Below are 115,343 nucleotides of genomic sequence, written 5' to 3'. Positions count from 1 at the left end.
AACACACCAATTAGCGGTGCAACAAGTCCAATTAAAATACCTGCGTATAAAGAATTACGTAAAAAGTCATATTGTAAAAAATCTTGTATCATTATATCCTCCCGTGATGCTCATGTTCGTGTTCTAAACGATGAACATGATGTCCATATAAGACGGACATTTCTGCATCTTCTAACTCTCGGAACTTCTCTACATTTCCATGGAAATGTAGATGTTGGTTTAGGCATGCAACATGTGTTACTTTTTCAGTAACAGCTCCCATATCATGAGTAACAAGAATTAATGTGATCCCGAGCCTTTTGTTTAAATCCTCTAATATTTCGTAAAAACTTTCCACATTTTTCACATCGATTCCAACAGTAGGCTCGTCCAAAATAAGCAATTCAGGATCACTAACGAGCGCACGAGCAATAAATACACGCTGTTGCTGTCCACCAGAAAGCTCTCCAATGTTACGACCTTGAAACTCACTCATCCCTACATCAGCAATTGCTTTTTCTACCTTTTTTTTATCCTCTTTTGTAAAAAAGCGAAAAAGCCCTTTTTTCGAAACAAGTCCCATTGAGACAACTTCAGAAACAGTTGCTGGAAAACCAGAATTGAAACTATTTGCCTTTTGGGATACATAACCAACTTTGTTCCATTCCTTAAACTTCTTACTATCAACGCCAAACACGCGTATGCTTCCTTCTTTTGGCTTTAAAACGCCTAATAAACACTTAAGTAAAGTTGATTTACCTGAACCATTCGGTCCCACTAAACCTAAAAAAGCTCCCTTCGGAACTTGCAAATTAATATTTTCTAACACATTCCGATCTTCATATCGGAATGTTAAACCTTCAATTTCTAATATATTATTCATAGCATCTCACCTATTTTAATTCAGAATGATTCCGATTTATATCTATTTGAATTATAGTACAGCTTATTATAGTTGTAAACCAATCTGCCTAAAATATATCTATTTTTTCAAGAAACCTTACTATTATAACAAAAAGCAGAGAAAAATTCTCTGCTTTCAAAAAATATTCCTATAAACTTTTAGTGAATAGCCGATTTAAACTTACCACCATTTGTCTCTTGCGTGCTCATAATCGTAACAAACGCATTTTCATCAATTTCATGCACAATTGACTTTAATTTCGTCACTTCTAGACGCGTTACAACTGCATAAATAACTTCTTTTTCTTTATCCGTGTAACCACCTTTTGCTACAAGCTTTGTCGTTCCACGGCCAAGACGATGCAAAATCGCGTTTGATACTTCCTCATATTGATCAGATACAATTAAAACCGCCTTCGTTTCATCTAGCCCTTGAATTACTGTATCGATTGTTTTAAATGCGATATAGTACGTCATAACAGAATACATCGCTTGTTCCACACCAAACACAAATGCTGCCCATGCAAAAATAAATAAGTTCACAAACATTACGAATTCACCAACAGAGAACGGTAGTTTCTTCGTTAATAAAATCCCCATAATTTCAGTTCCATCTAACGACCCACCATGACGAATTACAAGTCCTACACCAAGACCTAAAATAAGCCCACCAAACACTGTCGCTAAAATAGGTTCTGTTGTAAATGGTGGCACCGCATGTAACGTTGACTCAATGAAAGCTAACGCTACAATACCAAATGTCGAAGATAACATAAATGTTTTTCCAATTTGCTTATAACCGGAATACATAAATGGGATATTGAGAACAACGACTAAAGTAGAAAAACTTAACCACCAAATGTTAGGAGTAAGATAATCTAATATAAGAGAAATACCAATAATTCCACCATCAATAATTTTATTTGGCATTAAAAATAGTTCAATCGCCACCGCCGCGCATGCTGCTCCAAAAATAATCATAACTAAACGATAAATGAGATGAATAACACTTTCTTTTCGATGTTGCTTTTGCTCCATAAGCCCTCCCTGTACTCTTTTTCTGTAGTTTCGTCCTTATATTATAACATACGCTTCTTTTCCTCATGAAAAAAGAAACTCCATACGAATATGTACAAGCTACATGCTCATATATTTCGATAGAAGAACGCGTGAAGGAGGATAATAAGATGAACCTCATTAAACAAATTGTTAATAAAAAATTAAATCATATTTCTACAAAAGAGTTATTAAAATATAGCAAAGAATACGAAGTTCCTATTACAGCCGCACAAGCTGACCAAATCGTTTTACTTATGAAGGGTAAAAATATTAATATTTACGATAACAACGAGCGACTAGAGCTCTTAAAACAGATCGCAAAAGTAACTTCCCCTGCCACTGCCCAACAAGTAAATACATTATTTCAGCAACTACTAAAATAAGGAGGGGATTTCCCCTCCTTATTGCGCTTTAATTTTTTCAAGAAGCCCTTCATCAAAAGTGCCGTTTTTCAGCATTTCGATTTCCAATTTATATGGTGGCTTCTTATCTTTTTTATCTTCCCCTACATACGGTGTTTCAAGAATTTTTGGTACATGCATTAACTGTGGATGATGTACAATGTGATGCAATACTTTATACCCAATGTGACCAAATCCAATGTTTTCATGACGGTCTTTTCCTGCTCCGCGTACATTTTTACTATCATTAATATGAAGTACTTGTAAACGATCTATACCAACGATCTTATCGAATTCGTTTAATACGCCGTCAAAGTCATTTACAATATCATATCCTGCATCGTGCGTATGACACGTATCAAAGCATACGGATAGCTTTTCATTATATTTTACACCATCAATAATCTTTGCAATTTCTTCAAAGCTACGACCGCATTCTGTTCCTTTTCCTGCCATCGTCTCTAACGCAATGTTAACCGTCTGTTCTGGCGTTAACACTTCATTAAGCCCTTTAATAATTTGTTGAATACCAGCATCTGCTCCAGCACCAACGTGCGCTCCTGGGTGAAGAACAATTTGTTTCGCTACACCTAATGCCGATGTTCTTTCAATTTCCATGCGAAGAAAGTCTACGCCTAATTGGAATGTTTCTGGCTTCGTCGTATTCCCAACATTAATAATATACGGCGCATGGACGATAATTTCCTCAATTCCGTTCAGCTCCATATGTTTTCTTCCTGCTTCTATGTTCAATTCTTCAATTGGTTTTCTTCGTGTATTTTGCGGTGCACCTGTATAAATCATAAACGTTGTTGCACCGTATGAAACAGCCTCTTCACTTGCTGCTAATAACATTTTCTTACCACTCATAGAAACATGAGATCCAATCTTTAACATACAATCACCTCTTCAATATACAATAGATATAATGATAGCATAATTTGTAGAAATATGTAGTGAATTGTTTGTTCACAAAAGACGCACTACACAAATTCATATGACTATTTAGACAGACTATACTCTTCATTTAAATTAGCGGGATTAAAAAAAGATAAGGGAAACCCCTTATCTTTTTTTATTGCTATATTTCCTCTTCACTTTGTCACGTTCTGTTGCAAGTTTACGTTTATAGTTTGGTTTTACTTTTTTCGGTTTTTTAATAACTTTCGTTGCCATAACATCAAGTTCGTCATTTGGTTTTTTACGGCTCTTACGACGACGACGCTCACCTAAATCTGCCCACTCATCTCCACGTAAATCTACATGTTTAAACTCGATATGACGTTGTTTTTCTAAGCTATCTAACGCTTCTTCGTTTGCTGGATCATAAATCGTCACTGCAATACCAGAATGCCCCGCACGTGCTGTTCTTCCAACGCGGTGAACGAAGAAATCTAAATCTGATGGTAGCTCATAGTTAATAACATGGCTAATCCCTTCAATATCAATACCACGTGCTGCTAAATCAGTCGCAACAATATATTGGAATTCAAGGTCACGAATTTGTTTCATCATTTTTTTACGATCACGTGGTGATAAATCCCCGTGAATTCGTCCAACTTTTAAGCCACGTTCCATTAATCCATCAGCAACTTGGTCTGCCATCTTTTTCGTATTCGTGAAAACAACTGCTAAATACGGTTTAAATTGAAGTAGCATTTTATGCACTAAATCAATTTTATTACGATGTTTAGAAGGCACTAAATAGTGTTCAATGTTTCCAGCTGCAACTTGTTTTGGATTGATATGAATATGCTCTGGATTCTCCATATATTTCTTCAGAAACGGTTTTAGTTTTTGAGGAATTGTTGCAGAGAAAACTAACATTTGCAAGTTTTTAGGCATGCGTGCTGCAATTTTGTCTACATCATGAATGAATCCCATATCAAGCATTAAGTCTGCTTCATCGACAATAATCGTATTTGCTTTATGAACAAATAATGCTTGTTCTTCAACTAAGTCTTTAATACGTCCTGGTGTCCCAACTACGATATGAGGTTGTTTTTTCAATTTCTCAATTGAACGTTGTTTATCAGTTCCACCAATTAAACAACGTGCTGTAATCATTTGGTCTTCCGCACAAAACTTTGTTAATTTCACGATTTCTTCGTAAATTTGTTGTGCTAACTCACGAGTAGGCGCTGTAATAACAAGTTGTACTTCTTCACGACTTGCATTAATTCTGTTTAATGTAGGAAGTAAGTATGCATGTGTTTTCCCAGAACCTGTTTGGGATTGTCCAATTACACTTACACCTTTTTTCACGACTGGGAAAATTTTCTGCTGAATTCCTGTCGGCTCTGTAAAGCGTAGTTCACGAACTGCATCTATTAAAAATGGTTTAAAATCATACTGTGTAAAAGTTTGTTGTGTCATAAGTTACACCTTCTTTCTAAAATTTCTACTGCGCGCACAAATCAGTCAAGTCTACATTATATCGAAATCTACAAGTAAAATCCATCTTTAGTTTAGGTTTTCACTTCAAAAACTAACCTTCTTCCCTTTTATTGCATATTGTATGTGTATATACCTAACTGAAGAAAGGAGGATTTCTCACATGTTTCCGAAATCCCCTACAAGGCAAATGTATCCGAATCCAGGGCAGCAACCTTATACACCATATCCAATTCCACAACTACCACCAATGGCACAAAAAAAGAAAGGTTTTCTTGCTAAGCTTTTTAAAAAACACGATCCAACCGAGCCTTTTATGCAAATGGTTCCACCTTACCGACAAATGGAAGGGCAACCGATGATGCATCAGCAACCACCACCGCCCCAATATCAACAGCAATATCCGCAGCAATACCAACAACAATATCCGCAGCAACATCCACAATATCAACCATACATGCAGCAATATCCTGAGCAAATGATACCGCCTCAAATGTATGAATCAACTGAAACGCGCGGGGGCACAACTACAGCTGCGGCAACAGCAAGCAGTGGCATCGGCAGTTTTTTTTCGAACTTAATTTCAAATCCAACTAATATGATAAATAACATCGAAAAAGTATCCCAAGTCGTTCAATCTGTAGGTCCTGTCGTCGAACAGTACGGTCCTATTATGCGTAGTCTACCAAGCATTGTTAAAATCCTCACCTCTGGAAAAAGCACGGAAGAAAATCAAACGGAAAATGTAACAGAGCCAGTTGAAGTAGAAAGTCCGCCTCCTGCACCTCAAAAAAAGAAACGAAAACGAAAGAAAATAGTGATTGAACCTGTAATAGAAAAAGAGTTACCGAAAGAACCAGTTCAACAAACAGCAACAAAACCAAAACTATATGTGTAACAATCCTTTGTTTTCTATCCACTCCTCCTTTATAATGTAAAAGACTATGCACAAAAGTATCCCTTGTTTAGAAGGAGAGGATTACTCATATGAAAATTGTTAAAATTTCCCCTCGTGGTTATTGCTACGGTGTTGTCGATGCAATGGTAATTGCACGTAACGCCGCATTAGATAAATCATTGCCGAGACCCATTTATATTTTAGGTATGATTGTTCACAATAAACATGTTACAGACGCTTTTGAAGAAGATGGAATCATCACATTAGACGGTCCAAGTCGCTTAGAAATTTTAGATAAAATTGATTCTGGTACTGTTATTTTCACTGCACACGGTGTTTCTCCAGAAGTTAAACAACGCGCAAAAGAAAAAGGTTTAACAACAATCGATGCTACTTGCCCAGATGTTACCAAGACGCATGACCTTATCGAAGCTAAGAAAGCGGAAGGGTATCATGTCATTTATATCGGTAAAAAAAATCATCCAGAGCCAGAAGGCGCAGTTGGTATTGCACCTGACATCGTTCACCTTATCGAAAGAGCCGATGATTTAAAAACATTAGAAATCCCAACAGATAAAATTTTAGTAACAAATCAAACAACGATGAGTCAATGGGATGTTCAACATTTAATGGAGGACATTCAAAAAAAATTCCCAACAGCAGAATTCCATAAAGAAATTTGTTTAGCAACTCAAGTTCGCCAAGAAGCTGTCGCTAAACAAGCTGATGTTGCAGACTTAACAATTGTTGTTGGTGATCCGAAAAGTAACAATTCAAATCGCTTAGCACAAGTATCACAAGAAATCGCGGGTACAAAAGCATATCGAGTTGCTGATGTAAGCGAAATTCAATTAGAGTGGCTACAAGGTGTAGAAAACGTAGCTGTTACAGCAGGTGCTTCTACTCCAACGCCAATTACGAAAGAAGTTATCGCTTTCTTAGAGCAATATAACCCAATGAATCCCGCTACATGGGAAAGAGTTCGAAAAGTACCGTTACAAAAAATATTACCTCGCGTGAAAGTGAAAAAAGAACAATAATAAAAACCGTTGCTTGCATGAGCAACGGTTTTTATTTTTCTTATACAAATATAAATGGATCTGTATGTAACTGCGAAGCATGAATGTGTACATTGAGTTTCTTTGCATCTACTTTTTCTTGTAATTGCTTTTGTACACCTTGTTTCATTACTTTTTCAACATTATGTCCTGGGTCAACTATATTTAAACCGAGCATCATCGCATCATGAGCAACATGATAGTACATGTCACCAGTTACATATACATCTGCTCCTTTAAATTTCGCTTGGTTTATATATTTATTACCATCTCCACCAAGTACAGCTACTTTACGCACTTTATCGTCTAACTTACCGACAACTCTTGCGCCCTTCACGTCTAATGATTGTTTCACATGTTCTGCAAATTGACCAAGCGTCATTTCTTCTTGTAAGTATCCTATTTTTCCTAGGCCTAACGTTTCACCTTTATTATCAAGCGGATACACATCGTATGCTACTTCTTCATAAGGGTGCGCCGTTACCATTGCTTTAATCACTTTCCGCTGTAATGAAGCTGGAATAATCGTTTCGATTCGCACTTCTTCTACACGTTCTAACTGTCCAGTTTCCCCGATATAAGGATTTGTCCCCTCTTGAGGTACAAATATGCCTGTACCCTCGCTACTAAACGTACAGTGGCTATAATTGCCGATATGACCAGCACCTGCGTCTCCTAATGCATTCCTTACTTCTTCTGCATGAGTGACTGGCACAAACACAACAACTTTTTTCATTTCTTCTGCATATGTCGGTGCCAAAACTTCTGTATTTTGCAATCCTAACGCCTCAGCAAGTAAATCATTTACCCCGCCCTTAGCAACATCCACATTTGTATGCGCTGCATAGATTGCAATATCATTTTTAATACACTTTTCAATAATTTTCCCATACGCCTTATCTGTATGAATCGCTTTTAACGGGTTAAAAATTAAAGGATGATGAGCAATAATGACATTTGCCCCTAATTGAATTGCTTCATCCACAACTTCTTCCGTTACATCTAACGCAATCAATACGTGCCGCACGGGTTTATTAAGCGCTCCAATCTGCAGGCCAATCTTATCTCCTTCCATCGCCAAATGCTTCGGATACATACTTTCAAATAAAGAAATAATTTCATGGCCATTTGGAATTTTACTCATGATAAAACCTCCCCTATCATTTTCATTTTCGCTTCTACTTCCCCACGCTTCGCTTTTGTTTCTTCAGAATCAGCTGCACGTTCTAACTGTTTTAAAATATTTTGGAAGTTTTTTAATTCTCCTTCCCATTTTTCAACGAAGGCTTCACTTTTTTCTGTTATTAAAAATGGTCCCATAAACAATTCAGCTTGTTTATTTTCAGAGTAAGGCGCTGCAACATTTCCTCGCTCCCCTACTAAAATTTCGTAAATTTTCCCATCTTCTTTTACGATTTTTTCATGGATAAGCTCCCAACCATTCTCAATAAACCATTCACGAATATGATGCGCTGCAATATTAGGCTGTAAAATTAAACGTGTTACACCTTCTAATTTTTCTTTACCACTTTCTAAAATGTCACGAATTAACGCTCCACCCATTCCGGCAACTGTAATTACATCTACTTCTCCTGGTGCGATAACAGCTAATCCATTCCCTTTACGCACATCTACTTTATCTTGTAAACCACTTTCAGCTACAGTTGCTTGCGCAGAGCGAAATGGTCCATCTACGACCTCTCCTGCAACTGCTTTTGTAGCAATATTATTTATAATTGTATAACACGGTAAATACGCATGATCCGATCCAATATCAGCGACTGTAGATCCTACTGGTATTTCACGTACAACTTCTTCTAATCGTTTTGAAAGCTTTACTTCATTCATGTATTTCCATTACTCCTTCTCTTGTCAGTCTGTCTCCATGATAATGAATTTATAGTAGTTGTTGCAAGCCCATAACAACAATTCACTGCTCTATCATTCATCGTATTTTAGAAAATATAGAAAAACAAGCCCTTTGCATAAGCAAAAGGCTTGTCATACGGAACTTTATTTTTTCTTCGATAACCAATCAGCTACTTTAGCGGCTTGATCAGCTGGAACTATATTGGCAGGCATATTGCCTTTTCCTTTCGAAAGAATTTCTTTAATTTCATCCTTTGAAAGTTTCCCACCAATTTTTTGCAAGTTAGGTCCAACTGCCCCTTGTAACTGATCACCATGGCAGCTCGTACAGCTTTGCTTCACAATATCTTCTGGTTTTGATGCCGTTTGTGCTGGCTTCCCGCCATTTTTTGCATCAGCTAACTCTTTAGATTTATTTAGCCCCTGAAATGAAAATACAAACATAACGATAATACCCAATGCTGCAATAAGAGCGAACGGAATCAGCGGATTACGTTTCATATCTCTTCTCCCCCCTCTATACCCCTAAATAGTTAGATGATTCAGTCATTTCCATTGTACTTGAAAACGCTCTATCAGAAAAGAGTAAACTACCACTTGTTAAAAATATTCCATAAATTCAGTTTATTGTTTTTTATTGTCATATCGCTTATTATTTCGATAATTATTAACGTTTCTCATCATATTTTTCGCTTTTCTACATATATTTTTGTATAGAATAAACAAAATTAATCGAAAAATCGAAAAATGAGCATTTGCAAATCAAAAGACAATTCTGTAAAATAAATTACAAGAAATTGTAATCGTTGCCGATAGCTAAATTTTAACAAAAATTAACAAAATAAAAAAGTTTACTTCACAATGGTGAAGTAAACTTAAAAATAACCTATTCTAAGAAATCCTTAAGACGCTTACTACGGCTTGGATGTCTTAATTTGCGAAGTGCTTTTGCTTCAATTTGACGGATACGCTCTCTTGTTACGCCAAATACTTTCCCAACTTCTTCAAGCGTACGAGTTCGTCCATCATCTAAACCGAAACGAAGACGTAGAACATTTTCTTCACGATCTGTTAGCGTATCTAACACATCTTCTAATTGTTCTTTTAGCAATTCATAGGCTGCATGGTCCGCAGGCGATGTTGCTTCTTGGTCTTCAATAAAGTCACCTAAATGGGAGTCATCTTCTTCACCAATTGGTGTTTCAAGAGAAACTGGCTCCTGTGCAATTTTTAAGATTTCACGTACTTTTTCTGGAGCAAGATCCATTTCTTCACCAATCTCTTCAGGAGACGGTTCACGACCTAAATCTTGTAATAATTGGCGTTGTACACGAATTAACTTGTTAATCGTTTCAACCATATGGACTGGAATACGAATTGTTCGCGCTTGGTCTGCAATGGCACGTGTAATAGCTTGGCGAATCCACCAAGTTGCATACGTACTAAATTTGAAACCTTTACGATAATCGAACTTTTCAACAGCTTTAATTAGACCCATATTACCTTCTTGAATTAAGTCTAAGAAAAGCATACCACGACCTACATAGCGCTTTGCAATACTTACTACAAGACGTAAGTTTGCTTCTGCAAGACGACGTTTCGCTTCTTCATCGCCTTCTTCAATACGCGTTGCAAGTCGAATTTCTTCTTCTGCAGATAGTAAGTCTACACGACCAATTTCTTTTAAATACATACGAACAGGATCGTTGATTTTAACCCCTGGTGGTACACTTAAATCATTGAGGTCAAACTCTTCTTCTGTTTTTGAAATTTGGCGATTATTAGGGCCTTCTTCGTTGTCATTATCACCAACTAAGTCAATGCCTTGTTCACCTAAATATTCATAGTATTCATCCATTTGATCGGATTCAATTTCAAATCCATTCATGCGTTCTGCAATCTCTTCATATGTAAGAACGCCACGTTTTTTTCCGAGCTCAGTGAGTTGTTCTTTCACTTGCTCAAGGGTCATTTCAGTTTCAATTTGTTTAGAACGAGCTGGTTTGTCAGCCATCTGTTCCCCTCCTTACGCGAGATACAAACATTCATTATACTAAAACTTTATCAAAAAAGCTATTTTCTCGCTTTTTGATTTTGTAAATATGCTACATAATATTTAGCAGCCTCTACAGGATCTGTTTTTTCCATTTGTTTCACTTTAAAGATGATCTCCATCTTTTCAAGTTTTTCCTGATGCCGTCTAAGCGTCTCCAAATGGCCTTGTAACACTTCTTCTGTGTATTCTGGATTAATAAATTCATCCGTCGAAATATCAGTGATAATATTTTTCAACTTTTCATCAGAGAGCCAACTTAAAAATGTTCCGACTGAAGGTTCATTTCCCTTTTCATAATATGCGTATAGTTCATATAAAATCCCTTTATGTTCTTCTGTATGAAAATCTTCTATATGGGATTCCATACGAACAGCTACTTCTGCACTTTGCAACATATGGTAAATAATTTCTCTTTCCGCTCTTTCAAAACCTGTTAACTTCGGTTTTGTTTGAACGACTTGAGACGGTTTAGCAACCTGCTTTATTTGTTTTTGCTGTACCTTTTGTTCTTTGCGATATTGGTGCAATTGATTCAAAAGTGTTTCCATTGAATACGAAAATTCTTGCGATAATGACTTCAAATATGACTCTGCCTGCATCGCATCTTGTAACAACGATAACTCTTTTAAAACACTTTTCACATATTCTTCTTTGCCAGACTCATCTTGCAAATTTTTCCCTAAACGCAAATAATTTATTTTAAAACCAACAAAACTCACACTTGATTTCACAAGATTTTCAAAAGCGGTAGTCCCATATTGTTGCACATATTCATCAGGATCAAGCTTATCTGGCAAGGATGTGACTTTCACTTGGCAACCAACTTTTAGCAATAATTGCCCTGCTTTCATCGTCGCTTCTCGCCCTGCTTTATCACCATCATAGCAAAGAACAACAGTTTCAACGTTACGTCGCAGAAGTTTTGCTTGTTCTTCAGTTAAAGCTGTTCCCATTGTCGCAACAGCTTCTTCCACACCACTTTTTACCGCAGCTAGTACATCGGCATATCCTTCAAAAAGAACCACTTGCCCACGCTTTCTAATAAACGGTCTTGCTTGGTGGAAGTTATACAACAATTTACTTTTGTGAAAAATCGGTGTTTCAGGGCTATTTAAATATTTCGGAGTGTCATCCCCTAACGCCCTTCCACTAAACGCTATCACCTTACCTTGTAACGTATAGATCGGGAACATAACTCTTCCACGGAAGCGATCGTAATGACTACCATCCTTCTCACTTCTTATTAGAAGGCCAGCTTGTTCCATACTAGACAGCGATAAACCTCTTTTTTGTAAAATTTTCGTCGCCGCATCCCAAGCAGGTGATGCATAACCAATTTCAAACTTCTCAATCATCTCTTTCGTAATACCACGGTTTAATAAATATGAAAGTGCTTCATTTCCCTCTTCCGTATTTACTAATAAATGATGATAATACTTTTTCAATAATTCATGAGCTTGTTGCATGATGACAGTGTCATCAGATATGTCTTCTTGTTGTCCTTGTCCTGATGTGTACTCTGCAACCGCAATTCCATTTCTTTCGCCTAGCTTTTGAACAGCCTCGGTAAAAGCCAGTCCTTCCATTTTCATTAGAAAGGAAAATACATTTCCACCTTCTCCACATCCGAAGCAATGAAAAATTTGCTTATCAGATGAAACAGAGAATGAAGGAGAATTCTCACCATGAAATGGACAAAGGCCGAAATAGTTACGCCCCTGTTTTCTAAGTTGAACGTATTCACCAATGACTTCTACAATATCGGATGATGTCCGAATCTGTTCAACAACTTCTTCGGGAATTCTGTTCCCCATAACTCCATCTCCGTGTCGTATTTTGTATTCGATATAAATTAAAAAATTCCTTTATAATTCGACAATATTTTTCTAAACTTGTTAGAAAGTGTTGCCGATTACATTGTATAAACGATTTTGAACCTTTCCTATAGGTCCTTTATCTGCATAAATCGCATATACATACTTGCTATATAAAATTGTATACATTTGCTCATCTGTTACAAATGTATCTCTTAGAAACAATACATATACACCTTTTTACAAGAAGAGTAGCAAGCCACATATACTGTTTGATCTTGAGATCTGTAACTTTTTCATGTTGATCCATATAACAATCAACTCCATTTTGTTCAGTATCTACAATGATCCAATTGCCTTGCTATTTCCTTAAAGGATGAGCATATGATGCGACAAACAAAATTCCGACATGAAATTCCGCTCCAACTTGCACAATTTCAGCCTTCACGGGATATACATCTACACCAACTAATATGTTGTTGATGTTTTGCATATTTCTGTATTCTACATCCCTTCTGTGAATCCTTCCATAATGTGCGTTTTCTTGTATAGATTTTGTCGATTTAACGTAATTACATGTCTTTTTCGTAAATCCTATCCCTAGTTTATTCTGAAAAATTAAAGTCTAAACGTAAAATATAGGTTTTTATCACAATTTTTTATTATAATATATTTTCTTCAACTACGCTACATATCCCTTTATTTTTTCATCTTACATTTCAGGATGACAAACTCACACCTTGAATATACTAAAAGACAAAGGAGTATAAGTATAACCATTACACTACAATCTATTACAAAATCCATAGGTATCATATTTCACACGAGCGAAAAAAGCACATTCACCTTTGGTAAATGTGCTAAAACATTTTTTGGTTTTGCACTGCATTCACAATAATATTTGCTGTTTCTTCAATCGCTTTATTCGATACATCGATTACTTGGCAATTTATTTTACTAATTACTTCCTCAAAGTGATCAATTTCTTCTTGAATACGATTAATATTTGCATATGTTGCTCCATCACTTAATCCGAGTGATTTTAATCGTTCTTTTCGAATATGATTTAACTTATCTGGCGTAATTTTCAAACCGAAACATTTTTCTTTTGCCACTTGATATAGTTCTTCAGGTGGGTCAACTTCTGGCACGAGTGGTACATTCGCAACTTTCAAGCGTTTGTTATGAGCTAAATATTGGGAAAGTGGTGTTTTTGATGTACGCGAAACACCAATCAACACGATATCTGCTTTTAAAATACCTCGTGCATCTCTGCCGTCATCATACTTCACAGCAAACTCAATCGCTTCAATCTTTTTAAAGTATTCTTCATCTAACCTACGGACAACACCTGGCTCATATCTCGGCACTTGCCCCGTAATTTCTTCAATTTGATCAATAAGAGGGCCGATAATATCGTATGCCTCTACCCCTTCTTTTGCAGCCTCTGTTACTAAATACTGGCGCATATCAGGCTTAACTAACGTAAAACATATAAGTGCTTGATTACTCTTAGCAATCGAAATCACTTCTTTTAATGTCCCTGTATCTTCTACATACGGTACACGTCTAATATCAGGAGCAAACGGGAATTGCCCCATTGCTGCTCGAACAACCAAATCAGCCGTTTCCCCTACAGAGTCAGATACGACATATACGATTTTATTATCCATTACATTACCTCACTTTAAACAAATTACACTTATTCGTTATTTACTAAATTTACAAACGCACGTGTAATATTTGTTTTTGTAATTCGCCCAATCACTTCTAAACCTTGTTTCGTATCTTTTACAACTGGCATTGCATCAATCTGTCTTTCTATTAATTCCATCGCAATATCATATAAAGAATCCTCTCTACGACACATCGCAATGTTTGGCATCCTTGTCATGATAATATTAACCGGAAGAGAGGTTAAATCCTGCTTTCCTAAGCTCGCTCTTAATAAATCTTTACGAGACACAACACCAACTAATAGAGTCATCTGATCTACAACGAACAATGTACCAACGTCCTCTAAAAACATCGTACAAATTGCATCGTATACGGAAACATTTTTATCAATTACAACCGGTCTAGATTGATAATCTTGTACTTTAATTTTCTTAACAGCTTCAGATAATAGCTGCCCCCCAGTTTTACCCGTATAAAAATAACCTACGCGTGGACGTGCTTCTAAATAACCAGCCATCGTTAAAATTGCTAAGTCTGGTCTTAGCGTCGCACGTGTTAGACCCAATTGCGCTGCAATTGATTCCCCTGTAATAGGACCGTGATCTTTTACAATCTGAATGATATGTTCTTGCCGTTTATTCAGCTCTATGATAATCACCACCTTTAATGCACAACGAAAAAAGTTATACTATCTCTTAAATATTATATACTAAATATGCTATTCGAAAAAGAAAGTATGTAAAAAGGACCGTATACGGCCCAAAATTATATTTGAAACTTATCAAGTTGTTCTAAAAAACGTCTTGATTTCAAATAAATTCCGCAATATTCATCATAATATGTATTCAATACTAAACGCATTTGTTTTTTTGTGCTATCCTTTACCGATACATTTCCGAGCCTATGTAAATCGAAATGGAAGAAAAGGCGTAATAATTTATGAACAGCTTCTCCTACCGGTATACGATATGGGTCTTGCTCTGCATGACGTGAGCACAGAAAACCGCCTTCCCTTACGGAGAAGGCGACAAAGTCTGTTTCTTGATGACAAATCGCACATGTATCAAAGTACGGGCGCATCCCTAATACCGGAAGCATTTTCGTTTGATAAATTAATGATAATACTTCTGGATCAACACCCTCACACATATAATGCAACGTTTGATATAACATTTCAAATAAATACGGATTATGTTTTTTATCTTCTGTTGCTTTATCAGTTAACTCAACAATAAATGATGCATAAGCAGTTAAAAATATATCCTCGCGAATTTCTTTCATAGTTGAAATAATCTCGCCTTGTTGCAATGTTCCAAGCCCAGATCCCATTTGAATTAGAAAATGGCCATGTGTCATTAATTGCGACACAGATGCTAATCGGCTTTTCGGTTTTTTTGCCCCTCTTGCCATTGCACTTACCTTACCAAGTTCTCTTGAGAATATTGTAACAATTTTGTTCGTTTCTCCGTAATCTGTCGTACGGATAACGATGCCCTCAACTTTTTGAAACATGTTCGTCACCATCCAAGGTTTGAACAAAACGGGTCAAGAAATTGGAGAGTCTAGATGCGCTAGCTCCTCTTCATGTTGATCCATCTCATCGTTTACGTCTTTTTCCATTTCTTTCAAAAGCAAGTACGTTTCAATGCTTCCTGTTTTGGAGAAAAACTTCCAGGTAAAATCTAGCATAAGAATCCACCTTTCTCAATAAGCGTAGCCTATAAACCAATTTCCTTTGTTGTTATTAAATTGACCCATTTTGTCCATTTTCATGTGAGAAAAATTTTTCCTAATTTATCAAAGTTCATAAAAACCAATAATCAGTGGATGAACCAACCATCCACTGATTACAACTTTACTCTATTTTAGTACTCATCCTCGCGGAAACCTAGGTCACGAAGCTGAGACATTTTATTACGCCAATCTTTTTGCACTTTTACCCATACTTCTAAAAATACTTTAGAACCAAGTAGCGCTTCAATATCAAAACGAGCTCGCTTACCAACTTCTTTTAACATTTTCCCTTGTTTTCCGATGATGATTCCTTTTTGTGATGCACGTTCAACAACAATCGTTGCATTTATATAAACTGCCCCGCCCTCACGCTTTTGAATCGCATCGATAACAACAGCCACAGAATGCGGCACTTCTTCACGTGTTAAATGTAGTACTTTCTCACGAATAAGCTCTGCAATAATAAATCTCTCCGGATGATCCGTTACTTGATTCTCTGGATAGTATTGTGGTCCTTCTGGTAAATACTTTTTAATTGTTCCAATTAAAGCGTCCACATTATTACCGTCTAACGCAGAAATTGGTACAATCTCTGCAAATTCATGTAGTTTACGATATTGATCAATTAACTCTAGTAATTGCTCTGGATGAAGTTGGTCAATTTTATTAATGACTAAAAATACTGGTTGTTTCGTTTCTTTTAATTTCTCAATGATGAATTCCTCACCACGACCAAATCCTTCAACTGCATTAACCATAAACAGAACAATATCAACTTCTTTTAATGTCGTTTGCGCCATCTTTACCATGAAGTCGCCTAATTTATGTTTAGGTTTATGTATTCCTGGTGTATCAATGAAAATAACTTGTGCATCATTTTCTGTATATACACCTTGAATTTTATTACGAGTCGTTTGTGGCTTATCACTCATAATAGCAATTTTCTGGCCGATAATACGGTTTAAAAATGTAGATTTTCCAACATTCGGTCTGCCAATAATAGAGACAAAACCTGATTTATAACCTTTTCTATTCATGTAAATCCTCCGCTAAAAATGCTCCTGGTAACAATTCTCCGACTGTCGTCTCTTGAACGTCACCATGTAAGTTTGATAAGTATACTTTCGTATCCTGTTTACATAATTCTACCATAACTTGTCGACATGCTCCACAAGGAGGTACTGGACGCTTTGTATCTGCTACAACCGCAATGGCTACAAATTCGTTATCCCCTTCAGAAACCGCCTTAAATAAAGCTGTTCTTTCAGCACAATTACATAAGCCATATGATGCATTCTCAACATTACATCCACGATACACTTTTCCATCGCGCGTTAATAATGCTGCACCTACTTGAAATTTAGAATATGGTACGTACGCTTGTTTACGCGCTTCGATTGCTTCTAGAATTAATTGTTTACTATTCATATTCCCGCATCCTTCCTGTTCACAGCTATGAAGAGATACACTCTCTCATTAAAGGCCCTTACGGCACTTCCAAAGCTTAATAAAAGCTTCGGAATGCAACTATACCATATACGGTAAAAAGATAATAGCACCAATTATAACAGCTATAATTGCAAACAATAAAACCGCTCCTGCCGCAACATCCTTTGCAATTTTTGCAAACGGATGAATATCGGCAGTCGCTAAATCTACCGTTTTTTCCACAGCCGTATTTACCATCTCTAAACTCATTACACTCCCTATTACAATAAGTAATATCATCCACTCTATTTTCGTAATATGGAAATAAAAGCCGCAGCATATAACAATGACTGCGGCTAAATAATGGATTTTCATATTTCGTTCATGACGAAAACAAAAGAATATACCAGCTATAGCATATCCAAAACTATCTATAAGTTTTCCTTTTTTCATCGTCCTAATCCAAAAGCTTCTAAAATTTCTTTTTGTCTTCCGAACATTTCTTTTTCATCTTCTTCTGTCATGTGATCATAACCAAGTAAATGTAAAAAGCCATGTAACGCCAAAAATCCAAGTTCACGATCGAAAGAATGTCCGTACTCTTCAGCTTGCTCTTTCGCCCTTGGAATAGAGATAATAAGATCCCCTAACATGCGCGGCATCTCTGCACCAACAATCTTCATTTCTCCTTCTCCCATCTCTTCCATGGCAAAGGATATTACATCTGTAGGTTGATCTTTATCTCGGTAATCACGATTAATTTCTCTAATGCGCTCATTATCTACAAATGTCACCGATACCTCCGCACCATCCTCGATATTTTCCATTTGAGCTGCTTTTTCTAACACTTCACGAATTAAACTCATATACTCTTCTTTTACTTCTTCTGTTTCATCAATAAAATCAATTAACAAACTCATTCTTTCTCCTTTTCTTCCGGAGGTTCCGGATATGTAATACGCGAATGGAAAATACCATTTAACGTTTCACACAACGTTTTTCCAACGATTTGTAGTTCCTTAAACGTCAAATCACATTCACTAAATTGACCGTCTTGCAGTCGATCTTTAATGATACTTTGCACCAAATTATTAATTTGTTCTGGCGTTGGGTGATTCATAGAACGTACCGCAGCTTCTACACTATCAGCAATACCAACAATTGCCGATTCTTTCGAAGTTGCTTTTGAACCTGGATAACGGAACATCTCTTCTGTATATTTTTCTTTATCTTCTTTAATAGCTTTATAATAAAAATATTTCAGTAACGTTGTACCGTGATGTTGCCCAGCGATATCAATAATTTCTTGTGGAATATGATATTCTTCGAGCATTCTTACTCCATCCGTTACGTGAGCAATTATAATATCTTTACTCGTTACAGGATCTAATTTATCATGCGGGTTTTTAATTCCCATTTGGTTTTCAATAAAGAATTGCGGTTGTACTGTTTTTCCTACATCATGATAATATGCCCCTACACGCGCTAATACACCATTTGCCCCAACTGCTTCACAAGCAGCCTCAGAAAGATTCGCTACCATTACACTATGATGATATGTCCCTGGCGCTTCTAACAAAATTCTGCGTAAAAGTGGATGATTTGGACTTGATAGTTCCATAAGCTTCATACTTGATACGATTCCAAGTCCACTTTCTAAATATGGTAAAATCCCCATAGCCAAAACGGATGATATAATCCCTGAAAGTGAAGCCATTAATAATTGCGTACCAATTTCAAGAGGCGAAAAATTCCCATTACGTAATAATAAAAGCGCCGCCAATACGACTACATTTAATACAGAAACGAGTATACCAGCTTGTAAAATCATTGTACGACGATTTTTTTCTCGCAAGAAAATACTAACCGATAACGAACTTAACAATACGTAAATCCCTACACTATAATTTAATGTACTCGTTACTCCTTCATTAAACATAATACTTCCGCATACAGAAAAAATCATACTCGTTAAAAAGACAAATCGATCACCAATCATTAGTTTTACAAGTATTGTTCCCATCGCAACTGGGACAACATATGCAATCCCTGCGTATTCAAGTTTTTGAAACAAACTAATGATTTTCATTAAGACGATTGTGATAGACAAAATTGTAATATACGCTAAAACATACGGTCTATCTTCTCTTTTTCTCTTTAAAAATAATTCAAATTGTTTATGCATAAAGTATAGTAACACACCAATGAGTACCGCTAATCCAACATAAGGTTGAAAACCGTTCCCTTTTTCTAACAAACCAACTAATTTCAACTGATTATACACATCACTTGAAATTGTTTCACCTTCTCTAACAAGAACTTGTCCTTGAAGAATATAAACAGGTGGAACTAAATCTTCCTCTGCTTTTCTCTTCTCTTTCGTTAAGATTGGGTCATAAAAATAGTTAGCTGAAATTGCATATCTTCCTAGCGCCTTAATTGATTCTTTTAAACCATTATCAACATTAACACTATTCATCTCACTTACATATCGTTCTTTCGCATCTTTCAATTCGTCCATTTTAATATGCTCAGTCATGATACTATTAATCGCTGTGACCGCAGCATCTTTCGCTAATACTAATTGGCTCGGATCTGCATTAATCAAATTCAGTAAGTTTGAATCAGATAACTCTTTCGTTAAGTCAGCGGGTAGTTTCTTTTTTAACTTGTCCACTTTCTCAGCATCAGTCATCTTTTTTTGATCATCCGGTCCAACAGCTTTAATCTCTTGCACCACTTCATCCACTTTAGCAAAGACGTCATTCACAATATCAACTTTGTTTTGTTTATACTCACTTTTATATGTATATTGATCTTCAACTTTTGTAGCGGCTTCTTTTTTCTTTTTATCCGTTGTAACTTTATCTTCAATTTTTATAGGAGAATGGATTGTCTTTTTCGCAATAGAATACATATTAACATCTAATTGTTCTGGTTTTACATTATTCATAAGCGCAAAAAACAGCACTGCTCCTAACACAACGTAAGAAATCCAACTTAGTTTTTTCGAATGTTGTAAATTACGAAACCACTTAGAAATTTCTTGAGATCTTGACATGATTTCAATACCTTCTCCTCTCCAGAAATAAAGTGAAACTATTTATAGCTTTCATTTCTTCTACCAAACGATACTTTGAGGCAATATTTTATACACTAGTACCAATAGTTTATTTTCCTTATCTTTCATGATAGTAAAAAATATGACGTTCGCCAACCTTATCATACAAAAAGAAATGATCCTGACAAATAGGATCATTCCATTTTATCATATGCCTCAATAATACGTTGCACCAATGGATGTCTCACAACGTCCGTTTGTTCTAATGTAATAAATGACAGACCTGATACACCAGATAAAATATTAGCAGCTATAGATAGCCCTGATTTTACCCCTTTTGGCAAGTCTACTTGTGAAGGGTCCCCTGTAATAACCATTTTAGAACTAAAACCTAATCTTGTTAAAAACATTTTTATTTGAGCACCCGTTGTATTTTGAGCCTCATCTAAAATAACAAATGAATCATCAAGCGTACGCCCCCTCATATAAGCAAGCGGAGCTATTTCAATTACTCCTCGCTCCATCATACGCTGCGTATATTCTTGTCCAAGAATATCATGTAAAGCATCATATAACGGGCGTAAGTATGGATCTACCTTCTCTTTCAAATCCCCTGGTAAAAAACCTAAATTTTCTCCAGCTTCTACAGCAGGTCTTGTTAAAATAATTTTCTTTACATATCCTTGTTTTAAAGCCCTCACAGCCATTACTACAGCTAAATATGTTTTTCCAGTTCCTGCAGGCCCTATTCCAAAGACAATATCATTCTTCTTCATCGCATGAATATATCTTCTTTGCCCCATTGTTTTTACACGAATGGATTTACCTTTTGCAGTCTTGAAAATTTCTTCCTCATATAACTCTTCAAATTGAGCAATTTTCCCTTGTTGTGCAAGCTGAATCGCATACGCAACATCTCTCTCTGAAATTGATATACTTTTACGAATTACAACAAGTAATTGCTGTAAGATTTTTTCTACGAGTGCCACCGTTTCAACTGCCCCAGATACATGAACAGTTTCTCCTCTAGTTACGATCGATACATTCAGTTCTCGTTCAATTACTTTTAAATGCGCATCATTAACTCCAAAAAGAGCGATTGCTTCGTTAGCATTTTCCAATTGTTGGTTCATTTCTACTAATTGTTCTGCCATTACTCAGTCTCCTTGAATATCGGATTCGGATATTGGTTGTGGCTCTGCAATATTTTCAACCACAGTATAATGCAATGTAACTTTTAGTTGATCCGCCTCAACCTCTTTACTCAAAATCTTATCACTTACAATCATAGCATGTTCATCCAATTTTTTCTTTAGTTCTTTTTCGGCCATCTCCTTCGCTACTTTCAGCGCTTGCTTTTCTGTATATTCTCGATTCGCTTCTTCCTCTTCTCTCACAACATCTTTTTCATATGCAATCGGCAGTGTAAAACCAAATAATTTCACATCATGCTTTACACTTTCAGTACGAGAGCGTTTATACTTATCATGCTGAAATCCCCATATTTTTATTTTCGTATCCCCGAATTTAAGAAAATGTTCATTGTATACATTACCAGTATACACTTGGAATTGCGTCTTTAACGGGACATCCACCTTAGATGTATACCACGTTTCGCCATATACAATACCTTTCGCTGAAACAATCGTCGGACTTTCCTCATTACCATATATTCCCGATACGAGAATCTGTCCTTTTTCTACATGATCATTTTTCAGTACAACCGGCTTTCCAACTTCTACAAACGTTTTTGTAATAATCGCTTCTTTTTTTGCTACTAAATTTTGCGGCCTTTGTTCCTTTTCTTTCTTCGGTTCGTTTTTTTCAACAATTTTAAAATGATAAGTCGTTCCCCTTACTTCTAGTCCCGCCCAAGTAATGGCATTAATATTATCTGTCAAATGGCGTTGTACATCTTCTACATTCGGCATTTGAAATTGTAGTTTCCCTTTTTTAATACCCATTTTATCCAATTCTTTCATCAATATATATTCTGTTTCAGGTTTAGCTCCTGTAATTTCAATTTTCCAAACCATATTTGACATTGCAATCACACCAAAAAAGAAAATTAAAAAACCAATTAAAAATCCACTGTTTTTAATTAAACGTTTATTCCAAAAAGGAAAACCATAACGTCCAATAAAATATAATTTACATTCATTTTTTCTATAAATTGGTTTTATTTTTTTCACATCGCGTAACAACATACAAAAAACTAACGTTTCATCAGCTATCTTTTTAACATCCCAAACTAATAAATTCCTCCGTACACATTCATTAACAAACCGTTCCGCTCCTCTACCTTCAATTCGCACTTTTACATATCCAAGCCACTTTATAAACCATTTATTTTTCATTTACCACCTTCACTACCTTTCTAAAAGTAGATATACTACTTTTTATTTGAAGCATTAAAATAGCTCGTACTAAAATAAAACAGAGTAAAACTGTAATCAGTCTCTATCAACGGAACTTTTACAGGATAAAGAAGAAAAACTTCACAAATGGAAGTTTCACTTCAATCACCTTTTTTTTCATTTTCTAAAAATGTTACTTGCTCAATTATCCCCTCGAGTAAAAGCTCTTCTGGAAGAATCGTTTTAATAACAAAGGATTGTCCTTTAATTAATAATTGACCGTGTTTTAAAAGCAATCGCACTTCTTTATCTGAAAACACTAATAACCCCCGATGATTTTCTATATAAATATGTATTTGCCCAACAAGAGTAATCCGAGGTAGATCCATTAATACATCCACTGGTAGGTCTACTTGTTTTGTCAACCAATTTTTCATTTGTTCTAATTTCTTCATCTCGAAAGACCCCCTCTCATCCCATATATATGTATTTCTTCACAAGTGCCTATCGTGTTATAACGACTTCACTAACATAACTATATTCTGCAAGAGTTCATATCATGTTAATTAAAACAGTCGCTATATGAAATCATATTTGTCAGGACAATGATGGATCAGAGGATGTTACCTTTAATAATAGAAGTATTAATACAAGAATATGCGCCCCTACAGGATATCAGTACAAGTTACATTAAGAAATTGAGCCTAGCGAGAAGTGGGAAACTTGAAAAAACCTGTTACAATTCGTTCTGGACGTGACATACTGACCATAGAATAAGTAGTTGTCATTTATTGGACAACTGAGATAAAGTAAAACTATAATCAATCCTCACCAATCGGGCTACCCGTTAATGCGGGATAAAATCAAAAAAAGAAAATTTCTTCACTCTGAATGTTACGTTGTAAGTAAGAATATTTTATAGATGGTTGTTATATGAATTTCAAAAAATATTAGGGTTCATTAAAAAATGAATTAATAAATGAGGAAATACGAAAGGAAATCGGCTTTGGTCAAGAAATTTTGAATGTTATAAAACAAGTTACCGACAGTAATATCCAGCCATTTTATGCAACTGATGCAAAATCTAAAATAGTTAGAATCTCTTTCGTTACCTTTGAGGATTATGCTGAAGAGCAAGCTATAAAACTTCAATCTGAGTTTCAGAAGGCTCGGTACTTAGCTTTTATTCGCGAAAGAAGTTTTAGTCAAGGAAGTAAGAATAGGTGTAGAATCGGAATTATACAAGGAAATAATAAATTGAAACTTTAACTAGAGGGGTTTCTATCACTTACAGAAACGCTTTTTAAGCAATATAGCGTTTCTCCTTAATAAGAACAATAAAAAAACGTCTCATACGAAATGAGACGTTTTTTTATGCTAATAGCTGGATAACCAGCTTATTCACAAGTGATCCGTCTGTTTTACCTTTTACTTTCGGCATAACAGCAGTCATCACCTTACCCATATCTGCTTTAGAAGTCGCACCAACTTCAGAAATAACTTGCTTGATTACATCAACTAGTTCTTCTTCAGTTAATTGCTCTGGCAAATATGCGCTTAAAATCTGAATTTCACTTTGCAGTTTATTAACAAGGTCTTCACGACCAGCTTTTTTAAATTCAAGGAGGGAGTCCTTATACTGTTTTACTTCACGAGCTAAAACTGTTATTTCCTCTTCTTCAGTAAGAGTATGTTGCAGTTTAATACCTTCATTTTGTAAAGCAGCCTTAACCATACGAATAACGGTTAATTTTTCTTTTTGTTTATTCTTCATCGCTTGTTTCATATCATCGTTTAAACGACCGAGAAGACTCATAACTTACACCCTCTCTTAGAATTTACGCTTTCTTGCCGCTTCAGATTTCTTCTTACGTTTTACACTTGGTTTTTCATAAAACTCGCGCTTTCTTGCTTCAGCAAGTGTACCAGTTTTAGAAACCGATCTTTTAAAACGGCGAAGTGCATCCTCCAAAGACTCGTTTTTACGAACGACTGTTTTTGACATTCTCTTTCCCTCCCTCCGAAACATCACACTTACATACTAACTTCAGCATGCAAAAAGAAACACTTCTTCAGCATGTCTTTTACGATTATAATACATTTTATCACTTCAGGTCAACTATTTGGCAGAATAAAAGAAGAATAGAAGCATTTCCTTTTCAAAAGTTATGCAAATAACTAGTATCCTTCACTGATGAAGACAACTATATTTTTATCATTTCATCTTTTTTCATACAGGGATGCATGAAACGCCTCCCCACCTTCTATTACTTAACCGCTTCAAATAAAGAAAGCATGCAAACCGTTTCCGGTTGCACGCTCTTTTTATGCGCTAGCTGATTCTTTTTTCACATCATCTTCAAGAACACGAACAAATTGCGCTTCGTTATATGGATAACCAGCTTTCGTAATTTTCACTTTCACTAGCTTACCAATTAATTCTTCTGATCCTTCAAATACAATTTTCAAGTAGTTATCTGTATAACCTACATATAACCCTTCACGGTCGCCCTCTTTAAATTGCTCTTCCGGAATGATTTCAAGCACTTCACCTTCAAACGCTGATGCGTACTCTTTCGCTAATTGATTAGATAGCTCAATTAAACGATGAACACGATCGTTCTTCACATCTTCAGGAACTTGATCTTCCATGCGCGCTGCAGGTGTTCCTGTACGTTTTGAGTAAGGGAACACATGTAACTCAGAGAAGCGGTTCTCTTTAATGAAATTATATGTTTCCATGAATTCTTCTTCTGTTTCACCTGGGAAACCAACGATTACGTCAGATGTAATCGCAAGGCCTGGTAACGCTTCTTTCAAACAATCTAAACGCTCTTGGAAGAATTCCATCGTATATTTACGACGCATACGTTTTAATACAGTATTAGAGCCAGATTGCAACGGAATATGCAAGTGGCGTACAACTACTTCAGATTTATCTAACACTTCAATTACTTCATCTGAAATTTGACTCGCTTCAATAGAAGAAATACGAAGACGTTTTAATCCGCCTACTTCCGCTTCCATATCACGAAGTAATCCAGCTAAGTTATAATCTTTTATGTCTTCGCCGTATCCACCTGTATGAATACCCGTTAATACGATTTCTTTATAGCCTGCATCCACTAATTGTTGCGCTTGTTTAATAACTTCTTTTCCATCACGAGAACGCATTAAACCGCGCGCCCAAGGAATGATACAGAATGTACAGAAGTTATTGCAACCCTCTTGTATTTTTAAAGACGCACGTGTACGATCCGTGAAATAAGGTACATCAAGTTCTTCGTACACACGTGTTTTCATAATATTGCGGACAGCATTAATTGGTTGACGCTCTTTACGGAATTCTTCGATGTAACCTAACATCTTTTCACGATCCTGTGTACCAACTACAATATCCACTCCCGGGATCGCCATAATTTCAGCTGGAGATGTTTGTGCATAACATCCCGTTACACAAATAACTGCATCTGGATTTTGACGCACAGCACGTCTGATTACTTGACGGCTTTTTTTGTCCCCAGTATTCGTTACTGTACATGTGTTAATAACATATACATCAGCTTTCTTTTCATATTCTGTTCTTTCATAACCACCTTGTTTAAACAATTGCCAAATGGCTTCTGTTTCATAGTGGTTTACTTTACAACCTAACGTATGGAACGCAACAGTTGACATTGATCATCACCCCATCAATTCAAAATGATACGAAGCAGCACTTAACGCGTATAACGGCGCCGTTTCTGTTCTTAAAATTCTTGGTCCTAAACTACATGGTACAAATTTATGTTCACGAAGCGCTGTAATCTCTTCCTCAGCTAAACCGCCTTCTGGGCCAAATACAATCAATAGCTTTTGACCTGGTTTCATTGTCGTTAAAGCTTTCGCAAAATTAGATTTCTCGCCTTGTTTTGCTTCCTCTTCGTAAGCAACAAGACAAGCATCATACTCACCACTCATTGAAAGCAATTGCTTAAATGATGCTGGAGCATGTACTCCTGGAATTTCACTTCTATGTGATTGTTCCGCAGCTTCTTTCACAATTTTTCTTAAACGCTCAACTTTTTTATCAGCTTTTTTCGCATCCCATTTTACGATAGAGCGAGATGCTTGAAATGGTAAGAATGCAGCTGCCCCAAGCTCAGTTCCTTTTTGAAAAATTAACTCTAGCTTGTCTCCTTTTGGCAGTCCACTTGCAATCGTCACGAAAACAGGAAGTTCACTTGACGCCTCTACCCATTCTACAATAGCCGTATTAATAAATTCACTGGTAATTTCATCAATTGAACATACTGCTGTTTTTCCATTTACACAGCAATAAATATGATCACCAGCTGACATACGCATCACTCTTGCGATATGATGTACGTCATCACCTACAATGCGAATACTTGTCTCATTTACATATTTCTCTTCTACAAAATAACGTTGCATATAATCACCTTAGTAGAGTTTCGTTCCTTTCGTAAGTCAACACTTACGAAAAAAACGAAACGTTATCATTTTTCATATAACAAACGGCAAGTCCCTCACCTTATAGTGAGAGACTCCCCTTTTCATTATAGACTAAAATCTATATTACGCATTTCGTGCAATAATTGCTACCCAATCTTCCATTCGTAACACTTCTTCAATTGTAAATCCAGCTTTTTCTAGCGCCTCAGAAATTACTTTTTCCTTCGCAGCAATAATGCCCGATGTAATAAATAATCCACCTGACTTCACAACTCTTGCTGCATCTTCAGGGAATAATAGAATAATTTCTGCTAATAAGTTAGCTACGATTAAATCAACAGGACCTTCAATACCTTCTAAAAGACTATTTTGTCCAACAGACACGATATCATCTGTTTTATTTAAACGTACATTCATTTCTGCACTTTCAACCGCAACCGGATCTAAATCATACGCTTGAACAGAAGACGCACCTAATTTTGCTGCTGCAATACTAAGTACACCAGAACCTGTTCCTACATCAATAATAGCGTCACCTGGCTGTACTGTTTTTTCTAAAGCACGGATACACATCGTTGTTGTTGGATGAGTTCCTGTACCAAACGCCATACCCGGGTCTAATTCAATGATTTTTTCATCAGGAGAAGATGGTGTATATTCTTCCCAAGTCGGTACGATTGTGAATGTATCAGAAATTTGTACTGGATGGTAATATTTTTTCCAAGCAGTAGCCCAATCTTCTTCATTGACTTCGTTAACGGTAATATTTCCAGTACCAATTTCGATGTCGTAAGATGGAAGCACATCAATAGATGATTTTACACCTGCAATCGTTTCATGTAAAGAATCGGTTTGCGGGAAATATGCTTTTATTAATACACCTTCCGCCGGATATTCATCTGGATTCAATGCATAAATTTCACCATATTGTTGCTCGCGCTCTTTCGTTAACTCCGCTGGATCCTCAATCGCAACTCCGCTAGCACCAGCTTCATGTAAAATATGAGAGACAGCTTCTACTGCTTCTTCTGTTGTATGAATACTAATTTCTGACCATTTCACAATTTACCAACTCCATTTTTTATTTCCATTATTCCCCTTTGAAAGCACGTTTAAGCTTTCCGAATAAACTATCATCCTGCTCTTCTTGTCCTGCAAATTCACGTAATAAATCTTTTTGCTGTGAAGTCAATTTCGTCGGTACAACAACACGAACGACTACATATTGATCTCCTTGACCGTATCCACGTACGTTCGGAGCACCTTTTCCTTTTAAGCGGAACTCTGTTCCAGTTTGTGTTCCTGCTGGGATTTTCAGCTTCACTTTACCATGAACAGTAGGGACTTCCACTTCAGCACCAAGTGCCATTTGTGCAAATGTTAATGGCATTTCGCAAATAATGTGGTCTCCTTCACGCTCGAAGAATTCATGATTTCTTACATGAACAACAACATATAAGTCTCCTGCTGGTCCGCCATTTACGCCGGCTTCACCTTTTCCAGACACACGAATTTGTTGACCATTATCAATACCCGCTGGAATTTTAACATTAATTTTTTTACGTTTACGAACTTTACCTGAACCGTGACATGTCGTACATTTTTCTTTAATAATTTGTCCAGTTCCTGAACAATGACCACAAGCTTGACGGTTTACGATACGACCAAACGGTGTGTTTTGTTCAACACTCACTTGACCAGAACCTGAACAATGTTTACATGTTTCTTTTGAAGTTCCTGGTTTTGCTCCACTACCTTTACAAGTATCACATGGATCTTCTACTGGAATTTCCACATTTAATTCCTTACCAAAAATAGCTTCTTCAAAATCTAAAGTGACTTGATATTGTAAGTCAGCGCCTTGGCGCGGAGCATTTGGATCACGACGTCTGCCGCCGCCACCGCCAAAGAAAGAACTAAATATATCTTCAAAACCGAAGCCACCGCCGAAGTCTCCTCCGCCGCCAAATCCACCGAATCCTTGATTTGCACCAGCATGACCAAATTGATCGTACTGCGCACGCTTTTGATCATCACTTAACACTTCGTATGCTTCTTGTACTTCTTTAAACTTTTCAATTGCATTTTCTTCTTTGCTTACGTCTGGATGGTATTTTTTAGCCAAACGACGATACGCTTTTTTTATTTCATCTGTTGAAGCGCCCTTGCTAAGTCCAAGGACCTCATAATAGTCTCGTTTACTCATAAATTTACAACCCCCGAATCTTTCACATAAACGTAATTTTAACACCGAAAGAAAGTGCTTTGCAACAAAGTTTCCTCACTTACAGTATGCAAAGCGAAAAACTTAAGATCCTCACACATCGCTTCTCATTCGTGAAAAAAGCCAAAGTCAAGGCACGCTTGACTTTGACTTTTTGTCATCTTACTTATTATGTTTACAGTTGAATTACTTGTCTTCTTTTACTTCTTCAAACTCAGCATCAACTACATTGTCTTTCTTCGCGCCAGCGTCTTGTGCACCTTGCGCACCTTCTGCTTGACCAGCAGCTGCTTGAGCTTGCTCGTATAATTTAACAGTTAATTGTTGTACGATTTCTTGTAAAGCATCTTTTTTCGCACGAATTTCTTCAAGCTCGTTTTTCTCGATTGCAGCTTGTAATGCTTCTTTCGCTTCTGTTGCTTTTGCAACTTCAGCTGCATCTACTTTACCTTCTAAATCTTTTACAACTTTGTCTGTTTGGAATACAAGTTGGTCAGCTTCATTACGAAGTTCAACTTCTTCCTTACGTTTTTGGTCAGCGTCAGCATTTGCTTCCGCTTCTTGTACCATACGTTCTACTTCTTCATCAGAAAGACCTGAAGAAGATTGGATTGTAATAGCTTGCTCTTTGCTTGTTCCTAAGTCTTTCGCACGTACGTTAACGATACCGTTCGCATCAATATCGAATGTTACTTCGATTTGTGGAATACCACGTGGTGCTGGTGGAAGGTCAGTTAATTGGAAACGACCTAACGTTTTGTTGTCAGCTGACATCGGACGCTCACCTTGTAATACGTGAATGTCTACTGCTGGTTGATTATCAGCAGCTGTCGAGAATACTTGTGACTTACTTGTTGGAATTGTAGTGTTACGCTCGATTAATTTCGTGAACACGCCACCCATAGTTTCAATACCTAAAGAAAGTGGAGTTACGTCTAATAATAGAACGCCTTCTACATCACCAGTAAGTACGCCACCTTGAACTGCAGCACCTAATGCTACAACTTCATCAGGGTTTACACCTTTATATGGCTCTTTACCAGTTTCACGTTTAATAGCTTCTTGTACAGCTGGGATACGAGTAGATCCACCAACAAGAATAACTTTATCTAATTCGCTTGGAGCAAAACCAGCGTCTTTTAATGCACGACGAGTTGGCTCTAATGTTCTTTCAACAAGACCTGCTGAAAGCTCTTCGAATTTCGCTCTTGTTAACGTTAATTCTAAGTGTAATGGACCAGCAGCTCCAGCACTAATGAATGGTAATGAAATTTGAGTTTGTGTTACACCAGAAAGATCTTTTTTCGCTTTTTCAGCTGCATCTTTCAAGCGTTGAAGCGCCATTTTATCTTGGCTTAAATCAATGTTATTTTCTTTTTTGAACTCAGCTACTAAGTGATCGATGATAACTTGGTCAAAGTCATCGCCACCAAGACGGTTGTCACCAGCAGTTGAAATAACTTCGAATGTGCCGTCTGCTAACTCAAGGATAGATACGTCAAATGTACCGCCACCTAAGTCATATACTAAGATTTTTTGTTCTTCGTCTTGTTTTTCTAAACCGTAAGCAAGTGCTGCTGCTGTTGGCTCGTTAATGATACGCTCAACTTCTAAACCAGCGATACGACCAGCATCTTTCGTTGCTTGACGCTCTGCATCGTTGAAGTATGCAGGTACTGTAATAACAGCTTTCGTTACTGTTTCACCTAAGTATGCTTCAGCAGAAGCTTTTAAATTTTGTAAAATGATTGCAGAAATTTCTTGAGGTGTATAATCTTTACCTTCAACTTCTACTTTGTAGTCTGTACCCATATGACGTTTAACAGACATGATTGTATTTGGGTTTGTAATTGCTTGGCGCTTTGCAACTTCCCCAACTTGACGTTCTTCATTTTTGAAAGCTACAACAGAAGGTGTTGTACGGTTCCCTTCTGGATTTGGGATAACCTTTGGTTCTCCACCTTCCATAACAGCTACACAAGAGTTTGTTGTACCTAAGTCAATACCGATAATTTTACTCATGGCGAATCCTCCTAGTTTTATGTAAATTATTGATTTACTTTTACCATTGATGGGCGAATCACACGGTCTTTTAATTTATAACCTTTTTGGAATTCTTCCACAACCGCGTTTGATTCAAATTCACTATTTTCCACTTGCATAATAGCTTGGTGTTCATTAGGATCAAACTGTTTACCAACAGCTTCAATCACTTCCACACCTTCTTTAGTCAGCGCTTCTAACAATTGACGATGCACCATCTCCATACCTTGTAACAATGATTTCGTTTGCTCATCAGTCGCTTCCACTTGCATTGCTCTTTCAAAATTATCAAGAGCTGGCAAGATGTCTGAAACTAGACTTTGTGCTCTATATTTTTCAGCAGCCTGTTTATCCATTTGGACACGGCGCTTATAATTTTCAAAATCAGCTTGTAGACGTAATGTGCGACCTTCCGTTTCCGTTAGTTTCGCTTGTAACTCATCTACTTTTTCTTGTAAAAGAGCAGCCTCACTTTTTTCTTCTACAGTTTCTTCACTGTTTTCTGGCGTGACAGCTTCTTCAACTTGCGCTTCTTTTACTTCTTCTACCACTTGTTCGTTACGCTCTTCCACAATATTCACCTCCTTAAAAGGTATTAGGTATCATGCATAGCATGATTACCTAATCATTATATATTACACACAGCAATGAAAATTTCATCACTTGAGCGAATGTATTACTCTCATTTACTTTTTAAGCCCATCAGTAAATTGTCTCGTAAATAACTGTAACAAACTAATTACACGAGAATATTGCATTCTCGTAGGACCTAAAATAGCAATTGTTCCAAGTTGCTCTTCGCCGATCGAATATGTTGCAGAAATTAAACTACAATCCTCCATAGCCGTCGAAGAGTTTTCCCTACCAATTTTCACTTGAATCCCGACTTGTTTATGACGCAAAATGTCATAAAATTCGGCTTCATTATCAATCATGGTAAGTAAAGATCTAACCTTTTGAATGTCATGGAACTCTGGCTGCGAAAGCATATTTGCTTTTCCTCCAAAGTATATCTTTTCCGATAACGGAACTTGAAATGTACCATCCAACATTTTTATTGCACTATCGTAATTATGAACATACCCACGTAAAACTGTAACAATTTCCTTAAAGATTTTATTATGAAGTTCTTCCATCGGTACGCCAGATAGCTTTTCATTTAAAATATTAACCATTTTTTCTAAATCTGATAAATCAACAGATTCCGGAACGGTAATCGTTTTACTTTGTACATGCCCTGTATCGGTTACAATAATAGCGACTGCAGTTTGACGATCAAGCGGCACAATTTGTACATTTTTAAGTTTATTTGTACTTAACTTCGGTCCAAGAACAATTGCCGTATAATTCGTAAGTTCTGATAAAATTTGAGCAGATTGCTGTGCAATTTTTTCCGCTTCAAAAATTCTTTCAGCAAATAAATCTTTAATTTGTACAATTTCAGCGTTCGGTAAGTTTTGCGGCGCTAAAAGATGGTCTACATAAAATCGGTAGCCTTTCTCAGAAGGAACACGTCCAGAAGAACTGTGCGTTTTTTCAATAAAACCTAATTCTTCTAAGTCCGCCATTTCATTTCGAATAGTAGCTGAACTAAATGTGATTTCATCTTTTTTAGCCAACGTTCTAGACCCAACGGGCTGCGCTGATCCAATAAAGTCATCAATAATTGTTTGTAAAATTAAGAGCTGACGTTCCGTAAGCATCTCATCATCACCTCTGTTAGCACTCTTTGTCTTTGAGTGCTAAATCTATTAATAACTTACCAAAATTGACATTCAATTGTCAACGGAAACGTCACGAAATAATGAAACTTTTTCACGCCTATGGAACATTTAATTAGTCAATCAAAAATGATTGGAATACTTCATTCCCTAATAATTTTCCTTTTCGCGTTAAACGCACATGTCCATCTTCCTCTTCAAGCAATCCCTGCTCTTGGTTGCTTTGTAACTGCTTCGCGAAAACTTGATCCATCTCTACATTAAATTTATTGCGGAACGCCGTTTTAGAAACACCTTTTGTTTTTCGAAGCCCTAAGAACAGCTCTTCTTCCATTCTTTCTTTCTCCGTCACTTTGTGAACATCTAAATACGGAAATCCTGTTTCATCAATTTTATTAAAATATTGCTTCAGAGGACCAACATTTTGAATACGTTCTCCGTTCACATAACTATGAGCTCCAGCTCCAAATCCATAATACTCTTCATTATTCCAGTATGTGAGATTATGTCTACTTTTATTGTCACCTTTTGAGAAATTACTAATTTCATACTGGTTATAACCGTGTTTCTCCATTTCATCCATTACTATTTCATACATTTTCGCTTCATGGTCTTCACCCGGAAGACGTAATTTCCCTTTGTTCATTAAGTTATAAAACACTGTTTTTGGCTCCACAATTAATGAATATGCCGAGAAATGTTGTACACCAAGCGTAAAAGCAATATCTAATGTTTCTTTTACATCTTCTATCGTCTGTCCTGGCAAAGCATAAATAATATCTACATTAATATTTTTAAAGCCTACTTCCTGTGCCTCTCGAATCGCGAGGAATGCATCTTCCCTCGTATGCTTGCGCCCGATCTTCTCAAGAAGTTCATCACGGAACGTTTGCACACCAAAACTAATTCGATTTACTCCACCTTCTAGCAGTACATTTAGCTTCTCTTTCGGTAAATCTCCTGGATTCGCTTCAAATGTTAATTCACAATTCGGGGCGAACGGACGCAAATGACGATTAATAATCTCGAGTAATTTTTTTGTCTGTTCCATATTTAACGCTGTCGGAGTTCCCCCACCCACAAAAATCGTTTTCATACTATCAAATGGAACTTTTTGAACCGTATTTATTATTTCCTTCTCTAAATAATCTAAATATTGATCAACCGGTTGGCGTTCAATAAACACTTTATTAAAATCACAATAGTGACAAATGTGCTGACAAAACGGAATATGAATGTATGCAGCTTGTACCAAATATAACTCCTACCTTTCTAAAAAGAAAACCTCCGCACTCCGGAGGGTTCTCTACTTCTCTAACGTATTACGAATTTGTTCCATTCGCATTTTTCCCCAATCATACATCATTTCAACGATCGGTAAAAGTGACATGCCTAGTTCCGTCATATAATACTCAACGCGAGGAGGAATTTCGGGATATACTGTCCGATCAACAATCCCATCTTCCATTAACTCTTTTAATTGGTTCGACAAAACTTTATGAGAAATGCTTGGGAATAACCGTTGTAATTCACTGAAACGATGCGGCCCTTCCACACCAAGATGCCACAGTATCACAACTTTCCACTTTCCACTAATAATAGAAAGCGTCAATTCCTTTTCACAATTAAAATTACCATTTTGTATTTTATCTTGAATATCTTTTCGAATATTTTCGGACATTAACAATCTCCTAACTCTATATGAACTAAAAAGCTCTCTCATTATTGTAAATGAGAGCTGCTCAGATGTCTAAAAAGTAATTATACAGAAAAAAGAAGCCGCACAAACGACTTCTTTTTTATTTCAAATATTAGTTGTCATCCATTTTCAGTACAGCCATGAATGCCTCTTGCGGTACTTCTACAGAGCCAACAGACTTCATACGTTTTTTACCTTCTTTTTGCTTATCAAGAAGTTTACGCTTACGAGAAATGTCACCGCCGTAACATTTTGCAAGTACGTTTTTACGCATCGCTTTAATTGTAGAACGTGCTACAACTTTATTTCCGATAGTCGCCTGAATTGGCACTTCGAACTGTTGTCTCGGAATTAATTCTTTTAATTTCTCTACGATTACTTTACCACGGTCATACGCTGAATCACGGTGTACGATAAATGATAAAGCATCCACTTGTTCATTATTTAAAAGAATATCCATTTTCACAAGTTTAGATGGCTTATAGCCAATTAACTCGTAGTCAAATGATGCATACCCTTTCGTATTTGATTTCAATTGATCGAAAAAGTCATATACGATTTCTGATAACGGGATTTCATATGTTAATGTAACACGCGTTTCATCTAAATATTGCATATCAATAAACGTTCCACGTTTACCTTGGCAAATCTCCATTACAGCTCCAACATAGTCATTCGGAACCATAATTGAAGCCTTCACAAACGGCTCTTCTACACGATCGATAGACTGTGGATCTGGCATATTAGATGGGTTATCAACAATAACATCTTCACCGTTAGTTAAATAAACTTTATAAATAACGCTTGGCGCTGTTGTAATTAAGTCAATCTTAAATTCACGTTCAATACGTTCTTGAATGATTTCCATGTGAAGAAGCCCTAAGAAACCACAACGGAAACCAAATCCTAGCGCTTGAGATGTTTCTGGTTCAAACTCAAGAGCAGAATCGTTTAACTCTAATTTTTCTAATGCATCACGTAAATCGTTATAACGAGCAGAGTCAATTGGATACAGACCACAGAATACCATCGGGTTTAACTTACGGTAACCTGCTAACGGCTCTGCAGCTGGACGTTTCGCATGTGTAATCGTATCACCAACACGTGTGTCACCAACATTTTTAATCGATGCTGCTAAGAAACCTACATCACCTACTGTTAACTCGTCACGTTGCGTAGTTTTCGGTGTAAATACACCTACTTCTGTTACTTCAAATTCTTTACCCGTTGCCATCATACGTACTTTATCGCCAACTTTTACTGTTCCATTTACAACACGGATATAAGCAATTACACCGCGGTACGGATCATATAAAGAGTCGAAAATCATACATTGTAATGGCTCTTCTGAATCACCCGACGGAGCTGGTACTTTTTCAACAATTTGTTCTAAAATTTCTTCAATACCAATTCCAGCTTTCGCAGAAGCAAGTACCGCTTCTGATGCATCTAAACCAATTACATCTTCTACCTCTTGACGTACACGTTCTGGATCCGCACTCGGTAAGTCGATTTTATTAATAACTGGTAAAATTTCTAAATTATTATCAAGCGCTAAGTATACGTTTGCTAACGTTTGCGCTTCAATACCTTGCGCTGCATCTACTACAAGAATCGCGCCTTCACAAGCCGCTAAACTACGAGATACTTCGTACGTAAAGTCGACGTGTCCTGGTGTATCAATTAAATGAAGAATATACTCTTCACCATCTTTTGCTTTATAGTTTAATTGTACTGCGTTTAATTTGATTGTAATACCACGCTCACGCTCTAAATCCATAGAGTCAAGCAACTGAGCTTTCATTTCACGTTGTGTTAACGCGTTTGTTTTCTCTAAAATACGGTCTGCTAACGTTGATTTTCCGTGGTCAATATGAGCAATAATAGAGAAATTACGAATTTTGGACTGTCTTTTTGCTCTTTCTTCTTTATTCATCTATGTTCTCAACTCCTAATAGTCTCGCCAATATACACTAGCACTGATTATATCAATAGAGCAACAAAGATTCAATGAAAACTCTTGCTGCTTACGATACAAATCATTCTATCTATATCTTATGCGAATAAACCATAAGAGACAAACCCTTTTCAAATTTTAAAACGGCTGTCTTACAAACCAGTAAAACAACCGCCTCCCATGTTACTCTTAGCTAAAAATTCCTTTTATTTTCCCAACAACGATATCCGTTCCGAACTTCGTCATTTCATAAGCTACACTTGCTACTGCCATCCCAATTCCTTCTACAACATTAAAACTTCTTAAACATTCTAACTGTTGTTGTTTTTCTGAGGCCGAAAACGAGCTACCCAAAATTTCTGATTCAGCACCTGTACTTTCTGTCCCTGTCATATGAGCTATTTGTTCATATGACAGTTGCTGATAGCCTTTCATACTTTTCAAACCATGATTAGCAAGTGCCACTCCTGCTATCATCATAAGTAAACATAAAGCCACACTACATATACACAAAAGCGTAAAGCGACTCAAACGATAATCATCTGTTCCCCTCAATGTGTATATGCTCCCGTATTATCTTGATCAATTTGATGATGCAGCGCCGCATTTAAACCACTCGCTATTACATTCGCCATATCCTCAATAAAAGTATCTACTTCTTTTGGGGTTACCATTAAATTATGACCAAGAGGAGATAGCACTTCATAAATCAGCCTTCTTTTTTCTTCTTCTTCCAACGTACCAACAGCACCTAAAAACATATTTCTGCTCTTTTCATCCGGCATATCTTCTTCCGTTAATTTTTTCTTTTCTCCAAATGAAAATCCCGCTGGTAACAAAGAGCGTGAAGGTTTATTTCCTTCTTTCATCTCTCGGCCGAAATGTTTCAAAATAAAATCAATCGTATCACTTGTAATCGAAACAGCATCGACCACAGTCGGAACACCAATCGCGATTACAGGGATACCCAATGTGTCTTTACTTAGTTCTTTACGTTTATTCCCAACCCCCGATCCGGGATGAATTCCAGTATCAGAAATTTGTATCGTGCTATTTACTCGTTCAATAGAACGGGCAGCTAATGCGTCAATCGCAATTACAAAGTCCGGGTTCGTCTTCTCAATAATCCCATAAATAACATCGCTCGTTTCGATCCCTGTAATTCCCATTACCCCCGGCCGAATTGCACTAACAGGCCTAAACCCTTCTTCTACACTTTCAGGCTGTAATTGAAACAAATGTCTCGTTACTAATACATTTTCTACAACTATCGGTCCAAGAGCATCTGGTGTTACATTCCAATTCCCAAGACCTACAATTAAACAGCTTGCTTCTTTTGTAACGCCAACCTCTTCTAAGAAATTAGAAAATTCTTTTGCAAAAATACGCTCCACTTTTTGTTGAAGTTCTGTATCTTGCTGACGTATACCTTGAACTTCAAGCGTTAAATAATTTCCAGGCTTTTTACCCATCGCTTCAGAGGCAGCTTCATCAATTGTTACTTTTGTAATTATAGTCCCATCTTCTTCTCTCTCTTTTACAATAACTCCCTGTATCCCTTTTTGTTCCTCTTGGCTTTCTTGCAACATTTGATGGGCTTCTACAGCAAGGTCAGTTCTAATGCTATATTTACTTAAATCTAATGGTTCTTTCATCGTATCTCCTCCGTAATTCATAGTAAATATCGTTAGATTTCCCAAAGTTATATAAGGTCATTCTTTCCTTTACGTGAAATTTCATGGATATACTATTGCAATTCTCTTCACCGTTTGATAGAATATCACTTGTTCTATGTAAGAATCGAGTCATTCGATTGCACCAGGGAGGTGAAAAGTATGGCAAACATCAAATCTGCTATCAAACGCGCTAAACTTAGCGAAGAGCGTCGTGCACATAACGCTTCTATCAAGTCTGACATGCGTTCTGCTGTTAAAACTGTAGAAGCTTTAGTTACTAATAACGATCTTGAAAATGCTAAAGAAGCTTTCAAAACTGCTTCTAAAAAACTTGACAAAGCAGCTCGTAAAGGTCTTATCCACCAAAACGCTGCAGCTCGTCAAAAATCTCGCTTAGCGAAACAAGTAAACGCGTAAGGCGTTTAAAAAACGATCCATTTGGATCGTTTTTTTATATACAAAAAAGTTCATGTACTTAGTACATGAACTTTTTTGTGTCATCACATATGATTTAATCGCATTAAGAAAAACTCGAGCACAAGTTTCTTATCCATCTTTCCCGTCTTCATACTATAATCAGCTTCCGCTAATTCTATAATCACTTTTTTTAATTCTTCAAAAGAGAAAAACTTCGTTTGATTCATTGCCAACTTCACGCGATACGGATGTACACCAATATGAGACGCAATTTGATTTTGTCCATAACCACGTTGCTGTAGCTCTTTCACTTGATACAACAAGCGGAATTGACTCACTAATAACGCAAGCAATTTAATCGGCTCTTCCTGCTGCGTAAATAATCCATCCAAAATTTGCATTGCACCTGCAATATCTTTTTTCACCACTTTTTCTGTCAAAGCGAATACATTTTGCTCAACGGATTTTGGTACAAGCTCTGCAACAAGTTTCGTCGTAATCTCTCCGCCCATACCAACGTATAACGTTAACTTGTCCATTTCCTTCGCCAACATTGTTACATTACTTCCCACAAGCTCTAGCAACAAACTAACAGCCGCGTTATCAATATGCACATGCACTTCATCTGCACGAGCAACAATCCACTTCTGAACATCCTGTATTTGCATCGCATTTGCTTCTACTACATCTGCTGTTTTCTTTAATAGTTTTGTAATTTTTTTTCGCTCATCAAGTTTTTCGTAAGGCGCAACAAAAACAAGAATAGAAAATGGAGAAGGTTCACCAATGTATTCTTCTAAAATTTTTATATTTTGCTCTAACTTTTCTTTTTGCGAAGTCAAAAATAGCGGTGATTTTATTAACAGTACTTTCCGTTCTCCGAAGAAAGGAAGCGTACGCGCATCCTCAACCACATCTTCTAAATACGCTTCTTCTAAATCGTATGTCACAACATTAAACTCTCGATCTTCTTCTTCAAGTGCTTCTGTTGTAATAAGCTTTATCGTTTCATTTATAAAAAAAGCTTCCGTTCCATATAGTAAATATAACGGAGCAAACTGTTTCTTTTTAATTTTTTTATGTATATCACTCATACTTTTTCCTACTCCCTAACTTGGCAATATATATTTATACTAATGCCCTGGCTTTTGTTTTACAAGTACAAAGGAACAGGCTTTATAACCCGTCCCTTTATTTATATTAAACGCCACGCAATAAGCCCCGGGTTTCTTATTGGTGTGCGGTAATCACCTTCCCTTTATTATTCGCAATAAAAATTTGAGTATAAGTGCCAACTGTTAACATGCTTGGAAACGAAAAACTCACATTACTTCATGATTTAAAAGTAGCAAAAAAGCTCGTTTTCTCTTCATATGGAAATTGTAGATTTTTTTCTGACAATATTTTATACTAAAGTGGAATGTTGGGGAGGGATTCTAAATGAATGATTTTGAACAAAACGTTCAAAGTAAACGCAATGACGCTATTGATTCAGGGGTAGGATTTATCGTCTCATTTGGTTTTTTCGCAACACTTTTCATCATTGCAACTGTTATTAAATTTATCGGTTCTTAAAGACTGCCACTTCATGGCAGTCTTCTCTTTTTCATCTATTATGTGTTTTATCATATGTGATTTTACTTTTAAAGGTTCCATTTTCCCCTTTAAAAACATAGGAAATAGCACCTTGCTTGTCCGTGCGCCATATCGCACTCCCCATCTTCTCAAAACGCTCTATCACTTCTTTATGCGGGTGTCCATACCTATTCTGCTTACCAACAGATATAATCGCTACACGAGGCTGTATGACGTTCAAAAAAGGCTCTATAGATGACGTATTACTCCCATGATGAGCAACTTTTAAAACATCCACTTGTAAATCTGGATATGCCTCTACTAAAATCTTTTCCCCTTCTTCTTCCAAATCGCCTGTAAATAGCCACTTCAACCCTCCAAATTTTGCCCATATTACAATTGAAGCGTTATTTTCGCTTTTTTCTTTTCCTTTTGGAGCTAAAACGAAAAATTCCGCTTCATTTACACTCCAACTCGCCCCTTCCCCCACTTCAGTTATTTTCATTTCCTTTTCTAATGCCTGTTTCTTGACTACTTTTTCTAATACTGCATCTTTTCCCTTTCGGCCAAATACCACTTCTTTTACAGGTATATATGATAATAATTCTTGCGCAGCACCTATATGATCTGCATCTCCATGCGTTACGATTAATTTATCAATTGTTTTAATACCTTCTTTTTGTAAAAAGGGTATTAAAACATCATTCCCAACAGAAAATTCATGCTTTTTTTGTTGCCATTCTTCCTTATTCACACGAAGCGTTCCACCTGTATCAATAAGATAAATCCCTTTATCATACGGAAGGCGAATTAATATTGCATCACCTTGTCCAACATCAATAAATGTTACACTTCCGCTTCCTCTAAAATATGGATATACATAATGACATGTGCTAATAAAAATAAATACACTCGCAACTATACAAACCATTTTTTTCGGCGCTCTTCTTTCCCAAACCATCAATATACTGACAATACTCGCGCAATATACAGCTACAAGATTGAAGGGCGTTTCCCCGAAGATAATCTGGGTAAATGGTAAACTTTCACAATAACTTAGAAAATCATTAGACATACTCAAGCCTATTGATAATACATCCGCAAATCCTTTTGCGAGAAACGGGACAATTGGCATACACAGTAAAATAATAATGCTACATGGTAATACAATGATAGATAAAAACGGAACGTATAAGAGATTGAGGAGAATGCTATATGGAGAAAAATAACCAAAGTGATATAACAAAATCGGAGTACTAACGAGCTGTGAAATGATAGAAATATAAATAGAATTTCGGATTACTCCGTTGCTACTCCCTAACAATAACGGAGCAGACAAAAGTAAAGCGAAGCTACCTACAAAAGAAAACTGAAATCCAATATTAAAAACAAGATAAGGGTCATATATAAGCATACATATAGCTGTTACACTTAAAGCATCTAAACTAGATAAACGAATCGAGCACATAAAAGCAATCAACATCAAAACCCCTGTTATAGAAGCTCTTATAACAGAGGGTGAAGCCCCTGCTAAAACCATATACAAAGGAATACAAATGATAAGGCAAATTGTTGCTACCTCCCTCGTCGCACCGCTTCTTAGCAAAATAAAATATACTATCACCATCAACAATACAATGTGTGAACCTGAAATTGCTAACAAATGTACAAGACCAAATTGTTGATATTGCTCTTCCACTTCAAACGTCATTTGTTGTCTATCACCAAAGAGTAATGCATTCATAAAAGCACCTGATTGCTCTGGAAACATTTCTGTAACTTTCGAGATTGCTTGTTGCCTTAAAAGAAGAATCCATTGCGTGAGCGACAGTGATGTTTTATAGCATTCAGAAATATATGTAGCCTCAAATGTGAAATGAATATGTTGCTTGTATAAATAATCACGGTAATTAAAACCATGAAAATTCCGAGCTGTTTCCGGTTCTTTCCTCTCACCCTCGAATACACATGATATCCCTGCGTATAATTGTTGCATTTTTTTCTTTTCCAAAGCTGATTTTATTCTATAACTTAACTGCACTATATTTTTATTCTGATCTTCAAATTGAAAAGATAGGCGATCCCCATTAACAAGCGGTGTGTTTTGTATAACCCCTCTTGTAACTGCATAGGGCTTCCCTAGAGGCTTATTCCATACTTGAACATAGGAAGTGTATATAACGCTACTAAAGCACGCTACAATACAAAAAATGGAGGTTTTACGCGAAGTGCGATATAAACAGAAGAAAACATTTAAAAAGAGGCAAAAAACTATCAATAAAAGTGACGAGGAAAAGGCAATTGCAATCCCTATTATAAACGAGATTGCAACATACCCCCATTGTTCTTGCAACTTATACTCACTCCTTATAGCATCATTTTTGCTTTCGTGAATACATGCTGTAATTCTTCCATTGATAAATTATCTTTTTCTAAAGACACAAATAATTCTTTCAACTCTGTATAACGTTTTTGATCCTCTAATGCAGCAATATCATATTCTAGCGGAACGTGTTTCACTGTTACATTCGCTTGTTCAAATAACTCTATGGCGTATGGATGATTTTTATAATCCTGCGCATAATAAACCGCTGTAATACCACTTTGAATAATTGCCTTACAACATTGTAAACAAGGGAAATGCGTAACGTAAATTTCTGCTTCCTCTGTTTTCGCACCAAACTTGGCACATTGTAATAAAGCATTCATTTCGGCATGAATTGTCCGAACACAATGATTATCGATTACGTAACAACCATCATCTATACAATGTACGCCACCTTTAATTGAACCATTATATCCACCAGCAATAATTCGTTTATCGCGAACGATTGTCGCTCCTACCGCAAGCCTTGTACATGTACTACGCAAAGATAGTAGATGGCTTTGCGTCATAAAATATTGATCCCATGAAATTCGTTCCATATTTTTCACCTACTTTTTTGTCTACTTGTAGTGTAGCGAAAGAAGAAAAACTTCGTCAATCTTTTACGGAATAATAATTTGATCTTTTATCTTTTCAAGAGACTTCGCACCAATCCCATCAATCTCTAATAAATCTTCTATTTTCTGAAACGGACCATGTTCTTCTCGATATTTCAAAATACTTTCTGCCTTTCGAGAGCCAATCCCTGTAATTTTTTCTAGTTGTTCTTTCGCCGCTGTATTTATTCGAATCTTGCCATCTTCCTTAGAAGAAGTAAGCACCCCTTGTTCTGATTCATTTTTACTCGGTATATAAAGAAGCATTTGATCTTGTACAATTTGTGCTAAATTCACTTTTTTCATATCTACTTCTGATAAAAAACCACCAGCCTTTTGAACCGCATCCTTTACGCGATCTCCTTCCTTCATTTCATATACCCCTTCTTTACTAACCGCTCCTTTCACATCAATTATAATTGTTCTTTTCTGTTCCTTTGTATCCGATATTTTCGGTTTACCCTTTTTTTCGATCTCCTTCTCTTGTACATTCATTGTAATAGGCATTCGTTCTACACTCTGATTCGTTTTCCAAAAAACAAGAAAAAGTAAAGTTCCAATAATAGCTACTAAACCTAACCACTTTTTCGGAAAATCCCACATCATTTTACACCTCTAATCATAAATTTATAACATCATTCATATTGTTTAGGAGAAAGCTGTTACGAAGGAGGGATGAAACTTTGAACATAGGAATTATAGGGACAGGAAACATGGGGAATATACTAATCGATGCATTTTTAGAAACCCGTGCTGTCAAACCTTCGTGCCTTACAATCATTAATCGGACGCCTGCAAAAGCATATCATATAAAAGAAAAATACCCTTCTGTTCATATAGCAAAAACAATCCCGGAAGTAATCGAACAATCACAACTTATTTTTATTTGTGTCAAGCCGATAGATATATACCCTATCCTAAAAAAATACGCTGAACATTTTTCTGATGAAACGTGCTTAGTTTCTATTACAAGTCCAATATCTCCATCCCAATTAGAGACTCTCGTACCTTGCCACGTCGCGCGTATCATTCCAAGTATCACAAATCGCGCGCTCTCTGGCGCCTCACTATTTACATTTGGAGATAATTGCTCTGAAGAATGGCAACAAAAACTACTTCGTCTATTCAAAAACATTTCTACACCTCTTGTAATAGAAGAAGATATAACGCGCGTTTCATCTGATATAGCAAGTTGCGGTCCTGCTTTCTTTAGTTATTTACTACAATGCTTCATTAACGCTGCTGTAGATAAAACAAATATTACACACGAAGAGGCTACTACTTTAGTAAGTGAAATGGTCGTGGGGATGGGGAAATTACTTGAAAAAGAAATCTTCACATTACCTACCTTACAAGAAAAGGTTTGCGTGAAAGGCGGCGTTACTGGGGAAGGCATTCGGGTTTTAGAAGAGCACGTTGGAGATATGTTCCATAAGTTAATCGAGCGAACACATGAAAAATTTGATGAAGATTTAGAATGCGTTGATCAGCAATTCAATAAACACACATAATAAATACGTCATTTTCATTCCAAATCCTTTTTATAAATACTTACTTTTTTACAATACATTTTCACTTCAACTACTATTCCCACACTTTACGCATACAATCTTCAGATTATGCTAGAACTAAAAATACATCTTCTTTATAAAACAAAAGCAACCTTCTCGGTTGCTTTTGTTTTATCCATTTTTCTTCGCCATGAAGAAAATACGCTCTGTTTGTTCTGTAACTTCAAGTCGCTCAAAATCACCTGTTACACGAAGCACTGTAAAACCTGCTTCTTCAAGCCATTTCGTTAACTCTTCCACTTGATATGCACGTTGCACGTGACATTCGTCAAACCGATGGTACACATCTTCTTCCGGATCTTGAACAAAGAATGTTAAATCATGCTCTACACTATTTGATTCTTCACCAGGGAAGCAATTCCAAATAAGAGATATTTCTTCTCCATTCACTGTATACGTTTCATTTTGAAATACATGATGTATTTTATATAAAGAATGTACATCAAATAAAAACAAACCATCTTGACGTAAATGATGAAATACTCTTCTAAATGTTTCTTGTACTCCATCTTCTTGCAATACATAATTTAATGAATCACAAAAGATGGTTACACAATCAAACTCACCTGGAACATCAAGCTCTCGCATGTCTTGTTGATAAAAAGGAATAAAGTATCCCTCTCCTCCTAGTTTTTGCTGAGCGACTGTTAACATTTCTTCTGAAAGATCGACACCTATTAAATCGTAACCCTTTTGCACAAGCGGCAGGGTTACATTACCTGTACCGCATGCTACATCAAGAATTTTTGCCTCTTTCATATCTGCCTGCTGTAAACTTTCCTCTGTAAATTCCACCCATTTATCATAAGGGACATCATTCATTAGTTCGTCGTACAACAATGCAAATTGTTCGTATTTCATTGACCTAACTCTTCTGTAATATCTTCACGTGGCACATCGCCCCATAGACGCTCTAAATTATAGTGATTACGCTCATCTTTATGGAATACATGAGCAACTACATCTCCAAGATCAACTAATACCCAACGTGCTTCGTCAAACCCTTCCATACGTTGTACGTCGATTTGGAACTCATGTGCTTTTGATTTAATTTCACGTGCAATTGCTTGCACTTGTTTATCTGAATTTCCGTGACAAATAATGAAATAATCTGCAATTGGTGAAATACCTTGCATATTTAGGACAACCATATCTTCTGCTCTTTTATCATCAGCTGCTTTTGCCGCTAATACTAATAAATCTTTATCGTTCATTTACTCATTTCCTCCTTGATAACTGCATTGTATGTTTGGAATGTTAATGGATAAATCGTCTGATCTTTTTCCATTAAAAATTGAATTGTTCTCTTTAACGCAAATAATAAAGCTTGATTTATATCCGTATATGCGAGTTTACGAGCCTCTTCCACTCCTGGAAACTTTCGCCCAGGTTCAATGTAATCCGCTACATAAATCACTTTATCTAACATCGTCATATTCTCACGACCACTTGTATGATATGTAATAGCTTGCAAAATTTCAGAATCCGTAATGCCTACTTCTTTTTCTACTAAGTATGCCCCAACAGGTGCATGCCATAACTCTTTGTTATAGCAAAGTAAATCTTTCGGCAAATCTTCACGTTTAATAATCTCTTCCATCTCTGAAATTGCTCTACATTTCGCATAATCATGGAATATAGCTGCCATCTCTGTTTTTTTTTCGTCCACACCGTATAACTTAGCAAGCTCAATCGCTGTCTCCATTACACCAATTGTGTGTATATAACGTTTTTCATGCATTTGTTGTTTGACAATATGCAGTGCATTCTCACGATTCATACAACCCATTCCTCTCGATATATACCTGTACTTTTTCGGGAAGTAAATATTTACACGTTTTCTTCTCCTTATATCTCTCACGTAATAAGGATGAAGAAACTGCAAATTCCGGAATTTCCACTGTAGTAATCTTATATGGTGTATGCAATGTATACCCAGGTCTTGCAACTCCAACAAACGTTACAAGATTAAATAAAGCTTCAATGTTATACCACTTCGGTAAATACTCAACCATATCCCCACCAATAATAAAGTGAAACTGCACATCCGGATACTTCTTCGTCAATTGTAACATAGTGTCATACGTATAAGATGGGCCCTTCCTACTTAGCTCTTCTAAACAAATAGAAAAGTGCTCTTCTGCCTCAGTCGCGAGCTCTAACATATGTAAACGACTTTCTACACTTGTAATATTCCGCCCTTGTTTATGTGGCGGAATCTGGTTTGGCAAGAACCATACTTCTTCCAAGTTCAAAGCGTGATATACTTCATTTGCAATTAGCAAATGTCCATAGTGAGGCGGATCAAATGTACCGCCAATGATGCCAATTTTTCTCAAAAGAAACGCCCCTTCCTTTTACATACAGCAACTCTCCTCGGTTAGGAATGAAGAGAGTTGCTATTAATAAAAGTTCAATTGGTTTCGCTCTCTACATCATTACGCATAAACGATAAAAATAGCGCATGCTAGTCTTTTTATCGAGGAAGCTTAATTTGTTTATTTTCTCTTGATTCTTTGTATAAAACGATTGTGCTTCCAATTACTTGAACGATTTCAGCACGTGCACCTTTTGCAAGTTCTTCCGCAACCTCACGGCGATCAAATTCACAGTTTTGTAATACACTTACTTTAAATAACTCACGAGCTTCTAAAGTATCTGCGATTTGTTTAATCATATTTTCATTTACTCCGCCTTTTCCTACTTGAAAAATTGGTGTTAAATGATGTGCTTGTGCACGTAAAAATCTTTTTTGTTTTCCTGTTAACATATATGTTAGCCTCCAAGCTTTTCTATAACTAATTGTTTCATTCTCTCGATATTTGGCGTGCGTCCTGTCCACATTTCAAATGCAAGTGCTCCTTGATAAACAAACATATCAATACCATTTTGAATGATTGCACCTTGCTCTTTTGCCTCACATAAAATTTTCGTTTCAAATGGATTATAAATTATATCTGATACAATCATTCCTTTTTTTAACGAACAAATTTGTAATGGCGTATGTTCTACGTGTGGATGCATACCTATCGTTGTCGTCTGAATGATAATATCATAATTTCCTTGTTCTTCTGTCGCTTTTTCTAACGACAAAGCAACAGAATTAACATCGGCCGTACGTGCAGCAATAAGTTCCTTTGCCTTATCTACTGTACGATTGGCTACATCAATCTCTTTTACACCTACATCAGCAAGAGAAAAATAAATAGCTCGGCTAGCACCACCTGAACCAAGTAACAAAATACGTTTCCCTTGAAGTGGTTCATTACTAATTGACTGCAACGCTCGAACAAAACCAATCCCGTCTGTGTTATAGCCAATTAATCTTCCATCCTTATGAACCACTGTATTTACTGCACCGATTTTCCTTGCCAATGGGTCAATCTCATCCAAATACTCCATAATAGCAACCTTGTGCGGAGTTGTTACATTAAATCCTGAAATACCTAATGCTTTTAAACCTCTTACTGCTTCCCCTAGCAATTCCTCTTCAACAAGGAACGCATGATAATGGGCATCCATATTCAAGTGTTCAAATGCATCGTTATGCATAACGGGTGATAATGAATGTCCAATTGGATTTCCGATTACACCATATAATTGTTTCATAAATCCCTCTCCATATTAAATTAAAGATTTACGTAGTGAAACACTTACTCCTTTTGGTACGTGTGCAACAATTTTTGCTCCTGGTTCGTTCACAGTAACCCATCCTAATCCAGAGAATACAACATCCGTTTTAGGTTCACGAATATTAAATTCGTATTTCACTAGCTCAGGCATATTTGCTAATTCTTCTGGCGTTGGTGGGCTTAGTAAATCCCCGGCATGATTTTTATATAATTCATCTGCTTTCTCAAGCTTTGTACGATGGATTGTTAAGCGATTCGAGAAGTGACAAGTAAATGCACGACGACCACCACTTACATAATCAAAACGTGCCAATCCACTAAAGAATAACGTTTGTTCTTCATTTAATTGGAATACCATCGGCTTAATTTCTTTTGTTGGTGTAATAAGCTTTAAGCTTTGCTTTCCAACATAATGAGCCATTTGGTGGTGGTTAATAATACCTGGCGTATCATATAAAGAAGACTCTTCGTCCAATGGAATATCAATTAAATCAAGTGTTGTTCCTGGGAAATGAGATGTTGTAATTACATTTTCAGTCTCATCACTAAATTCTTTAATCATACGATTAATAAATGTCGATTTCCCTACATTCGTACATCCAACAACATAAACATCTTTGCCGCCGCGATAATACTCAATAGCATCTGCTAGTTCAGCGATTCCTTGTCCCTTCGCTGCACTAATTAAAAAGACATCTTCTGGTTTTAATCCTAGCTGCTTTGCACTATAGCGCATCCAATGTTTTACTTTATCATGTTTTACTGACTTTGGAATTAAATCAGCTTTATTTCCAACAAGTAATACTTTATTATTCCCTACGAAACGATGTAAGCCAGGTAACCAGCTACCATTAAAATCAAAAATATCTACAATTTTGACTACTAATGCATCTGATTTTCCAATTCCATTTAAAATGCGTAGGAAGTCATCATCTGTTAACGATACATCTTGAATTTCATTGTAATGCTTCAAGCGAAAACAACGTTGACAAATAACTTGTTCTTTCTCTAAAGATGAGGCAGGAGCATACCCCACTTCGTTTTTATTTTCTGTTTGAATTTCTACACCGCAACCAATACATTTAATTGTTTCAGTCAAACTTTATTCCTCCCAGTTAATTAAACCTTTTTTCTTCATATTTTTCATAATTCTTCGTTCAATTTTTCGATTAAAGCGCGTTACTAATCCGTCCGTTTGTGCTACCGGTACAACTAAAATTGTATGAAGGCCTACTCGGTTGCCACCAAGCACGTCCGTCAGTAACTGATCTCCAATTACTACAACTTCATCTGGCTGCAAACGCATCTCTTGTATCGCACGCTTAAATGCGCGAACAAATGGTTTACGTGCACTATGAATAAATGGAATACCTAATGGATCAGCAAAATCTTTTACACGTTGCTCATTATTATTTGAAACGACCGTTACTTGAATGCCTTGCTCTTTCATTTCCAAGAACCATTTTTCAAGTTGCGGTGTTGCATTGGGACGATCCCATTCAATTAAAGTGTTATCTAAGTCAGTAATAACGCCTTTAATCCCACGTTTTTTTAAATCTTCTGGTTGAACATGATATACATTTTTCACATATTCATTTGGTAAAAATAGTTTCAATTTCTTTCACCTCTTTGAGGATTTTTCATAAAATTTTTCGACAACATTTTTCGATATATAACCTGTGGATAAAATTGTACACATTTTCCACATTAATTTTTCAGTTAATTTGGAATTTACTAACAAACTATACACACTTTATCCACCTAGGTATGTGGATAACCACTCGTTTGTGACTGTCATATTTTTTTGGTACATTAAATGCATCAACGAATCAATCCTTATATTATTAGGAGGTGACTCACCTTGAAAACAAAACATATGGAACAGTTATCCACTGAGTTACTCACTGAGTCTTATTATAAAGCAAAAGAACTAAAATTAAATCCCGACTTCATTTTACTTATAAAACAAGAAATCATTAGACGCTCATTAGAGGACAAGCTTGTCAAATCATCTTGATTACATATAAAGTGAAAGTTTAATCAGCCCTTACCAATTAAACAGTTAAAGGATAATTTATTGGATGCCCTGTAAAAAGAGCCATCCTACGATGGCTCTCGAATAAACAAGTACTCCCATCTAGGGGATTTCATCATTAAGTATCTTTGCCCATAACTCTTACTTACGGTTATAAAAGCTTTTCTTTATTTATGAGCTAAGCGAGTAGCTATTTTTTGACCAAGACGAAGCTCTTGTCCACTCTTTAATTCCTGCACTACTTCTATCATATCTTTTTCAAACAATAACACAACTGTTGAACCAAATGTAAAGTATGCCATTTCTTCACCTTTTTGAACAGTGTCTCTCTCATGCAAAAGCTCAATACTATTAACAAACATGGCACCTACTTTTACAAGAGCCATATGCTCGCCATCACTGCTTACTTCTGTAACAGAACGATAATTTTTTGACAGTGGTTCTTTCCCGTATTCCATACCAGCTGCATTTACCGGATATGATTTTCTACCGAGTACAAATCTTTCAGTCACAGAACCAGAAAGCGGACTATGAATGCGATGATAATGACTTGGACTCAAATAAATTACCATATATGTACCGCCTGCATATCGCGTTGCACGTTCTTCATTACCTAGCATATCCACAATTGAATAGCGCTTTCCTTTAATATCAAATGTTTTTGTATCCTCAATAGGACCTTGATCTGCAAAAACACCATCAACAGGACTAACGATACTCGATGCATCTGTATCAATACTACGCTTTCCTTCTTTTAGCTTACGCGTAAATAATTCATGCAATGTTCTATATTCCTTCAAACCCTTTTCCATCTCATCTTGATTAATTTGAAAAACTTTCGCATACGATGGAATAATGATAGAGCTCAAACGAGATTGTGCAAATTTACGTAATATATAAGAAGTAAAGCGACCATTTGTAAGTTCTATCATAAGTCGATATAATGTACGTCGCAAATTGCGAAACCCCCTAATCAGTCTATAACTTTAGTTTTCCCTTCTTTTCTTTCTATATCATATGTAAAATTGGTTCTTATTCCCACATATCATATAAAGCAGCCTTATTATACATACAGAAAACTAAGTATGGTATTATTCTTAAATTATTTAGCACCTTCTAATATTACAGATAGAATCCGTCATTTTCAACAGTGAACATGTATTTCTTCTTAGCATAACGCGTTTTCTTTTCTTATTTACAATAAGAAAAGCAGCCCATTTTAAATATGGCTGCTTCTAATACACTTTACTCTTTCCCTTTTTTCTCTTTCTCTGCCCTTACAAACTCGTGGAACATTTTCATTAAAGCACGCTTTTCAATCCGTGATACGTAGCTTCTAGAAATACCAAGCGCCTTAGCGATTTCCCGCTGTGTTTTCTCCTTATCTAGCCCAAGTCCAAAACGTTTCACAATCACTTCTTTTTCTCTTTCGTCTAAAATATCGATATACTCTTTAATTTTTTCTAACTCCATACTAAGCTGAATCATATCAATTACATCTTCAGACTCTGATTTTAATATATCAATAAGCGATATTTCATTGCCCTCTTTATCTTGCCCGATCGGATCATGAAGTGAAACATCTTTTTTCGTTTTCTTTAGTACACGTAAATGCATCAAAATTTCATTTTCAATACAGCGTGCTGCATACGTCGCAAGCTTCGTTCCCTTTCCAGCAGAATAGCTCTCGATCGCTTTAATGAGCCCGATCGTACCAATTGAAATTAAATCTTCTGCATCTTCTCCTGTGTTCTCAAATTTTTTAACGATATGAGCTACAAGCCGTAAATTATGTTCAATTAAAAGATTTCTCGCTTGAGCATCACCTTGCTCCATTAACTCTAAGTACTTTCTCTCATCATCTGATGATAACGGCTGCGGGAACGCATTATTCTTCACATAAGAAACAAAGACAAACACTTCTCGAACCATATATCCAATTGCGGCGAATAGACTCAAACCTTTCACCTCCGCCAAAATAGTGGTCTTTATTATGTGTATGTGGGCGTGAGGTTGTTTGTGTCTGTACAGTTTATTTATAAAACTCAACACTTCCAACATTTAAAATAATTTATTGTTATATTATAATTATATAAAATTGTTATTTATATATGAATATGCTATTAAAGGGGACATTATTCATGATTACATTAGAACGATTATTAAATGTAACAATTTATTTAGGAGTATTTTTACTTTTCATTTCGTTCATTACTTTTGTTATTAAAAGAGGGCCTGATTTATTATTTTTTCAATTTGGAATTTCTTTATTTTTTGGAGCTCAAATTATAACTGGAATAAAATTTTTTCATAACTATGGTTTCTCGTTTCACTCAAAACTAGAACTACTTATCTTTATTTTCTATGTAATTGGAATTATTACATGTATACTATTGTTCTTTCATTTTCAAAATCTGTATCGAATTTTTTTATTAATTTGTAGTTTTTTATTTTTAACTGGATCCAATTATTACTTTAAAGAAACATTAAATTTTAGTAAAAAAATTCCAAAGCAACATAAAACTTTTTTAAGTACACAAGAAGACTCTTTTCCAAAAGAAGTCCGTAAATTTTCAGAGGATTACAATAACATAATAAGGAATGACTTTTATGAAATACCGATGATTCCTACTGAATTACAGATTACAAGCAAAAAAGATTCTTCCCATAGTACATCTTTCTTAGTTGAACTTCATAATAGCGAGAATGAAATTACTGATGACTCTGTACAATTAACTCCATCAGACCGTTTTTATGTGCTGTTAAATACACAAAAAACAAAAATATCAAAAATAGTATATGAAGGGCAGAATTTTTTCACATTTACAGTCACACTAAAGGCTCTTAATTTACAGCAAGAACCAGAAATTCATAATATGTTTTTAGAAATAGATAAACGTAGAGCGATAAATCTTCTTAATTTTGAAATTAAAGCCCATACTAAAGAATGGAAAGTAATATTTAAAAGTGATAGTTCTCATTCCAATCTTCCTATCACATTTACTTTTGAAAAGCGAACAGGCAAATTATAAAAATAAAAAGAGTTATTTTCTTTGAAAAATAACTCTTTTTATTTTACTTACTCCAAATCTTTCTCCCAGTTTGGGCATCAATATAACGAATTTCCCGACTACAATCAAAAGGTTCTTTATATTTTTCATCTGTCGTTTGTTTGTACAGTAGTTTGTATTTCGTTTCCTCTGCATCATGATCTACAAACCATTCTAATTTAACTCGGATAGCCTCTCTGTATATTTCTAACGCTTTTTCTTTTGTTACTTTTGGTGTTGTTTCATATGTAAGTAATTTTTTTATAAAGTTGCTAGACTCCCCCGAGTAGTGCATAACAGCACCATTTTCTGCATTGATGTTGATCATAAATTGGTTATACTCTGCCGGAATATCATTTATATATACAGAAAAGATAAATCTTTCAATCCCATCTTCTGCTTCTTCACGTTCCTCCCAAAGACGCAGATATTGTTTGATATCTGGAATAACTCGTTCTAAAAATTGAAGTGCTTTTTGTAAACATTCCTCTCTAGACAGTATTTGCTTTACTTCTTTATCATCTATCAGTTTTATAAAACCAGTTAATTCATTGGTTAATTTATCAATTGTAACGCTAACTAAATTATTATATTTCAACATCGGTAAATGCTTGTTAAAGAATTCATTCATTAAATACGGATTCTTTTCTTCTTTCTGTTTTTGTAATTCCTCTTTCGGAACAAATTTCATCCTTATTTCATCATCATTTTCCGTCTCATCTACTTTTGTAAAACCTTCTTTATTCCAGTCAAATAAATCGAATACATCATCTTGTTGGCTACCCCTTTTTTGTTTTCTAACAGCCACTGTTGGCGGTAATTTATAATGATCTGGTCCAAATAAATCTTTACCTGTACTTGCATCAATAAATACATGACTAGGTTCTGGTACATACACAAGGTGGTACCCTTTTACTTCTTCTCCATTTTCATATTTACATAAAGAATGTGTTAAATCTACAAATACAAGCCTCATATCTTGTTTAGCCTTTAAGTTGTCTAAAACGATATTCTCCTCAACAATCTCACTTGGCCATAACGGCTTTTCTTTTATGCTTTCTCGTCCGTTATAATGAAAATTCACAACATTCCCTGAAGGATGCACTTGCACCACACATCCTGTATCCGGTAATGGATATCCATTTACTTCTTGCATATAATTTATTTCTTTCCAGCCACGCCAATCATCCTGGATAGTTACATATGTATAAAACTCTAATCCTTCTTCCACGTGTTTTTTTATAAATACATTTGCAATCTCTCTTACCCTATTCTCCTCTATAACTTCCTTATCACTCGAAAAATAATTTCCATCATCTATCCTAAATTCAATTAAATTACCAGTATGTCTATTCAATGTAATTTGTATCGTTCTCTCCTGATCCTCTTTATGCTCCCACCATAATAGATGATACGGGTCATCAACCCCTTCTTGATCATCTACAACAAGACTATATTCATCTGGAATGTTAATAATATGAGCCACTCGCTCTTTTCTTTCTTTATCTTTTTGATTCATCATACCGCTCCCTTTATTACATTTTAAGGTAATTATAGCAAAAAAACCAAGTAACTATAAAAAAAAGACTAGAGATATCTCTAGTCTTTTACTTCGTCTCACGATGTAACGTTACTCGCTTTAATCGTGGACAATATTTTTTTAGTTCGATGCGTTCTGGATTGTTTCGTTTATTTTTCTTAGAAATGTAATTACGATCGCCGCACTCCGTACAAGCTAATGTAATATTTACACGCATATTTAATTCTCCTTTCTTTCAAAGATCGCAACTAAAACGTAATGATTACGATTTATATTATAAAACTTCATTCTATTTGTCAATTGCAAAAACAAGAAGATTCCATTTAGAATCCCCTTGTTTTTATAGTTAAATAAATTTTGTCCCGCATTAACGGGCAGTAAGACCCCCACTAATTAAAAGTTTCACTTTATTAAAACGATTCGTATGTAACAAATTCACTAATCGGCTTTCGATATCCTCGTGGGCGAGTTTTAGTCATATCACTTTTTCCTATCGTAATCATTAAAACAGGTACTATATGCTCCGGCATATTTAATTCACTTTGTACTGCTTTTTCATCGAAACCAATCATTGGACATGTATCATAGCCATAATATTTAGCTGCGTACATAAAAGTCATCGCGCTTAACGAAGCATTTCTAATCGCTTCATCCTCCATGAAACGCTCTCCTTTTCCTTCATATAAACCTTTCGTTTGCCTAATTGTATCTTCATATTCACATTCATCAATCATTTTTAAAACTTTCATACCGAAGTAAATATTTTCAACATTTTGGTATGCTTTTTTATCACCACAAACGAGCACTACCGCTGATGCACTCGATACTTTATATTGACCGAAAGCTAATTCTTTTAATCTTTCTTTTCGCTCTTGATCACGAATTACAACATAATGTGTGTGCTGCAAATTATAGCAAGATGGAGAAAGCTTAGTTAACTCAAATATTTTTTTAAAATCCTCATTAGGGATTTCTATACCTTGTATAAATTTCATTGCAGAACGTCTAGCGATTGCTAATTCTTCAAAGTTCACCATATATCCTCCTCAATAACTATAAATTCAAATATACATTAATTTATACAAATAGATAAATCAAATAAAAACACTTTAAATCCGAATAATAATTATGATTAACAGCAAAAAAGACAAAAAGCTGAAACAATTAGTTCATACGAAATTCACACGAATCTATTACTATAGAAACTGTACATAGTGAACTTATTAACAATCACGTTTATTTATATAAAATCTTACTCGAAAGGAGTTGAAAGTATGAAAACTAAATATCGCTTTATGATCTCATCATTTGCTGCTTGCGCTTATATGATTTGGTATTTAGTATAATAACGACCTCACTTGCAAATAGGAAAAGGTGTGTATATAAATGGAATATAATCAATCAACAGTTAACTACTGGAAAGCTTTTGTATTACCATATACATTTGCTTTAGAAGAGTTAAAAACTAAATTTGAAATTATGAACCGGGAAGCTCAATTTCTAGAGGATTACAACCCGTTTGAACATATAAAAACAAGACTAAAACAACCTGAAAGTATTATTAAAAAACTAGAGCGCAAAAGCTTATTACCAACAGTTGAAAACGCTCAAACACATTTACAAGATATTATTGGTATTCGTATTACATGTTGCTTCGTAGAAGATATCTATCATTTGAAAGAAGTCATTCAAAAACGCGAAGATATGGAAGTCATAGAAGTAAAAGATTATATCGCTAACCCAAAACGAAACGGATATAAAAGTTTACACATGATTATTAAATACCCTTTATCACTAAATTCTGGTACAAAAGATGTATTTGCAGAAATTCAGTTACGTACACTAGCAATGGACTTTTGGGCAAGTTTAGAACACAAACTTTATTATAAATATGAAGGGAAAATACCGGAGTATTTAAAAGATGAACTACATGATGCAGCAATGAAAGCTGAAGATCTTGATAATAAAATGGCCACAATCCGTCAAGATATTGATGATATTGAGGCATGCTCAAATCAAATTATGCTACCACTATAAAAAAAGGTTCTCGCCAATGAGAACCTTTTTTCTACCATTTTGAGAAGTACGACTCCTACACTTATTAAAGTTTCACGTTATTTTTTCTCTATTGTTCGAACCTCTTCAATCTTCCATTTATCCTCTTCTTTTCCAAGGGCATACTGTACTTTCTTTTGAAGAGTGATACTGTCGTCTATTTCCTTTTCTTTCGTTTCAACAATAACATACCCTACTTTACTAACTTTCATATCTATATGTTCCAATTCAATTTTCTTATTTCCCTTTTGAAATGCGGCTTCTTTTTGTGTTTTTAAGTCTTCAGCACTAGGCATCTTCTTTGAAAATAACTCCATATGTTCTGCAAGATTTTTTTCATTCGTCGTTCGCACAAATGTATGAATAACATCTTGAATAGATCTCTCTTCTTCTTTTGTTATTTGTACCTTTTCCTCAGTTTTTTTAGTAGTAGATTTTTGTTCTACATTATTCTCTTCTTGTTGACATCCAACTAGTAATACTACAAATACTAAAAGGAATCTTAATTTCCTAAATAACTTTTTCATATTCCCAACTCCTAAAAAGAAAAGTGAGGCATTTCGCCTCACTTTCGCTCTTAATTAGCGTCTTCCTTTATTCGGATCGCCGCCGCCAACAATATCAAAGACACGTTTCGCTATATTTGTATTCTCTTGAACGCCAGAGAACAAGTATTTACCTGGACCAAATGCATATACGTTCACATCTTCCCCTGTATGTCCACCCGTTGTCCAGCCTGTAACCGAGCGCTTATTGAAAATATCTTCAATTGCATTATCAATCTTTGTTACATCTTTTGAAGGAGCTATATCATTTACAGCTTGAATTTCTTCTGGAGTTAATTGTAAATCAATATACTTTTTCAATGTTTCTTCTACATTTGCACCTTTTGCAATCTCATTTGCCATAAAGTCTGGTGTACGCTTTGCAGCTTTAATTGGATCTACTTTAAAGTTATACTCGCCATTGGCACCTAAAGATAATCCACCAGTAGCGTGATCTGCCGTTGCAACAACTAACGTATTTTTATCTTTTTTCGCAAACTCAATCGCTGCTTTGAAAGCTTTTTCGAAGTCTTCCATTTCACTCATTGCACCAACAATATCATTATCATGTCCAGCCCAGTCGATTTGACTTCCTTCCACCATTAAGAAGAAACCATTTTTATTTTTGTTCAAACGCTCAATTGCTGCATTAGTCATTTCTTCTAATGAAGGTGTTTTCTCATTACGGTCAATCATTTTATCTAATCCACCTGGTGCAAATAAACCAAGAATTTGATCATTTTTATCATTTAACAATTGATCTCGATCCGTTACATAGCTATAACCAGATTTCTTGAACTCTTCTGTAAGATTACGATCTTTTCTAACAAAGTTCTTTACGCCGCCGCCAAGCATAACATCTACTTTATGCTTCCCTTTAATTTTCTCATCAAAATAATCATTTGCAATTGCGTCCATATTTTTACGGCTAATGTCATGCGCACCGAAAGCAGCTGGTGTTGCATGTGTAATTTCAGAAGTTGCAACGAGTCCCGTTGATTTCCCTTTTTCTTTCGCTTGCTCAAGAACTGTTTTCACTTCCGCTTTATCATTATCAACTGCAATTGCAGCATTATATGTTTTAATCCCTGCTGACATAGCTGTTGCTGCCGATGCAGAGTCTGTAATATTTTCATGTTCATCTTCTGGGTATGTTTTTTGTGTTCCTACAAGATGCTTATCAAATTCTGTAGATTCCATTTCAAAGGTTTTTGGATTATCTTTCATATAACGGTGAGCCGTCATATATGAAGGGCCCATACCATCCCCAATTAATACGATAACATTTTTAATCTTTGCATTGCTTCCGTTCTCATCTGCATTAACCTCACTAGAACGAGTAAAATTCCATGTTGCTACCGAAGTAACTGCTAATGATGCCACAACTGCAAATGGCCATGCTTTTTTCACAAACTTTTTCACTGTCTTGTCCCCCTAATTAGGTTATTCATTTCCCACTATCAAATTTAATGGAAGACTATTAAGAGAAAATTAGCTGTATGTAAATTTTTTGTTAACTTATGTAAATATCAGTTATAATTTGTATAACTTTGTCTTTTTGTATCAATCATCCCGCCCTTTACAATTTAAATATAAACAAGTTGGATTTCATTTAACGTAAATCTCTTTTTTTTACATTTTGACTCTATTTTTATGAAAATAAATAGAAATGCGGTGAGCCTTTATGAAAATAGTAAAGCTAAATGAGTCTTTTATTTTTGAATTACTTAATCTTTGCAAATCTGTTGGATGGTTACACGATGAAATTTTCATGAAAAAACAATTCGAAATGTATCTTTCTATCGGCACACTTGTAGGTTACATTCATGAAAACAAACTCATTGCGACTGGAGGAGTATTTCCCTTTCCAAGTAACTTCGCTTCCATTGGTATGTTAATCGTTCACCCTAATTTTCAAGGACGCGGATTAGGGCGCATGTTGCTAAATCATTGCTTGGAACAAATTCATCCAAAACAACCCATTGCACTTATTGCGACAAAAGCTGGCGAACCTCTATACACATCATGTGGATTTCAAACAGCAACAACGATTCATCGTTTTGAAAAGCAGACTATTAAGACGTATCCTTCTCACTTACAACAAGTACAAGAAGAAGACCTTATATCTCTTACTTCTCTGGATCAAATTGCAACTGGTATGAATCGTTCTCTACTTTACTCTTTGCTATTACCAAGGGCCGTATACTCTTTTAAAATTGAAAGAAATAACTGTATAAAAGCTTTTTCATTATGCATACAAAAGGGCAATATATTATGTATCAATCCACTTATCGCCAAGCAAGAAGAAGATGCTATCCAATTATTAAAAAAGATATGTGAATGTTGGAATGGTATAGTACGAATTGATGTTCCACACTCACAATTTACATTTCGTCAATTTCTTCAAACAGAAAATTTCCAAGAAACGCTCCTTTCACCTCTTATGATAAAAAATGGTAGCCAACTTCCTGGAAATCGTAATATGCTATTTGCTATGATAGATACAGCGTTATGTTAGAAAGGAGACACCTAATTGAAGCGATTTAGCTATTTTATGGTAGGTTGTCTTACTCTTACACTATTAGTAGGATGTAGTGCAGCAGAAAAGCCAGTAGAACAAGTAAAACAAGTTAAAAATACAATTACAGCGAAACTAGCTACCGAGGAAAAAATGGTAGAAATAGATGGTCAAACCATTTACTTTAAAAAGATTGGTAATGAAAAACCACCTTTACTTATGATTCATGGCTTTGGAGGGTCATCAGATGGTTTTCAAAAGATTTACTCCGATTTAGCAAAAGATCATACAATTATTTCTGTAGATGCTTTAGGATTCGGGCGCTCATCTAAGCCAATGGATTTTTATTATTCTTTTCCAACTCATGCAAATTTGTATTATAAATTAATGAAAAAACTAGGGTATGATTCATTCGCAATACTGGGGCATTCCATGGGGGGAGAAATTTCTCTAAATTTAACATATTTATATCCTGAAGCAGTTACTCACCTTATTTTAACTGATGCTACAGGTGGTCCTCATACATTCGTTACTAAACAAGGCTCACCAAAACCACAATTGCCGACTGATTTAAATGCCGTTTCTTCTATTACTGATTATGATGAGAGCAAAGTGAAATTCAAACGTAACGATGAAGAGCATTATAACAAAATGAAACTATGGCTTAGACGTCTTAAAATTAATGCGAATGAAATGAAACAGCCGACTTTAATTATATGGGGCAGAAATGATAGTAGCGTTTCTTGGAAAGAAGGAGAAACGTATCATCAATTCTTAAAAAATAGCACTTTACATATTATTGAAAAAGGTTATCATGCACCATTTCGCCAAGAACCACAAGAATTTGTCGGGTATGTACAAGACTTCTTTAAGAACAATCCGATCAAAGTTGAAAAATAACATAAACGGGTATCTCATTTTGAGATACCCGTTTTCATATATTAAGCAGCTTGCTTTTGGCGTTTTTGAGTTTTTGATCCTAATACTTTCGGGATAACAAAGCCATCCATTCCAAATTTCCCAGCGTTCATACCGGCAACAAGAACAAACATAGATAAGATAACCATCTCAGGGTTCACACCAATTGACCCACTAAACATATAGGAAAAGTTCATTACAAGACCAAAAAAGACCGCTGTTTTTGTTAAACAGCCTACAATTAAACCAATTCCGACTAAAATTTCTCCCCATGTTACAAGTGTATTAAACAAATCTACATTTGGAATTGCAAATTCTTGTAAGAATGATGCCCACCAAGATTGAACAGCCGGTTGTGCACCTTTAGATTTTTCAATTGCCCCTTGCAAATAACCTGTTGCATCGAATCCTTTTCCTTGTAGTTTACCGATTCCAGCCATTAACCATGTGTAACCAAGATATACTCGAATTACTGCTAATGCAAAAGAAACTGCTTTGTTTTCTCTTAAAAATTGAATAACCATATCTTCCTCCTAAAGTTGTAATTAAGTTAGTTACAGATAATATAATAACATTAGTTACTTATTTTTCAAATGTTAATTATGAATAATCTGTGACATGCGTATGAAACATTAAAAACTAACGTTTATATAGTAACTTTTATTACCTGTAAAAACTTGAACATATCATACCACAAGTGATAACCATTTTCATTGAAAAAAATGTAAAAAAAATGTGAGTTAAATGTGAAACACGTTTATTCGAATATAGAATAAACGTGTTTCACACTAATTATAGAATCGAAATGTATGTGTCTCCTCATCAATTAAACTCGCTTCTTGAAAGGCTTCTTCTAACGTTTTCCCATGGTTAATAACCCCATAAAATAAGCGTATAGTAAACATAAGTGCTGCATTTCCATCTACATAATCAATCGATCCAATATATGATTTCGCACCACTATGTAAAAAAGATTTTGCTAGATTTTGCTCCCCTAACGTGCACCCGCTATTTACAATATGTGTATTATGCAATTTTGCATATTTATAAATTTCTTCTGTACCAAAATACCCTCTCGGTTCATCTTGTTCATATACTTCTTCGCCTAACTCTTCCATGACAAACTTCCCTTCTTCACCATGAAAGCAAAAAATAATATAATTAATATCGTTAAATAAGTTCCTTCCAGAAAGAACTTCCACAAAATCTTTCGGTCTACCAATCCAATATGTCACAACCCTTGCACCAAAATATTCAAGAGATGCTCGGATTGATTGCGCCTCTAAATCCGAATTAAAACCAACTACTAATGCAATATTCAACATACAACCCCCATCCTATAATCAGCCCTTATCAATCAGAATTTTATGGGATAAATCCATTTCATATATGCCCGTTTCTTTCAAAAAATCTGATCTAGTTAAAACGACTTTCTGTAAATATTGCCTATATGCTGTAATTGTTCCATCGTGAGATACAATGCAAATTCTTTCCGCACCCAGTTCATAACACCAAAGAAGAAATTTATCTACTATTTGCTGAAAACTATTCTCTGAAATAGTATTTATACCTTCCTTCCATAACTGATTATTTGAGCTTTTCTCTATCGAAAAATGCGGAAGTAAATTTGTTATTACCCCCTGATCTACTATGTGGTCACATGGTAATGTTTTTGCTCCTTCTCGATAAGGAAAAATACGCGGAGATACATATGGATGAACGATTTTTTGACAAGCAACTTTCGCACTCCATATTGTCGCCGTTTGCAAAGTTCTAAGTGTAGGACTAGCAATTAATATATCCGCCTCTTGTAATGGCACATTGCATTGAAGTAATTTAGCCTGATTCCTTCCTTCATCCGTCAATGGCGGATGAAGCACTTTTAAACTTGATGGCAAATCCTTTGTATGTTCTCCTTCCCCGTGCCGAACAAAGACGATTTTCATCCCCTTCCTCCTCTCATTATGAAATCCTCTTACATATTTCTTCCCTATCTCATACTTTATTCCTGCTATATGAAAAACTGATATGTAAAACACTTTTTACAAGGGAGAAGTGAATCAAAAAATATAAAATGGATAACCATCTTAATTGGAATAATTATATGGGGATACATAAATGGATTTTTTAGTAGTGATAAAGTGAAACTTTAATCCGTGGGGGTTTTGTTCATCCCCCCACGGATTATTAGTTGAACCAATCGGACTTTTACGGACAGTTGATCCCCACCTAACTTCTTTTCCTCCGCTGAATTTTGAGGTGGGGGTCTTACTGCCCGTTAATGCGGGATAAAACTGCTAATCCTTGGATTACAGATGATGAACGTGAAACAAAAATTAAACAAAAAGCAATTACGGCAAGCTGGTCCGGTGTTTTTATGTTTTGTACCATTAGCCTCTTAAATAAATGGTTAGGTTTAAGCACAAATGATAAATCACCGTACTTACCAGACCCTATCGCAGCTATTTTAAAGGCAAATGTAGAGTTACAAGTTTTACTCATGCTATTTGTTATGTATGGAATATTTTCCTTACATTATCGAAGAAAATTAAGTGCCTAACTTCTAACTCATGATTATCCTCCTAATTGGTTATAGTAATCATGACAAAATGAAAGGAGAGATATAAACATGAGTAACTCGAATGAATTTTTAGATACACTACATGAAAAACAAGCAAAAGATGAACAAAATAGAAAGCTCCAAGGGAACGGAAACCCAGCGAAAAAAAAGCCAAATAAAACACATAAATAACAGTAAAAAACTGCCTAAAACAATCTTTTAGGCAGTTTTTTATTCTTCTTTCACCGAGATAACATTTTCCCAATTCCATTTCTCATAATACCACTCTGGTATATCTACATTTTCAATCCACTTTTTTTCATGTTTTCCATCACTATGAGCTATCCATATATTAGCTTTCTTACGATCTGAACGTATCCATATTAATTGATTGCTCTTCTTCATGAAAATTGGATGATAATCGCCTTGCTTATTAGATGACTTTGTAATTTGATATTGTTTATCGCTTGTGCTATTTATCTCATATAAAGATGGGAATGGCCTTTTTTCTGGCAGAGTTTCAAACCCTCCCTCTTTTGCTCGTGAAACGATAATTACATTATCGTTCTTCCATGTAAAATCCCAATCGACATATCCTTTCGGTGTAAATGTGTTCTGCTGGAGTGCTGGCAGTTCTTTTATTTTTAAATGTTTATTCTCTAATGCAACTCTCCCGCTTCCTTCAATATAAGCCAATATGTTTTTTGATGGCGCCCATTTGAACCATTCTGTATTTAATAGCATTTGATCTACTATTTCAAACCGACTACCATCTGCTCGAACTAAGCAAAGCGTATTACTATCAGCTGACCATGAAGCTGTCGGTACCGCTAAAAATGAAATCCACTTTTGATCTGGTGACCACTTAAAGCCACTTGCTACTAGCGATAGAAAATCATCATGTTCATTTGGCAATGCATACAAATGCTTCATTTTGTGAGGATTCATATGTGCATCTTTTTGCACTTCATATAGCTGAGCCCCTGTCCATCCTGTTGGAAGTAAGTGCGCTTCAGAGGATACAAGAAAGTTCTTTCCATCAGGATACCATGCATAATCACCCACACCAGCCGATACATTTTCAAAATCTGCATTCTTTTTTTCTACATCAAATGTATTCAATGTACCTGTAAATATAAATGCAATTATATTTTCTGTTGGTGACCATTGATAATTCGATGCTTCTGAGTGAAACGGCGTAACTTTCTTTCCATCTTTCAGCCGATATAACTCAAGAATATTTTGTTTCTCCCCTTTTACATATGCCAGCCATTCTCCATCATGTGACCACTTTGGCCCTGTTATGTTCTCTCCTTTTGTAAGTTGTTTTTCTTTCCCATCAACTTTAATCCAAAGGTTATGATGACGAATAAAAGCAACTTTCACACTATTATTTTCTGCGCTAGTAATAGCGATAGAACATAAAAACATAAACAACACTACACTACCACTTACTATTAGCCTTTTCATACCATCACTCCATTTCCCTCATAGCATTCCTCACTTTCTTCCTACAATATGTGAAAAATATCGATTCGACATAATCAGAAAAAATTTCCCAAGAAATTTTCAATTCATAGAGGATTGGTATGAATTATGTCGAAAGTATAGTTTAGCCAACATTTATATGTATAAGTTCTAACTAAAATGTAAGATTTAATTTCTGAATATTGGCACTTTTTATTAGGGGGAGTATCAATGAAAAAAACTACATCTACACTATTAAGCATGGCGCTTGTCTTTTCTAGTTTTGGAGCTTTAAGCACTCATGCTGAATCACTACAAAAGGAGAAGCAATTTAGTCCACAATTAAAAACAACGATTGAACAGTGGGGAGAACATAAAATTGCTCAAAATGTTGAAACGAAAACAACAAAAGAAATATCAGTAATTGTAGAATTGCAACATGCACCTCTCGCTGCTCAAAGTAATATTCAGCATGCTCCAGATTTACAAAATAGTAATGCGCAGTCTTATCATGCTGAGCTAAAAAAAGCACAAGAAGATACGACTAAGAAAATAAAAGAAAAAGCACCTGGTGCAAAAATTAAAGAAGTGTATAATACGTTATTTTCCGGATTCTCTATTTCAGTTCCTGGAGATCAAATTACCTCTCTTGCCTCTTTACCTGAAGTAAAAGCAGTCTATCCGAACTTAACATATAAATTGCATGAAACATCAAAAAGTACTACTAACGAAGAAGCACCAAATATCGGTGGACCGACAATTGGTGCACCTGAAGCGTGGAATTTAAAAGATCCATCTGGCAAACCGCTTGATGGAAAAGGCATGAAAGTAGCCATTATCGACTCTGGCGTAGACTATACACACCCTGACTTAAAGGCAAATTATATCGGTGGATATGACACGGTTGATGAAGATAGCGATCCAATGGATGGTAACGTACATGGTACTCATGTAGCTGGAATTATTGCGGGTAATGGAAAAATTAAAGGCGTTGCTCCAAACGCTTCTATTCTAGCCTATCGTGTAATGAATGACGGTGGAACTGGTACAACAGATGATATTATCCAAGGGATTGAGCGAGCGATTCAAGATGGTGCGGATGTGTTAAACCTCTCCCTTGGGCAGGATTTAAATGTACCTGATCAGCCTGTAACATTAACGTTAGAACGAGCAGCGAAACTTGGTGTTACTACTGTCGTTTCAAATGGAAATGACGGACCAAAACCTTGGTCTGTTGATGCTCCCGGTAACGCAAGTAGTGTCATTTCTGTTGGAGCATCTACGGTTTCTATCCCGTTTCCAACATTCCAAGTAGCTGGTTCCAGCAAAACATATCAAGGGTTACCGTTATCAAAATCCGATTTTCCAATAGGAAATGATTCCCCTCTTGTATACGTTGGTTATGGCAATCCAAGTGATTATGCAAAACAAGATGTGAAAGGGAAATTCGCACTTATTTTACAAGGCACTTCTAGTACATTAGTAAAAGCAGAACAAGCGAAGCAAGCTGGGGCACTTGGTGTGTTATTAATCTCTAGCGAAAAAGAAATTAATATGATGCCGGAATATTTTTCACGTGAACATCTAGCTGTCCCAGTAATGCAATTATCAAATACAAATGGGGAAGAATTAAAAACTTTAATTACAAAACGAAAGAAAAATATAAAAATTGGACAACCAAAGCAAACAGAACTTATCGGTAACTTTAGTTCAAGAGGACCATCACAAGGAAGTTGGCTAATAAAGCCTGATGTTGTTGCACCTGGAGTACAAATTACTAGTACAGTACCGCGAGGCGGCTATGAATCGCATAACGGAACAAGTATGGCTGCTCCGCAAGTAGCTGGAGCGGTTGCCCTCTTGCGTCAAATGCATCCTGATTGGACGACAGAACAATTGAAAGCGGCTCTTGCTAACAATGCAAAAACATTACATGATGTCAATGAAAATACATACCCTGTTATGGCACAAGGATCAGGTTTAATTAACATTCCGAAAGCAGCTCAAACAAATGTATTAGTAAAACCTAACAATGTCAGCTTTGGTCTTATTAAGCCAAATAGCGGAAAAGTAAAACTGACGCAAAATGTTACATTACAAAACCTTTCTAGTAAAAAGAAAAGTTTTTCAACTCGTGTGGAGTTACTAGATGCAAACACAAACACAAAAGTAAAAGCTTCTGTCCCTTCATCGATTAGCATTCAACCGAATAGTAGTACCGAAAAACCATTTACTATCACTGTAGATAGCTCACTACCACAAGGTGTGTATACTGGAAATGTATATGTAAAAGAACAAGGGGCAAAAGAAGAAATTCGAATTCCATTCACATTTAGTATCGATCCTAAAGATTATAAACGTATCGATGGACTTGAAATTATTAATTCTACTTTTAGCCCAAATGGCGACCACGTACTAGATGATAATCTCATCAACTACTATTTAGTTGCGCCTGTGGATGATGTCACATTGCATGCAAATTTAGTTATGAAAGAACGTGTAACGTATCAAGGGATTATCCATCAAGCTAAAAATGCAACTCCTGGATACAAACCTTTCAAATGGAATGGTACAAAAGCCGATGGCACTCCTTTAGCTGACGGGCTATATCAAATCGAAGCAGTTGCTTCTAATTCTGGCGGAGAAACAAACAGCTGCTGTATTTCTTGATCGAACTGCACCTAAGTTAACATACGAAGTTGACCAAGAAAATCTCGTAATTAAAGGAAAAGTTGATGATATTCTACTAGATTGGATGTCAGAATCTGGTTGGATAGCACCTGGTATTCCAGTGAGAATGCAATATGAAATTAATGGAAATGGTGTATGGGACCAGGCATTCCTGAACCCTTGGGAGAAAAGCTATGACATTTATTTCGATCGTACTCAATTACAAGAAGGAAAAAATACTATTCACATTGTAGCAACTGATGCAGCTGGCAATACCTCTAATTTAACTGTTAATTTAGAAGTGAAATAAAGTGAAACTTTAATCAGTGGAGATTTCGTTCATCCCCACTGATTATTAGCCTTCACCAATCGGGAGTTACGGGCAGTTGATCTCCCCTCTCACTTCTTTACTCCAACCGAATTTTGAGGTAGGAATTTTACTGCTCATTAACACGGGATAAAAAATTTTTGTTGACAATTTTTTTAATATAGTTTTATAATACAAAACATAGTTTAGTTGAACGAATTATATATCGGCTTTGAAGGAATACTAGTAGCGACTTATATCACTGTCTCAGAGAACTGATGGTTGGTGCGAATCAGTACATATACAAGCGTGAATTACAATTCTGGAGCTTCTTTCCCGTAATGCTTTTTATGCATGAAGAGAAAGACGGATCTTTCCGTTATCGTAAAGTGAGTGGTAAACAATTAGTTGTTTACAAATAGGGTGGTACCGCGATTTTTATCGTCCCTATCGGATTTTCCGATAGGGACTTTTTTGCGTCCATCCTCTTACACAATTTCATATATACGCGTTGAAAGAATCCCAGTAGTATCTTATATCCCTGTTACAGAGAGCTAATGGTCGGTGGAAATTAGCACATATATAAGTATGAATTACAATTCTGGAGCTTCTTTTTCGTAGTGCTTTTATGCATGAAGGAAAAGACGGAATTTTTCCGTTATCATTAATTGAGATGTAAGTATATTTTCACTTACAAATAGGGTGGTACCGCGATTCTTTCGCCCCTATCGGATTTTCCGATAGGGGCTTTTTCTATTTCTCACAGAAACAGATGTTAAATAATTCCGAATCTTATGATAAAATTTTATAAGCGCTTACAAATAATGAAGGGAGGTGATACAAGCTATACGAAATCGATATTCAATTTTATAGAAAAAAAGGAGGATGTCTAAATGACAAAGAAAACAGAAATTCCATCGCATTTAAAACCATTCGTATCCACACAACATTATGATCAATACACACCGGTGAATCACGCTGTGTGGCGTTACATTATGAGACAGAATCATAGCTTCTTAAAAGACGTTGCTCATCCAGCCTATGTGAACGGACTACAATCATCTGGTATTAATATAGATGCAATTCCAAAAGTAGAAGAAATGAATGAGTGTTTGGCACCAAGTGGCTGGGGCGCTGTAACGATTGACGGACTTATTCCCGGCGTAGCATTCTTCGATTTTCAAGGACACGGATTACTACCGATCGCAACAGATATTCGGAAAGTAGAAAATATCGAGTACACACCAGCTCCAGATATCGTACACGAAGCCGCAGGACACGCACCGATTTTACTTGATCCTACATATGCAAAATATGTGAAACGTTTTGGGCAAATTGGTGCAAAAGCTTTCTCTACAAAAGAAGAACATGATGCATTTGAAGCTGTTCGTACATTAACGATAGTGAAAGAAAGCCCTACTTCTACTCCTGATGAAGTTAAGGCTGCTGAAAATGCTGTAATTGAAAAACAAAACTTAGTTTCTGGTTTATCAGAAGCTGAACAAATTTCACGTCTTTTCTGGTGGACAGTAGAATATGGATTGATCGGAAATATAGATGATCCAAAGATATATGGTGCTGGTCTCCTTTCTTCTGTTGGCGAAAGCAAACATTGCTTAACAGACGCTGTAGAAAAGGTTCCATTTTCTATCGAAGCATGTATAGGGACAACTTATGACGTAACAAAAATGCAACCACAACTATTCGTTTGCAAGTCCTTTGAAGAATTAACAGATGCGCTTGAAACATTTTCTAAAACAATGGCCTTTAAAACAGGTGGAAAAGAAGGTTTAGAAAAAGCAATTCGCTCTGAGAACTATGCAACAGCTGAGCTAAATAGTGGATTACAAATTACAGGTACATTTAGCGAGACAATTGAAAACGATGCAGGTGAATTAATTTACATGCGAACAAATTCGCCAACGGCATTAGCGCTTCATAATAAACAGTTAGCGAATCATTCTACTTCTGTACACAGTGACGGATTTGGAACACCAATTGGATTACTCACTGAAAATATTGCATTAGAAAATTGTACAGACGAACAACTACAATCATTAGGAATTACAATTGGAACTATCGCTGAGTTTACTTTTGCAAGTGGTATTCATGTAAAAGGAACAGTAACAGATATTGTAAAAAACGATAAGAAAATTGCTCTTATTTCCTTTATCGATTGCACAGTTACTTATAACGCCCGCGTTTTATTTGATGCTTCATGGGGCGCATTTGATATGGCTGTTGGCTCACAAATCACTTCAGTATTCCCAGGTGCCGCAGATGCCGCAGCATTTTTCCCAATGGATGAAGAAGTTCACGAAATTCCTGCTCCACTTGTACTGAATGAACTTGAACGTATGTATCAAACAGTTCGAGATATTCGAAGTGAGGGGATTTTACACGACGCGCATATCGATCAATTAGTAGCAATTCAAGAAGTATTAAATAAATTTTATGCGAAAGAATGGTTGCTGCGCCTTGAAGTATTAGAGTTACTTTTAGAGCATAACAAAGGGCATGAAACATCGGCAGCATTACTACATCAACTTTCTACTTTCACAACTGACGAAGCTGTAACACGCCTTATTAATAATGGTCTTGCGTTACTTCCAGTAAAGGATGTGAAAAATGATGCTAAGATTAACTGAAGAAGAAGTTCACGAAGAATTATTGAAGGTAGATAAATGGATGGTAAAAGATGAGAAATGGATTGAACGAAAATATATGTTTTCCGACTACTTAAAAGGAGTCGAATTTGTCTCTGAAGCCGCCAAACTATCAGAAGAACATAATCACCATCCATTTATCCTTATCCAGTATAAAGCAGTTATTATTACTTTGTCATCTTGGAATGCAAAAGGTTTAACGAAACTAGATTTTGAGCTTGCAAAACAATTTGATGAACTATTTTTACAAAACGAAAAAGCAATTATAAGAAAATAAAAGGAGAAGCCTTTTTAGGCTTCTCCTTTTATTTTGAAATGGATACAATGTCCAAATGGATCCTCGACTTGTAATATTCCATCTTTGTACGTAGCAATCTTGCCAATATTTTTTAAGCTTTCACATACTTGCTCTTTTTGTTTTTCATTCGCTAGTACAACTGTGAAATATTTCAAACCAACAGAACCTGGCATTTGCGGTGGTACCCCTTCACCTTGCCATGTATTTAAACCGATATGGTGATGATAACCACCTGCTGATACGAACAACGCTCCATTACGAGCTGGAATCGTTACTTCAAAACCAAGACCATCAACATAGAAACGTTTCGCTTCCTCTAAATCAGCTACATGAAAATGAATATGCCCCATCACAGTACCAGCTGGAAAGCCATTCCATGTACTTCCTTGCTGTAATAATTCTTCACCAGCTAACGGGTTACTAACAAATGGGAGTTCTCCATTCTCATCACGCCAAACTTCTTTTTGTCGATCATGATAAATTTCAATCCCGTTTCCATCTGGATCAGCTAAATAAAGAGCTTCACTAAAGTAATGATCGGCTCCGCCATGTAGTGGATATACCATCTCTACAAGATGACGAAGAACATTCGCTAAATCCTGTCTACTTGGTAATAAAATTGCATAATGATATAACCCTGTTCTTCCTCTTTGCTTCGGAAAAGCTTCTTTCTTTTCTTCAATGATAAGAAGTGGTTCATCATTTTCATTCCCAAATGTAACGACTGCTTCTTCTTCTCTTAGCACCTTCATACTTAGTACTTCCGTATAAAACTCTAGTGATTTCTTTACATTAGATACGTATAAATGAACAACATCAAGTGTTGTATCGGGATGAAGTTGAAAACTCATCTTGTTAGCCCCCCCATTTAAATTAGTTCTTTTTTGACATTTTTTCTTTTAAGAAATTATCTACAAAACCATCAGCTTTTGCAACAAATAAGTATGCACCCATTGCTAATAATGCAAGTTCTAATTCGAAACCAGGATTTTTTCCATCTCCCAATAAACCAGCTGACCATTTCACTTTTACGATTGCTCCAACCATAACAAGTGCAAATAATAATCCAATATATCTTACACCTAAACCTAGAATTAATAATAGACCTCCAACTAATTCAAACGTTGCTACACCGTATGCAAGTCCTCCTGGTAAACCAATACTTGTAAACCATCCTGCAATATTGTCAATTCCTGATTGGAATTTTGTTAAACCGTGCATGAAGAATGTTACCCCTAACACGATACGAATAATTAAGTTACCAATATGTTGATTCATTTCATTCTCTCCTTTATAGTTTTCTTATACAAAACTTTTATTCACATTACAAAACATACACTAATTTTTTTTATTCGTCAATTCATTTTCACTGGGAAAATATATATTTTTTTTGCTATGATACAAATAGTTGTTTACAAAAAGGAGCTTGATTTTATGAATATTGGTTCTGCAATACGTGAAATTCGTCAACGTAGAGGCATAACAATTGCACAAATTTGCGAGGGAACAGGTCTTTCTAAAGGATTTATGAGTCAGGTTGAAAATAATAAAACATCACCATCTATCTCAACTTTAGAAACGATCTCCAATTTTTTAAACGTTCCCCTTCCCTATTTATTGTTAGAGCAAAAAGATCGATTAAAAATTGTCAAAAAAGAAGAACGGAAATACAGTGTATACGGCAAAGATGAGCAAAGAATTGAACATGTTGCGGAGCAAGGGGGCCTTCGCCTATCTTTAGTAGAAATCCCTACTGGATTCCCGAAAGAAAACTCACCAAATGCCCATGAAGGGGAAGAATGTCACCTTGTATTACGCGGAAAACTAGAAGTTCAGCACGGTGAAGATATTGCAATTGTAGAAGAAGGTGATTCTTTCTCATGGAATGCATGCGTTCCTCATATTGTTCGTAATATAGGAGAAGAAACTGCATTATTACTCATCTCTAGTTATGCGGAAAATCGAAAACGTGTTTATTAAATAATAAAAAAAAGAAGCCTGTTAAACAGGCTTCTTTTTTATCCCCTTATAATTCCATAACTTGTCCCAACTAGTACAGTCTTTTCATGCTGATTGCGATAAACTGACTCGATTGAAACTTTTTTATAGCCTTCCATTTGCTCAACATTTGTTAAAGTTAGTTCACAAGTGATCGTATCTCCTGTGAAAACTGGTCTAATAAACTCACTTACTAATTCTCTTGCTATGTAATGTAACTCTTCTCCCACTTTCGTCCCAATGCTAGCAGTCAATAAACCATGAACCATTAATCTTCCATTTTCATCGTATTCCACATGGTGTCTACCTTTATCACCGGTAATATTTGCAAATTCAAAAACTTCTTCCTCAGTAAATCTTCTTTCATATTTAAATACATCCCCAGCTTTTACACTCATTTTTATCCCCCTAATAATAAACAGAATTTTCTTTTATTTTATCATAAAACGGGCCTCAATCCATTCTCTATTATCAAAAGTCTCAAAATTACCTCGCTATACTTTTTTACTTTCCATTCATTTATCGGTGACCATCTCTTTTTGCGACTTGATATCCATAATACGCACATGTTCCATTTCTCGATAGCTCTCTAACTTCAAATCCACAGCTTCTATAAAAATCAAAATTGTTCGCTGATGTATGCGCAAACCAATCACCGTGGGGAAGTTTTTGCAGGCAAAGAGCTACAAGCTTCTTACCTAATCCCTTCCCTCTATATTCACACTTCACAACTAAATTTACTATGTTCGCAATCATAATTCCATCAGAAATGACTCTAACCATCGCAATCATCTCTTCCTCATCCCAAATTGTGAAAGCCCATGTTGAATTTTCGAATGCTATCGTAAATTTTTCAATTTGCCAAGAAGGGATATTATCATTACTCCAACCGGCATCTTCAAATAAAGCTTTAATTGCATATGCTGGTACACTACTCGTTCCCTCACGAATAATAAGTCCATTATGATAAATGTACATGTAACCCCTCCCTTTATTTTCATATACCATTCTTCAAAAAATGCAATTTACCTTTAAAAAAGTAATTTTTTCATCCAACACGCTTAATAGAATAAACTAGAGCATCGATTCCATGAAATGACGTTGTTTTCTCGTAGCTGAGCCCAGTTTTTCTAGCAACAAATATTGAGGCAGGATGATTCGGATTAATAAGAGAAATTAATTTATTCATTCGTAATGCTTGGAAACCATAGTCACGAAATGCTGCCGCCGCTTCTTTTGCATACCCTTTTCCCCAATACTGAGGAAGTAACCAATAACCAATTTCAATTTCCTCTTTTCCATCTATTTTCTGCTTTACCAGCCCTGCATGACCAATTCTTGTTCCCGTTTCCTTTTCAATCAATACAAATAAACCGAGACCGTTTTTATAGCTAGGAATCACCCATTCCTCCAGACTTTTTTTACACTGCATATATGTTTTTAATGTCCCATTTCCAATATAACGCATTACCTTCTCGTTCCCCCATAGTGAAGCGTAGAACTGTAAATCATCCATTGTATATTTGCGAATTTGTAAACGTTCTGTATGAAACATGCTGGCACTCCTTTCCACTAATTTATTCTTCATTTCACGATCATGTTTTGTATGTATACGGTATGTTACTATTTATTATAAAATGAAACTTTAATCAGTGGGGAATTTTGTTCACCCCACTGATTATTAGCCTTTACCAATCGGACGTTTACGGGCAGTGGATCTCCCGTCTAACTTCTTTGCTTTAACTGAATTTTTAGGCAAGAGTCTTACTGCCTGGAAAATAGCGGGATAAATGAACCAACGATAAAATAAACAATATTCATTCTAAATAACTAAAAAAAGCAGTAGACAAATATTGTCCACTGCATCCATATCATAACTAGCATAAAGAAAACTACAATTGAGGGGGGTGTAGGATTTTCAAATATACTAGATACTTATCCCGTTCTAACGGGCGGTAAACTTTCCAATTGTTTCAAGTGAAAAGTTTACCGCTCATAAGAACTTCCTTCGTTCATTAAGATAGTATTGCTAGATAATCATATACACGCTTAGATTTCTCTCCACCCATTCGTGCATGTTGAAGAAGAGAAATACCATGAGGGCCAGATGCACGCAATGCTTCTGGTTGAGCTACTAAAATAGCTTGTACAACTTCTAATTCACCAAGCATAGCTGCTGCAAAAATATCCATCCGAGCACCCTTTTCTAGTAAATAAAGAGCAATATCTTTACGACCTACATGTGCCGATGCCCCTAACGCACTTTCCCAATCTGATCCACCCCAATTATAAGAAGCGTGAAGTAAGCTTGGTGATTCAACCAATAGCTCTTGTACTTTCTCTAAATCCCCGTGAGCTGCCATAACAAATTCTCTTACTAATTCAGTGGTAATACGCTCTTCTGTTTGCATCGCTCTTCTCCCCTTTTAGAAATTCGTTTCGGTGTAAAAAAAGGCTTGTCACTTCCCTGAAAAATATCTACATCTATGCCAAATACATGTTGAAACATTTCATGGCATAGTACTTCTTCTGGTATACCATCATACTGAATCTTTCCTCGCTTTAATACAAGTAAACGATCACTATATTGAGCAGCTTGGTTAATGTCATGTAAAACCATTATAATTATCATTCCAAACTCCTCATTTAATCGTTTCACAAGTTCCATTACTTCCAACTGGTGAACGATATCTAAAAAGGTTGTTGGTTCATCCAATAATAAGACATTTGTACGTTGCGCTAGCGTCATCGCAATCCAAGCACGTTGCCGTTCCCCTCCTGATAAAGAATGTAAAAGACGATATTCATACCCTTCAAGATTTGTAACAGACAATGCCCAATCAACAATTTCTTCATCTTCTTTATTTAAGCGGCTACTCCATGATTTATGTGGACCTCTTCCGAACTCAATTAGTTCTTTCACTGTTAAATCTAATTGATGATCATGCATTTGTGGTAACATTGCTAATTGCTTCGCTACATCAGCACTCTTCATCATATGAATATTTTTCCCATCTAAAATGATGTCCCCTTCGCTTTGTTTCAGTAGCCTTGCTATTAAACGAAGCAAAGTAGATTTTCCCGATCCATTCGGACCAATTAAACTAACGATTTCTCCAGCCTTAATATGTACATTCATATTTTGCATTTGAAATCTTTCAGAGTGTGCGTAAAACACTTTGTTAACGGAAATCACTTTGTTTTCCTCCTCTATGAATTAAATATAAGAAGAACGGACCACCTAAGAAGGACAGTAAAATACCAACAGGCAATTCGATTGGGTCAAACCAACTTCGAGCTATTGCATCCGCAAAAACAAGTAATACCCCGCCGCCAAGGCATGATAAAGGTAGCAAATATCTATAATCATTTCCAACTAATAAACGTAGCATATGTGGTACGACAAGACCGACAAATCCAATAAGACCAGACACACTTACTGCAATTCCAGCTAATAATGTACTTACTACGATTAAATAAAACCGACTTTTTTCCACATTATGTCCTAATAACTTTGCCATTTCATCTCCAAGCATTAACACTCGAATATGCTTAATACCAAAGAAAGCTAATATAATGGCGAATATTGCATAATAAATAATCATGTTTAAATGTGCCCAACTTACACCACCAATACCGCCCGCTAACCACGGTAACACCGATTGTACTTTGTCACTATGTAATAACATTAATGCTGACGTTGCTGCACCAATTAATGCATTGATCGACACCCCTACTAAGACGATTCTTGAAGGTGGTGCCCCTTTTTGCCATGATAAAGCATAAATAACCATCGCTGTTATGAAAGCTCCTAAAAACGCCCCTAGTGGTAAAAAAGCTAGATGCTGTGGGAATAAAATCATGATGACAATTGCTACAAGGCCTGCTCCAGATGAAACTCCGATAATACCAGGATCTGCAAGAGGGTTTCTCATAACCCCTTGTAGCAGTGTACCAGATGCAGCTAAACATGTTCCTACTATAAACCCAATAAGCACTCTCGGTATGCGAAGATCCCATACAATTCGATGAACTGTCGAACCTTCCTCTTGTATACCTGTTAAAATATCTCGTATAGAAAAGGATAAACTTCCTGCGAAAAGACCGTACAAGAGACCTAGGATTGTTAATATAACTAAAGTAACTGCTATTATCCATCTTTTTTTCGCAAAAGGATGTTCCTTTTCTCTTACTACTTCACTACTTTCCATACGTATCATTTCCTTACATCTTGTATACTTTTATACATAAAGTCCATTGCTTCTGTAACTTTTGTACCAGGATTAGATCCAAATAAATCAGGTGGCAAAATAACTACGCGGTTTTGTTTTACTGCCTCTAAATTTTTCCACGCTTCATTTTTCATCATTTCGCCTTCGAATGCTTTTTTCACACTTTTTGGATCTCCGTGTGTAATTAAATAAATCACATCTGGATTCGCCTCAATAATACGTTCTACACTTAGCTGTGCATATTGCGGATATTCTTTCGTTTCTGGAAAATCAGAAGCAATATTTTTTCCGCCTGTTTTTTCTAAAATATCACCTGATAAAGATGTTGGTAATGCCGCTAAATAAGTACCTGGTGCGCCATACACTAGCAATGCTTTCACATCGCTCTTTTTCTCATATTTCTTCATTTGATCATTCATTTTTTGATTAATTTCTTTTGCTTTATCTTCTTTCTTCATTACCGTTCCATATAATTCAATATTCTTTTGAATATCTTTTACAGAATTCGCAGAAGAAATGATAACTTGCGTTCCTTGTCCTTCAACCGTTGGCACATTCTTTTGGAATCCATTGTTAGCAACAAGTACATCGGGCTTTAAACTAGCAATTTGCTCAAAATTCGGTTGATGTGCATTCCCAATTACTTGTGCTTTCTTTAACTCCTCTGGAAGAGTTAATTTCGTATCCGGGCGACCTACTATTTTTCCACCTAAAGCATGAATAATATCCATGTCCCCCATACTTAATGTTGCAAAACTTTCTGGCACTTTATCGAATGTTACCTTTCTTCCTGATAGGTCGGTAATTTCGATTTTCTCTTTTCCTTTTTCTGTTTTGGTTGCAGACGCTTTTTCGTCCCCTTTGGCACTGCAACCTATTAACAAGAAAAAAATAGATAAAATCGCTGTAAATAGCGTAATAGATTTTTTCATTCCTTCACCTCTAATTGATAATGATAATCATTAACTACTATTCTACTTTAATTGATAAGGATTATCATTGTCAACACGAAACGCATACATTTTTCTACAAAAAACAAAAAGCGTGACAAAAAGATTTTTTCTTTTCGCCGCGCTCTAGTTAACAATATTATTCACATTCATTTTCCTCTAGCTGGTCACGCATCACTTTCACACGCTGAAAGAAAAAGAACGATAAACTTAAAAATATAACGATGCTCCCCATCATAACAAAAAATTGGATTGTCTCTTTTGCTCCATTCGGAATCAACAAGCCAACCATTAACAATGTACTTACAGCGAGAAGAATTTGTCCGAACCGAGTATAGTCTTCTATTTTTCCTTTTAATTCTTTCATTATATTCTCACTCCTCCATTTCACTGTATCATATTCTATGAAACTGAAAGACCAGTAAATACAGCCATTCTGGGAGATGTTTTCCAATAAAAAAAGAGCCGCTTTACTGCGGCTCTTTTTTAATCATTATTCACCTTTATATGCTTCCATATAAATTTCTTTCAGTTCTGAAATAAGCGGCAACTTTGGATTAGCAGTTGTACATTGATCTTCAAAAGCTCTTTCTGCTAATACTCCAACAACCTCTTCAAATTGCTCTTTATCTACTCCTTGTCCTGCAATACTCATATTAATATTTACGCTTTTTCCAAGCTCAATAATTGCTTTGACGAGTGATTCCACCCCTTCTGCTGCCGAGCTTGCTGGAAGCCCGAGCATTCTCGCTATATGTGCATATCTTTCATCTGCCACAAAGTGCTCATATTTTGGGAACAATGCGTGTTTTCTTGGCTTAATAGCATTATAGCGGACTACATGCGGCATTAGAATGGCATTTGCGCGTCCGTGCGGAATATGGAATTCTGGTCCAATTTTATGTGCTAAGCTGTGATTAATACCGAGGAAAGCATTTGCAAATGCCATACCTGCAATTGCAGAAGCGTTATGCATTTTTTCTCTTGCTTCTTCATCATTTCCATCTTTATATGCTCTCGGTAAATATTTGAATACGAGATCAATAGCTTTTAATGCTAATCCATCTGTATAGTCATTTGCCATAACAGACACATACGCCTCAATTGCATGTGTTAAAACATCCATACCAGTATCTGCTGTTACATGTGGTGGTACTGTCATTACAAATTGCGGATCAACAATTGCTACATCTGGTGTTAATTCATAATCTGCAAGCGGATACTTTATATTATTTTTCTTATCTGTAATAACCGCAAATGGTGTCACTTCTGATCCCGTTCCTGATGTCGTTGGAATCGCAACAAACTGCGCCTTATTTCCTAATTCCGGATATTTACATGTACGTTTTCTTATATCTAAAAACTTCTGTTTAATGCCATAGAATGTCGTTTCTGGATGCTCATAGAATAACCACATTCCTTTTGCTGCATCCATAGCTGAACCACCACCAAGTGCGATAATTACATCTGGCTTAAAGCTTCTCATCATTTCCGCACCTTTAAAAACAGTTTCATCTGATGGATCTGGTTCGACCTCAAAGAAAACTTCAACTTTCACATCATTTGCATGCTTGTTTAAATAGTGCGCGACTGTATCGACATAGCCATGTTCAACCATTCCAGGGTCCGTTACAATAAATGCACGTGAAATGTTAGGCATATTTGCTAAATAAGCTGTAGCATGTTTTTCAAAATAAATTTTTGGTGGTAATTTGAACCACTGCATATTCTTTTTTCTATTTGCCAGCCTTTTTATATTTAATAAATGAGTGGCTGTTACATTTTGGGAAACTGAATTCTTTCCGTATGAACCACAACCAAGTGTAAGTGATGGAATAAATCCATTATATATATCCCCTATTCCACCTTGTGATGAAGGTGCATTTACAATGAGACGGCAAGCTTTCATACGTAACCCAAATTGCTTTTGCACATCTTTATTTGTAGAATGGATAACTGCTGAATGTCCTAAACCACCTAGGTTCAACATTTCTTCGCAATATGTAAATCCTTCTTCTAATGAATTCGCCTTCACACAAGCTAATACTGGACTCAGTTTCTCACGAGATAACGGATATGCTGCTCCGATACCTTGAATTTCAGCTACAAGCATTTTTGTATGTTCAGGAACAGTAATCCCAACTAAATCGGCAATATACTGTGCTGATTTCCCTACAATATCACTATTTACTGCACATGTATTTTCATTTATAACAAGCTTTTCTAATTTTTTTCTTTCTTCTTCTGTTACAAAGTAACAATTGTTTTCAATCATTTCTGTTTTAACATCATCATAGATTTCTTTATCGACAATGATTGCTTGTTCCGATGCACAAATCATACCGTTATCAAATGTTTTCGATAAAATTAAATCATTAACAGCTCGTTTTACATGTGCTGATTTTTCTATATAACACGGTACATTACCAGGCCCAACGCCTAACGCTGGTTTTCCAGTAGAGTAAGCTGATTTCACCATACCAGCGCCTCCAGTTGCTAGAACGAGTGCTACACCATCATGGTTCATTAATTGTTTCGTCGCTTCAACAGACGGTCTTTCAATCCATTGAATACAGTGTTTTGGTGCACCAGCTTTCATCGCTGCATCATATACTGTTTTCGCCGCTGCCACAGAACATTTTTGTGCGGAAGGATGAAACGCGAAAATAATTGGATTTCTTGTTTTTATCGCAATTAACGCTTTAAACATTGTTGTCGACGTTGGATTCGTTACTGGCGTTACCCCAGCTACTACACCGACAGGTTCCGCGATTTCTATTATTTCTTCATGAGAATCTTCGTGAATAATTCCTACCGTTTTATCTTGCTTTATACTATGCCAAATATATTCAGTGGCAAAAATATTTTTAATGCATTTGTCTTCATATACACCACGGCCAGTTTCTTCAACTGCTAATTTTGCTAGCGGCATATGTTGATCAACACCTGCTAATGCCATTTCATGAACAATGTTGTCAATTTCCTCTTGTGTAAAACTTTCTAATGCTTGTAAAGCTTGTTGACCATTATTTACTAGTGTATCAATCATCTTTTTTACTTCCTGCATTTCATTTACAATTTTCTCTTTGACTACCATGTAAATTTCCTCCTATTCTACTATCACGGTCCTTATATGTCCCTATGGGTCAAAATAAGTCCCAATTAACATAAAAAAATAGAGATGCTTTCCTACATGAATTTCATTGTTTGTGAAATGTTTCACAAGTTTGTTCGTGAGTAACATTTCCTGAATTCAATATACATGAAATCATTTCGTTTGTGTATGTCTATTTTGTGAAATGTTTCACAAAATAATGTAATAAAAAAACACACTGCTAATATAGAGCAGTGCATTTTTTTATTATGCTAACGCTTGTGCTAAATCTTCAATTAAATCTTCACCATCTTCAATACCGACAGAAATACGAATTAATGTATCTGTAATTCCTAATTCTTTGCGGCGATCAGCTGGGATTGATGCATGTGTCATTTGAGATGGAATAGAAATTAAACTTTCTACTGCTCCTAAACTTTCAGCAAGTGTAAAGTACTGCAATTTCTCAAGTACTTTATTTAATGTCTCTTCACTATCTACATCAAATGAGATAATAGCACCAAATCCATTTGCTTGTTCTGTTGCTAATTCGTGGTTTTGATGTGATTCAAGACCTGGGTAATATACTTTATTTACTTTTGGATGATTATTTAAGAACTCAGCAATAGCGCGTGAATTCGTTTCATGTTCTTCCATACGAATTCCTAACGTTTTTAAACCACGAAGTAGTAAAAAGCTATCTTGTGGCCCAAGAATACCGCCTGTTGAGTTTTGTACAAAGTGAAGATCTTCTGCTAGTTGTGGGCTATTTACAACTACTAGACCTGCAACTACGTCACTATGACCTCCTAAATATTTCGTTGCACTATGAAGCACAATATCTGCTCCTAAAGAAATCGGCGACTGCCAATATGGCGTCATGAATGTGTTATCAATAATTGTTAATAAGTCTTTCTCTTTAGCAAGAGTAGATATTTTCTTAATATCAGTAATTTTTAGTAGTGGGTTCGTTGGTGTTTCTACATAAATTGCTTTCGTATTTGGACGAATCGCTTCTTCAACTTCCTCTAAGTTTGTTGTATCTACAAATGTATGCTCAATACCGAAACGGTTTAATACTTTCGTAATAACGCGGTATGTTCCGCCATACACATCATCTGTTAAAATAACGTGGTCACCTTTTGAGAACAACATAATTGTCGCTGTAATAGCAGCCATTCCTGAACCAAATGCAAATCCAGCATGCCCATTTTCTAATACAGCAATCATTTCTTCTAAAGCTGCACGTGTTGGGTTACCTGTACGTGAATATTCATATCCTTGATGCTTACCAACTGCTTCTTGTTTGTACGTACTTGTTTGATAAATCGGTACGTTTACAGATCCAGTTGAAGGTTCTCCTATGCGAATACCATGAATTAACTTTGTCTTTGCTCTCATTTTTTATTCCCATCCTTTGTATATGTCTTTACTTAAATAGCGCTCACTGCTATCTGGAAAAATGGTTACAATATTTGTACCTGGTGCTGCCTTCTCTGCCTCAAGTAAGCTCGCATGAAATGCTGCTCCTGAAGAGCTTCCAACGAGAAGTCCTTCTTTTTGCGCTAATTCTTTCACTCGTAAAAATGCATTTCGATCAGAAATCGTATGAATTTCATCAAAATAAGATGTCTTCAAAAATGGGGGGATAAATTCCAGTCCAATTCCTTCGGTCTCATGTGAACCAGCCTTACCACCATTTAAAATAGATCCTTCTGGCTCTACGATAACTGTTTTAATATCTATATTTTTTTCTTTCAAGTAAGATGCAGTCCCCATAAACGTACCGCCAGTTCCTGCTCCAGCAACAAATATGTTAATCTCTCCATTCAATGCGTCCCACAGTTCAGGTCCTAATGTTTTAAAATATGCACGAGGATTTGCCTCATTTGCGAACTGACTTGGAGAGTATGAATTCGGTATTTCATTTACTAACTCTTTTGCTTTAGCAATTGCACCGGTCATTCCTTGCTCAGTCGATGTATGCACGACAGTTGCACCTAGTGCTTTCATTAATTCTTGTTTTTCAATACTAAATTTCTCTGGTACACAAACAATAACACGTAAATCATGTTCTAATGCTGCAAGTGCCAGTCCAATACCAGTATTCCCAGCAGTCGGTTCAATAATTGTTCCACCCTGGGTAACAAGCCCTTTTTCTAGCGCATCTTCGATTAATTCTCTTCCTAAACGATCCTTAACGCTTCCGCCTGGATTATAAAATTCAAGCTTTGCAAATAAACGGACCCCTGTTGGAAGTGAAAAACGAGTAATTTCTACAATTGGTGTATGACCAATTAACTCATGAACTCCACGATATACATTCATCGTGTTCTCCCCCTTGTTTGCCAATAAAGAAAAGGCAACTGTATGTATTTTCTTTATATGAGACAGTTGCCTTTTTGTTACATTACTTTAACTCTTCTAACACTTTTACGATAAAGTTTGTAGAATGAAGAGCTGCTTGATCTAAAAACTGATCAAATGAAACATTTGATTCTTTACCAGCAATATCAGAAAGTGCGCGAATGATAACAAACGGAATTTCATATTGGTGGCATACTTGTGCAACAGCTGCTGCTTCCATTTCTACCGCATAAAGATTTTCAAATTTATCACGGATGGCTGCAACGCGGTTCGGATCACTCATAAATGAATCACCTGTTGCAATCATACCTTTTACAACTTGAATATTTTCTTCAGCCTGCATACATTTCTCAGCTAATGCAACTAACGCCTCATCAGCTTTAAATCCAGGCGGCATTCCTGGTACTTGACCATATTCATAGTTAAATGCTGTTACATCTACGTCATGGTGACGAACTTCAGTGGAAATAACTACATCACCAACGTTTAGAGAATGATGGAATCCACCAGCTGAACCAGTATTAATTACTTTTTCAGGCTTATATTTTTCTAATAAAATTGTCGTTGACATCGCTGCGTTTACTTTACCAATACCAGACTTTAACAAGATTACTTCATGCCCTGCTAATAGCCCTTTCGTAAATTCACAACCAGCAACCGTTTCTGTTTCTGCTTGTTCTAATTTGTCACGTAAAATACGTACTTCTTCTTCCATTGCTCCAATTACAGCAATTCTCAATCTAATCCCTCTTTCTATTGCTTAGTTGCCTCCATTACCCAAACGAAATGATTTAATCTCGTGAAAGTTACATGGAAGCCATTGTTTTCAAAAATAGTCTGCATAACTGGAATACGTGTATAGTATTCCGTTTGCAAATCGTTTGCTAACTGGTGGAAACCTCTTTCTTTTGCTGTTTCAACAGTTTTATCATATGCATCTTGATCTGCAAATATCGTATCAGCAAACACTATTTTACCACCTTTGTTTAGCAATTGACTATATTTCGCAATCGCTACATTTTTTTCATCATCTGTTAAATGATGAAATGCATAGGTGCTTACAATGGTATCAATTGAATTTGGAACTTCAAACGAAAGAAAATCACCCTCTGTAATTGAAAATTCTTTTGGCAATTTCTCTTTTGCAATCATGCGCATTTCACGCGACGGTTCTATACCGTAAACTGTGCGGCCAGCAAGTAATAATTTATTTGTTAAATTACCTGTACCGACACCAAATTCTAATACATTACCAAATGACTTGTTAACTACATCCTCTAGAATGTCCTCATAATGAGCGAAAACTTCTTTATATTGTATATCTTCGCCTTGTACAAATGAGTCGTACGTATGAGCCCACTCATCAAATAAACCATTAAATTCTGTACCCATAAAAATTCCCCTTTTTCTTATCGGTTTTATCAGTATGATATTCCCTCTTTCTAAAAATGTCAATTGAAATGTACATGGTATTTCCTTCTTTTCTTTGTTACACTATAGTTGATTACATAGGAGAGGGGCCGTCTTCATGTCATTTACCTTTGAAATGTTAGAAGATAAAGTAGAGTTTTTTGAAGCGGGAGACTTAGCTTCTTTAGAACGAAAAATTAGTGAACAAATTGATAATAATAAAGCACTTATGCTTGAAGTTCATCACATCTCTCATCAAATGGTTATGGATCCTGAAAGCAAAAGACCGTATTATAGCGCGGTTGTTCATTTTAAATTAAAGAAATTGCGTTAACAAAAAAGAGAAGCTCCTAAGGAGCTTCTCTTTTTTAGTTTAGAGTTTGAACAAGTACTGGTTTCCAGCCCTCATTGTCTACCCAATCAATATTTACGTAATATCTTTTCCCACTTTGCTTATCTTGAACATCACCATAAGCTTTGCTCTTTCCAGTTTTGTCTCTTCCAACAAAATGGAATACTAATTGCTCTTTCGGTATCTCAACACCTGCAGCAATTGCACTTTGCATCTCATTCCAATCTGATGACCCTTGTTTAAACGTCATCGCCGGTGATGAACCTTGTTCTGTTCCTACAGCTTTCCAAGAAGGTTTTGTGTAAGCCTCTTTTGCCTTAGATACAGTTTTTTCAGCTGATACTTTCTCGTTAGCTTTCGCTTCTTCTTCAGCTTTTTTCTGTTCTTCTTCAGCCTTTAGCTTCTCTTCTTCAGCTTTTTTCTTAGCTTCTGCTTGCTCTTGTTCTTTTTCTTTTTTCTTAGCAGATTCTTTATCTTCTGATTTTCCAGCTTTCTCATTCTTTGTTGTTTGTTGAGAGACTTTCTTATCAGTAGAAGATGCTTGCTCTTTCGTACTAGGAACGAACAATTGATATGCTACAATAGCTACTAATAGTAATACAATAGCGATTGCAATATTTAAAACACCGTTTTGACGACGTTTTTGTTGTTTCTGTTGGAATCTTGATCCTCCTGCCATTCTCCAAACCTCCATGCAGTTTTTCCTAATTGCTATTGTAACATTAAATCTAGAAAGGTTGAACATTTACAATGATATTTTCATGAAATGAAGACATTTCACTATAAATTGCAAGATTACTTTTCATTCTCTAATTGATAGATTGCTCCCACCATATCTTTAAAAGTAGGTGTAACTTTATTCACTTTGCTATCAGTCTCTAGATCAACAACAACTAAAGCATATCTTGGATTCTCATACGGAAAATAACCTGCAAACCAGCGATTCACCCTCGTCCCTTTCCCCGTTTGCGCTGTCCCGGATTTTCCAGCGACACTTAGTGGCAACGAACGGAATGCCGTTCCTGTTCCTTTCTCCCTTGTTACAACGCCTCTTAATAACTCTTGTAATGTTTTCACTGTTTCATACGAAAGCTGTTTTCCATTTAACGTATGGCTCTCAAATGTAAAAAAATCCGCTCCATTTTTATATACTATTTTTTCAACAGCTTTCACTTCCATCTTTTCTCCATTCCTCGCAATCGTCGCCATCATATTTGCAATTGCTAGAGGTGATATACGTACATCTTTCTGTCCAATCGCTGTTTGTTCTACCGCTTTTTTATTACTTTTATTTTCTTCATTCCCCCAAATAGTAGTGCCTTTCTCTTCTGGCATTTGCTCAAAATGAGGTGTATGAAATACAGAACCTTTCCATCCAACCTTTTCATTTGCTCCTAGAGCTGCTACGTATGTTTCTAACACCGTCCTATCCTTTTGTAATAGCTCGTTACCTAACTCGGAAAATGTCCTGTTACAGCTCCTAGCAAAGCTCTCTTTAAAGTTAAGCGTACCCATCCTAACTTGCGGGTCGTTTTCACCATATAAATCTTTATTACAGTTAAATGTCCGATTAAACAAATTTACTTTTTGATCAATGACTGCAGCTGCAACTACTGTTTTAAAAACAGAGCCTGGAAAATGTGGCGTTAACATTTGATTTTCAAGTGTAGTTTTATATAAATTCTCATCCCTTACTTGTAAAGACGGCTTACTAACCATCGCTAATATTTCATTTGTCTTTACATCAAGTAATACTAATCCCCCCTTCTTTATTTCGTTTGCTTCAATCACTTCTTCTGCTTTTTGCTGCAACTCTTTATGTAAAGTAGTTTGAATCCTAACTGGATAAAATGGATTTCCTGGTGAAGTGTATTTCGCTTGCTTTCCGAAAATTGGTTCTCCTTGCCGATCTACTTGATATAATACTTTTGCCTCTCCATCAGTCAATAGAAATTCATCAAATGATTGCTGTAATCCTGAAATACCTATCGGCGTTTGTTTTGAAATTTTTTTCAATTCTCCATATCGCTTTTGAAATTCCCTTTCGTTCTCCCCTACATCACCAATTAAATGACTTATCTCTCCAGTTTGTTTTAATCGCACTTCAGCTGCTACAATACCTAATACATGTAATTCATTTACCTTCTCCATCTGCTCTCGTGTCACTCGAAATGGAGCAGTTTCTCCTTGTAGGGTAAATGCATTTTTGTTATTTTTCATTTGTCTTCTAATCTCTTGTCTCGACACACCAATGATATGCGCGATTTTCTCTAACATGTCATTTTTTATTTGTAAAAATGGAAAAATAATTAAAACAGGATATTTTTCCTCACCTATTTCTTTACCATTACGATCTATAAACTGCCCACGTCCATCGTCTACTGTAATGGATTGTGTGCGTTGCGTAACACTTTTTTCAATTAAATTTATTTTGCGATCAGTAAATGATTCTGTATCTATAATTTGAATTTGGATTAAACGACAAAGCAATAAAAACATAACGCTCATAAAACAAATTAAAACAATTGTAATTCTCCGTTTTATTTTCATAAAAAACACCTCGTCTATTGTAGTTTAGACGAGGTACTATTTTATTTATACAAGCTCCAAGACAAAAATAGATATTATATAAAGCTATTATTGTTTTTTTGGCTTCTCTAAAAATTTCGTAAGAAGCGATTTAAATTCAGTTTCATTCACTCCAGTGTTTTTAGCAACTTCAATTACAGTAGTTGTTACATTAGCCGCTACTTTTAAATAGTCCTTACTGAAATTATCCATTTCATTTCTTTTTTCTTTTGCATTCTCAACTGTTACAGAATCAATACAAGTAATCATCTTATCTACAATATGTAAATAATTATTTTGTGCATCTATTATTTTTTGAACGTCATCTTTATTACTTACTTTCGATTGTTTTAAATATGTATATGCTTGATTCACTTCATCTTTTAAAATTTTATCATTATTTTTCGCCTGTTCTTGTAACATATTCTTCATATCATCTATTGTTTTTTGATCCATCGAATCTCGCAATAAATAATCTGGATTCCCAATCGCATAATCGTACTTAATCGTTACATCTTGAAATATTTTCATCACAATAGCTAATTGATACGCTACATCAAAATCATTGAATTCCTTTTTATCTTGTGGATTTGCTAAGGCTTTTGAACTCTCAGTTGCTTTTGAACTCTCAGTTGCTTTAATATCCTGTTTTTCTTCTTGCTTCACTTTTTCTCCCTTTGATGATGTAGTTTCCTCTTTCGTTCCGCAGGCAGCAAGTCCTAATATAGAGATACTACAAACCAATCCTGTAAAGATTTTATGTTTCATAATTAGCCCCTTTTCCCTTTTGAAACCTATATTCTCCAATTATGATATCAAAGTTTAAAATGTTTTTTTGACATTTTTTGTCGAATCACTCTAAGGTTTACACAAATTTTTCTATTCTACAGATAAAGTGAAACTTTAATTAGCCCTCACCAAGCGGGCGTTTACGAGCAGTCCGACGCCCACCTAACTTCTTTACTTCCGCTGAAGTTTGAGATAGTGGTCTTACTGCCTGGCAAATAGCGGGATAAAAAAAAAGATTCTCCCGATAGGAGAATCTTTTTTTTATTTTACAGAGACAATCTCTACTTGCATTTCTCCGCCTGGTGTTTGGATTGTTACTTTCTCACCAATTTGCTTACCTAATAAGCTTTTTGCGATTGGAGAATCGTTAGAAATTCTTCCTTCAAATGGGTCAGCTTCCGCGCTACCTACGATTGTGTACGCTTCTTCATCTCCATTTGGTAATTCTTTAAATGTTACTGTTTTACCTAATGTAACAACAGTAGATACTTCGCCATTATCTTTAATGATAACTGCGTTACGAATCATATTTTCTAATTGTGTAATACGTCCTTCTACGAACGCTTGCTCATCTTTCGCTGCATCGTACTCAGAGTTCTCAGAAAGGTCCCCGAAGCTACGTGCGATTTTAATACGTTCTACTACTTCTTTACGTCTTACTGTTTTTAATTGCTCAAGTTCGTTCTCTAGTTTTTGCTTACCCTCTTGCGTCATAGGGTATGTTTTTTCTGTTGACATATTTTCCACTCCTTTTATATACCAATCCCCCGAAAAAAAGAGGAGTTCCATATGAAAACTCCTCCGCTTCCATTGTTAGCGGAGGTTTCTAGTACCCTTGCACTAGCGGAGTTGTCACATACAACCCCGTATTTCCAATTCTTCTTTATATAAAGAAGATATGTATGGAAAGTTGATATAAATATGCCCTCACCTATATATAGATGAGGTTGCATGTTTCATTGTATTCGATAGGAAGGGAAAAAATCCCTTCCTACCGTATATCTTTTACTATGCTATTACAAATTTACTTTTTGTTCAAGAATTGTTGCAATTTTTGTCACCATAATATCAATTGCAACGTGGTTTTGTCCACCTTCAGGGATAATAATATCCGCAAATTTCTTAGAAGGCTCAATAAATTGATTGTGCATTGGACGTACAACATTTACGTACTGATCAATAACTGAATCCATCGTACGACCGCGCTCTTTAATATCACGCTGCATGCGACGCAGAATACGAAGGTCAGCATCCGTATCAACGAATAATTTAATGTCCATTAACTCGCAAAGACGTGGGTCTTCTAAAATAAGAATTCCTTCTAAAATAATTACATCTTTCGGCTCAACTGGAATAATTTCTTCTGAACGCGTATGCAATGTATAGTCATATACAGGCTTATCAATTTGCTCATATGCAAGCAACTGCTGCAAATGTTCAATTAACAGATCATTATCAAACGCAAGCGGATGATCATAATTTGTTTTTAAACGCTCTTCCATTGGTAAATGGCTTTGATCTTTGTAATAATAATCTTGCTCTAAGATTAAAATAGAATGACCTTTAAAATGGTCAAAAATCGCTTTCGTTACACTCGTTTTACCTGATCCCGAACCACCAGCAATTCCAATTACAACAGGCTTATTCGTCCCCATTCGACTATCACTCTTTCTTATTGAAGTATGCTTTTGCGCATCATATTATTCACATACACTCGTTGATCCACTTTGAATTTCACGATTTGCAACGGATGTCTCGCTGCATCTAATTCGTTTCCATCCTCATCCCAAATTTTCTCCACCGTTTGCGTAAAGTTTTCTATTTCTGGTCCAAAGAACTCCACTTCATGTCCTGGTTTGAAATGATTACGTTGCTCAATCGTTACGATGCCCGTTTCTTCATTATAATCTAACACTAAACCAGCAAAATCATACGTTGTTTTCTTACTATGATTTCCAAACATTTGCTCTTGATGTCCTGGAACCCCTTCAAAGAATGCAGGAGCTGTATCACGATTTGCACATTTATCAAGCTCATCTAACCATTCTTGTTTAAACTCAAAGTTATCTGGATCCGCACAATAAGCATCAATTACTTTACGATATACAGTTGCTACAGTCGCTACGTAATGGATTGATTTCATACGTCCTTCTACCTTTAAGCTATCGATTCCGATTTCAATCATTTTCGGAATTGATAAAATTAAATTTAAATCTTTTGGACTCATCGCAAAGTGAGCATCTCCTTCTTGGAATAGAGGAAGCTCTTTTGCATCTTTATGTTGTGATACTGTTTGAACTAAATCATAATCCCAGCGGCAAGATTGGCAACAACCACCACGATTAGAATCACGCGCTGTCATATGGTTACTTAATGTGCATCTTCCTGAATATGCGATACACATTGCACCATGTACGAATGCTTCAATTTCAATATCCACTTTTTCTTTAATTTCTTTCATTTCTTCATAGCTTGCTTCACGAGCTAATACAAGACGATGTAAACCTTCTTCTTTCCAATACTGTGCTGCTTTCCAGTTGGATAGTGATTGCTGTGTGCTTAAATGCACCTCAACAGAAGGCGCTACGCGTTTACAAGTCTCAATGATAAGCGGATCAGCAACGATAATTCCCGTTACGCCAGCTTTTTCAATCCCTTTTAAATATTCCTCTAGCCCGTCCATATTTTCATTATGTGCAAAGATATTTGTTGTTACGTATATTTTTGCTCCATACTTCTTTGCAAACTCAACGCCTTCTGCCATTTCTTCTAGCGTAAAGTTACCTGCATTCGAACGAAGACCAAATTCTTGTCCACCTAAATATACAGCATCTGCCCCGTAATGGATAGCTACTTTTAATTTTTCTAAGTTACCCGCAGGGATTAACAGTTCAGGTTTCTTCACAATAACACGTTTGCCATCGATCACTCGTGAAATTTCTTGTACAGTCATTTCCTACACCCTCCTCGTTTAGTAAACCGTTTCTTTAAAGAAGAATCCTGTATCTAACGGACGATTTACTGGTTGCATTTCTTCTATTTCTTTATATAGATCATCTTTCACGTCATAATATGCATCACGATCTTCTACGCATAAATCAATCGCTTGACGATATTTCTTCGTTACTTCAATAATGTATTCAGAGCTTTTTAGTACACCGTCGATTTTTAAGCTATCAACTTCAGCTTCGATTAGTTCCTCTAATTCATCGATGAAACAAATATCGTTCGGACTCATAATGTGAGTACCATTTTCATCTTCATAAATTGGATATTTATTGTTACGCTCTGGGTCATATAAGAACATATTCTCTTCATATTTTTTCTTTTCAATGTCAAGATTACGTCCTTGATACTCAAAGTAGTTTCCTACTAATGAACGCTTCGATTGGAACATACAAGTCATACCGTGAATTTGTACTTCTAGTTCCACTTCAGCATTTTCTTTTAAATCAACAATTTCATCTAAGCTCAGCTCACGAGCTAATACAGCGCGCTTCGCTCCTCTTTGTCCCCAGTAGTTACAAGTGAACCAGTTTGTTGCTGTCGTTTCTGTATTCCAGTGCAACTGCATATTTGGTGCTACTTCGCGAACAGCCATTAATACCGCTGGATCTCCGAAAACAATTGCATCTACATTTACTTCGTTTAAAAATGAAACGTAATCTGTTAATTCTTCTACTTTATCGTTGTGGAACATAGCGTTCATGGCTACGTATACTTTCACACCATTTTCATGTGCAATCTTCACAGTTTGTTTTACATCTTCACGTGAAAACTCCCCTGCTAAACGTAAACCAAACTTTTGCTCACCGATCATTACCGCATCTGCTCCTGCTTTCGCAAGAGGTTCGATATCCGCCACCGCTCTTGGCGTTACTAACAATTCAGGTTTCTTCATACCTTGGTCACCCTCTCTTTTTACTAACAGCTACTCCATCACCAATTGGGAAAATCGTTGTATCATATCCTTCATGATTCATAAGCCACTCATTGTACGTCTTAATACGACGGATTAAACCACGTGTACGTCTGTTTTCAATTTTCTCTTTTGTCGTTACAAGACCGTGGTACATAACATTATCTGAAATAATTACTCCACCAGGATTTAATAACGGTTCATATAAGTCAAAAAAGCGACGATACTGTCCTTTTGCTGCATCAATAAAAATAACGTCAAATGTCCCGTGTTCTTTTACTTGTTCACCTGTCTCTAACGCATCACCGTAAATAACTGAAATACGATCTGTTACTGGGGAACGTTCTATATATTCAAGTGCTTTTTCATATCTCTCACGATTGCGCTCAACTGTCACAATACGTGAATTTGGAATAGCTTGCATCATACGAATACTAGAATAACCGATTGCTGTTCCAAGTTCTAAAATGCTTTTCGGTCCAATTAAACGTAAAAATTGCAGCATAAATTCCATTCCAAGTCGATCCATAATCGGCACATGATTTTCTGTTGCATATTCTTCCATTTCAAGAATTAATTTATCTTTCGGATCAATAAATGATAATAGGTACTCGTTAACTGCATCCTCCATAAATGGTCCTCCTTATTTACATGGAGAAGTGCCTCTATGACGTCTTTTCACACATAGAATGCAATAAAAATACAAGCCAGCTTTACCCTTAGCTTGTACGTCCCGTTTTGATATTAAAAACGATTCTTCTGCCAGTTTTTAACCCGATATATTTTACCACAAAAAAGAGGGATGTGCGACTTTTTTCGCTATCCCTCCCCATTTCACTGTTTTTTCGTAATGTATTTTTGCTTTAATGCATTATGCTCTTCTAATGTTTTCGCATAATACACTTCACCACTTGGTGCAGCTAAGAAATAATAATAATCTGTTTGCGCAGGTTCTAACGCAGCTTCCACTGAATGTTTACCAGAGTTTGCGATCGGCCCTACCGGCAATCCTTTTACAACATACGTATTATACGGTGAGTTGACCTTTAAATCTTCGTATAATACACGTTGTTTATGCTTTCCAAGTGCATATAATACCGTTGGATCCGTTTGAAGTGGCATGCCTTTTGTTAAACGATTATAAAAGACACTAGAGATCTTTTGACGATCTGTAAAACCAGTTGCCTCTTCTTCAATAAGTGAAGATAATGTTAAAAGCTGATGAACATCCCAATTCTTCGCTTTCATTTTCGCCTCATTTTGAACAATGATTGCATTTGTTTTCTCAAGCATTGGAATTACAATTGCTTCTAACGTCGTATCTTTCTTATAAAACGAATACGTTGCAGGATATAAATAACCTTCTAATGGGTATTTAATATTACTATCAAAGATTTTATCTGTTAATAACTTCGGATACTTTTGCTGCATTTTTTGAATAAATGCTTTATCGTTTAATTGACGCGTAACATCATCTTTATTCCACTTTAGTTCTGTCGCAATCGTTTCTGCAATTTCAGTTACTTGCGCCCCTTCTTTAATCGTCACTTTATAAAGAGCTGGACGATGCACGTTGCCAGATGACATTTGTTCGATCACATCTTCAGCATTCATTGAAGGATTTAATAAATATGTACCTGCTTGTAAACTTTTCGATTTAGCCTTTGTATAAAAACTAAAAACTGTACCGTTTTTTACAGCGCCTTTTTCTTCTAAAATTTCTCCAATTTTACTTGTAGATGATCCTTTCGGAATTTCTACTTCAATCTCTTTTTTATTCCCGCTATCAACTGGTCCTAATGCGGATGAAATATACGCATAGACTGAACCACAAACTAAAAGCAGTGCAATAATCGAAAATAAAAAGATGCGTCTACGCTTCTTTTTCACTTGATTCTCTATCAAAACATTTCCTCCTTACTTAATTGTAGACCGTATGTACACCTTTCTATACAGCACGATGTAAAAACGCAACAAATTCACTTATCTTTTTTAATTGATACTTTATTTTTCTACAATCCGTCTCATTATACTACAAAGACTTACACAGTTTCGACAAAAAATCTTTCATTTTACATATAAATACAAAAAAAAGATGGACTGTATGTCGTCCATCTTTTCAGTACTTATTATTCAGCTTCTTGCTCATCAGCAATAGTGTTAAACGTTTCTTGTACCATTTCCCACTCTTCTTCTGATTCGATTGGAAGTAAAACTCCGCCCTCTTCTTCATTTTGCTCATAAGCCATTGCATCATAAATTGGGTCTCCATCTTCATCTACTTCACCGATTGGAGAGAAGATTACGTATGATTTTTTACCAAATTTGTCAGCATCAAAAGTGAAAATAATTTCACATAAATGTTCGTTACCTTTTTCGTCTACAATTGTAATTTGACGTTCTTCCATTTTGGTCACCTCTTATTTTCTATCTAAAAATCCTTGTAAGATTACGACTGCAGCCATCTTATCGATTACTTGTTTTCGCTTCTTACGACTTACATCAGCTGAAATGAGTAGACGTTCCGCTGCCATTGTTGACAAACGCTCGTCCCACATTACAACGTCTAATTGTAACAGCTCTCGTAGGTTTTCTGCAAATTGTTGGCACGCTTCACCACGTGGGCCAATTGTACCATTCATATTTTTAGGTAAACCTACTACTATTTTGTCCACATTGTACTGCTTTACTAACTCAGAAATACGATCAAAACCAAAGTGACCTCGTTCTTCGTTAATCTTAATTGTTTCTAATCCTTGTGCTGTCCAGCCCATCTCGTCGCTAATTGCAACTCCGACTGTTTTTGTACCTACATCTAAACCTAATATCCGCATAAACTACTCCTCACGATGATGTTTCAAGTAAGACTTCACAAGCTCTTCAATTAACTCATCACGTTCAAGCTTGCGAATGATGCTACGTGCATCTTTATGGCGAGGTATGTATGCTGGGTCTCCACTTAATAAATAACCGACGATTTGGTTAATCGGATTATAGCCTTTTTCTTGAAGTGCATCATACACAGTTAAAAGTACATCATTTACATGGACACTCTGTTTTTCATCTTGAATGCTAAACTTCATTGTTTTATCAAAACCGTCCATTTCAAGCACCTCACTTATATAGTAAGTATAGGGAGAAGAACTTCTCCTCTCCCTACCATTGTACACTACTATCTCTTTATTTTGAAACAGATTTAACGTACTCTTGTACAAATGCTAAAGCTTCTTCGACTTGAGCTGGGTTTTTACCGCCTGCTTGTGCCATATCAGGACGGCCACCACCGCCACCGCCGCAACGAGAAGCTACTTCTTTCACAAGTTTACCAGCATGGTAACCTTGGCTAATTAAGTCTTTCGTTACACCTGCTAGGATGTTTACTTTATCGTCATTAACAGACGCTAATACAACAACTGCTGACTCTAATTTATTTTTCAGATCATCCATCATCGTACGTAAGTTGTTCATATCTGCAACATTTACTTTCGCTGCTAATACATTTACACCATCAACTGTCATTACAGAATCAGTTAAGTTTCCAGCTTCGATATTGCTTAATTTCGCAGCAAGAGATTCATTTTCTTTTTGCAGTTGTTTCACTTCAGCAAATAGACCATCAACTCTTGTTAAAATATCTTTCGGATTTGTTTTCATTTTTCCTGCTGCTTCTTTTAATAAACCTACTTGATCGTTCATTAATTCGTATGCAGACTTACCAGTTACTGCTTCAATACGACGAGTTCCTGCACCAATACCAGACTCAGCAACGATTTTGAAAATACCGATAGAAGCTGTATTATCAACGTGACAACCACCACAAAGCTCTAAGCTGTAATCGCCAACTTGTACAACGCGTACAACATCTCCGTATTTTTCACCGAATAATGCCATTGCGCCCATTTCTTTCGCTTCTTCGATTGCTTTTTGAGAAATCTCAACATCAATACTTTCCCAAATTTTTTCGTTTACCATACGCTCAATTTTTTCTAATTCGTCAGCTTGTACTTGACCGAAGTGAGAGAAGTCAAAACGTAGACGTTCAGAAGTTACAAGAGAACCTGCTTGGTTAACGTGTGTTCCAAGTACGTCTTTTAATGCTTGGTGTAGTAAGTGAGTTGCTGTATGATTTTTTACAACGCTACTACGGTTTTTCGTATCGATAATAGCTTTTACAGCCGCATCTTTCGTTAATGTACCTTCTTCAACAACAACTTTATGCAAGTTTTGGCCGTTTGGTGCTTTTTGTACGTCTTTTACAAGAACTTTCACACCATCTGCAAGAAGGTAACCACGGTCTGCAATTTGTCCACCACTCTCAGCATAGAATGGTGTTACATCAAGAATTAACTGTCCTTCTTCACCAGCTTGTAAGCTGTCTGTGTATTCGCCGTTTTTCACAAGTGCAACAACGTTACTTTCTGTTGCAACTGTACCGTAACCAACGAATTCGCTCGCTACTTTAATTTCTCCAAGGACACCACCTTGAACTTGCATAGAATCAACGTCTTGACGAGCAGCACGTGCACGCTCACGTTGTTTTTCCATTTCATTTTCAAAACCTTCATGATCAACTGTCATGCCAGCTTCTTCTGCATATTCTTCTGTTAATTCAATTGGGAAACCGTATGTGTCATATAGACGGAACGCATCTACTCCAGAAATAACAGTTGTTTTTTCTTCTTTTGCTTTTGCAATTACTTCAGCTAAAATTGCTTCACCATCATGAAGTGTTTCATGGAAACGCTCTTCTTCGTTCTTCACAACTTTCGCAATGAAATCTTTCTTTTCAAGTACTTCTGGATAGAAGTCTTTCATTACTTCTCCAACAACCGGTACTAATTCAAACATAAATGGACGGTTGATGTTTAATTTCTTCGAATAACGAACAGCGCGGCGTAATAAACGACGTAATACATAACCACGGCCTTCGTTAGATGGAAGAGCACCGTCACCAACAGCGAATGTTACTGTACGGATATGGTCAGCAATTACTTTGAATGCCATATCTTTTTCTAAATCGCCATTACGATATTTTTCACCAGAAATTGTTTCTGTTGCACCAATCATCGGCATGAATAGGTCTGTATCAAAGTTCGTAGGTACATCTTGAACGATAGATGTCATACGCTCTAGACCCATCCCTGTATCAATGTTTTTCTTAGGAAGTGGTGTATATGAACCGTCTGGATTATGGTTAAATTGAGAGAATACAAGGTTCCATACTTCTAAGTAACGCTCGTTTTCTCCGCCTGGATATAATTCTGGGTCACTAAAGTCATTACCGTAAGCTTCTCCGCGGTCATAGAAAATCTCTGTATTCGGTCCACTTGGCCCTTCACCGATATCCCAGAAGTTTTCTTCTAAGCGGATAATACGCTCTTTTGGAACGCCCATTTTCTCATTCCAAATTGTGAATGCTTCTTCATCTTCTGGATGGATTGTAACTGATAGTAATTCTTTATCGAATCCGATCCATTTGTCGCTCGTTAAGAATTCCCAAGCCCATGTAATTGCTTCTTCTTTGAAGTAATCACCAATTGAGAAGTTTCCTAACATTTCAAAGAATGTATGGTGACGAGCTGTTTTCCCTACGTTTTCAATATCGTTTGTGCGAATTGATTTTTGAGCATTTGTAATACGTGGATTTTGTGGGATTACACGTCCATCAAAATATTTTTTTAATGTAGCTACACCACTATTAATCCATAGAAGAGATGGATCTTCATGTGGAACTAGTGATGCACTAGGTTCTACTGCATGTCCTTTTTCTTGGAAAAAGTCTAAAAACATTTGACGAATTTGTGCGCCTGTTAGTTGTTTCATTGTATTTTCCTCCTTAAATATAAAAAACTCCCGTCCCTATAAAAGGGACGAGAGTTAACTCGCGATACCACCCTAATTATGAATTGATTACAATAACAATCAATTCATCACCTCATGGTGCCGTAACGTGGCAAGACGGCAGTGATTAGCTGCTCTCAGGATTAGCTTTCTGTTACCCTTCATTTAAAGCTTCTTTCAGCCATATGGAAGCTTCTCTCTATAAATGGACTGTAACGTACTTGTTCCGTCATTGATTTAATGTATTATATGACTAAATATAATAGAATTCTCTTAAGTTTGTCAATGTAGATAATCATTTATATTGTATTAATTGCTTATTAATCATAGGTATTCTACTATTCATTCTTAACAGCCTTTTCATATATTATGCGTTTATTAACAAATCGGAATCTCCTTATAAGAATGATTTATAAAAATTTCTAAATATTACTTTTTTTGCTACAATTAAATTATTGTTAATAAAATAAAGGAGCGATCACAATGACAACCTTACTTAGCAAAGCTAAAAACATATTAGCGACTGACGAAACGATATTATTTTACGCAGCATGTTCATTAGACATATTTATTTATCGTTCCGTCGCAAGGCCAGGATTGCTAATTTTAACGAACAAAAGACTATTCTTTTATGGGCCAGATGTAAGTAAGAATCCAATATTTGAAGAGTACTCTTTCGCAAAAATTTCTAATCTAAAAGAACAAAAGCGTCTTTTCAACAATCAAATTATATTTATGTATGATAACGAATGGAAAAAAATAAAACATATTCAAACAAATGATGTGAGCTCCCTCGTTCAAAAAATACACGAGCAACTTTCTAAATAAATATATGATTAGCCCTCTATTTCTTACATAGAGGGCTTCTATACTTACACATCTTCTTTTTTCAAGAGCGGTCTCACATGAACAATGACAGTGCGAATAACTGCTAAAATCGGAACCGATATTAGCAATCCTACAATCCCAGCTACCTCTCCCCCAACTAGTAAGGCAAGCATAATAATAACGGGATGCATACGAAGTGACTTACCAACGATGTAAGGCGATAAAATGTTACTCTCCACAAATTGCAAAATCGCAATCGTGATCCCCGCCTTAATAAGTAAACTCGTTGATACTGTTGCTGCAATCATTAACGTCGGGATCGCTCCTAAAATAGGACCGAAGTATGGGATTATATCCGTTACCCCAATAATAATGCCAAGCAATAATGGATATTTCATACCGATAAACCAAAAAGAAAGAGCTGATACTCCCCCTAATACTAAACAAACAAATAACTGTCCTCGAATATAGCTTCCAAGTGACTTATCAATTTCTTTCGCAAGCATTTGCCCCGTACCTCGCCATTTACTTGGGACTAGTTTCCAAAAGATATGATAAAACTCACCATAATCTTTTAATATGTAAAATACAATAAACGGTATTAAGAAAATAATGAGCAATGAATCGAGTACACCACGAGCTGTACTCATCACTTTATTTAAAAGCGCTTGAATCTTCGTTTCCACACCCACAAAAAGTTGCTTCACCTTTTCATGAATGAACGAAGGGAAATTCGCTGTTTGTTCTGTAACGCCATCCATCCACGAATCGTACATCTTTGTAAACTGGGGAAATTGTTCATTAATCTCTTGTAACTGTTTAATAACAACTGGTGTTCCTTTATAAATCCCATAACCAATTCCGCCAAAGAAAAGGATATAAATGAGCAAAATGGCAAGTGTACGGGGCATCCCTTCCTTATGAATTTTTTCAATTAAAGGGTGCAATAAATACGCAATAAAACACGCGATAAGAAACGGCGTGATTGCTACTTTAAATACAAAAATAATCGGTGCCCATAGCGGCTTAATTTTTAAAAAGACGAGCAGACAAAGAAAAACAAGTAACAATAATCCTAAACGATATATCCAAATGATTTTAAGATTCTTCACATGAAAAACCTCCTCCACCTTTATTTTGAAAATAAATGGGGTAGGTTATGTGCGAAACTTTTAAAATCTTTTCATACGGACCATACTGTTTTTTAAAGACGTACATATAAATAACATAACAAGGACAACCACCCCTGAGAATACAGCATGAATTAATATAATCAGGAGGGCTAATTATGGTTTTGTTTATGCTTGGATTATCAGCACTTTTTATGATTCTTGAATGGATTTGTATCGGGTTCGGTATTTGGAAGGGGTTCTTTATTCATTCCTCACGTAAAGAAAAAGCGAAGCAATTATGGCAGTATGGAATACTTGGCGTTGGCTGCTACGGTCTATCTTATCTTTTCTCAGAGATCGGACTTTTTTATTTGCATATGGGTGCATAAAAAACTCCCTTGTCTACAAGGGAGTTTTTCAATTTATCGAAATGATTATAAGTAAGACTTAATCATCTTACGTGCTTTTTTCATATTGCGTTTTGAAAATACATCTTGTTTACGAGCATATTGATATGCTGCAGCTCCAACACCTAATGCGATTAATGAATTGCGTAGATTCAAAGTAAATCCCCCTTTTCGTTATCCGATCGTTCTTTCATTCTCATCAAATAAATCATCAAGAGAGCTTAATGAACCGTCTTCCTCAACTTGATGTGTATGGATTTTCCCCTTTGAAACCGATAATTCGATATAACAATTCCAGCAATAAAATTGGTTGACACCTATTTTTCCAATGTCTTTCCCTTTGCAATTTGGACAAATGAACATATGGCTTTCATCTCCTTACAGTCTCCCAGATTCTATTCGCCATTATGTCCAAACTGCATTCATTTATACATTACTGGAGCCTTTCAACGCTATGCGTTTGAAAGTTTCACTATATAATTTCACCTTGTTACATGAAATCATACGGTGAAATGTTTTCCACGTCCATTTCCTCGCCATTAACTGTGACCATCTGTACTTCTCCTTGTGATTCTTGCAAGCGACTAGCTAAAGTTGTTTGACGCATTGCATCATCAAGGCGATTTACACCAGATTGGAAAGCTGCTTCCTCCCCGCAAATAATAAGGAACTTCTTACTTCTTGTAATACCCGTGTAAATTAAATTACGACGTAACATACGGTTGTAACTTTTCACGATTGGCATAATAACAATCGGAAATTCACTACCTTGTGATTTATGAATGGAACAACAATATGCATGCGTAATTTGATTTAAATCGGGCTTCGTATACGTTACCTCAATTCCATCAAATGAAACGATAATCATATCTTGTTGCTCAACGTTTTCTTTTGCATAAAACACCGAAACAATTTCCCCAATATCACCATTAAACACTTGGCTCTCCGGCTGATTCACGAGTTGCAGTACTTTATCACCTCTTCGGTACACAACATCACCGTAAGCAATTTCTTTACTCTTTTCCCTCTTCGGATTAAATACTTGTTGCAGCGCTTCGTTTAATACATTAATACCAGCAGGCCCGCGGTACATCGGTGCTAATACTTGAACATCCCTTGCACTAAAGCCTTTTGTTTTAGCATTTTCGCAAACTTTTTTCACAACCTCAACAATTTGAGCCCCTGTACAGCTGATAAACGAACGATCTTTTTTGTTTTGCGCTAAATCTGGTGGTAGAGTTCCATTTTTTATCGCATGGGCAAGTTGAATCACTGATGAGCCTTCCGCTTGACGATAAATTTCAGTAAGCTTCACTGTCGGAACTGCGCCTGCATTTAATAAATCTTTTAATACTTGTCCAGGTCCTACAGATGGCAACTGATCTTCATCACCTACAACGATAACTTGAATATTCGTCGGCAACGACTTAAATAGCTGATTTGCAAGCCAAATATCAACCATTGAAAATTCATCGATAATAAGGAGCTTACCTTGGACAGGATCCGTTTCATTACGCTGGAAAGATCCTTCTGGCGTCCAACCAAGTAAACGGTGAATTGTGCAAGCTGGAAGTCCTGTCGATTCACTCATCCGCTTCGCTGCTCTTCCTGTTGGAGCTGTTAATAGTATTGGAAATGGATTATCATCACTGTATTCATTCGGATTTAACGATAATCCGTGAAGTGACGCATACATTTCAACAATCCCTTTAATAACTGTTGTTTTCCCTGTTCCTGGTCCACCTGTCAATAACATCATCGGTTTATGAAGTGCCGTTTGAATTGCTTCTTGCTGAAACGGTGCATATTGTACGTTCAGTTGTTCTTCAATTTCACCTAACGTTTTTAACACTTCCGCTTCTGGAAATGAAGGTGTTTCTTCTTGATTCATAAGCCTGCGAATAGACTTTACAACACCTTTTTCAGAGTAGAATAACGTCGCTAAATACACTCGTTCTTCTTCTATGATGACTTTCCCTTCACTTTGCATCGTTTCAATACAACCTATAATATCTTCCTCAGTCACTCTTCCTTCTTGATTGTTTAAAAGTGACATCGTTTCTCTTACAAGTTGATCTTTCCTCATATAAACATGACCAAGTTGTAATGAGACATTCTCTAATGTGTAAAAACATCCCGCTCGTACACGGTCGTCATGATTACCCGATATCCCTAACGCACGCCCTATATCATCCGCTCTTCCAAAACCAATCCCGTCCACTTCTTCAATAAGTTGATACGGATTATTACGAATCACTTCTAATGTCATCTCTTTATATTGCTGGTAAATCTTAATAGAAAGTTTCGTTCCAAAACCGTAGCCATTTAAAAAGCTCATTACTTTCTCTAATCCTTGATGTTCAACAATTGTCTCATATATTTCCTGAGCCTTTTGTTTATTAACAACACCATTTAACGCCTCAGGGTCATCCATAATTTTAGAAATAGCATGTTCTCCGAGATGGTCCACAATTTTTTCAGCTGTACGTTTTCCTATCCCTTTAAATAAATCACTCGCTAAATATTGCACCATACCTGCTTTTGTTTGCGGCAATTCTTTTTTAAATGTTTCAACCATATATTGTTTTCCATACTTTGGATGGTCCTTAAAATGACCTGTCAATGTAAACACTTCATCTTCATGCATGCGGGGAAAATGACCGTTTATCATTACTTTCTTTTCGTCATACGTTTCATTCGTTTCAATGACTTTCATACTGACAACGGAATAGAGGTTTTCTTCGTTGTGGAAAATGGTATGAAGAACTTGCGCTTTTATAAACTTTTTCTCTTCCTCAAACAAATCCATTGCATGTTGATTTCCCATCTTTCCTCTCCTTTCCGATATTTTCACTTTAATGAGCAGTACATCCCCCACCTTTTTAGATGAGGGATAACTACCCATTAAACTATATTTTTATCTTATTCAGCTTCTTGCTCTAATAAACGAACGCCATTACCCGCTAAAAAGTGATCTGGCTGAATTTCAGTTGCTTTCTTAAATAAAGCGAGAGCCTTCTCATTATTTTCCTCAAATACGTACGCAACACCTAAATTGTAATACGCATCTGCATGCTCTTCATCCATTTCTAATACCTTTTCAAAATAAGGTTTCGCCTCTTGAACATGTTCTAATCGCGCGAAGCAAAGTCCGCACTGGAATACAGCTTCTACATCGTTTTCATCTAATTCTGTTGCTCTTTGTAAGAATGGTAGTGCAAGACGATCATTTCCAAGCTGTACATGTGTGATACCTAACATAAATGTTACATCAGCTGATTGTAATCCAGCTTGCATTGCTTGTTCAAATACAGCTTTCGCCTCAGTAAATTGCTCTTGGCCATAATATACATTTCCTAAACCATAATAGGCAGCTGCAGATTTATCATCTAACTCTAGTGCGCGTTTATAAAATAAAATCGCTCGCTCGCTATCACCTAATACGTCTAATAAATTTGCAAAATTAATGTATCCAAGCGCATCTTTCGGATTTTCTTCGATTGCTTCTGTAAAATTTTTAGCTGCTTCTTCCCAGTTTCCTTCTTGCATATATTGAATACCTGTTTCAAGTTTGTTTGACATGTCCTTCACCTCTACAACAAATTATAACAAAGAATGTATTTTCCAAGCGAACGAAAATTCGCTTTATGTAAAAGAAACCTCTAACCGCTAATCGGCAGAGGCTTCTCGTTTATCCTAAATAATCCAATTTCTTACCACTACGGTATACTTCATCAATTGTAGCACCGCCTAAGCACTCATCTCCATCATAGAAAACGACTGCTTGTCCTGGTGTAATTGCACGAATTGGCTCATCACAAAGAATACGAACTGTATTTTCATCAACGATTTGAACCGTTACTTTATTGTCTTCTTGACGATAACGGAATTTCGCCGTGCACTTAAATTCTGTTTCTTTTTCTTTGTTACTTACCCATCCTACATTCGTAGCAATAACTTCATCACCATATAGAAGTTCGTTATGGAATCCTTGATCAACATATAAAATGTTTTCTTTTAGATTTTTCCCAACAGCAAACCATGGATCACCATTACCACCAATTCCAAGGCCATGACGTTGTCCAATTGTATAATACATTAAACCGTCATGCTTCCCTTTTACTTCACCAGATAATGTTTGCATTACACCTGGTTGTGCCGGTAAGTAGTTACTTAAGAAATCTTTAAAGTTACGCTCACCAATGAAGCAAATACCTGTACTATCTTTTTTCGCCGCTGTCGCTAAGTCAGCTTCTTTCGCCATTTCACGAATTTGCGGTTTCTTTAATTCACCTAACGGGAACATTGTTTTTGATAATTGCTCTTGGCTTAATTGATTTAAGAAATATGTTTGATCTTTATTGTCATCAACGCCGCGAAGCATTTTATATTCGCCGTCCATATAAGCAACGCGTGCATAATGGCCTGTTGCCACATAATCCGCACCAAGCGCAATTGCATGCTCTAAAAATGCTTTAAATTTAATTTCTTTATTACACATTACATCTGGGTTTGGTGTACGACCAGCTCGATACTCATCTAAGAAGTACGTAAATACTTTATCCCAGTATTGTTTTTCAAAGTTTACTGCATAATACGGAATACCAATTTGGTTACACACTTCAATTACATCATTGTAATCTTCTGTTGCTGTGCAGACACCATTCTCATCTGTATCATCCCAGTTTTTCATAAAAATTCCGATTACATCATAACCTTGCTCTTTTAATAAAAGTGCTGCTACAGATGAATCGACGCCACCGGACATTCCGATGACAACGCGTGTTTCGTGAGGTAGTTTGTTCATCATGTCACCTCCCATGCTAATTTTGTGTTAATCGCTTCACGATTTTCACTGTTTCGTACGCCGCTTTTTCAATTTGCTCTTTCGTATTTCCAAGTCCAAAACTAAAGCGTACGGATGAACGTATTTGATCGGAGTCTTTTCCAAACATCGCTACTAATACATGTGATGGATCAATCGAACCAGCTGTACAAGCAGAACCGCTTGATACTGCAATGCCAGCAAGGTCTAAGTTCACAAGAAATGGTTCAATGTTCATTCCTGTAAAACTTACATTAAGTACATGCGGTAAGCGATGTTCTAAGTTTCCGTTTACCTCGAAAGTAATGCCTTCATTTTTGAAGACAGATACCATTATATCTTTAAACTCTTCATATTGGGCATTTTTTTGCTCACGAGTTTTTTCAGCTATAAGAATTGCATGCTGAAGCCCAGCAATACTAGGCACATTTTCCGTACCAGCACGGCGTTTTCTTTCTTGCTCTCCGCCTATTAATAACGGTTCAAATTTCACATTTGCACCAGCGTATAAGAACCCTACACCTTTTGGCCCATTAATTTTATGAGCTGAAATTGATAATAAATCAATTCCAAACTCTTTCACATTAATTTCTACTAAACCGTAAGCTTGTACCGCATCTGTATGGAAATAAGCTTGATGATCTTTTAGCAACTTTCCTATTTCCACAATTGGTTGCATTGTCCCTACTTCATTATTCCCAAACATAACAGATACAAGAATCGTCTCTTCTGTTAATGCCTTTTGTATGTCAGAAACTTGAATAAGCCCTGTTTCATCGACAGGTAAATATGTCACTTCAAACCCTTCACGCTCTAACAATTCGCACGTATGCAAAATCGCATGATGTTCAATTTGCGTCGTTATTATGTGGTTACCTTTATGACAGTTCGCACGTGCTACACCGATAAGCGCTAAATTATCAGCTTCTGTACCACCGCTCGTAAATATAATTTCATTCGGATTCGCATGAATGCTGCGTGCACACACTCGTCTCGCCTCATCTACTGCATGGCGAGTTTGACGTCCATAAAAGTGAATACTAGACGGGTTCCCGAATATTTCTGTCATATATGGAATCATCTTTTCGACCACTTCTGGGTGAGTCGGAGATGTCGCAGCATGATCTAAGTAAATGCGTTCCATTAAATCTCCTTCTTTCCAAATCGTTTCACAAGGAATTAAATGTAAAACATATAGCCCCCGTGATTTTCTTCCTCATAACGTACTAAATCTTCTAACGTTGTACTATCTAACACTTCTTGCACCGCATCACGAACACGCATCCATAACTGGCGCTGTGCTGGCTCTTCTTCTTCTATCATTTCTACAACACTAATCGGTCCCTCTAATACACGGATTACATCCCCAGCTGTAATGTTAGCCGGTTGATCAGATAATACATATCCGCCGTATGCCCCGCGCGTACTCTTTACAAGACGAGCGTTACGAAGTGGTGAAATTAATTGCTCTAAGTAATGCTCGGATAAGTCATGCGCCTGCGCAATTGATTTTAATGAAATCGGACCTTCACCAAACTTTTTTGCAAGATCAATCATAATTGTTAAGCCATAGCGGCCTTTTGTTGAAATCTTCATCTATTTTGCACCTCTTTTCAAATTTTCACTTCTATTGGTTATATCTTATTTATAAAAAGAACACAATTTAAAATCCTATGAAATTATAGCATAATATAGTATTATAAGAAATTTCAACTTGTGTATCAAAATGATAACATAAAATCACATTGAAAAACTCGGAAATTATTACAATTGAAAGAAAAATGAAAATATTAATCTTCATTTTTCCCATAAAACAGCATCCTATTTCAAATTCCGTAGAAAAAAATGATACGATAGAACGAGATTATATATTAAGGGAGACGGTCCAAATGAAACAACCACTCGCACATCGAATGCGCCCTACAAATATTCAAGAAATTATTGGGCAACAACATTTAGTTGGTGAAGGAAAGATTTTATGGCGAATGGTCCAAGCCAATCATTTTCAATCTATGATTTTATACGGTCCTCCAGGTACAGGAAAAACATCCATTGCCAGTGCAATTGCAGGAAGTACCGGTACCCCGTTTCGTCTATTGAACGCTGTTACTCACAATAAAAAAGATATGGAAGTTGTCGTACAAGAAGCGAAGATGCATCGACATCTCGTTTTAATTTTAGATGAAGTTCACCGTCTAGATAAAGCAAAGCAAGACTTTCTATTACCTCACTTAGAAAGCGGACTTCTTACTTTAATTGGTGCTACGACAAGTAATCCATTCCATGCAATAAACTCCGCTATTCGAAGCAGGTGTCAAATTTTCGAATTACACGCACTAACAGAAGAAGATATTTTAATTGGGTTAAAAAGAGCTTTAGAAGATAAAGAAAAAGGGCTTGGAGAATATGCAGTAACGGTAACAGATGAAGCACTACATCACTTTGCAAATGCCTCTGGTGGTGATATGCGTTCCGCTTATAACGCACTTGAGCTTGCTGTATTATCTAGCTTTACTACAGACGATCAAGCGGCTGAAATCACACTCGAGATTGCAGAAGAATGCTTACAAAAGAAGAGCTTCGTCCACGATAAAGGCGGCGATGCTCATTATGACGTATTATCAGCATTCCAAAAATCAGTGCGCGGAAGTGATGTAAATGCAGCACTCCATTATTTAGCACGCCTTATTGAAGCAGGTGATTTACAAAGCATTGGCAGACGCCTTCTTATTATGGCTTATGAAGATATTGGACTTGCTAGCCCACAAGCTGGACCACGTACACTAGCTGCAATTGAATCAGCTGAACGAGTTGGATTCCCAGAAGCACGCATCCCACTTGCAAATGCCGTTATCGAGCTATGCTTATCACCAAAATCAAATTCAGCTTATAAAGCACTTGATGCTGCATTACACGATTTACGCAACGGCCAAACAGGTGACATTCCAAGCCATTTAAAAGATAGTCATTACAAAGGCGCAGAATCACTTGGAAGAGGCATTGGATATTTATATCCGCACGACCATCCAAACGGCTGGGTAAGGCAACAATACTTACCTGATAAAATAAAAAGCAAGCAATATTATAAACCGAAAACGACAGGAAAATTTGAGCAAGCACTTTCTACTGTTTATGAAAGATTACAAACTTCGAATAAAACGAAAAATAAAGGGTAACATAAACGAAAACGTCACCATTATGGAGGCTTCGCTTATGAAAACACGTCAAGATGCATGGACAAAAGAAGATGATCTCCTTTTAGCAGAAACTGTTTTACGACATATTCGCAGCGGAAGTACACAAATAAAAGCATTTGATGAAGTTGGCGATGCGTTGAACCGGACTTCAGCAGCTTGCGGCTTTAGATGGAATGCTGAAGTAAGACCGAATTACGAAGATGCGGTGCAGCTTGCAAAAAAACAACGTAAAGAATTAAAACGTTCTGAAGCTAATATAGAAAAAGATCGGTTCACGAAAACGAAACAACTCGTAATTGACGCCGATTTTTCAGAAGATATTACACCAAGTAAACAAGATCTTACGATGCAAAATGTCATCTCATTTTTGCAAAACTTGGAGCATAATAACCCTTCACTCGCAAAGTTGCAAACGGAAAATGATGTATTACAAGCTCAGCTCACTTCTCTGCAAAAAACGAATCATGAACTTGAAACGAAATTAGCGGTACTCACAAAAAAACAACAAGCAATCGAAGAAGATTACGCGATGCTTGTTCGAATTATGGATCGTGCTCGAAAACTTGTTTCAGTCGAAGAGCAAGAAGAGCAAATTGCCCCAATTTTCAAAACCGATCAAAATGGGAATTTAGATATTATTTATTCTGCAGAGAATTAAAAACAGGGATGTCACTTTTTTAACTGAGTGACATCCCTGTTTGTTTTCGGTGAACCATATATAGATATCGGTAAATGAAATTATATTAACGGTTTTTCGAATATATCTATCACAACTTGCAATATATCAACGATTTTTCAAATATATCTATCACAACTTGCAATATATCAACGATTTTTCAAATATATCTATCACAACTTACAATATATCAACGATTCAATAAAGGATATCGATTTAACGACAAAGATTGACAATAACATTCCTCCTTGTCATACAAGGAAACTCCTAAAACGGATTGGATATTTTTTACTAAAATATTATTATAAACATATACCTTTAAAGGGAGATGGTTGCTATTTCATTAATAATCTTCAAAATAACTCTTGGCCTTCTCGTCCTAACTTTAGCTCTTTTCACCATTAACAGTCTAAAAAAGACATCCGCCTATAAATCAGATAAATATGATTATTGCTTACTAACCTTACTTACATTTGAACTAGTAGTGATGCAAATATTCATATTTCTTTAATACATATAAAAAAGCATATATCCAAAATGGATATATGCTTTTCTTTTATTCTTGCCCTACACGTTTCACTTCTACGTTTTTAATGCGTTCACGTACAACGTGACTTGCCATAATTAAGCCTGCCACAGATGGTACGAATGCATTTGATGAAGGCGGTAATTTCGCCTTACGAATTTTTGCATTCTCGTCTGGTACAATTTCTTTACGTACTTCTTCACGAATTACGATTGGGTTTTCGTCAGAGAAGACAACTTTTACACCTTTTTTAATACCCTCTTTACGAAGCTTCGTACGAATGACTTTCGCAATTGGATCTGTATGTGTTTTAGAGATGTCCGCAATACGGAAACGAGTTGGGTCCATTTTATTCGCTGCACCCATACTTGAGATAATTTTAATTTTACGACGTAAACATTGTTTAATTAAATGAATTTTGAACGTAATCGTATCAGATGCATCCACTACAAAGTCTAAACCGTACTTAAAGAACTCTTCATATGTTTCATCTGTATAAAACATTTCTAGTCCAATTACTTCACACTCTGGGTTAATGTCCGCGATACGCTCTTTCATTAATTCTACTTTTGAACGTCCTACAGTAGATACTAAAGCGTGAATTTGACGGTTTACGTTTGTAATATCTACAACGTCTTTATCAACTAATACGAGACGTCCTACGCCAGAACGTGCTAACGCTTCAGCTGCAAAAGAACCTACACCGCCAATTCCTAAAATACCGACTGTACTATTTTTTAATATTTCAAGTCCTTCTTTACCGAAGGCTAATTCATTACGTGAAAATTGATGTAACATTCAGCTCTACACTCCTATTACAAAAATGGTCTACCATGTATTCTAGCGTTTTTCCGACTATTTGTATAGAAAAAGTTATAGAATTCCTAAAAATACATATTTCGAGAATGAAAACATAGACCAGAATTTTATTTCTTCCTAAATACACGTTTAAAAAGGAGGATTTAGAGAACCGAGCAGATCGAGGCGCTGAAGCCAGGAGGAGCGCAGTGTAGAAACACTACTCGAGCACCGGACTGGCGAAGCAACGATGAGATGCGACAGTTATCTAAACCGGACTTTTTAAACAACCTCTCAAAAAAAGTCTAGACGGTTATAGTATAACCATCTAGACCCTATTCTTACTTCTCTTCTTTCAAGCTTAATTTTAAGTTCAGTTCTTCAAGCTGCGATTCTGCAACTGGGCTTGGAGCTTCTGTTAATAAGCAGCTTGCGCTTGCTGTTTTCGGGAATGCAATTGTATCACGAAGGTTCGTACGGCCTGCAAGTAACATAACAAGACGATCTAAACCTAATGCGATTCCGCCGTGTGGTGGTGTACCGTATTCGAATGCTTCTAATAAGAATCCGAATTGCTCTTGCGCTTCTTCTTGTGAGAATCCAAGTGCTTTGAACATTTTTTCTTGTACGTCACGCTCGTAAATACGAAGTGATCCACCACCAAGCTCATAACCGTTTAATACAAGGTCATATGCTTGTGCACGTGCTTTTTCTGGTGCTGTTTCTAGTAACTCAACGTCTTCACGGAATGGCATTGTGAATGGGTGGTGAGCTGCGAAGTAACGATCTGCATCTTCATCGTACTCAAGTAGTGGCCAATCAGTTACCCATAGGAAGTTAAATTTACTTTCATCAATTAACTCAAGCTCTTTACCTAGACGTAAACGAAGTGCGCCTAAGCTATCTGCAACAACGCTCTTCTTATCTGCTACGAATAGTAATAAGTCGCCAGCAGTAGCTTCTAATGTGCTCATTAACACATTTGCATCTTCTTCACCGAAGAATTTCGCAATCGGTCCTTTTAGGCCGTCTTCTTCAACTTTAAGCCAAGCTAGACCTTTTGCACCGTATACTTTCACGAATTCAGTTAATGCATCGATGTCTTTACGAGAATATTTACTTGCAGCACCTTTTGCATTAATTGCTTTTACTTGTCCGCCGCTTTCTACAGCACTTGTAAACACTTTAAAGCCACAATCTGCTGCAAACTCAGATAAGTCTGTTAGTTCCATTTCAAAGCGTGTATCTGGCTTATCAGAACCGTAGCGAGCCATTGCATCAGCATATTTCATACGAGGGAATGGTGCACTCACTTCTACACCTTTTGCATCCTTCATAACTTTCGTCATCATACGCTCCATCATATCTAAAATTTCATCTTGTGTTAAGAATGAAGCTTCGATATCGATTTGCGTAAATTCTGGTTGACGATCCGCACGTAAATCTTCATCACGGAAACAACGTGCTACTTGATAGTAACGCTCAAATCCGCCGACCATAAGAAGCTGTTTAAATAACTGTGGTGACTGTGGTAATGCATAGAATTCACCATCATGTACACGACTTGGCACTAAATAGTCACGAGCTCCTTCTGGCGTGCTTTTCGTTAAAATTGGTGTTTCTACTTCTAAGAACTCTTCTGTATCTAAGAAGTTACGAATTGTTTTTGTTACATCGTGACGCATTTTGAATGTGTTGAACATTACAGGACGACGTAAGTCTAAATAACGATATTTTAAACGCACATCTTCTGATGCATCTGTATCATCAGCAATGATAATTGGCGTTGTTTTCGCTGCATTTAGTACATTTACTTTTGTTGCTTGTACTTCAATACGACCAGTTGCCATATTGTCATTAATTGCGCCTTCACCACGTTCAACAACTGTACCTTCTACGTGTAATACGTATTCGCTACGAATTGTTTCTGCTACTTCTAACGCTTCTTTTGATGTTTCTGGGTTAAATACAACTTGTACGATACCTGTACGGTCACGTAAATCGATAAAGATTAATCCACCTAAGTCACGGCGTTTTTGTACCCAACCTTTTAATTGAACTGTTTGTCCAACAGCTTCTACTGTTACTTTTCCACATGCATGTGTTCTTTCAGCCACTGTAAGTTCCCCCTATATTAATTTCTCTGCTACGTATGAAGCAAATACATCTAACGCTACTTCTTCTTGTTCACCTGTTGCCATATCTTTTAAGTTAATGATGCCTTTATCTAGCTCATCTTCTCCTAATACAGCTACAAATTTCGCCTTTAGACGATCTGCTGATTTAAATTGTGCTTTCATTTTGCGATCTAAATAATCTTTTTCAACTGACAATCCAGCTTTACGAAGATCGAACGCAACTTTTGCAGCATGGTCTTTCGCTTTTTCGCCAAGCGCTACAACGTAACAATCAATGCTATGTTCAAGTGGTAATTCAATGTTTTCAGCTTTTAGCGCCATAATTAAACGTTCAATACTCATTGCAAAACCGATACCTGGCATTTCTGGTCCACCGATTTCTTGTACAAGTCCGTTATAACGGCCACCACCGCTTAATGTAGTGATCGCACCGAAACCTTCTGCCTCACTCATAATTTCAAAAACAGTGTGTTGATAGTAGTCTAAACCACGCACTAAGTTCGGATCTTTTTCAAATGGAACATCCATCATCGTTAATAGTTCTTGAACTTTGTCATAGTATACTGCTGAATCTTCGTTTAAGTATTCTGTAATAGATGGTGCTGTTCCCATTAATTCATGGTTACGGTCTTTCTTACAGTCTAAAATTCGAAGTGGGTTCTTTTCTAAGCGAGATTGACAGTCAGAACAGAATTCGCCGATACGTGGCTCAAAGTGTGCGATTAATGCATCACGGTGTGCTTGACGGCTCGCTGCGTCACCTAAACTGTTTAATACAACTTTAATATTTTTTAAGCCCATGCCGCGGTAAAATTCAACAGCAAGTGCAATTACTTCTGCATCAATTGCAGGGTCATTACTGCCGATTGCTTCGATACCGAATTGTACGAATTGACGATAGCGACCTGCTTGTGGTCTTTCATAACGGAACATTTGACCGATATAGTATAATTTCGTTGGTTGTGTCGCATCACCAAACATTTTATTTTCAACGTAAGAACGTACAACAGGTGCAGTACCTTCTGGACGTAATGTTAAGCTACGCTCTCCACGATCTTGGAATGAGTACATTTCTTTTTGTACGATATCTGTCGTATCACCAACACCGCGTAAAAATAGCTCAGTGTGTTCAAAAATTGGTGTACGAATTTCTTTATAATTGTAACGACGGCAAATTTCGCGTGCTTGCCCTTCGATATACTGCCATAACTCAACAGTGCCTGGAAGAATATCTTGCGTTCCGCGTGGGATTTGAATAGACATATTCAGTTCCTCCTCAAATTGTTTTAATCTTAATAAAAATAAAAAAACTCCCGCCTCTACTGTTTAAACAGTAGGGACGAGAGTATTATACCCGTGGTGCCACCCTAATTGAAGCACGTATGCTTCCACTTTTTTAATAACGCTTAAATATGCGTTCATCCCTACTAAGCATATATGCCGTTCAAGTTGAAACCTCTAGAGTGTCATTCAATCAGTCATCATGCAGAAATGTTTTCAGCCTAAGACATTCCTTCTCTTTCCATGTGTGTCTCATTTACTCTTCTCTATCAACGGTTATATTCATATGTAAATATAAAATTACTATACGTTTGTTAAGTAGGATTGTCAAGTGCTCTAAGAACGTTCAATCTGCTTCTTTAAACGCTTTACATCTTGAAGAGAAATCCCAAACTCCGAAGCAAGCTCCATTGAAGTATTGTTTTGCTCTTTTGAAATAAAATCATGAAAATTCACGTTAAACAGTTGATTTGCACCATTTGTAACAGAATGCCCTTTTTCATTCATACGCATACGTATATCCCTCACATTCAATATGGATGTTTTACTTTTTATTGTTCCATATTGATGAGAGAGTTATACATAACCGAAACTGCTATTGATTCCAAATAAATGAACAAAACATACAACAATGTATAAAAAAGAGAGGATTATATAATCTGTACCCTTTGTAAAGGACATTTTAAAAAAAGTTAGGCGGCATCAAGAAGATGATTTCTGTATTCGACAGGAGTCATCTTCTTTAAATTCCACTGATATCTATGCT

The 115,343-nt window shown here is 36.2% G+C and carries 123 protein-coding genes, 1 pseudogene and 4 other annotated features (1 of these 128 running past the window's edge); of the genes and pseudogenes, 22 read left to right on the top strand and 102 right to left on the bottom strand.

Annotation, left to right across the window (positions count from 1 at the left end; translation table 11 throughout):
* The 3 genes from MR112_RS06330 to MR112_RS06320 form a co-directional block, all read right to left on the bottom strand.
* Positions 1–92, bottom strand: the start of a protein-coding gene (locus tag MR112_RS06330) for a metal ABC transporter permease (RefSeq protein ID WP_000613815.1). It extends 742 nt beyond the left edge of the window; 92 of the gene's 834 nt are visible here — the first part of the coding sequence; its start codon is at positions 90–92; its stop codon lies beyond the left edge, outside the window.
* A complete protein-coding gene (locus MR112_RS06325; protein ID WP_001059662.1) occupies positions 92–862 on the bottom strand; it encodes a metal ABC transporter ATP-binding protein in 771 nt (256 codons plus the stop codon). Before MR112_RS06325 ends, MR112_RS06330 begins: the two co-directional genes overlap by 1 nt.
* 179 nt (positions 863–1,041) lie before the next feature.
* A complete protein-coding gene (locus MR112_RS06320; RefSeq protein ID WP_000435963.1) occupies positions 1,042–1,920 on the bottom strand; it encodes a YitT family protein in 879 nt (292 codons plus the stop codon).
* Positions 1,921–2,069: 149 nt separating this feature from the next.
* Here MR112_RS06320 and MR112_RS06315 point away from each other — a divergent pair, with 149 nt between their 5' ends.
* Positions 2,070–2,324, top strand: coding sequence for a DUF2624 domain-containing protein (locus MR112_RS06315; RefSeq protein ID WP_001048954.1), 255 nt, complete (start codon positions 2,070–2,072; stop codon positions 2,322–2,324).
* 18 nt (positions 2,325–2,342) lie between these two features.
* Here MR112_RS06315 and MR112_RS06310 read toward each other — a convergent pair whose 3' ends face one another.
* Both MR112_RS06310 and MR112_RS06305 read right to left on the bottom strand, forming a co-directional pair.
* On the bottom strand, positions 2,343–3,239 hold the full coding sequence (locus MR112_RS06310; RefSeq protein ID WP_242244864.1) for a deoxyribonuclease IV: 897 nt from the start codon (positions 3,237–3,239) through the stop codon (positions 2,343–2,345).
* A gap of 168 nt (positions 3,240–3,407) precedes the next feature.
* On the bottom strand, positions 3,408–4,718 hold the full coding sequence (locus tag MR112_RS06305) for a DEAD/DEAH box helicase (RefSeq protein ID WP_000194017.1): 1,311 nt from the start codon (positions 4,716–4,718) through the stop codon (positions 3,408–3,410).
* Positions 4,719–4,899: 181 nt separating this feature from the next.
* Between MR112_RS06305 and MR112_RS06300 the strand changes: the two genes are divergently transcribed.
* Together MR112_RS06300 and MR112_RS06295 are read left to right on the top strand one after the other, a co-directional pair.
* Positions 4,900–5,634 (top strand): YqfQ family protein, encoded by a 735-nt coding sequence (locus MR112_RS06300; RefSeq protein WP_000484167.1) that lies wholly within the window; start codon positions 4,900–4,902, stop codon positions 5,632–5,634.
* 89 nt (positions 5,635–5,723) lie between these two features.
* Positions 5,724–6,674 (top strand): 4-hydroxy-3-methylbut-2-enyl diphosphate reductase, encoded by a 951-nt coding sequence (locus MR112_RS06295; protein ID WP_000706662.1) that lies wholly within the window; start codon positions 5,724–5,726, stop codon positions 6,672–6,674.
* A gap of 40 nt (positions 6,675–6,714) precedes the next feature.
* Here the strand turns inward: MR112_RS06295 and MR112_RS06290 are convergent, their stop codons facing one another.
* The 33 genes from MR112_RS06290 to gpr all read right to left on the bottom strand — a co-directional run bounded on the left by MR112_RS06290 (position 6,715) and on the right by gpr (position 38,442).
* Positions 6,715–7,836 (bottom strand): Nif3-like dinuclear metal center hexameric protein, encoded by a 1,122-nt coding sequence (locus MR112_RS06290; protein WP_242244863.1) that lies wholly within the window; start codon positions 7,834–7,836, stop codon positions 6,715–6,717.
* Entirely contained in the window at positions 7,833–8,540 is a 708-nt protein-coding gene (locus MR112_RS06285; protein WP_001006542.1) for a tRNA (adenine(22)-N(1))-methyltransferase, read from the bottom strand. The genes MR112_RS06290 and MR112_RS06285 overlap by 4 nt, the downstream gene beginning before the upstream one ends.
* 165 nt (positions 8,541–8,705) lie before the next feature.
* A complete protein-coding gene (gene cccA, locus MR112_RS06280; protein ID WP_000828141.1) occupies positions 8,706–9,062 on the bottom strand; it encodes a cytochrome c550 in 357 nt (118 codons plus the stop codon).
* A 385-nt stretch (positions 9,063–9,447) separates the two neighbouring features.
* Positions 9,448–10,575 (bottom strand): RNA polymerase sigma factor RpoD, encoded by a 1,128-nt coding sequence (rpoD, locus tag MR112_RS06275; RefSeq protein ID WP_000764065.1) that lies wholly within the window; start codon positions 10,573–10,575, stop codon positions 9,448–9,450.
* 59 nt (positions 10,576–10,634) lie between these two features.
* Positions 10,635–12,431 (bottom strand): DNA primase, encoded by a 1,797-nt coding sequence (gene dnaG / locus MR112_RS06270; RefSeq protein WP_000528221.1) that lies wholly within the window; start codon positions 12,429–12,431, stop codon positions 10,635–10,637.
* An 81-nt stretch (positions 12,432–12,512) separates the two neighbouring features.
* Positions 12,513–12,656 carry a hypothetical protein gene (locus MR112_RS06265; protein WP_000479733.1) on the bottom strand — a complete coding sequence of 48 codons (144 nt, stop codon included), beginning with the start codon at positions 12,654–12,656 and terminating at the stop codon, positions 12,513–12,515.
* Between the two features lie 136 nt (positions 12,657–12,792).
* A complete protein-coding gene (locus tag MR112_RS28760; RefSeq protein WP_002024806.1) occupies positions 12,793–12,924 on the bottom strand; it encodes a hypothetical protein in 132 nt (43 codons plus the stop codon).
* A 367-nt stretch (positions 12,925–13,291) separates the two neighbouring features.
* The gene (locus MR112_RS06260) at positions 13,292–14,104 is read right to left on the bottom strand and encodes a pyruvate, water dikinase regulatory protein (protein WP_000368944.1); all 813 of its coding nucleotides are present in this window, start codon (positions 14,102–14,104) and stop codon (positions 13,292–13,294) included.
* 29 nt (positions 14,105–14,133) lie between these two features.
* Complete coding sequence (locus MR112_RS06255; RefSeq protein WP_000583756.1) at positions 14,134–14,766, bottom strand: transcriptional regulator CcpN; 633 nt, start codon at positions 14,764–14,766, stop codon at positions 14,134–14,136.
* Positions 14,767–14,873: 107 nt separating this feature from the next.
* Positions 14,874–15,620 (bottom strand): DNA repair protein RecO, encoded by a 747-nt coding sequence (gene recO / locus MR112_RS06250; RefSeq protein WP_000487009.1) that lies wholly within the window; start codon positions 15,618–15,620, stop codon positions 14,874–14,876.
* A 33-nt stretch (positions 15,621–15,653) separates the two neighbouring features.
* Complete coding sequence (locus tag MR112_RS06245) at positions 15,654–15,797, bottom strand: YqzL family protein (RefSeq protein ID WP_000883924.1); 144 nt, start codon at positions 15,795–15,797, stop codon at positions 15,654–15,656.
* 176 nt (positions 15,798–15,973) lie between these two features.
* Positions 15,974–16,879: a GTPase Era gene (gene era, locus MR112_RS06240; protein WP_001080230.1), complete on the bottom strand. Its 906-nt coding sequence runs from the start codon at positions 16,877–16,879 to the stop codon at positions 15,974–15,976.
* The gene (locus tag MR112_RS06235) at positions 16,872–17,270 is read right to left on the bottom strand and encodes a cytidine deaminase (RefSeq protein WP_001086283.1); all 399 of its coding nucleotides are present in this window, start codon (positions 17,268–17,270) and stop codon (positions 16,872–16,874) included. Before MR112_RS06235 ends, era begins: the two co-directional genes overlap by 8 nt.
* Before the next feature lie 99 nt (positions 17,271–17,369).
* Positions 17,370–17,723, bottom strand: a complete 354-nt coding sequence (locus tag MR112_RS06230) for a diacylglycerol kinase family protein (RefSeq protein WP_000715464.1) — start codon at positions 17,721–17,723, stop codon at positions 17,370–17,372.
* Positions 17,720–18,190, bottom strand: a complete 471-nt coding sequence (ybeY, locus tag MR112_RS06225) for an rRNA maturation RNase YbeY (protein WP_242244862.1) — start codon at positions 18,188–18,190, stop codon at positions 17,720–17,722. Before ybeY ends, MR112_RS06230 begins: the two co-directional genes overlap by 4 nt.
* Entirely contained in the window at positions 18,187–20,331 is a 2,145-nt protein-coding gene (locus tag MR112_RS06220; protein WP_000091510.1) for an HD family phosphohydrolase, read from the bottom strand. The genes ybeY and MR112_RS06220 overlap by 4 nt, the downstream gene beginning before the upstream one ends.
* A gap of 194 nt (positions 20,332–20,525) precedes the next feature.
* Positions 20,526–21,485 (bottom strand): PhoH family protein, encoded by a 960-nt coding sequence (locus tag MR112_RS06215; RefSeq protein WP_000840501.1) that lies wholly within the window; start codon positions 21,483–21,485, stop codon positions 20,526–20,528.
* A 3-nt stretch (positions 21,486–21,488) separates the two neighbouring features.
* On the bottom strand, positions 21,489–22,688 hold the full coding sequence (yqfD, locus tag MR112_RS06210) for a sporulation protein YqfD (protein WP_000792498.1): 1,200 nt from the start codon (positions 22,686–22,688) through the stop codon (positions 21,489–21,491).
* A 161-nt stretch (positions 22,689–22,849) separates the two neighbouring features.
* Entirely contained in the window at positions 22,850–23,143 is a 294-nt protein-coding gene (yqfC, locus tag MR112_RS06205; RefSeq protein WP_000732269.1) for a sporulation protein YqfC, read from the bottom strand.
* A gap of 917 nt (positions 23,144–24,060) precedes the next feature.
* Positions 24,061–24,504 (bottom strand): GatB/YqeY domain-containing protein, encoded by a 444-nt coding sequence (locus tag MR112_RS06200; protein ID WP_000054562.1) that lies wholly within the window; start codon positions 24,502–24,504, stop codon positions 24,061–24,063.
* 15 nt (positions 24,505–24,519) lie between these two features.
* A complete protein-coding gene (gene rpsU, locus MR112_RS06195; protein ID WP_000048061.1) occupies positions 24,520–24,693 on the bottom strand; it encodes a 30S ribosomal protein S21 in 174 nt (57 codons plus the stop codon).
* Positions 24,694–25,013: 320 nt separating this feature from the next.
* On the bottom strand, positions 25,014–26,366 hold the full coding sequence (mtaB, locus tag MR112_RS06190; RefSeq protein ID WP_242244861.1) for a tRNA (N(6)-L-threonylcarbamoyladenosine(37)-C(2))-methylthiotransferase MtaB: 1,353 nt from the start codon (positions 26,364–26,366) through the stop codon (positions 25,014–25,016).
* A gap of 6 nt (positions 26,367–26,372) precedes the next feature.
* Complete coding sequence (locus MR112_RS06185) at positions 26,373–27,122, bottom strand: 16S rRNA (uracil(1498)-N(3))-methyltransferase (RefSeq protein ID WP_242244860.1); 750 nt, start codon at positions 27,120–27,122, stop codon at positions 26,373–26,375.
* Positions 27,123–27,266: 144 nt separating this feature from the next.
* A complete protein-coding gene (gene prmA / locus MR112_RS06180) occupies positions 27,267–28,205 on the bottom strand; it encodes a 50S ribosomal protein L11 methyltransferase (protein ID WP_000872097.1) in 939 nt (312 codons plus the stop codon).
* Between the two features lie 28 nt (positions 28,206–28,233).
* A complete protein-coding gene (gene dnaJ / locus MR112_RS06175; RefSeq protein ID WP_000043946.1) occupies positions 28,234–29,349 on the bottom strand; it encodes a chaperone protein DnaJ in 1,116 nt (371 codons plus the stop codon).
* A 204-nt stretch (positions 29,350–29,553) separates the two neighbouring features.
* Entirely contained in the window at positions 29,554–31,389 is a 1,836-nt protein-coding gene (dnaK, locus tag MR112_RS06170) for a chaperone protein DnaK (protein ID WP_000034700.1), read from the bottom strand.
* A 26-nt stretch (positions 31,390–31,415) separates the two neighbouring features.
* Complete coding sequence (grpE, locus tag MR112_RS06165) at positions 31,416–31,982, bottom strand: nucleotide exchange factor GrpE (protein ID WP_242244859.1); 567 nt, start codon at positions 31,980–31,982, stop codon at positions 31,416–31,418.
* Between the two features lie 114 nt (positions 31,983–32,096).
* Entirely contained in the window at positions 32,097–33,113 is a 1,017-nt protein-coding gene (gene hrcA, locus MR112_RS06160; protein ID WP_000954941.1) for a heat-inducible transcriptional repressor HrcA, read from the bottom strand.
* A 133-nt stretch (positions 33,114–33,246) separates the two neighbouring features.
* Positions 33,247–34,386, bottom strand: coding sequence for a radical SAM family heme chaperone HemW (gene hemW / locus MR112_RS06155; protein WP_000249433.1), 1,140 nt, complete (start codon positions 34,384–34,386; stop codon positions 33,247–33,249).
* Positions 34,387–34,437: 51 nt separating this feature from the next.
* Entirely contained in the window at positions 34,438–34,812 is a 375-nt protein-coding gene (locus MR112_RS06150) for a winged helix-turn-helix transcriptional regulator (protein ID WP_001293539.1), read from the bottom strand.
* A 130-nt stretch (positions 34,813–34,942) separates the two neighbouring features.
* Entirely contained in the window at positions 34,943–36,766 is a 1,824-nt protein-coding gene (lepA, locus tag MR112_RS06145) for an elongation factor 4 (protein ID WP_001030951.1), read from the bottom strand.
* A gap of 210 nt (positions 36,767–36,976) precedes the next feature.
* Positions 36,977–37,342 (bottom strand): YqxA family protein, encoded by a 366-nt coding sequence (locus tag MR112_RS06140; RefSeq protein WP_242244858.1) that lies wholly within the window; start codon positions 37,340–37,342, stop codon positions 36,977–36,979.
* Positions 37,339–38,442, bottom strand: a complete 1,104-nt coding sequence (gene gpr, locus MR112_RS06135; protein ID WP_242244857.1) for a GPR endopeptidase — start codon at positions 38,440–38,442, stop codon at positions 37,339–37,341. The genes MR112_RS06140 and gpr overlap by 4 nt, the downstream gene beginning before the upstream one ends.
* Positions 38,443–38,622: 180 nt before the next feature.
* On the opposite strand from gpr, the gene rpsT reads away from it, so the two are divergent.
* The gene (rpsT, locus tag MR112_RS06130) at positions 38,623–38,880 is read left to right on the top strand and encodes a 30S ribosomal protein S20 (RefSeq protein ID WP_001274011.1); all 258 of its coding nucleotides are present in this window, start codon (positions 38,623–38,625) and stop codon (positions 38,878–38,880) included.
* An 83-nt stretch (positions 38,881–38,963) separates the two neighbouring features.
* Here the strand turns inward: rpsT and holA are convergent, their stop codons facing one another.
* Positions 38,964–39,974: a DNA polymerase III subunit delta gene (gene holA, locus MR112_RS06125; protein ID WP_001279916.1), complete on the bottom strand. Its 1,011-nt coding sequence runs from the start codon at positions 39,972–39,974 to the stop codon at positions 38,964–38,966.
* A 346-nt stretch (positions 39,975–40,320) separates the two neighbouring features.
* Between holA and MR112_RS06120 the strand changes: the two genes are divergently transcribed.
* On the top strand, positions 40,321–40,455 hold the full coding sequence (locus MR112_RS06120) for a YqzM family protein (protein WP_000997609.1): 135 nt from the start codon (positions 40,321–40,323) through the stop codon (positions 40,453–40,455).
* A gap of 31 nt (positions 40,456–40,486) precedes the next feature.
* On the opposite strand, the gene MR112_RS06115 is transcribed toward MR112_RS06120, so the two are convergent.
* The 3 genes from MR112_RS06115 to MR112_RS06105 form a co-directional block, all read right to left on the bottom strand.
* The gene (locus MR112_RS06115) at positions 40,487–42,808 is read right to left on the bottom strand and encodes a DNA internalization-related competence protein ComEC/Rec2 (protein WP_242244856.1); all 2,322 of its coding nucleotides are present in this window, start codon (positions 42,806–42,808) and stop codon (positions 40,487–40,489) included.
* A gap of 14 nt (positions 42,809–42,822) precedes the next feature.
* Positions 42,823–43,380: a ComE operon protein 2 gene (locus MR112_RS06110; protein WP_000439770.1), complete on the bottom strand. Its 558-nt coding sequence runs from the start codon at positions 43,378–43,380 to the stop codon at positions 42,823–42,825.
* A gap of 63 nt (positions 43,381–43,443) precedes the next feature.
* A complete protein-coding gene (locus MR112_RS06105; RefSeq protein WP_000989932.1) occupies positions 43,444–44,043 on the bottom strand; it encodes a helix-hairpin-helix domain-containing protein in 600 nt (199 codons plus the stop codon).
* Between the two features lie 77 nt (positions 44,044–44,120).
* Between MR112_RS06105 and comER the strand changes: the two genes are divergently transcribed.
* Complete coding sequence (gene comER, locus MR112_RS06100) at positions 44,121–44,948, top strand: late competence protein ComER (RefSeq protein WP_001020554.1); 828 nt, start codon at positions 44,121–44,123, stop codon at positions 44,946–44,948.
* A gap of 171 nt (positions 44,949–45,119) precedes the next feature.
* Here comER and MR112_RS06095 read toward each other — a convergent pair whose 3' ends face one another.
* From MR112_RS06095 to MR112_RS06060, 8 genes are all read right to left on the bottom strand, one after another.
* Positions 45,120–45,869 (bottom strand): class I SAM-dependent methyltransferase, encoded by a 750-nt coding sequence (locus MR112_RS06095; protein WP_000873069.1) that lies wholly within the window; start codon positions 45,867–45,869, stop codon positions 45,120–45,122.
* A complete protein-coding gene (gene rsfS / locus MR112_RS06090; protein ID WP_000998173.1) occupies positions 45,866–46,222 on the bottom strand; it encodes a ribosome silencing factor in 357 nt (118 codons plus the stop codon). The genes MR112_RS06095 and rsfS overlap by 4 nt, the downstream gene beginning before the upstream one ends.
* The gene (gene yqeK / locus MR112_RS06085; RefSeq protein ID WP_242244855.1) at positions 46,219–46,788 is read right to left on the bottom strand and encodes a bis(5'-nucleosyl)-tetraphosphatase (symmetrical) YqeK; all 570 of its coding nucleotides are present in this window, start codon (positions 46,786–46,788) and stop codon (positions 46,219–46,221) included. The genes rsfS and yqeK overlap by 4 nt, the downstream gene beginning before the upstream one ends.
* Positions 46,778–47,347, bottom strand: a complete 570-nt coding sequence (nadD, locus tag MR112_RS06080) for a nicotinate-nucleotide adenylyltransferase (protein ID WP_001226046.1) — start codon at positions 47,345–47,347, stop codon at positions 46,778–46,780. The genes yqeK and nadD overlap by 11 nt, the downstream gene beginning before the upstream one ends.
* Before the next feature lie 137 nt (positions 47,348–47,484).
* Positions 47,485–47,778: a ribosome assembly RNA-binding protein YhbY gene (gene yhbY / locus MR112_RS06075; RefSeq protein WP_000955224.1), complete on the bottom strand. Its 294-nt coding sequence runs from the start codon at positions 47,776–47,778 to the stop codon at positions 47,485–47,487.
* Positions 47,779–47,783: 5 nt separating this feature from the next.
* Entirely contained in the window at positions 47,784–48,617 is an 834-nt protein-coding gene (gene aroE, locus MR112_RS06070) for a shikimate dehydrogenase (protein WP_000812075.1), read from the bottom strand.
* A 15-nt stretch (positions 48,618–48,632) separates the two neighbouring features.
* Positions 48,633–49,739, bottom strand: a complete 1,107-nt coding sequence (gene yqeH, locus MR112_RS06065) for a ribosome biogenesis GTPase YqeH (RefSeq protein ID WP_000140799.1) — start codon at positions 49,737–49,739, stop codon at positions 48,633–48,635.
* 3 nt (positions 49,740–49,742) lie between these two features.
* The gene (locus tag MR112_RS06060; RefSeq protein WP_000765314.1) at positions 49,743–50,255 is read right to left on the bottom strand and encodes a YqeG family HAD IIIA-type phosphatase; all 513 of its coding nucleotides are present in this window, start codon (positions 50,253–50,255) and stop codon (positions 49,743–49,745) included.
* A gap of 246 nt (positions 50,256–50,501) precedes the next feature.
* Between MR112_RS06060 and sda the strand changes: the two genes are divergently transcribed.
* Positions 50,502–50,657, top strand: coding sequence for a sporulation histidine kinase inhibitor Sda (gene sda, locus MR112_RS06055; protein ID WP_000850094.1), 156 nt, complete (start codon positions 50,502–50,504; stop codon positions 50,655–50,657).
* 185 nt (positions 50,658–50,842) lie between these two features.
* On the opposite strand, the gene MR112_RS06050 is transcribed toward sda, so the two are convergent.
* Together MR112_RS06050 and sigK are read right to left on the bottom strand one after the other, a co-directional pair.
* Entirely contained in the window at positions 50,843–51,631 is a 789-nt protein-coding gene (locus MR112_RS06050) for a phosphatidylserine decarboxylase (protein WP_001255003.1), read from the bottom strand.
* A 289-nt stretch (positions 51,632–51,920) separates the two neighbouring features.
* The gene (gene sigK, locus MR112_RS06045; protein WP_071739171.1) at positions 51,921–52,634 is read right to left on the bottom strand and encodes an RNA polymerase sporulation sigma factor SigK; all 714 of its coding nucleotides are present in this window, start codon (positions 52,632–52,634) and stop codon (positions 51,921–51,923) included.
* Positions 52,635–52,786: 152 nt separating this feature from the next.
* Here sigK and MR112_RS06040 point away from each other — a divergent pair, with 152 nt between their 5' ends.
* The gene (locus MR112_RS06040; RefSeq protein WP_002198192.1) at positions 52,787–53,707 is read left to right on the top strand and encodes a hypothetical protein; all 921 of its coding nucleotides are present in this window, start codon (positions 52,787–52,789) and stop codon (positions 53,705–53,707) included.
* Positions 53,708–53,750: 43 nt separating this feature from the next.
* Here MR112_RS06040 and MR112_RS06035 read toward each other — a convergent pair whose 3' ends face one another.
* The 3 genes from MR112_RS06035 to MR112_RS06025 form a co-directional block, all read right to left on the bottom strand.
* Positions 53,751–55,247 carry a YcdB/YcdC domain-containing protein gene (locus MR112_RS06035; protein WP_121868078.1) on the bottom strand — a complete coding sequence of 499 codons (1,497 nt, stop codon included), beginning with the start codon at positions 55,245–55,247 and terminating at the stop codon, positions 53,751–53,753.
* 85 nt (positions 55,248–55,332) lie between these two features.
* Positions 55,333–55,482, bottom strand: coding sequence for a 50S ribosomal protein L33 (rpmG, locus tag MR112_RS06030; protein WP_001265617.1), 150 nt, complete (start codon positions 55,480–55,482; stop codon positions 55,333–55,335).
* 193 nt (positions 55,483–55,675) lie between these two features.
* A complete protein-coding gene (locus MR112_RS06025; protein WP_000245983.1) occupies positions 55,676–56,302 on the bottom strand; it encodes a nitroreductase family protein in 627 nt (208 codons plus the stop codon).
* A 349-nt stretch (positions 56,303–56,651) separates the two neighbouring features.
* Between MR112_RS06025 and MR112_RS06020 the strand changes: the two genes are divergently transcribed.
* Positions 56,652–57,302, top strand: coding sequence for a GTP pyrophosphokinase (locus tag MR112_RS06020; RefSeq protein ID WP_000456230.1), 651 nt, complete (start codon positions 56,652–56,654; stop codon positions 57,300–57,302).
* A gap of 77 nt (positions 57,303–57,379) precedes the next feature.
* Here the strand turns inward: MR112_RS06020 and MR112_RS06015 are convergent, their stop codons facing one another.
* Both MR112_RS06015 and MR112_RS06010 read right to left on the bottom strand, forming a co-directional pair.
* Positions 57,380–57,847: a hypothetical protein gene (locus MR112_RS06015; RefSeq protein ID WP_242244854.1), complete on the bottom strand. Its 468-nt coding sequence runs from the start codon at positions 57,845–57,847 to the stop codon at positions 57,380–57,382.
* Between the two features lie 54 nt (positions 57,848–57,901).
* Positions 57,902–59,287, bottom strand: a complete 1,386-nt coding sequence (locus tag MR112_RS06010; RefSeq protein WP_000714912.1) for an alkaline phosphatase — start codon at positions 59,285–59,287, stop codon at positions 57,902–57,904.
* A 262-nt stretch (positions 59,288–59,549) separates the two neighbouring features.
* Between MR112_RS06010 and MR112_RS06005 the strand changes: the two genes are divergently transcribed.
* Together MR112_RS06005 and MR112_RS06000 are read left to right on the top strand one after the other, a co-directional pair.
* Positions 59,550–60,383 carry a GNAT family N-acetyltransferase gene (locus tag MR112_RS06005; RefSeq protein WP_242244853.1) on the top strand — a complete coding sequence of 278 codons (834 nt, stop codon included), beginning with the start codon at positions 59,550–59,552 and terminating at the stop codon, positions 60,381–60,383.
* Positions 60,384–60,398: 15 nt separating this feature from the next.
* The gene (locus tag MR112_RS06000) at positions 60,399–61,283 is read left to right on the top strand and encodes an alpha/beta fold hydrolase (RefSeq protein ID WP_242244852.1); all 885 of its coding nucleotides are present in this window, start codon (positions 60,399–60,401) and stop codon (positions 61,281–61,283) included.
* Between the two features lie 41 nt (positions 61,284–61,324).
* On the opposite strand, the gene MR112_RS05995 is transcribed toward MR112_RS06000, so the two are convergent.
* From MR112_RS05995 to MR112_RS05985, 3 genes are all read right to left on the bottom strand, one after another.
* On the bottom strand, positions 61,325–61,825 hold the full coding sequence (locus MR112_RS05995; protein ID WP_000236591.1) for a DoxX family protein: 501 nt from the start codon (positions 61,823–61,825) through the stop codon (positions 61,325–61,327).
* A 264-nt stretch (positions 61,826–62,089) separates the two neighbouring features.
* Positions 62,090–62,626: a CHAT domain-containing protein gene (locus MR112_RS05990; protein ID WP_242244851.1), complete on the bottom strand. Its 537-nt coding sequence runs from the start codon at positions 62,624–62,626 to the stop codon at positions 62,090–62,092.
* Between the two features lie 18 nt (positions 62,627–62,644).
* The gene (locus tag MR112_RS05985) at positions 62,645–63,247 is read right to left on the bottom strand and encodes a histidine phosphatase family protein (RefSeq protein WP_242244850.1); all 603 of its coding nucleotides are present in this window, start codon (positions 63,245–63,247) and stop codon (positions 62,645–62,647) included.
* 335 nt (positions 63,248–63,582) lie between these two features.
* Between MR112_RS05985 and MR112_RS05975 the strand changes: the two genes are divergently transcribed.
* Both MR112_RS05975 and MR112_RS05970 read left to right on the top strand, forming a co-directional pair.
* A complete protein-coding gene (locus MR112_RS05975; RefSeq protein ID WP_242244849.1) occupies positions 63,583–63,861 on the top strand; it encodes a phosphoglycerate mutase in 279 nt (92 codons plus the stop codon).
* A gap of 69 nt (positions 63,862–63,930) precedes the next feature.
* Positions 63,931–64,053, top strand: a complete 123-nt coding sequence (locus MR112_RS05970) for a DUF4023 domain-containing protein (RefSeq protein ID WP_071741134.1) — start codon at positions 63,931–63,933, stop codon at positions 64,051–64,053.
* Positions 64,054–64,092: 39 nt separating this feature from the next.
* Here the strand turns inward: MR112_RS05970 and MR112_RS05965 are convergent, their stop codons facing one another.
* Positions 64,093–65,331 carry a TolB family protein gene (locus MR112_RS05965; protein ID WP_071741133.1) on the bottom strand — a complete coding sequence of 413 codons (1,239 nt, stop codon included), beginning with the start codon at positions 65,329–65,331 and terminating at the stop codon, positions 64,093–64,095.
* 228 nt (positions 65,332–65,559) lie between these two features.
* Here MR112_RS05965 and MR112_RS05955 point away from each other — a divergent pair.
* The 3 genes and pseudogenes from MR112_RS05955 to MR112_RS05940 all read left to right on the top strand — a co-directional run bounded on the left by MR112_RS05955 (position 65,560) and on the right by MR112_RS05940 (position 71,248).
* A pseudogene (locus MR112_RS05955) lies at positions 65,560–68,308 on the top strand (S8 family serine peptidase).
* A 220-nt stretch (positions 68,309–68,528) separates the two neighbouring features.
* Positions 68,529–68,757 (top strand) — a binding site (T-box leader).
* A 50-nt stretch (positions 68,758–68,807) separates the two neighbouring features.
* Positions 68,808–69,035, top strand: a binding site (T-box leader).
* Positions 69,036–69,198: 163 nt separating this feature from the next.
* Positions 69,199–70,953, top strand: a complete 1,755-nt coding sequence (locus MR112_RS05945; protein ID WP_242244847.1) for an aromatic amino acid hydroxylase — start codon at positions 69,199–69,201, stop codon at positions 70,951–70,953.
* On the top strand, positions 70,934–71,248 hold the full coding sequence (locus tag MR112_RS05940; RefSeq protein ID WP_000979537.1) for a 4a-hydroxytetrahydrobiopterin dehydratase: 315 nt from the start codon (positions 70,934–70,936) through the stop codon (positions 71,246–71,248). Before MR112_RS05945 ends, MR112_RS05940 begins: the two co-directional genes overlap by 20 nt.
* Before the next feature lie 14 nt (positions 71,249–71,262).
* Here the strand turns inward: MR112_RS05940 and MR112_RS05935 are convergent, their stop codons facing one another.
* On the bottom strand, positions 71,263–72,120 hold the full coding sequence (locus tag MR112_RS05935) for a VOC family protein (RefSeq protein ID WP_000009848.1): 858 nt from the start codon (positions 72,118–72,120) through the stop codon (positions 71,263–71,265).
* Positions 72,121–72,142: 22 nt separating this feature from the next.
* Positions 72,143–72,547 carry a DoxX family protein gene (locus MR112_RS05930; RefSeq protein ID WP_001071553.1) on the bottom strand — a complete coding sequence of 135 codons (405 nt, stop codon included), beginning with the start codon at positions 72,545–72,547 and terminating at the stop codon, positions 72,143–72,145.
* Positions 72,548–72,703: 156 nt separating this feature from the next.
* Between MR112_RS05930 and MR112_RS05925 the strand changes: the two genes are divergently transcribed.
* Positions 72,704–73,249 carry a helix-turn-helix domain-containing protein gene (locus MR112_RS05925; protein WP_001020693.1) on the top strand — a complete coding sequence of 182 codons (546 nt, stop codon included), beginning with the start codon at positions 72,704–72,706 and terminating at the stop codon, positions 73,247–73,249.
* Positions 73,250–73,287: 38 nt separating this feature from the next.
* On the opposite strand, the gene MR112_RS05920 is transcribed toward MR112_RS05925, so the two are convergent.
* From MR112_RS05920 to MR112_RS05860, 13 genes are all read right to left on the bottom strand, one after another.
* Positions 73,288–73,665: a hotdog family protein gene (locus MR112_RS05920; RefSeq protein ID WP_000111564.1), complete on the bottom strand. Its 378-nt coding sequence runs from the start codon at positions 73,663–73,665 to the stop codon at positions 73,288–73,290.
* 121 nt (positions 73,666–73,786) lie between these two features.
* The gene (locus MR112_RS05915) at positions 73,787–74,245 is read right to left on the bottom strand and encodes a GNAT family N-acetyltransferase (RefSeq protein ID WP_000276126.1); all 459 of its coding nucleotides are present in this window, start codon (positions 74,243–74,245) and stop codon (positions 73,787–73,789) included.
* Between the two features lie 70 nt (positions 74,246–74,315).
* Positions 74,316–74,855, bottom strand: coding sequence for a GNAT family N-acetyltransferase (locus tag MR112_RS05910; protein ID WP_004408018.1), 540 nt, complete (start codon positions 74,853–74,855; stop codon positions 74,316–74,318).
* A gap of 427 nt (positions 74,856–75,282) precedes the next feature.
* Positions 75,283–75,678 carry an ankyrin repeat domain-containing protein gene (locus MR112_RS05905; protein WP_001192766.1) on the bottom strand — a complete coding sequence of 132 codons (396 nt, stop codon included), beginning with the start codon at positions 75,676–75,678 and terminating at the stop codon, positions 75,283–75,285.
* A complete protein-coding gene (locus MR112_RS05900) occupies positions 75,645–76,463 on the bottom strand; it encodes an ABC transporter ATP-binding protein (RefSeq protein WP_134207608.1) in 819 nt (272 codons plus the stop codon). Before MR112_RS05900 ends, MR112_RS05905 begins: the two co-directional genes overlap by 34 nt.
* Positions 76,450–77,478 carry a FecCD family ABC transporter permease gene (locus MR112_RS05895; protein ID WP_002041831.1) on the bottom strand — a complete coding sequence of 343 codons (1,029 nt, stop codon included), beginning with the start codon at positions 77,476–77,478 and terminating at the stop codon, positions 76,450–76,452. The genes MR112_RS05900 and MR112_RS05895 overlap by 14 nt, the downstream gene beginning before the upstream one ends.
* A gap of 5 nt (positions 77,479–77,483) precedes the next feature.
* Positions 77,484–78,431: an ABC transporter substrate-binding protein gene (locus MR112_RS05890; RefSeq protein WP_078186956.1), complete on the bottom strand. Its 948-nt coding sequence runs from the start codon at positions 78,429–78,431 to the stop codon at positions 77,484–77,486.
* A gap of 157 nt (positions 78,432–78,588) precedes the next feature.
* A complete protein-coding gene (locus MR112_RS05885) occupies positions 78,589–78,816 on the bottom strand; it encodes a YrhC family protein (RefSeq protein ID WP_000661263.1) in 228 nt (75 codons plus the stop codon).
* Between the two features lie 126 nt (positions 78,817–78,942).
* A complete protein-coding gene (gene adhE, locus MR112_RS05880) occupies positions 78,943–81,546 on the bottom strand; it encodes a bifunctional acetaldehyde-CoA/alcohol dehydrogenase (RefSeq protein ID WP_078186955.1) in 2,604 nt (867 codons plus the stop codon).
* A gap of 264 nt (positions 81,547–81,810) precedes the next feature.
* Entirely contained in the window at positions 81,811–82,944 is a 1,134-nt protein-coding gene (locus tag MR112_RS05875; protein ID WP_001201908.1) for a bifunctional cystathionine gamma-lyase/homocysteine desulfhydrase, read from the bottom strand.
* Between the two features lie 3 nt (positions 82,945–82,947).
* Positions 82,948–83,871: an O-acetylserine dependent cystathionine beta-synthase gene (locus MR112_RS05870; protein WP_242244846.1), complete on the bottom strand. Its 924-nt coding sequence runs from the start codon at positions 83,869–83,871 to the stop codon at positions 82,948–82,950.
* A gap of 82 nt (positions 83,872–83,953) precedes the next feature.
* Complete coding sequence (mtnN, locus tag MR112_RS05865) at positions 83,954–84,649, bottom strand: 5'-methylthioadenosine/S-adenosylhomocysteine nucleosidase (RefSeq protein ID WP_001217024.1); 696 nt, start codon at positions 84,647–84,649, stop codon at positions 83,954–83,956.
* 14 nt (positions 84,650–84,663) lie between these two features.
* Positions 84,664–85,302, bottom strand: coding sequence for a class I SAM-dependent DNA methyltransferase (locus MR112_RS05860; protein ID WP_000536320.1), 639 nt, complete (start codon positions 85,300–85,302; stop codon positions 84,664–84,666).
* A gap of 136 nt (positions 85,303–85,438) precedes the next feature.
* Between MR112_RS05860 and MR112_RS05855 the strand changes: the two genes are divergently transcribed.
* Entirely contained in the window at positions 85,439–85,654 is a 216-nt protein-coding gene (locus MR112_RS05855; protein ID WP_000010984.1) for a YrzA family protein, read from the top strand.
* A gap of 34 nt (positions 85,655–85,688) precedes the next feature.
* On the opposite strand, the gene MR112_RS05850 is transcribed toward MR112_RS05855, so the two are convergent.
* The 13 genes from MR112_RS05850 to alaS all read right to left on the bottom strand — a co-directional run bounded on the left by MR112_RS05850 (position 85,689) and on the right by alaS (position 98,771).
* Positions 85,689–86,351 (bottom strand): YrrS family protein, encoded by a 663-nt coding sequence (locus MR112_RS05850; RefSeq protein WP_000897098.1) that lies wholly within the window; start codon positions 86,349–86,351, stop codon positions 85,689–85,691.
* A 116-nt stretch (positions 86,352–86,467) separates the two neighbouring features.
* On the bottom strand, positions 86,468–88,222 hold the full coding sequence (locus MR112_RS05845; protein WP_000695148.1) for a peptidoglycan D,D-transpeptidase FtsI family protein: 1,755 nt from the start codon (positions 88,220–88,222) through the stop codon (positions 86,468–86,470).
* Between the two features lie 87 nt (positions 88,223–88,309).
* Positions 88,310–89,008, bottom strand: a complete 699-nt coding sequence (locus tag MR112_RS05840) for a hypothetical protein (RefSeq protein WP_000680872.1) — start codon at positions 89,006–89,008, stop codon at positions 88,310–88,312.
* A 282-nt stretch (positions 89,009–89,290) separates the two neighbouring features.
* Positions 89,291–89,767: a transcription elongation factor GreA gene (gene greA, locus MR112_RS05835; RefSeq protein ID WP_014894880.1), complete on the bottom strand. Its 477-nt coding sequence runs from the start codon at positions 89,765–89,767 to the stop codon at positions 89,291–89,293.
* A gap of 278 nt (positions 89,768–90,045) precedes the next feature.
* Entirely contained in the window at positions 90,046–90,684 is a 639-nt protein-coding gene (gene udk / locus MR112_RS05830; protein WP_000537078.1) for a uridine kinase, read from the bottom strand.
* A 17-nt stretch (positions 90,685–90,701) separates the two neighbouring features.
* Positions 90,702–91,982 (bottom strand): peptidase U32 family protein, encoded by a 1,281-nt coding sequence (locus tag MR112_RS05825; RefSeq protein ID WP_000217974.1) that lies wholly within the window; start codon positions 91,980–91,982, stop codon positions 90,702–90,704.
* A gap of 18 nt (positions 91,983–92,000) precedes the next feature.
* Positions 92,001–92,930 (bottom strand): peptidase U32 family protein, encoded by a 930-nt coding sequence (locus MR112_RS05820; protein ID WP_000742801.1) that lies wholly within the window; start codon positions 92,928–92,930, stop codon positions 92,001–92,003.
* A gap of 7 nt (positions 92,931–92,937) precedes the next feature.
* A complete protein-coding gene (locus MR112_RS05815) occupies positions 92,938–93,579 on the bottom strand; it encodes an O-methyltransferase (protein ID WP_000389102.1) in 642 nt (213 codons plus the stop codon).
* Positions 93,580–93,782: 203 nt separating this feature from the next.
* A complete protein-coding gene (mltG, locus tag MR112_RS05810; protein WP_000572134.1) occupies positions 93,783–94,853 on the bottom strand; it encodes an endolytic transglycosylase MltG in 1,071 nt (356 codons plus the stop codon).
* A gap of 224 nt (positions 94,854–95,077) precedes the next feature.
* A complete protein-coding gene (locus tag MR112_RS05805; protein WP_000392730.1) occupies positions 95,078–95,356 on the bottom strand; it encodes a DUF1292 domain-containing protein in 279 nt (92 codons plus the stop codon).
* 12 nt (positions 95,357–95,368) lie between these two features.
* Positions 95,369–95,782: a Holliday junction resolvase RuvX gene (gene ruvX, locus MR112_RS05800; RefSeq protein ID WP_001221192.1), complete on the bottom strand. Its 414-nt coding sequence runs from the start codon at positions 95,780–95,782 to the stop codon at positions 95,369–95,371.
* Between the two features lie 3 nt (positions 95,783–95,785).
* Positions 95,786–96,052 (bottom strand): IreB family regulatory phosphoprotein, encoded by a 267-nt coding sequence (locus MR112_RS05795; protein ID WP_000348590.1) that lies wholly within the window; start codon positions 96,050–96,052, stop codon positions 95,786–95,788.
* A 76-nt stretch (positions 96,053–96,128) separates the two neighbouring features.
* On the bottom strand, positions 96,129–98,771 hold the full coding sequence (gene alaS, locus MR112_RS05790; RefSeq protein ID WP_000811825.1) for an alanine--tRNA ligase: 2,643 nt from the start codon (positions 98,769–98,771) through the stop codon (positions 96,129–96,131).
* 40 nt (positions 98,772–98,811) lie between these two features.
* Positions 98,812–99,031, bottom strand: a binding site (T-box leader).
* A 241-nt stretch (positions 99,032–99,272) separates the two neighbouring features.
* Between alaS and MR112_RS05785 the strand changes: the two genes are divergently transcribed.
* Complete coding sequence (locus MR112_RS05785) at positions 99,273–99,617, top strand: PH domain-containing protein (RefSeq protein ID WP_000209578.1); 345 nt, start codon at positions 99,273–99,275, stop codon at positions 99,615–99,617.
* Positions 99,618–99,661: 44 nt separating this feature from the next.
* Here the strand turns inward: MR112_RS05785 and MR112_RS05780 are convergent, their stop codons facing one another.
* On the bottom strand, positions 99,662–100,729 hold the full coding sequence (locus MR112_RS05780; protein WP_000793128.1) for an AI-2E family transporter: 1,068 nt from the start codon (positions 100,727–100,729) through the stop codon (positions 99,662–99,664).
* Positions 100,730–100,905: 176 nt separating this feature from the next.
* Here MR112_RS05780 and MR112_RS05775 point away from each other — a divergent pair, with 176 nt between their 5' ends.
* A complete protein-coding gene (locus tag MR112_RS05775; protein ID WP_000242535.1) occupies positions 100,906–101,118 on the top strand; it encodes a hypothetical protein in 213 nt (70 codons plus the stop codon).
* Positions 101,119–101,163: 45 nt separating this feature from the next.
* Here MR112_RS05775 and MR112_RS05770 read toward each other — a convergent pair whose 3' ends face one another.
* The 7 genes from MR112_RS05770 to cymR all read right to left on the bottom strand — a co-directional run bounded on the left by MR112_RS05770 (position 101,164) and on the right by cymR (position 107,557).
* Positions 101,164–101,292 (bottom strand): YrzQ family protein, encoded by a 129-nt coding sequence (locus tag MR112_RS05770; RefSeq protein WP_001053553.1) that lies wholly within the window; start codon positions 101,290–101,292, stop codon positions 101,164–101,166.
* Between the two features lie 18 nt (positions 101,293–101,310).
* Entirely contained in the window at positions 101,311–101,499 is a 189-nt protein-coding gene (locus MR112_RS05765) for a hypothetical protein (RefSeq protein ID WP_000469281.1), read from the bottom strand.
* Positions 101,500–101,626: 127 nt separating this feature from the next.
* Positions 101,627–103,963: an SF1B family DNA helicase RecD2 gene (gene recD2, locus MR112_RS05760; RefSeq protein ID WP_000528082.1), complete on the bottom strand. Its 2,337-nt coding sequence runs from the start codon at positions 103,961–103,963 to the stop codon at positions 101,627–101,629.
* Between the two features lie 95 nt (positions 103,964–104,058).
* A complete protein-coding gene (locus tag MR112_RS05755; RefSeq protein ID WP_000066409.1) occupies positions 104,059–104,718 on the bottom strand; it encodes a tetratricopeptide repeat protein in 660 nt (219 codons plus the stop codon).
* 109 nt (positions 104,719–104,827) lie between these two features.
* Positions 104,828–105,943, bottom strand: coding sequence for a tRNA 2-thiouridine(34) synthase MnmA (mnmA, locus tag MR112_RS05750; protein WP_242244845.1), 1,116 nt, complete (start codon positions 105,941–105,943; stop codon positions 104,828–104,830).
* A 16-nt stretch (positions 105,944–105,959) separates the two neighbouring features.
* Positions 105,960–107,105 carry a cysteine desulfurase family protein gene (locus MR112_RS05745; RefSeq protein WP_078186720.1) on the bottom strand — a complete coding sequence of 382 codons (1,146 nt, stop codon included), beginning with the start codon at positions 107,103–107,105 and terminating at the stop codon, positions 105,960–105,962.
* A 35-nt stretch (positions 107,106–107,140) separates the two neighbouring features.
* Positions 107,141–107,557 carry a cysteine metabolism transcriptional regulator CymR gene (gene cymR, locus MR112_RS05740; protein ID WP_000704116.1) on the bottom strand — a complete coding sequence of 139 codons (417 nt, stop codon included), beginning with the start codon at positions 107,555–107,557 and terminating at the stop codon, positions 107,141–107,143.
* Between the two features lie 293 nt (positions 107,558–107,850).
* Here cymR and MR112_RS05735 point away from each other — a divergent pair, with 293 nt between their 5' ends.
* Together MR112_RS05735 and MR112_RS05730 are read left to right on the top strand one after the other, a co-directional pair.
* Positions 107,851–109,137 carry a replication-associated recombination protein A gene (locus MR112_RS05735; protein ID WP_000812943.1) on the top strand — a complete coding sequence of 429 codons (1,287 nt, stop codon included), beginning with the start codon at positions 107,851–107,853 and terminating at the stop codon, positions 109,135–109,137.
* Between the two features lie 37 nt (positions 109,138–109,174).
* Entirely contained in the window at positions 109,175–109,816 is a 642-nt protein-coding gene (locus MR112_RS05730; RefSeq protein ID WP_000857709.1) for an RsfA family transcriptional regulator, read from the top strand.
* A gap of 574 nt (positions 109,817–110,390) precedes the next feature.
* Here the strand turns inward: MR112_RS05730 and MR112_RS05725 are convergent.
* From MR112_RS05725 to MR112_RS28865, 5 genes are all read right to left on the bottom strand, one after another.
* A complete protein-coding gene (locus tag MR112_RS05725) occupies positions 110,391–111,158 on the bottom strand; it encodes a tRNA threonylcarbamoyladenosine dehydratase (RefSeq protein WP_000903179.1) in 768 nt (255 codons plus the stop codon).
* A gap of 341 nt (positions 111,159–111,499) precedes the next feature.
* Positions 111,500–113,275 (bottom strand): aspartate--tRNA ligase, encoded by a 1,776-nt coding sequence (gene aspS, locus MR112_RS05720; protein WP_000840892.1) that lies wholly within the window; start codon positions 113,273–113,275, stop codon positions 111,500–111,502.
* 12 nt (positions 113,276–113,287) lie between these two features.
* Positions 113,288–114,559, bottom strand: coding sequence for a histidine--tRNA ligase (gene hisS / locus MR112_RS05715; protein WP_000027084.1), 1,272 nt, complete (start codon positions 114,557–114,559; stop codon positions 113,288–113,290).
* Between the two features lie 69 nt (positions 114,560–114,628).
* Positions 114,629–114,859, bottom strand: a binding site (T-box leader).
* Positions 114,860–114,913: 54 nt separating this feature from the next.
* Positions 114,914–115,090, bottom strand: a complete 177-nt coding sequence (locus MR112_RS05710) for a hypothetical protein (protein WP_001242605.1) — start codon at positions 115,088–115,090, stop codon at positions 114,914–114,916.
* A gap of 179 nt (positions 115,091–115,269) precedes the next feature.
* On the bottom strand, positions 115,270–115,343 hold a 74-nt coding region (locus tag MR112_RS28865; protein WP_333563856.1), incomplete at its 5' end, for an IS3 family transposase.

It is taken from the genome of Bacillus cereus group sp. BfR-BA-01330 (assembly GCF_022663885.1).
In the GTDB taxonomy this organism is placed as follows: domain Bacteria; phylum Bacillota; class Bacilli; order Bacillales; family Bacillaceae_G; genus Bacillus_A; species Bacillus_A cereus.
Note: the sequence above shows the minus strand (reverse complement) of the source record. Positions and strands in the feature narration are given on the sequence as shown.

What these genes read in the sequence shown, in the direction of transcription:
- MR112_RS05995 (WP_000236591.1), bottom strand. Translation starts at nt 61,825, where the DNA reads ATGGTTATTCAATTTTTAAGAGAAAACAAAGCAGTTTCTTTTGCATTA.
- MR112_RS05895 (WP_002041831.1), bottom strand. Translation starts at nt 77,478, where the DNA reads ATGGAAAGTAGTGAAGTAGTAAGAGAAAAGGAACATCCTTTTGCGAAA.
- MR112_RS05710 (WP_001242605.1), bottom strand. Translation starts at nt 115,090, where the DNA reads ATGCGTATGAATGAAAAAGGGCATTCTGTTACAAATGGTGCAAATCAA.
- MR112_RS06005 (WP_242244853.1), top strand. Translation starts at nt 59,550, where the DNA reads ATGAAAATAGTAAAGCTAAATGAGTCTTTTATTTTTGAATTACTTAAT.
- alaS (WP_000811825.1), bottom strand. Translation starts at nt 98,771, where the DNA reads ATGAAACAACTAACAGGCGCACAAATTCGTCAAATGTTTTTAGACTTT.
- ruvX (WP_001221192.1), bottom strand. Translation starts at nt 95,782, where the DNA reads ATGCGGATATTAGGTTTAGATGTAGGTACAAAAACAGTCGGAGTTGCA.
- MR112_RS06215 (WP_000840501.1), bottom strand. Translation starts at nt 21,485, where the DNA reads ATGGCAGAACAATTAGTAGAAATGAACCAACAATTGGAAAATGCTAAC.
- hrcA (WP_000954941.1), bottom strand. Translation starts at nt 33,113, where the DNA reads ATGCTTACGGAACGTCAGCTCTTAATTTTACAAACAATTATTGATGAC.
- MR112_RS05805 (WP_000392730.1), bottom strand. Translation starts at nt 95,356, where the DNA reads ATGGAAGAACGTCAAATTACAATTGTAGACGAAAAAGGTAACGAACAT.
- MR112_RS05755 (WP_000066409.1), bottom strand. Translation starts at nt 104,718, where the DNA reads ATGTCAAACAAACTTGAAACAGGTATTCAATATATGCAAGAAGGAAAC.
- MR112_RS05855 (WP_000010984.1), top strand. Translation starts at nt 85,439, where the DNA reads ATGTCATTTACCTTTGAAATGTTAGAAGATAAAGTAGAGTTTTTTGAA.
- MR112_RS06185 (WP_242244860.1), bottom strand. Translation starts at nt 27,122, where the DNA reads ATGCAACGTTATTTTGTAGAAGAGAAATATGTAAATGAGACAAGTATT.
- MR112_RS05765 (WP_000469281.1), bottom strand. Translation starts at nt 101,499, where the DNA reads ATGTTCATTTGTCCAAATTGCAAAGGGAAAGACATTGGAAAAATAGGT.
- MR112_RS05860 (WP_000536320.1), bottom strand. Translation starts at nt 85,302, where the DNA reads ATGGGTACAGAATTTAATGGTTTATTTGATGAGTGGGCTCATACGTAC.
- MR112_RS05795 (WP_000348590.1), bottom strand. Translation starts at nt 96,052, where the DNA reads ATGGACGGTTTTGATAAAACAATGAAGTTTAGCATTCAAGATGAAAAA.
- MR112_RS06290 (WP_242244863.1), bottom strand. Translation starts at nt 7,836, where the DNA reads ATGAGTAAAATTCCAAATGGCCATGAAATTATTTCTTTATTTGAAAGT.
- MR112_RS05840 (WP_000680872.1), bottom strand. Translation starts at nt 89,008, where the DNA reads ATGAAACATAAAATCTTTACAGGATTGGTTTGTAGTATCTCTATATTA.
- MR112_RS05870 (WP_242244846.1), bottom strand. Translation starts at nt 83,871, where the DNA reads ATGAATGTATATCGTGGAGTTCATGAGTTAATTGGTCATACACCAATT.
- yqfC (WP_000732269.1), bottom strand. Translation starts at nt 23,143, where the DNA reads ATGAAGAAATTAGAACAAATGAAAAATTGGTTGACAAAACAAGTAGAC.
- MR112_RS06295 (WP_000706662.1), top strand. Translation starts at nt 5,724, where the DNA reads ATGAAAATTGTTAAAATTTCCCCTCGTGGTTATTGCTACGGTGTTGTC.
- MR112_RS05925 (WP_001020693.1), top strand. Translation starts at nt 72,704, where the DNA reads ATGAATATTGGTTCTGCAATACGTGAAATTCGTCAACGTAGAGGCATA.
- recO (WP_000487009.1), bottom strand. Translation starts at nt 15,620, where the DNA reads ATGTTTCAAAAAGTTGAGGGCATCGTTATCCGTACGACAGATTACGGA.
- MR112_RS05875 (WP_001201908.1), bottom strand. Translation starts at nt 82,944, where the DNA reads ATGAGAGCAAAGACAAAGTTAATTCATGGTATTCGCATAGGAGAACCT.
- MR112_RS05850 (WP_000897098.1), bottom strand. Translation starts at nt 86,351, where the DNA reads ATGGCAGGAGGATCAAGATTCCAACAGAAACAACAAAAACGTCGTCAA.
- MR112_RS05965 (WP_071741133.1), bottom strand. Translation starts at nt 65,331, where the DNA reads ATGAAAAGGCTAATAGTAAGTGGTAGTGTAGTGTTGTTTATGTTTTTA.
- rsfS (WP_000998173.1), bottom strand. Translation starts at nt 46,222, where the DNA reads ATGAACGATAAAGATTTATTAGTATTAGCGGCAAAAGCAGCTGATGAT.
- rpoD (WP_000764065.1), bottom strand. Translation starts at nt 10,575, where the DNA reads ATGGCTGACAAACCAGCTCGTTCTAAACAAATTGAAACTGAAATGACC.
- MR112_RS05745 (WP_078186720.1), bottom strand. Translation starts at nt 107,105, where the DNA reads ATGGAACGCATTTACTTAGATCATGCTGCGACATCTCCGACTCACCCA.
- MR112_RS06020 (WP_000456230.1), top strand. Translation starts at nt 56,652, where the DNA reads ATGGAATATAATCAATCAACAGTTAACTACTGGAAAGCTTTTGTATTA.
- gpr (WP_242244857.1), bottom strand. Translation starts at nt 38,442, where the DNA reads ATGAAAGAACCATTAGATTTAAGTAAATATAGCATTAGAACTGACCTT.
- MR112_RS05815 (WP_000389102.1), bottom strand. Translation starts at nt 93,579, where the DNA reads ATGGAGGATGCAGTTAACGAGTACCTATTATCATTTATTGATCCGAAA.
- MR112_RS06105 (WP_000989932.1), bottom strand. Translation starts at nt 44,043, where the DNA reads ATGATGTGGGATTTTCCGAAAAAGTGGTTAGGTTTAGTAGCTATTATT.
- MR112_RS06285 (WP_001006542.1), bottom strand. Translation starts at nt 8,540, where the DNA reads ATGAATGAAGTAAAGCTTTCAAAACGATTAGAAGAAGTTGTACGTGAA.
- MR112_RS06200 (WP_000054562.1), bottom strand. Translation starts at nt 24,504, where the DNA reads ATGAGTCTTCTCGGTCGTTTAAACGATGATATGAAACAAGCGATGAAG.
- udk (WP_000537078.1), bottom strand. Translation starts at nt 90,684, where the DNA reads ATGGGGACGAATAAGCCTGTTGTAATTGGAATTGCTGGTGGTTCGGGA.
- MR112_RS06315 (WP_001048954.1), top strand. Translation starts at nt 2,070, where the DNA reads ATGAACCTCATTAAACAAATTGTTAATAAAAAATTAAATCATATTTCT.
- MR112_RS06245 (WP_000883924.1), bottom strand. Translation starts at nt 15,797, where the DNA reads ATGCTAGATTTTACCTGGAAGTTTTTCTCCAAAACAGGAAGCATTGAA.
- MR112_RS06320 (WP_000435963.1), bottom strand. Translation starts at nt 1,920, where the DNA reads ATGGAGCAAAAGCAACATCGAAAAGAAAGTGTTATTCATCTCATTTAT.
- MR112_RS05845 (WP_000695148.1), bottom strand. Translation starts at nt 88,222, where the DNA reads ATGAAAATAAAACGGAGAATTACAATTGTTTTAATTTGTTTTATGAGC.
- mtaB (WP_242244861.1), bottom strand. Translation starts at nt 26,366, where the DNA reads ATGTCAACTGTTGCGTTCCATACGTTAGGTTGTAAAGTAAACCACTAT.
- MR112_RS05725 (WP_000903179.1), bottom strand. Translation starts at nt 111,158, where the DNA reads ATGTTACATCAATTTTCACGTAATGAATTAGCCTTCGGTAAAGAAGGA.
- MR112_RS06220 (WP_000091510.1), bottom strand. Translation starts at nt 20,331, where the DNA reads ATGTCAAGATCTCAAGAAATTTCTAAGTGGTTTCGTAATTTACAACAT.
- yqfD (WP_000792498.1), bottom strand. Translation starts at nt 22,688, where the DNA reads ATGAAAAATAAATGGTTTATAAAGTGGCTTGGATATGTAAAAGTGCGA.
- dnaK (WP_000034700.1), bottom strand. Translation starts at nt 31,389, where the DNA reads ATGAGTAAAATTATCGGTATTGACTTAGGTACAACAAACTCTTGTGTA.
- greA (WP_014894880.1), bottom strand. Translation starts at nt 89,767, where the DNA reads ATGTCAACAGAAAAAACATACCCTATGACGCAAGAGGGTAAGCAAAAA.
- dnaG (WP_000528221.1), bottom strand. Translation starts at nt 12,431, where the DNA reads ATGGGGAACAGAATTCCCGAAGAAGTTGTTGAACAGATTCGGACATCA.
- MR112_RS05940 (WP_000979537.1), top strand. Translation starts at nt 70,934, where the DNA reads ATGATGCTAAGATTAACTGAAGAAGAAGTTCACGAAGAATTATTGAAG.
- MR112_RS05985 (WP_242244850.1), bottom strand. Translation starts at nt 63,247, where the DNA reads ATGAAAATCGTCTTTGTTCGGCACGGGGAAGGAGAACATACAAAGGAT.
- era (WP_001080230.1), bottom strand. Translation starts at nt 16,879, where the DNA reads ATGAATAGAAAAGGTTATAAATCAGGTTTTGTCTCTATTATTGGCAGA.
- rpsT (WP_001274011.1), top strand. Translation starts at nt 38,623, where the DNA reads ATGGCAAACATCAAATCTGCTATCAAACGCGCTAAACTTAGCGAAGAG.
- ybeY (WP_242244862.1), bottom strand. Translation starts at nt 18,190, where the DNA reads ATGAGTTTGTTAATTGATTTTATTGATGAAACAGAAGAAGTAAAAGAA.
- cccA (WP_000828141.1), bottom strand. Translation starts at nt 9,062, where the DNA reads ATGAAACGTAATCCGCTGATTCCGTTCGCTCTTATTGCAGCATTGGGT.
- MR112_RS06035 (WP_121868078.1), bottom strand. Translation starts at nt 55,247, where the DNA reads ATGATGAATCAAAAAGATAAAGAAAGAAAAGAGCGAGTGGCTCATATT.
- MR112_RS05820 (WP_000742801.1), bottom strand. Translation starts at nt 92,930, where the DNA reads ATGAAGAAACCTGAATTGTTAGTAACGCCAAGAGCGGTGGCGGATATC.
- MR112_RS05990 (WP_242244851.1), bottom strand. Translation starts at nt 62,626, where the DNA reads ATGTTGAATATTGCATTAGTAGTTGGTTTTAATTCGGATTTAGAGGCG.
- yhbY (WP_000955224.1), bottom strand. Translation starts at nt 47,778, where the DNA reads ATGTTAACAGGAAAACAAAAAAGATTTTTACGTGCACAAGCACATCAT.
- MR112_RS06025 (WP_000245983.1), bottom strand. Translation starts at nt 56,302, where the DNA reads ATGGTGAACTTTGAAGAATTAGCAATCGCTAGACGTTCTGCAATGAAA.
- MR112_RS06040 (WP_002198192.1), top strand. Translation starts at nt 52,787, where the DNA reads ATGAATATGCTATTAAAGGGGACATTATTCATGATTACATTAGAACGA.
- MR112_RS06305 (WP_000194017.1), bottom strand. Translation starts at nt 4,718, where the DNA reads ATGACACAACAAACTTTTACACAGTATGATTTTAAACCATTTTTAATA.
- MR112_RS05945 (WP_242244847.1), top strand. Translation starts at nt 69,199, where the DNA reads ATGACAAAGAAAACAGAAATTCCATCGCATTTAAAACCATTCGTATCC.
- MR112_RS05890 (WP_078186956.1), bottom strand. Translation starts at nt 78,431, where the DNA reads ATGAAAAAATCTATTACGCTATTTACAGCGATTTTATCTATTTTTTTC.
- MR112_RS05910 (WP_004408018.1), bottom strand. Translation starts at nt 74,855, where the DNA reads ATGAAGAATAAATTAGTGGAAAGGAGTGCCAGCATGTTTCATACAGAA.
- MR112_RS06110 (WP_000439770.1), bottom strand. Translation starts at nt 43,380, where the DNA reads ATGGAACGAATTTCATGGGATCAATATTTTATGACGCAAAGCCATCTA.
- holA (WP_001279916.1), bottom strand. Translation starts at nt 39,974, where the DNA reads ATGAGTGATATACATAAAAAAATTAAAAAGAAACAGTTTGCTCCGTTA.
- MR112_RS05920 (WP_000111564.1), bottom strand. Translation starts at nt 73,665, where the DNA reads ATGAGTGTAAAAGCTGGGGATGTATTTAAATATGAAAGAAGATTTACT.
- MR112_RS05825 (WP_000217974.1), bottom strand. Translation starts at nt 91,982, where the DNA reads ATGACTGTACAAGAAATTTCACGAGTGATCGATGGCAAACGTGTTATT.
- MR112_RS06120 (WP_000997609.1), top strand. Translation starts at nt 40,321, where the DNA reads ATGAATGATTTTGAACAAAACGTTCAAAGTAAACGCAATGACGCTATT.
- MR112_RS06235 (WP_001086283.1), bottom strand. Translation starts at nt 17,270, where the DNA reads ATGAATAGTAAACAATTAATTCTAGAAGCAATCGAAGCGCGTAAACAA.
- aroE (WP_000812075.1), bottom strand. Translation starts at nt 48,617, where the DNA reads ATGAAACAATTATATGGTGTAATCGGAAATCCAATTGGACATTCATTA.
- MR112_RS05775 (WP_000242535.1), top strand. Translation starts at nt 100,906, where the DNA reads ATGGTTTTGTTTATGCTTGGATTATCAGCACTTTTTATGATTCTTGAA.
- MR112_RS05785 (WP_000209578.1), top strand. Translation starts at nt 99,273, where the DNA reads ATGACAACCTTACTTAGCAAAGCTAAAAACATATTAGCGACTGACGAA.
- MR112_RS06260 (WP_000368944.1), bottom strand. Translation starts at nt 14,104, where the DNA reads ATGGATAATAAAATCGTATATGTCGTATCTGACTCTGTAGGGGAAACG.
- MR112_RS06015 (WP_242244854.1), bottom strand. Translation starts at nt 57,847, where the DNA reads ATGAAAAAGTTATTTAGGAAATTAAGATTCCTTTTAGTATTTGTAGTA.
- MR112_RS06300 (WP_000484167.1), top strand. Translation starts at nt 4,900, where the DNA reads ATGTTTCCGAAATCCCCTACAAGGCAAATGTATCCGAATCCAGGGCAG.
- cymR (WP_000704116.1), bottom strand. Translation starts at nt 107,557, where the DNA reads ATGAAGATTTCAACAAAAGGCCGCTATGGCTTAACAATTATGATTGAT.
- recD2 (WP_000528082.1), bottom strand. Translation starts at nt 103,963, where the DNA reads ATGGGAAATCAACATGCAATGGATTTGTTTGAGGAAGAGAAAAAGTTT.
- rpmG (WP_001265617.1), bottom strand. Translation starts at nt 55,482, where the DNA reads ATGCGTGTAAATATTACATTAGCTTGTACGGAGTGCGGCGATCGTAAT.
- mnmA (WP_242244845.1), bottom strand. Translation starts at nt 105,943, where the DNA reads ATGAACAAACTACCTCACGAAACACGCGTTGTCATCGGAATGTCCGGT.
- MR112_RS06310 (WP_242244864.1), bottom strand. Translation starts at nt 3,239, where the DNA reads ATGTTAAAGATTGGATCTCATGTTTCTATGAGTGGTAAGAAAATGTTA.
- MR112_RS06095 (WP_000873069.1), bottom strand. Translation starts at nt 45,869, where the DNA reads ATGAAATACGAACAATTTGCATTGTTGTACGACGAACTAATGAATGAT.
- rpsU (WP_000048061.1), bottom strand. Translation starts at nt 24,693, where the DNA reads ATGTCAAAAACAGTCGTTCGTAAAAACGAGTCTTTGGAGGATGCACTT.
- hisS (WP_000027084.1), bottom strand. Translation starts at nt 114,559, where the DNA reads ATGTCTATTCAAATCCCACGCGGAACGCAAGATATTCTTCCAGGCACT.
- MR112_RS05730 (WP_000857709.1), top strand. Translation starts at nt 109,175, where the DNA reads ATGAAAACACGTCAAGATGCATGGACAAAAGAAGATGATCTCCTTTTA.
- MR112_RS06230 (WP_000715464.1), bottom strand. Translation starts at nt 17,723, where the DNA reads ATGAAAAAAGGAAAACTTATAGATAGTTTTGGATATGCTATAGCTGGT.
- adhE (WP_078186955.1), bottom strand. Translation starts at nt 81,546, where the DNA reads ATGGTAGTCAAAGAGAAAATTGTAAATGAAATGCAGGAAGTAAAAAAG.
- lepA (WP_001030951.1), bottom strand. Translation starts at nt 36,766, where the DNA reads ATGAATAAAGAAGAAAGAGCAAAAAGACAGTCCAAAATTCGTAATTTC.
- dnaJ (WP_000043946.1), bottom strand. Translation starts at nt 29,349, where the DNA reads ATGAGTAAACGAGACTATTATGAGGTCCTTGGACTTAGCAAGGGCGCT.
- MR112_RS05970 (WP_071741134.1), top strand. Translation starts at nt 63,931, where the DNA reads ATGAGTAACTCGAATGAATTTTTAGATACACTACATGAAAAACAAGCA.
- MR112_RS05735 (WP_000812943.1), top strand. Translation starts at nt 107,851, where the DNA reads ATGAAACAACCACTCGCACATCGAATGCGCCCTACAAATATTCAAGAA.
- MR112_RS28760 (WP_002024806.1), bottom strand. Translation starts at nt 12,924, where the DNA reads ATGCAAAACATCAACAACATATTAGTTGGTGTAGATGTATATCCCGTG.
- MR112_RS06325 (WP_001059662.1), bottom strand. Translation starts at nt 862, where the DNA reads ATGAATAATATATTAGAAATTGAAGGTTTAACATTCCGATATGAAGAT.
- yqeK (WP_242244855.1), bottom strand. Translation starts at nt 46,788, where the DNA reads ATGAATCGTGAGAATGCACTGCATATTGTCAAACAACAAATGCATGAA.
- MR112_RS05975 (WP_242244849.1), top strand. Translation starts at nt 63,583, where the DNA reads ATGCGGGATAAAACTGCTAATCCTTGGATTACAGATGATGAACGTGAA.
- MR112_RS06150 (WP_001293539.1), bottom strand. Translation starts at nt 34,812, where the DNA reads ATGTCCGAAAATATTCGAAAAGATATTCAAGATAAAATACAAAATGGT.
- MR112_RS05930 (WP_001071553.1), bottom strand. Translation starts at nt 72,547, where the DNA reads ATGAATCAACATATTGGTAACTTAATTATTCGTATCGTGTTAGGGGTA.
- MR112_RS05905 (WP_001192766.1), bottom strand. Translation starts at nt 75,678, where the DNA reads ATGCAAACAGAAGAGCGTATTACCACTGAATTAGTAAGAGAATTTGTT.
- MR112_RS05935 (WP_000009848.1), bottom strand. Translation starts at nt 72,120, where the DNA reads ATGAGTTTTCAACTTCATCCCGATACAACACTTGATGTTGTTCATTTA.
- MR112_RS05885 (WP_000661263.1), bottom strand. Translation starts at nt 78,816, where the DNA reads ATGAAAGAATTAAAAGGAAAAATAGAAGACTATACTCGGTTCGGACAA.
- MR112_RS05915 (WP_000276126.1), bottom strand. Translation starts at nt 74,245, where the DNA reads ATGTACATTTATCATAATGGACTTATTATTCGTGAGGGAACGAGTAGT.